The organism is Methylobacterium sp. D53M (assembly GCF_053345625.1).
In genome coordinates, this window is record NZ_JBKFAL010000008.1 from 55,020 (window position 1) to 164,080 (window position 109,061).

Consider the following 109,061-nt stretch of genomic DNA (forward strand, 5'->3'; position numbering starts at 1 on the left):
GTGTTGCCGCATCACCCGGCGCACCCACCACTGGGGGCCGAACACGAGACCGAACAGCAGGGCGGCGCCGAGCGCCAGGAGGATCGGCATACCGGGTATGTAGGCGCGGGGCCGAATCCGTGGAAGCGCGGCGCTGGCTCGACCGCTGGAGCCACAGTCGTGGATCGACTGGTGGCTGAGGCGTTCGCGCTTCGGCCGTCCGGCGGGTCACCGCGGCGGTCGACGAGGTGCGCGCGGCGTCGAGCGGTGGCCAGTCCGCGCTCGATCAGGGGCGCACGGCCGGCGTCTCCAGCGGCAGCGGCGCGGCGCGCGTCGCGAGGTAGAGTTCGAGCGCAACATAGTCCGGCGCGCCGTACCCGAAGGGCTCGGCGCGCATGCCGGTGAGGCAGTTGCGCAGGCGCCGTTGCAGCGAGCCGAGACCTTGCCATTCGAGGCGGTAGAGCGGGTAGCCGGTCGGGTGTCCCTGCGGGATCATCGCTGCGCCGAGGCGGTGACCCCGATGGTCGTCGTGGCAGATGGCGCAGGACAGGCCGAGCTGGCCCTGGCGCGTCTCGAACAGCGCGCGACCCGCCGCCCGCGCGGGCTCGAGCCGGGGATCGTCCGGCGGAGCGATCGGCAGCCCGCGGGACTGCGCGGCGACGAAGGCCGTGAGCGCCAGCAGGTCGGGGCTCTCGTAGGCGAGGGCCTCGGAGCCCTGATGCTCGCGGCGGCACGCGTTGACGCGAGACTGGAGGTCGATGGGCCTGCCCGTCCGCGCGTCCCAAGCGGGATAGCGTGCCGCGACGCCCCGCATCGTGGACGAGGCCTCGCCGTGGCAGCCGGCGCAGGCGAGTCCCCCGGAGATGGGCGCCTTCGCCCAGAGGTCCTCCCCGTCCGCGACCGCGAGCATGCCGGGATTGGCCCCGTCGTCCCGCTGCATCGCCTGGATCTCGGGGCTCATCTGGTCGAAGCCCGAGCGTCGCTCGGCCGGCGGGACCGGCTCCGACCGCGCGAGAGGGCTGGAGAGGAGCAGCGCCACGAGCGCCGTCTGCAGCGGGGAGCCCGAGCGGCGCGGCACGGCGGAGACTCAGGCCACGGTGATCGCCGCGGATTCGGTCTGATCGAAGCCGCCATCGCCGCGCCACGTGAAGCTGAAGCGGCCGCTGCGCGTCGCGACCCAGGTGAAGGTCAGGTAGGGGTTGGCCGCCGAAGCGGGAAACAGCTCGGCCCGGAAGATCTCCTCGTCCTCGAAGCGGCAGACGAAGTCCGTCACGATGTTGCGCGGCAGGATCCGGCCGTCGGCACCGGGGCGGAAGCCCGTCTCCATCGGGTGCGAGATCAGGGTCCTGATCGTGATCGTGTCGCCGGGCTCGGCGGTCTTCGGCAGGTTGATCAGCGTGCGGGCCATCGGGGTCAGCCCTCCAGGCAGGCGGCGAGGGTCACGATGGCATCGGCGCTCGCCGACCAGTAGGTCCCGTCGCTCATCTCGGCGATGGCGGTGATGCGCTGCGTGTCGGCGAGCCGGATGCGTGTCGAGACCTGCGCGCGGCCGGCGCCCGGCCGCAGGTGGACCGTCACGACGTTCGGCTGCGGGTTCCTCTCGTTGAACACCCCGATCCGGCGCACGTGCTCCTCGGGCGTCATCGCGCTCTCGACGGCGACGGTGAGCGGCACCGTGTTGCCGTTCTCCACGAGCGGCGGCAGGTCGAGGGTCACCCGGCCCGGTCGGATCGGGTTGTCACCCGCGAAGCGTCGGATGGCGGATTCCGTCGTTTCCGTGCGCGGGAGCGTCGCCGCGGCGGCGGGGCGCAGCGCGACGGCGAGCGCGGTGCCGACAGCCCCGGCGAGCACGCCGCGCCGGTCCATCGAACGCGCGCTCCGTCTCCAGTGCCTGCTCATCGACCTTCCTCGGGACCCGCCTCGCGCAGCGTCGCCAGGAAGGCGACGACATCCTCGATCTCGGCCGCGCTCAGGATCGGCCGCCCCTGCCACGGCCGCCCCACGCGGGTGAGCCCGGTCAGGCTATAGTACGGTGGCATGATCGTCTCCGGGTTCAAGACCCGTCCGTCCACCAGCCGCAGGCGCAGCTGACCCGAGCCCAGCCGCCCGCCGATGCCCGCGAGATCCGGGGCGAGGTTGCCCTGGAACCGCTCCTCCGGGAAGGGCCCGGTATGGCAGAGAAGGCAGAGCCCGCGGGTCCGGTCCACGACGATGGCCCGGCCGCGCGCGGCATCGCCCGGTGCGCCGGTCAGGCTCTCGGGGATGGCGTCGCCGACGATCGCGGTGGGGACCAGGCCCTCCCCGGCCTGCGCCGGCGGGGCGGCGACTGCCAGCACGAGCATGGCGGCCACGCGGCCTTCCCTCATCCGAACACGTCCCGGGTGATCGTCCGGTACCAGCTCTCGCCGTAGGCCGCCTCCTGCGCGCGCACCGCGTCGGGCGCGTCGAGGGGGCTGACGCCGCCGGCTCCCGGAACGTCCGCCAGGAGGCCGTCGGTCGGGCGGAAGACGCCCGCGATCGAGATGCCGTTGCCCGGTGCGACGAGGCTCCAGCAGGTGTTGATGAGCCTCGGGTTCTCGGGCTCCCGTCCGGCCATCAGGTCGATCACCGCCTGCGCGCACACTTTGGCCTGCGCGTTCGCCGAGAAGGCGGATTTCGGCATCGCCCCTGCGATCGCCGCGTCGCCGATGACATGGATGCCCGGCACGAGGCGCGATTCGAAGGTCACCGGATCGATCGGGCACCAGCCGCTGCGTTCGGCGCAGCCGGCCTGCGCCGCGATGGGGCCGGCGCGCTGGGGCGGGATGATGCACGCCACATCGGCCTTGTACTCGGCGAAGTCCGTGCGAACGACCATCGCGGCGGCGTCGACCTCCGTGACCGCACCGCCCGAGGCGAGCGGCACGTATTCGAGCACGTCCGGGTACAGCTTCGCCCAGGCCGCCTCGAACAGTTTCTGCTTCGAGAACGTGTCCTTGGCGTCGAGCAGGACGAGCTTCGCCTTCGGCTTCCGGGTCTTCAGGAAATGCGCGATCAGGCTCGCGCGCTCGTAGGGGCCGGGCGGGCAGCGATACGGGTTGGCGGGTGCCGAGAGGACCACCGTGCCGCCCTCCGGCATGGCCTCGAGCTGGCGGGCGAGGAGCACCGTCTGCGCCCCGGCCTTCCAGGCATGGGGCATCGCCTCGGCGGCCTTCGCGTCGTAGCCCGGCACGGCGTCGAAGCGCAGCGCGATGCCCGGCGAGAGGACCAGGCGGTCGTAGGGCAGGACTGTGCCGTCGCCGAGCGTCACCCGGCGCGCCACAGGGTCGACCGCATCCGCCGTTCCGCGCACGAAGCGGAGCCGAGCCCGGCCGAGGGCCTCGTAGCCGAAGGTCTGGGCCTCGATCCCGCGCAGGCCAACGACGACCGCGTTGCTGCCCGTGCAGGCGACATAGCGCTCGGCCGCCTCGACCAGGGTCACGTCGACGCCGCCCGCGGCGAGGCAGCGCGCCGCCGTGGCACCCCCGAACCCGGCGCCCACGACCACGACGCGCGGCGCTGTGCCACCGAGGGCCGGGCGCGCCAGCGCGGCGGCCGCGGCTCCGCCGATCAGGGCGCGGCGGGTCGGAGAAGGAGCGCGCATCACCGCGATCCCTGCGCCGCGAACCAGGCGGCGATGGCCTGGCTCTCCTGCGCGCCGAAGCCCTTGGCGATGCGGTTCATGAGCGTCGCCGGGCGCGCGCCGGTCCGGAATGCCTCGAGGGCGCCGACGATCTCGGCTTCCGGCCGCCCCGCGAGCACGCCCATCGCGGAGCCCTCGGCGTGGCATCCGGTGCAGGACGAGGCGCCGGGCGGCGGCCGCATCTCGGCGGCGCCCGCGCCCGTTCCGCCGGCGAGGGCGGCGAGCAGCGCGAGCGCCGGCGTCATCGCCCTCATGCCCGGCGGAGATCCGTGTCCTTCAGCGGAAGCTGGCGGACGCGCTTGCCGGTCGCAGCGAAGATCGCGTTGAGCACGGCCGGCGCGGCGACCGCGATCGTCGGCTCGCCGACGCCGCCCCAGAAACCGCCGGACGGCATCAGGATGGCCTCGACCGCCGGCATCGCGTCCATCCGCATCACGGGATAGCTGTCGAAGTTCGTCTGCTCGATGCGCCCGTCCTTCACCGTGCAGGCGCCGTACAGCGCGGCCGAGAGACCGTAGACGAAGGAGCCCGCCACCTGCGCGTCGATCTGCTGCGGGTTGACCGCGTGGCCGGGGTCGGTCGCCGCCACGATACGGTGGATCTTCAGCTCGCCCTGGTCGGAGACCGAGACCTCAGCCGCGCCCGCGACGTAGCTCCCGAACCCCATCGTCTGGCAGATGCCGCGGTAGACCCCCTCGGGCGGCTTGCTGGCCCATCCGATCCGCTCGGCCACCGCCTGCAGCACGGCCCGGTGCTTCGGGTGGTTGTCCATCAGCTTCAGCCGGAAGGCGAGCGGATCCTGACCGGCGGCGTGGGCCAGCTCGTCCATAAAGCATTCGAGATAGATGGCGTTCGGGTTCAGGTTCACGCCCCGCCAGAAGCCCGGCAGGATGTGCGGGTTGCGCATCGCGTGATCGACCAGGATGTTAGGGATCGTGTAGCCGATCGCGGCCTCCGGACCTCCGGGGTTGAGACCCTGGAAGGTGACCGGGTCGCGGCCCTCGACCATGCGCTGGGGGGCGACCGAGGCCAGGATCGACTGGCCGGAGATGCGCATGTGCAGGCCGGTCAGGTTGCCGTCCCCGTCGAGGGCGGCGCGCATCCGGCACTGCGTGACCGGGTGGTACCGGCCATGCGTCATGTCCTCCTCGCGGGTCCAGATCAGCTTGACCGGCGTGCCCGGCATCTCCCGCGCGATGAGCACCGCCTGACGCACCCAGTCGTGCGTGGCGCCGCGCCGGCCGAAGCCGCCGCCGAGATGGATCTTGTAGACCTCGCACGACGTGGCCGGCAGCCCGGCGGCGTCGGCGGTCGCGGCCAGAGCCGCCTCGCCGTTCTGCGTCGGCGTCCAGACCTCGCAGCGCTCCGGCGTCCAGAGCGCGGTGGCATTCATCGGCTCCATCGTGGCGTGATTCTGGAACGGTACGCCGTAGACGGCCTCCACCACCTTGGCGGCGCCCTTGAGGGCGCCGGCCACGTCGCCGGCCTTGTTGCCGACGAAGGCCTGCTCGGCGTCGAGTCCCTCGCGCAGGGTCGCCGCGATGGTCTCGCTGGAAACCGTCGCGTTCGGGCCATCGTCCCAGACGACCGGGAGGGCGTCGAGGGCGGTCTTGGCGCGCCAGAACGTGTCGGCCACCACCGCGACCGCGCTGTCGCCGACCTGGAGCACTCTTCGGACACCGGGCATGCCCGACACAGCGGCGGCGTCGAAGCTCCTCACGGTGCCGCCGGTCACCGGACAATCGCGGATCGCGGCGTTGAGCAGGCCGGGCAGCTTGAGATCGATCCCGTAGACCTGGCTGCCGTCGAGCTTGGGCAGGGTGTCGAGCCGCTTCAGCGGCTTGCCGGCGATGGTCCAGTCCTTCGGATCCTTGAGCACCACGTCCTTCGGCGGCTCGATCCTGGCCGCCTCCGAGGCGACGGCGCCGTAAGTGATGCTGCGGCCGGAGGGGCCGTGGGTGATCACGCCCCGCTCGACGCGGCACTCGGCGGCGGGTACGCCCCAGCCCTTCGCGGCGGCGGCAACGAGCATCGTGCGGGCGGCGGCGCCACCTCTTCGCACGTACTCGTGAGAATCGCGCACGCCGCGGCTGCCGCCGGTCGAGTAATCACCCCAGACGCGCTTGCGGGCGAGGTTCTGGCCCGGGCTCGGATACTCGGTGGTGACCCTGGCCCAGTCGCAGTCGAGCTCCTCGGCGACGAGTTGCGCGAGGCCGGTGAGCGTGCCCTGGCCCATCTCCGAACGGGCGATTCGAATGACAACGGTCTCGTCCGGCTTCACCACGACCCAGGCATTGACCTCCGGCGCGGTGGGCGCCGCGTCGAGGGTTGCAGCCCGTGCGGGGAACGGGATGTGGAAGCCGAGGGTGAAGAGACCGGCGCCGGCGAGCAGCGTGCGGCGGCTGGGGCGGGCAGCCTTCGGGGAGGCCTTGGATTCGAGGCTCATCTGCTCGTCCCCCGTCAGCCGGACTGGCCGCGCTCGGCGGCGATCTTGATGCCGGCGAGCACACGGTTGTAGGTGCCGCAGCGGCAGATGTTGGTGATCTCCTGGCGGATCTGCTCCTCGCTCGGACGCGCGTTCTGCGCCAGCAGCGCCGCCGAGGCCATGATCATCCCGGGCTGGCAGAAGCCGCATTGCGGCACGTCGAGCTCGGCCCAGGCTTGCTGGACCGGATGGCGGGCATCCGGGGCTAGCCCCTCGATCGTGACGATCTTCTGCCCCGCCTCGATCGCCGAGAGCGGCACGGAGCAGGAGCGGACGGCCGCCCCGTCGATATGCACGGTGCAGGCACCGCATTGGGCGATGCCGCAGCCGTACTTGGTACCGGTCAAACCGATCTGCTCGCGGATGACCCAGAGGAGCGGGGTGTCAGGCTCGGCATCGACCTCACGCACGACGCCGTTGACGTTCAGTCGTGCCATCTGACCCCTCTCCCGAACGAGATTATGTATCCAGTATCCTCAAAGCGGGGGAGGCCTCAAGGGAGGGCGTGAGCGACCGTCGGCAGCAGCCATCCGGCGCTCGGACAGGTCGACGTCTGCGACCTGAGGGCGCCAAGGCTCTTGAAGCCCAAGGCGTGACCTCTCCCGCCATCGAACCGACTTCCCGCAGATCCCGGCCGCTGTCAGCTGGATCGGAACCGAGCACCGAGCCGTGGCCGCTGGCCTGACGCTGCTCTCCGAGCGGATCGACGCGCATCCTCCCAGCCACACGCCTCTGCTCGACACCTTCAACGATGCTTCGCGTACATCTGAAGACCATCGTCCACCGCGAGACGATGTCTGCTTCTGGGATACCGGCGCTGATCGCCGAATGGCCGTGACGAGCGCGAAGCCGCGCGGCTGGTTTGCACGGGTTGGCCGTCCGGCATGGCGAAGTACGGCCGTGAGCGGAACGGCCGCTTCTGAACTCATTCGCCGGGAAATCGGACGGGCTCCTGGCGATCCAAGCCAGTCACCCTGATCGCCGAAAGCTCTTTCCTGATACGTCGATGTGGATGCCACCTGCCGGCATCGATCAGCCGGAGTGAAGATTTTGCAAGACCATTGCCGGAGGCATCCACCCCGACGCTTCCGCATGAGCAGACCGGACGAATGGCTGAGGCCTCCACGACATGCTAGCGGTGCTGCAACCGACAGCGTAGCAAGGCCATCTCTCCGGGATCGAACAGGAGTGCGATAGCGACAGCTGCATGGATACGCGGGAAGGCAGAGCCGTTCGCTACATCTTCGACGATTTCGTATTGAGCCCGTCCGAGCAGCGGCTTTGGCGAGCCGAAAAAGTCGTAAGGCTCGGGGGACGACCTTTGGAAATTCTGACCGCGCTCGTCGAACGCGCAGGTCAGGTCGTAAGCAAGGCGGATCTCCACAAGCGCGCATGGCCGCGAACGACGGTTGATGAGTCCAATTTGAAGGTCAACATCGCGGCGATCCGGCGCGCACTCGAAGGAGCGGAACCGGAGAAGCGCTTCATCGCGACGGTGAGCGGACAAGGGTACCGCTTCGTCGCGCCCGTCGACGTCATGTCTTGGCCGATTTCGGCAGCAGCGCGGCGCCATAACCTTCCGAGACCGACGGACCTGCTCGGCCGATCCGAGGATCTAGCGGCGACCACCACGAAGGTGCTGCAGCGACCGCTGGTCACGATCACGGGTCCCGGCGGCGTCGGCAAAACCAGCTTGGCCGTGGCAGTGGGACACGCCCTCGTCGAGCAGTTCCCGGACGGGGTCTGGATGGTCGACCTGTGCATCATCGACAGCGACCGCTATCTCGCGAGCGCGTTCGCTCAGGAGATGCGCATCGCAATCCATGCGGACGATCCTCAGGCTGCACTCGCGAATGCCCTGGCGGATCGGCAGTGCCTGCTCGTTTTGGATTGTTGTGAGAACGCCCTCGATCAGGCGGCCCGGCTGGCCACCATGCTCGCGGCCGCCGCGCCCGGAACTCGCGTATTGGCCACGAGCCGGGAGCCGCTCCGGATGGCGCACGAGACCGTGCATCGCCTCCAACCCCTGCCGGCTCCGACGGCGTTCGGGACGCTCGACGCGAAGGATGTTCTGACCTTCCCGGCCGTGGCGCTGTTCGTCGCGCGCGCCTCGGCCGCCGCTCCAGGCTTCGGCCTCCAGGACGACGACGCGTGGACCGTCGTCGAGATCTGTCGCCGCCTCGACGGGTTGCCGCTGGCGCTGGAACTTGCCGCGACGCGGGTCGGGGCGTTTGGACTTCGCGGCCTTCTTCGCCTGCTGAACGAATGCCTGGACCTTCTGGACGACGGCCGACGGGCAGGTCATCCCCGGCAGCGTGGCCTGACCGCGACGTTGGACTGGAGCTACGGGCTGCTGTCGCAGGGAGAGCAGACCCTGTTTCGACGGCTGTCCGTCTTTCACGGCGTCTTCCCGCTCGACGCCGCGCTCGCGGTCGGCCGTTCTGCTGGGGAGGCCGAGCGTGCGTGCATCGGCCAATTGGCCGATCTCGTCGCCAAGTCGCTGATTGTCGCTATTCCTGGGTGGTCGGCCCGGTACCAGCTTCTCGACACGACGCGGGCCTACGGGTTGCAGCGCCTCGCCGAGAGTGGCGAGGATGATGCGGTCCGTCGGCGGCACGCGGAGTTTTGTGCCGCGCAATGTCGCGACGTCTCGGCGCGCAGGAGCGCGAAGGCGGCATCCGACCCGCGCGAGGAGTTGGTCGCGCTCGTCCAAAACGTCCGCGCCGCACTCGACTGGTGCCTAACCGACCGGCGCGATCCCGTCCTCGGTCGAACGCTGGCAGCCGAGGCGCTCGTGGTGTGGGACACGCTCGCGCTGCTCCAGGAACGGATCGAGGCGAGCGAGTGGGCGCTCGCGTCGGCCGCCCCCGCCGACGGTCCGGAAGACCGGTACGAGATCACGCTGCGGGCGTCGCTCGCTGCGGCCCTGCTGCAGGTCGAGGGTCCGACGGCGCGGATTGCGGAGTTGTGGAGCGGGGCGCTCGCCCGCGCCGAACGGCTGTCCGACCGCGATGGCCAGTTGCGGGCGCTCTGGGGCTTGTGCGACTTCCAGACCTGGGTTGGGGACCACGGCGCCTCGTTCGCCCTGACGGAGCGCATCAGGACGCTGGCGGCCGCCAGCGGCGATCGCGCGGCCGGCGCGGCCGTCGACAGGCCCGCCGCCACCGCGCTCCGCTATCTCGGCCGTCTCGACGAGGCTCGCGAGGCAGCGGAGCGCCTGCTGGCCCGTGCGGCCCGCCGTGACAGTCCCGGCCGGCGGCTGGAGGATCACGGCTTGATCGCGGCACGCGGCACCCTCGCGAACGTCCTGTGGCTCCAGGGACGGCCGGATCACGCCGTCGCGGCGGCGCGGCGCGCGCTCGTCGAGGCCGAAGCCAACGGCCAGGCCTTCGCCCTTACGAATGCCTTGGCGCACACGGTGATCCCGATTGCGCTCCATGGCGGCGATCTCGACGAAGCCGAGCGCGGCCTCGCCCGCCTCGGGGACCACGTCGCGCGTCACGCCATGCGCATCTGGCAGGTCATCGCCGATTGCCTCGAAGCGATCGTGAGCCTCCGCCGGGGCGATGCGGGCGGGCTGCACCGCCTCGAGGATGCCCTCGTCGAGATGGGGGAGATCGGCTTCCGGATGCGGCGTCCGGCCTATCTCGGCTCGCTGGCGTCCGGCCTCGCGGCGCATGGCCGCCTTCCCGACGCGCTCGCTCGCATCGACGACGCGCTCGCCGCCTCCGAGCACGGCGGCGAACTCTGGTGCCAGCCGGAACTGCTGCGCATCAAGGGCGAGATCCTCCTCGCCTCCACCGGCATCGCCGGCGAGCCGGACGCGGCGCGGCACTTCCTGCAAGCGATCGATCTGGCCGGCAGCCAGGGAGCGGCGATGTGGCGCCTACGGGCCGCGAGGAGCCTCGCTGCGCTGGATGACCGGTATGGTGGCCCGGCAGCCCTCGCCGCCATCCTCGGCGACTTCAACGAAGGGCTCGACACGCCCGATCTCAGGGCTGCGCGAGCGCGCCGTGCTGGTCGGGGGGGACTTGGCAGCGTTGTGGGCCGGCCGGTCTCCCTGGCCTGACGCCGCCGCCCATGAGCCGATGTGCCGCGAAAGTGCGGATCGGTGCACAACAGGCTCCCTCCCGTTATGCGTTCCCTGAAACGTCCAAGGTCGGATAATCGGTATAACCCTCGGCTCCCCCGCCATAGAACGTCGCCTGATCGGCCTCCGCGAGAGGGGCGTTGCGGCGCAGCCGCTCGACCAAATCGGGATTCCCGATGAAGGAGCGACCGAACGCGATCATGTCGGCGTAGCCGGAGGCGATTGCCTCGATGGCGAGCTGCCGGTCGTAGCCGTTATTGGCGATGTAGGCCCCACCGAAAGCGGCGTGCAGCGCCTTGTAGTCGAACGCGGACGACCCGTTCGGCCCGCGCGTCTGCCCCTCGACGCAGTGGAGATAGGCCAGTCCCAGCTCCCCAAGCCTCCGAGCGAGATAGCCGTAGGTTGCCTGCGGGTCGCTGTCGAGCGGGGTATCACCGACAGCCCGCGTCATCGGCGAGAGCCTCAGGCCGACGCGGTCGGCACCCCACACCTCCGCGACCGCCTCTACGACCTCAACGGCAAGCCGCGTGCGGTTCTCGACCGAGCCGCCGTAGCGATCTGCCCTCCGGTTCGTGCTGTCGCGGATGAATTGATCGAGCAGGTAGCAGTTCGCGGAATGCACCTCGATCCCGTCGAAGCCCGCCTGCATGGCGAGGAACGCGGCGCGCCGATAGTCGCCGATCAGATCGGGAATCTCGTCAGTTCGGAGCGCGCGCGGCATGGATGGAGGTGCCTGCGTGCGGCTCTCGAGGAAGACGAGCTCACCGGCCTGGATGGCCGAGGCCGACACGGGCGCCTCGCCATTCTCCTGGAGGCTGACATGCGACATGCGCCCGACATGCCAGAGCTGGCAGACGATCCGGCCGCCTGCCTCGTGCACGGCCGAGGTCACACGCGACCATGCCTCGGCCTGCACCTCCGTGTGGATGCCCGGCGTGAAGGCATAGCCCCGGCCCTGCCGTGAGATGTTGGTCGCCTCGGTTATGATGAGGCCGGCCGATGCGCGCTGCCGATAGTACGCGACGGCGAGATCCGAATGGACGCCGTCCATGCCGGCACGCGAGCGCGTGAGCGGTGCCATGGCGACGCGGTTGGCGACGTCGATGGCACCGATCTTCGTTGGAGAAAACAGATCACGATCTGCGGTCGTCGGCATGTGCGGGATCTCTCCTTGCCTCACAGGTTGCAGACGCGCGCGTTGCCCGGCATTGGGAATCCGACCGCTGCGTTTGCAAGTCTCGCCTCTCACTCCGCCCGGGCGGCCGTCGCGCTCCGGTTGGCGTACATGAGCTCCGTCGAGTGCGAGTAGATCTCGATCAGGTTGCCCCAGGGATCCTCGCAGTAGACCGCCTTGAACGGCTCTCCCTCGAACAGTGTCCAGACCTTCGAGCGCTGCTTGCCGCCCATCTCAGCGATCCGCCGCGCGAGGCCCTCGACGTCGGGGTCGACCAAGCAGAAGTGGAAGACGCCGGTCTTCCAGTAGCGGAAGTTGTCGTCGACGGCTTCCGACTTCGGTGTGACGAACTCGAAGAGTTCGATCCCCACCCCGTTCGCGGTGGCGAGGTGGGACACGTATCCCTCCTCGAACCGATCACCGAAGATCCCCTTGAACACCTCGCCGATATGCGAGCCGTCGTGCCTGACGTGCAGGGGCCCGATGATGTGCCGGCAGCTGAAGGCCTTGGTGTACCACTCGGTCGCTGCCCGGATGTCGGTGACGGTCAGGCCGACATGCGTCACGGGAACGGGATGATAGGCCATCTCTCTCTCCGCAGGTGAAGAATCAGGCCGCGCGCGGCAGCCGGTCGAGCAGCTTGTCAAGGGTGATGGGATAGTCGCGGACGCGGATGCCGGTGGCGTTGTAGACGGCGTTCGCCACCGCCGCGGCCGCCCCGCACAAGCCGATCTCGCCGATGCCCTTGGCCTTCATCGGGGACGAGACCGGGTCCGGATGGTCGAGGAAGACGACGTCGAGGTGCGGGATGTCGGCATGGACCGGCACCTCGTAGCCGCCGAGGTCGTGGTTGATGAAGAAGCCGTGGCGCGTGTCGACGACGAGCGCCTCCATGAGCGCCGACCCTACCCCCATCGTCATGGCGCCGATCACCTGGCTTCGCGCCGTGAGCGGATTGAGCACCCGGCCGGCATCGATGACCGCGAGCATGCGGCGGACGCGCATCTCCCCGGTGAACCGGTTCACGGCGACTTCGGCGAACTGCGCCCCGAAGGTGGCCTGGACGAACTCCTTGTCGAGGTCGCCGTAGGTGATCCGGTCCTCGGCGGTCAGTGGTCCGGTCTCAACGGCGTCGCGGAGAGGTACGCTCCGACTGCCCGCCGTGACCCTCCCGTCCGCGAACGCCACGTCCTCGGCGTTGAAGCCGAGCCGCGCGGCGACGCTCGCCCGCAGCGCCACGCAAGCGGCGTAGAGCCCGGACGTGGCGTTGTTCGCGCCGAACTGCCCGCCGGACCCGGCGGCTTCTGGGTAGTCCGAGTCGCCGAGCCGCACCGTCACGGCCTCGATCGGCACACCCATCATCTCGGCAGCCGTCTGGGCGAGGATGGTGTAGCTGCCGGTCCCGATATCGGTCATGTCGGTCTCGACCGACAGCCGGCCATCCTGCTCGAGCCGGACGCGGGCCCCGGACGGCATCAGAAGGTTCTGGCGAAAGCCCGCCGCCATGCCCATGCCGACGAGCCAGCACCCATCGCCCACAGCGCCGGGCACCGGGTTGCGGCGCGCCCAGCCGAAGCGGTCCGCGCCGAGTTGGAGGCACTCGATCAGGTGCCGCTCCGAGAACCGCCGGTGCGGCTTGCGCGGATCGACCTGCGTGTCGTTCCGAATCCGGAAGGCGACGGGATCGATGCCTAGCTTCTCGGCCATCTCGTCCATCGCGATCTCGAGCGTCATCAGGCCGGGGGCCTCACCCGGAGCCCGCATGTCGTTGCCCTCGGCGAGATCGAGGGTCACGAGCCTCATGGACAGCTCGCGGTTCGGGGCCGCGTAGATGAGCCGCGTCGGTGCGATCGCCGCCTCCGCGTAGGCGCCGGACAGATTTCCGTTGAGGCTGTGGTGGCCGATCGCTGTGAGCCGCCCGTCATGAGTCGCACCGAGACGGATGCGCTGGATCGTGCCGGCGCGGCGCGTGCCGTTATTCGCGATCAGCGGACGCTGCAGCGCGACCTTGCACGGGCGTCCCACGGCCCTGGCGCCGAGGGCCGAGAGGAGCGCGTCGCTGCGCATGATGAGCTTCGATCCGAACCCGCCGCCGATGAACGGCGCGTCCAGCCGCAGATCCTCCTTCGCGATGCCAAGCGCCTGCGCGAGGCTGTTGCGGTGCCAGGAGACGACCTGCGCCGAGGTCCAGATCGTCAGCTTGCCGTCGCGCCACGCGGCCGTGGTGGCGTGCGGCTCCATCATCGCATGAGTCTGGTCGGGGGTGGTGTAGATCTCGTCCAGGGTCACGGGAGCGTCGGCTAACGCCGCCTCGAACGCCCCGATCCGATCGACCGCGGGGTAGTCCGGATTGTCGCGATCCGCGATCGGCTCGGCCTTGCCAGCCTCCGCCGCCAAATCGCAGCGCGCCGGCTCGGCTTCGTAGTCCACGCGGACGAGGAGGGCGGCCGCGCGAGCCTCCTCGAAGGTCTCTGCCACGACGAGCGCGACGGCTTGATGATAGTGGCGCACCTCGGCGCCGCCGAACAGGCGGAGGGTCGTCCGGAACCCTGGCGGGGCGGCGTCGTACTCGAGCGTCGTCAGGATCGCGAGGACGCCCGAAGCCCTTCGTGCGACCGCGGCGTCGATCCGCGTCACCCGACCGCGGGCGATCGTGGCGCCGACGATCCAGCCATAGGCAGGATCGGTCGCCGCATCGTGCCGCTCGTAGGCGTAAGGCGCTGTCCCGGTGACCTTCAGGGCGCCGTCGACGCGCCGATGGGGCTGCCCGACGATGGTCTGACCGTCGATGGGGTTCTGCCCGGCAGGCGTGTCGAACCGCATGTCACACCCTCCCTTCGCTCAGCACCAGCGCGAGCGCGCGCTCGGCGAGCGGGATCTTGAAGGCGTTCCCGGCCGTGGGCGTCGCGCCCTGGAAGGCCGCCGTGACGACGGCTGCCGGTCCACCCGGCAGGAGCGCCTCCGCATCCTCCACCCGCCACGGTCGCGGTGCGACGCCGCCGAATGCGACCCGCCCCGTCCCGTCCTTGTGCAGGACGACTGCGACTGACACGATCGCGAAGGCGTAGGAGACCCGGTCGCGGACCTTGTGATAGTGGTGCGTCCCGCCCGGCGGTCGCGGGAGCGTCACGGCGGTGACGAGCTCGCCCGGTTCGAGCGGGTGCTCGATCTCCGGCCGGTCGCCCGGCAGCAGGTGAAAATCGCCGATCGCGATCCTGCGGTTCGTCCCGTCGGGCCTGACGGTCTCGACCATGGCGTCGAGGACACGCAGCGCCACGGCCATGTCGCCCGGGTTCTGAGCGATGCAATGCGGGCTCGTGCCCACGATGGCGAGCGAGCGGGTGACGCCCCCGAGGGCTGAGCAGCCCGAGCCCGGCTGGCGCTTGTTGCACGGCAGGGACGTCTCGTAGAAGTACGAGCAGCGATTGCGCTGCAGCAGGTTGCCGGCGGTCGTCGCCTTGTTGCGCAGCTGCCCCGTGGCGCCGGCCACGATCGCCCGCGCGAGGACGCCGTAATCGCGCTTCACGCGCGGGTGGGCGGCAACCTCGGTGTTGGTGGCGAGCGCACCGATGCGCAGACCGCCGTCCGGCAGATCCTCGATTGCCTGCAGCGGCAGATGCCGGATGTCGACGAGATGGGCCGGCGCCTCGATCTGGAGCTTCATCAGGTCGAGCAGGTTCGTACCGCCCGCGATGAACCGGGCGCCTGGCCGGGCGGCGACGGCCGCCACGGCCGCTTCGGCGCTCGCGGCGCGCTCGTAGCTGAAGGGCCGCATCAGGGCCTCCCCGCGACGTCCGCCACGGCATCGGCGATGTTGGAGTAGGCGCCGCATCGGCAGATGTTGCCGCTCATGCGCTCGCGCAGTTCGCCATTGTCCAGCGTCATCGGTGCCATGAGGTCGCCGGTGGCGTGGCTCGGCACGCCCGCCCTGATCTCGGCGAGGACAGCCACCGCGGAGCAGATCTGGCCCGGCGTGCAGTAGCCGCACTGGAAGGCGTCGTGCGCGATGAACGCCGCCTGCATGGGATGAAGCCGGTCCGGCCGGCCCAATCCCTCGATCGTCGTCACCGCGTCCCCGTCGTGCATAGCCGCGAGGCTGAGGCATGCGTTGATGCGAATCCCGTTCACCAGCACCGTGCAGGCACCGCAATGGCCGTGGTCGCACCCCTTCTTGGTGCCCGTGAGGTGCAGGTGCTCGCGCAGGGCGTCGAGCAGCGTCACGCGGCTGTCGAGATCGAGACGCCGCCGTTCGCCGTTGACCGTGAGCGAGAGGGAAAGCGAACCGGATGCCTCCGGAGCGTGCTCATCGACCGCCCGTTGATCGACCTCATGTGGGCTGGGAGGACTCATCGGGTATCCCTTCCTCGTCGATCCAACCTGGCGCGATGGCCGATCCGCACGGCCGAAGCGCCGAAATCAGGCTCTCTTCTCCCCTCTTCGGCAACCTCACCTCAGCCCCGGTTCGTCGCCGCCCGGCGCGCCTCGGCAGCGTCAGCGAACGTCTTTTTTACGGGACCGAGCACTTGGACGAATTCGAGCTGCTCGCCCTCGGGCCCCTTGCAGTAAATGATCGACCAGCCGTTCGACGGACCCTCGTGGATCTTGATCGTATTGGTATCCCTCGGCGCCGCGCGGCGCTGCTCCTCGGAGTGCACGGGTACGGTGCGGTTCGCCCTGACCTGCGTCATGCCACGGCGGGCGCACTCGGCCTCGAGATCGGCGATGAACTTGTCGAAGTTCACGTCATCGCGGACGTAGAAGCAAATGTGCATCGAGCGCGGGTAGGCCGGGCTCATGTGGTCGCGCGGCTCAGCCCAGCTGTCGCCGCCGCCCATCGGCTGCGTGGCGTCGCGATACTGCAGGAGTTCGATGACGACGTTCTCGAACTGGACGAAGCGGACATCGAGCCGCTGGGAGCCACCCTTCAGGTCCGGGACGCCGATGGTGCGAGGATCGACGCGGCGCTCGCGGGCAACGATCTCTTGATCGGCCATCAGCGTGAAATGGACCGGCTCCCCCTTGAAATCGCCATCACGCATGACCTCGGTGCCGCCGAGTACCTCGGTGTAGAAGGCGAAAGCTCGGTCCATGTTCTGGACCGTGACGCCGAAATGCTGCACGCCTTGCAGGCGCGTGCCGAGTGGACCATCGTCACGTCCGCCCAGTCGCCCAGTCTGCGCGGAAGCAGTAGTTGCTCCGAGAAGGCCCACGGCTGCAGCGGCACCGGCAACCTGAAGAACTTCACGGCGAATGTGTCCGCCATGCCCGTCGTTGCTTTGATGGTTCATAACGATACACCGGCTCGAGGCTCTCAGCCCAGAGCTATACTAATGTCGCGAGCGATGTGCAGGTAAAAAAAGGTTAAATTCGACAAGGCGCCGGCTCTCTGATGGGGCGGTGCGCAGCACCGAAGGTCTGCTTCTTGGCTAATGACCGAGTGCAGGTTGTGGTGAAACTGGAATGCGCAAGTTGAGCTGCTATAAAGTCCGCTTCGAAGAAGCGGGCCAGGAAACGCGGACGGGCTAATACCGGCCCAACCCGGCTGCCTGGCAACGTTCACGTCGGCCTCGAGAGCGGTCATCAGCAGCCGCGCGCTCGTATTCGGGTTTGCCCGGTGTCGTCTGGACGCGGTGATAGATCCCGGCGACGCCCTCGATATTCGTCGAGATCGGGACGCGCATCGCTCAGACTCCGAGGATATCGGCCCAGCCGGGCAGGAGATCGGTCAGGGCGTCCCGCCGGTGGCCGTCGCGGCCCGTGACCGCCTCGGCCCGCCAAAGGGCGTGGACGATCGCTTGCTCGATCCCGTCCGCGGCGGCCTCGAACAGCGGGTCGAGCTCCGCGTCGTGCAGCAGGGCGGGCGCCGGCATCGGGCGGCCGGGATCCTGCGGCACCGTGTAGGCGGTCGAGAAGGCGAGCGCGATATCGCCGCTGCCGTGGCCGAACACCGAGCCGGTCCGGGCGAGGCCTGCCCCGGCCCGCAGGGCGAGGCGGCGGAGCTGACGCGCGTCGAGGGGCGCGTCGGTGGCGACGATCATGATGATCGAGCCCTTCTCCGGCGGTTCGGTGCCGGATTCCGGCTCCCCGGCGGCCGCCCGGAGCTGAGCGGCGAGCGGCACGCCGCGGACCCGAATCTGGGACGGCTTGCCGAAATTCGACAGGACGAGCGAGCCCAGCGTGAACCGGCCCCGCGCGCGCGCGCGGACCCGCCGGGAGGCGGTGCCGATGCCGCCCTTGAGCCCGAAGCTCGACATCCCGCGCCCGGCCCCGACCGACCCTTCCGCGACGGCGGCGCCCGCCGCGTCCAGGGCGTCGCGATAATGGGACGCCTCAACCGCCATCCGCTGAAGGTCGTTGAGGTAGCCGTCGTTGCACTCGAAGACGAGCGGGTTGAGCGTCGGCAGCGCGCGCCCGATTTCCGGATTGTCGGCGATCGCGGCGCGGATTTGGGCGGCGACCACCGCCGGCACCGCGAAGGTGTTGGTCAGGGCGATCGGCGTCTCCAGCACACCGAGTTCCTCGACCTGCATCAGGCCGACGGACTTGCCGAAGCCGTTCAGCACGACGCCGGCAGCCGGAACGCGGTCCCGGTATGTATCGCCGCCGTGCGGCCGCACGACTGTAACGCCAGTCTGAACGTCGCCCTCGGCCAGCGTGCAATGGCCGACCGTCACGCCCGGGACGTCGGTGATGGCGTCGCGCGGACCCCGCGGCAGGCGGCCGACGCGGGGCGCGGGGCGCGGGGGGGCGGCCGGCGTCACAGGCGGTCGATCTTCGGGTCGAGGGCGTCCCGGAGGCCGTCCCCGAGGAGATTGAAGGCCAGCACCGTGAAGAAGATCGCGAGGCTCGGGAACAGCGCGACGTGCGGCGCCGAGACCATGTCGGCGCGGGCCTCGTTCAGCATGGCGCCCCATTCGGGCGTCGGCGGCTGCGCGCCCATGCCGAGGAAGGACAGGCTCGCGGCCGTGATGATCGAGGTGCCCAGCCGCATGGTGAAGTAGACCACGATGCCCGAGATCGTGCCCGGCAGGATGTGGCGCAGGATGATCGTCCGGTCCGGAGCGCCGATGCTCCGCGCGGCCTCGATGTAGGTGCTGTTCTTCAGGACCAGGGTCGTGCCGCGAACGAGGCGCGCGAAGGCCGGGACGCTGAAGACCGACACCGCCACCACGACGTTGACGAGCCCCGAGCCCAGGATGGCGACGACGCCGAGCGCCAGCAGGATGCCCGGGAAGGCGAACAGCACGTCGGACATGCGCATGACGATCCGGTCCCACCAGCCGCCGTAGTAGCCCGCCAGGAGACCGAGCACGGTCCCGACGAGCCCGCCGACGGCGACCGAGAGGAAGCCGGTCGCCAGGGAGATCCGCGCGCCCTCGACGATGCGGCTCAGGATGTCGCGCCCGAGGGGATCGACGCCGAGCCAGTGCGCGAGCGACGGGCCCTCGTTGATCCGGTCGTAGTCGAAGTCGTTGACCGGGTCGTAGGGCACGATCCACGGCGCCAGCACGGCGACCACGACCAGCAGGCCGATGAAGCCCAGGGCGAGGACGGCGACGCGCTGGCGCCGGAACTTGCGCCAGAATTCCGACCACGGCGTCCGGATGCCGGTGGGGACGGGCGCGACGGTGGGAGCGGCGGGGACGAGGATATCGGTCACGGCCGGCTCACCTGTAGCGGATGGTCGGGTTGATGAGGCCGTAGAGCACGTCCACGATCAGGTTGATCAGGATGAACTCCAGCGAGAACAGCAGGACCAGGGCCTGGATCACCGGGTAGTCGCGCTGGTTCACGGCATCGACGAGCAGGCGGCCCATGCCGGGCCAGTTGAACACCGCCTCGACGACGATCGAGCCGCCGAGCAGGAAGCCGAACTGCAGGCCCATCATGGTCACGACCGGGATCAGGGCGTTGCGCAGGCAGTGCTTGGCGATCACGACGCGCTCCTTGAGCCCCTTGGCGCGGGCGGTGCGCACGAAATCCTCGCCGATGACCTCCACGAAGGCCGCGCGGGTGAAGCGGGCCATCACGGCGGCCACGGCCGCGCCGAGCGTCAGCGACGGCAGCACGTAGTGCCGCCACGTGTCGGCGCCGACGGTCGGCAGCCAGCCGAGCTCGACCGAGAAGATCTGCATCAGGAGGATGCCGAGTGCGAAGGCGGGGAACGAGATGCCGGACACGGCGAGCGTCATCCCGAACCGGTCGGGCCATTCGTTGCGGTAGACCGCCGAGACGATGCCGATGATCAGCCCGAAGGCGACCGCCCAGGCCATGCTGGTGAGGGTGAGCAGGAGGGTCGGCAGGAAGCGCTCGCCGATCTCGGTCGAGACCGGGCGGCGGGTGCGGATCGAGACGCCGAGATCGCCGCGGGCGAGGTTGGCGAAGTAGCGCACGAACTGTTCCGGCAGGGGCCGGTCGAGGCCGAGCTCTGTGCGTACCAGGGCCACCGTCTGGGCGTCGGCATCCTGCCCGGCCGCCAGCCGCGCCGGATCGCCAGGAAGCAGGTGGACGAACAGGAAGACGAGGACCGAGACGATCAGCAGCGTCGGCAGCAGCCCGAGGAGCCGCTTGAGCAGGAAGGTCAGCATAGGCTCGCGCCCGCGATCCGGGGTTTGCGTGAAGCGATCGCGCGGGACGTCCGCGCCGGGCCGGCCATCGTCCGGGCCGCTCGGCGCGGGGTCCGCTGGCGGCGGCTAGGGAGCGACGGCGATCTCGCCGGAATCGATGTTGCCGTCGGGCATGACGTAGACGCCGGAGAGCCGCGCGGAAGTCGCGTAGAGGTTCTGCTCGGTGACGAGCGGCGCCCAGGGGGCGTCCTTCATCACGATCTCCTGCGCCTTGGCGTAGAGCTCGGTGCGCTCCGCGTCGTTCGTCGAGACCAGCGCCTTGGCGAGAAGGGCGTCGAACTCGGCGTTGCTGTAGTAGGCGGTGTTGTTGAGCTTGGGCGGCCACGCCTCCGTCGCGAGCAGCGGCCGCAGGCCCCAGTCTGCCTCACCGGTCGAGGACGACCAGCCGGCATAGTAGAGGCGGACGCGGGCGGTCTTCGGATCGGGGGCGGTCTGCACCCACTCGGTGCGCTGGCCGGGCTCCAGCGCCAGGGTCTGCACCTTGATGCCGACCTGGCCGAGCTGCTGTTGGAGGAACTGGATCGCCTTCTGGGCGGTGGTGGTGGTGTAGGCGCTCCAGAGGGTCGCCTCGAAGCCGTTGGCGTAGCCGGCCTCCTTGAGGAGCTGGCGCGCCTTGGCCGGGTCGTAGGGCCAGGGATCCATCTTGTGGGCGTAGCGCACGCCCTGCGGGACGATGCCCTGCGCCGGGAAGGCGTAGCCCGAGAAGGCGACCTTGGCCAACGCCTCCTTGTTGATCGCGTAGTTGATCGCTTGGCGGACGCGCAGGTCGTCGAACGGCTTCTGCAGCACGTTCATGCTGAGATACCGCTCGATGATCGAGGCGTGCACCTCGATCTTCAGCTTCTTGCTGGCTTCGAGCATCTTGGCCTGCTCGTAGGGCAGCGGGAAGGCGAAATTGGCCTCGCCGGTCTGCAGCATGGCGGCGCGGGTGCCGTTCTCGGGCACCGGCTTCCACGTGATGGTGTCGACCTTCGGGAAGCCGGCCTGCCAGTAATCGGCGAACTTGGCGCCCTTGACGTAGTCGGTCTGCTTCCAGTCGACGAAGGTGAACGGCCCGGTTCCGACCGGGTGGAAGGCGATGTCCTTGCCGTACTTCTTCAGGGCCGTGGGCGAGATGATCGCCGCCGAGGCGTGGGCCAGCGAGTTGATGAACGGCCCGAAGGGCTCCTTCAGGGTGATGCGCAGGCTCGTGGGCGAGAGCACCTCGATCGTCTTGATGCGGTTGAACTGGTTGTACCGCGCGAGGTGGTTCTCAGGGTCGAGGACGCGGTCGAGGTTGGCCTTCACCGCGGCGGCGTCGAACGTCGTGCCGTCGTGGAATTTGACGCCCTCGCGCAGCTTGAACGTGTAGACGAGGCCGTCGGGCGAGGTCTCGTAGCTCTCGGCCAGGACGTTGCGGACCTTCAGATCCTTGTCGAAGCCGAAGAGGCCTTCGTAGAACGACTTGGTGACGGCGGTCGTGAGCGTCGTGTTCGTATTGTACGGGTCGAGGGTCTCGGGCTGGCCGCTGATCGCCAGGATCGGGTCGCCGGCCGCGGCGGCGGGCGCGGTTGCCGCGGCGAGCAGGCCGGCGGCGAGGAGGAAGCGCTCGAACATGGTCAGACCTCGTGGCATGGGACGATCCTGCTGGCGGGGATAGGCGGTGTCAGGCGGCGAGGCCGCCGACCGTGTGGCGGGCGACGAGGTGGCCGGGGCCGATCTCGACGAGGGGCGCGACCTGCGGCTCGTCGCCGAGCGCCCGGACCGGGCTCGGGATCTCGTCGGTCAGGAGCCGGCGGGCGCGCAGGTGCCGGTGGGCCGGGTCGGCGACCGGCACCGCCGCCATCAGCTTGCGGGTGTAGGGGTGCTGCGGGTCCTCGAAGATCGCCCGGCGGGGGCCGATCTCGACGATCTGGCCGAGATACATCACCGCCACCCGGTGGCTGATGCGCTCGACCACCGCCATGTCGTGGCTGATGAACAGGTAGGCGAGGCCGAACTCCCGCTGGAGATCGAGCATCAGGTTCACGATCTGGGCCTGGATCGACACGTCGAGGGCCGAGACCGCCTCGTCGGCGACGATGACCTTTGGGTTCAGGGCGAGGGCCCGGGCGATGGCGATGCGCTGCCGCTGTCCGCCCGAGAACTCATGCGGGTAGCGCTGGGCCTGGTCGGGCGTCAGCCCGACGCGCTCGAGCAGCCACGCCACCCGCGCCTCGGCCTCCCGGCGCGTCGCGATCCTGTGGACCAGCAGCGGCTCCATGATCGAGAAGCCCACGGTCAGGCGCGGATCGAGGGACGCGTAGGGATCCTGGAAGATGAACTGGATGTTGCGCCGCAGGCCGCGGAGCCGCCCGGGGGGCAGGTCGCGGACGTTGCCGCCGTCGAACTCGATCAGGCCGCTCTCGCTCTCCACGAGACGCAGGAGCGAGCGGCCCGTCGTGGACTTGCCGCACCCGGATTCGCCGACGAGGGCCAGGGTCTCGCCGGGATGGAGATCGAAGCTGACCTGCTCCACCGCGTGGACGCGGCGGCGCACGCAATTCAGAAGGCCGCCGCGGATGTCGAACCGGGTGACGAGGTCGCGCACCCGCAAGATCGGCCCGGCGCCGGCGCGGACGGTGTCGTGGGGCACGTCGACCGTGGCGGGCGCCCCCTGCCCTGCCGGCTCTTCCCGGGCCTCGGCCCGCAGCAGGTCGAACTTCCGGGGCAGATCGCTGCCCGCCATGGCACCGAGCTTAGGCACGGCGGCCAGCAGCGCCTTGGTGTAGGCGTGGCGCGGCGCGGCGAAGAGCGCGGGCGCCTCCCCCTCCTCCACCTTGTCGCCGCGGTACATGACCAGCACGCGGTCGGCGATCTCGGCCACGACGCCCATGTCGTGAGTGATGAAGACGACGCCCATCTTCATCTCGGCCTGGAGGCTGCGGATCAATTCGAGGATCTGCGCCTGGATCGTGACGTCGAGGGCCGTGGTCGGCTCATCGGCGATGAGCAACTGCGGCTTGCAGGACAGGGCCATGGCGATCATCACGCGCTGGCGCATGCCGCCGGAGAGCTGGTGCGGGTAGCGCGTGAGGACGTTGCGCGCCTCGGGGATGCGCACGAGGTCGAGCATCCGCAGGGCCTCGGCCCGGGAGGCTGAGGCGCTCTTCCCCTGGTGGACGCGGATCGATTCCGCGATCTGGTCCCCGGCGGTGAAGACGGGGTTCAGGGAGGTCATCGGCTCCTGGAAGATCATCGCGATCTCGGCGCCACGGATCGCCCGCATCTTGGCGTTCGAGGCGGCGGCGAGATCGAGCACCTCGCCCGAGCCGCGCCGGAACAGCATCTGCCCGGCCGCGATCCGGCCGCCGCCGTGCTCCACGAGGCGCATCAGGCTGAGCGAGGTCACGGACTTGCCGGACCCGGACTCGCCGACGATCGCCAGGGTCTCGCCGGCGTCGACGTGGAACGCGAGGTCGCGGACCGCCTCCACGACCCGCTCGGAGGTCGCAAAGCGGACGGTAAGGCCGGTGACGGAGACGACCCGTCCGTCGGGCAGAGCGGCAGGAGAGGCGGTCCCGGCTGCGATGGTCGGCATGGCGGATCTCAGCGCGCTGGTGCGGGGACGCGGCGGGTCTCGCCGAAGATCGCGGTGGCCGGCGCCTCGCCGGAGCGGACGAGGCCGCGATACATGCCCTCGGTGTTGAACGGCATTGCGACCCGGCCGCGCGCATCGACGGCGATCAGCCCGCCGCGGCCGCCGACAGTCGGCAGGTGCTCCTCGACAACCGCCCGGGCTGCTACCTCGAGGTCCTGGCCCCCGTAGGCCATGCGCGCGCAGACATCGTGCGCCGCCGCGACGCGGATGAAGGCCTCCCCCGTGCCGGTGCAGGAGACCGCGGCGGTCCTGTCGTCCGCGTAGGTGCCCGCGCCGATCAGCGGCGAGTCGCCGATCCGGCCGGGACGCTTGTTGGTCATGCCGCCGGTCGAGGTCAGGGCGGCGAGGTGGCCGTCCCGGTCGAGGGCGACGGCGCCCACCGTGCCGAACTTGTGGGTCTCGTCGAGGGGCCCCGACGCCGTGTCGTGGTCGAGGGCGACTTGCCCGGCGGCCAACGCCCGGCGAAGCTGGTCGCGGCGGGCCTCTGTCGAGAAAAAATCGGGCTCGACCATCTCAAGGCCGTGCCGGCGCGCGAAGGTCTCGGCGCCGGCACCAGCCATCAGGACGTGCTCGCCGGCCTCCATCAGCGCGCGGGCGGCGCGGCCAGGCCGGCGCACCCGCGAGACGCCCGCGACAGCGCCGGCCCGCAGGGTGGCGCCGTCCATGATCGCGGCGTCGAGTTCGTGGGTCTCGGCGCTGGTGAAGACGGCGCCGTGGCCGGCATTGAAGAGCGGGCACTCCTCCAGGAGGTCGACGGCGACACTCACGGCGTCGAGGGCGCTCCCGCCGTCGGCGAGGCAGGCCGCTCCGGCCGCCAGGATTCCGGCGAGGGCCGCGTGGTAGCGCGCCTCGTCGGGATCGGCCTGGCCCGACGCGATCGTCCCGGCACCGCCGTGGATCACGAGTACGGGGCGGTGGTCGCTCATGAAACGGCTCCCGGAGGCGGGGTGTCGGGCAGGTCGTCGGCTCCGCCCTGCGGCGGCCAAGCGGCGTAGTCGCGATCGAGCCAGGGCAGCACCGCTTCCGTCACGCGCGTCGCGGCTGGGACGAGATCCTCGGTGGCGTGGGCGAAGGCGCTCGCCAGGGCCTCCACGAGGGCCGTCAGGCTGGCATCCGAGGCGGCGAAGTAGTGGCAGTCGGTCTGCGCGTAGAGCGCGACCGTAGCGGCGGCGACGAGGGGTGAGTGCGGTCCGTCGGTCAGCGCCAGGACCGCGGCGCCGTGCTTCCGTGCGATCTCGGCCAGCCGCAACGTGTCGGCGAAGTACCGCGGGGTTGCGAGCGCGATGACGAGGTCGTCGGCTGTCAGCCGGCGCAGGGTCCGCGCGGCGAAGCCCGGTCCCTCCAGCGTCGCCAGCAGGTGCACGTCCTCGCGGTTGACGTCGAGGTTGCGCGCCAGGATGCCGGCCGGCCAGCTGCTGCTGCCCAGGCCCACGACGTAGACCCGTCGGGCCCGGCGGATCGCCTCGACGGCCTGCGCACAGGTCTGGCCGTCGAGCCCACGCCGCGTCGCCTCGATGTTGCGGACGATGTCGGCCAAGGCTCCGTCGAGGATGCCGGACGCGGTCGCGGGCTGATCTCGGCTGCCGCGCAGCTTCTCGACCGGTGCGAGCGCCTTCTCATAGCCGAGGACGAGGGCCGCGCGGAACTTTGCGTAGCCCTCGTAGCCCACGGCGCGGGCAAACCGATTAGCGGTGGCGACGGAGACGCCAACCAAGTCTGCAAGCTCATTCACGGGCAGAGTCGCGGCGCGCAACGGATGATCAAGGACGAAGCGGGCGACCTCTCGGTGAGCGGAGCTGAGCGCCGGAAACGCGTGCGCGATCCGTTGCGCGACAGAAAGTTCCTTGGGTTCCAACGCCACGACGCTCGAGCCGATCAAAAATTCTCACTGCCGGACAGTCTGAGAATTTTTTCGATCACCCGCAAGCGCTTCGACGCTTATTTTCGCGGCACCAGTTGCACAAATCTCTGAACTTCCCAGACAAATTGGGTCACCTCGCTCCTAGTCAGATGCGCCTCCCCGTTCACGGCAACTGCGTTGGCCGATGGCTGCAGTTGCGCTCCTGCTGTGGGGCTCACTGCAGATGCAATGGCGACCGGTGAGCCGATCTATGCTGATGTCTGCTTCGGAGATGCCGGCTGACGCCACCGAATGGCCGTGACGGGCGCGAAATCGTCGATCAACTTCCTAGCTCAAGGCCAAGGTCCGGCAGCAGCGCGTCCCAAACCCAGGTGACCGAACGGCGCTTTGACGCACGGCTGCGCATGTCGAGCGCGTGTCTCACCGGTCGCCATTGCACCCAACCCCACTCGACCCACGCCCGGACTTCGGGCAGGGCCGCCGTCGCTCCCACAGCAAACCCCCCCCCGCCGAGCCTCGCTTGCCGTGCAGCCGGTGCCGCTCTCCCGCTTATGCCCATTCTGCGGCACTGCCGGTGCCACGTGGTGGCGGCTGTTCATCCATCAACCCATCCCGGGAACCCCGTCTCGGCCGCGGCGACCCGCGCTTCACTGCCGATCGCACCGCCTTCGTCGTCATCCGTGGCACCGCCCCAACCGGCGCCCGTGCCATCTTCTGCATCGAAACGAAGAACAGTGGAGCTGGCCACGACCCCGCGCTGCCGCCTCATCCGCGGCACCAAGAAATCGGACGCACGACGACCGGCCTATCCATCGCCCCCGAGAGTCCCGCGCTGACCGGCCCGGCCTGCCGGCAGCTCGGCCTCGCCAGCGCAAGGATTTGAAAGTAGAGCGCCCTCGCCTCTCCGGTTCCACGCACAAACGGCCTCATCCACGACCGGCGAGCTCTACAGCTCAGCCCGGCCCCGACAACCGCCCCTTGCGCACCGGTGCGTTCGCCCTGCGGCATCGGGAGACGGCACCGACCCTTCGCCACTGGATCAGAAAGACAGGATCTCGGCGCGTCGCAGCTCGTCCTCCTGAGAGCTGCGCACGGAACGCGACCTGACAGGATCTCGAGGCTCGTTGCATTTAATAATCAACCGGTCTATTTCTAATTTATGAAGCCCGATTCGGTCTTGGCTGTCACCGCGCGCAAGAGAGGTCGGCCACCTAGGCCTGAGCCGGCCTACGGCACGTCGCGGGCGGCCTTGATCCGGGTGGGCGTCGCGCTGCTATCGGAGAAGGGCTACTCGGCAACCGGCCTCGAAGAGGTCCTGCGCACCGCGGGTGTGCCGAAAGGTTCGTTCTACCACTACTTCGCGAGCAAGGACGTCTTCGGCGCCGAACTGATCGAGGCGTACGCAGCCTATTTCGCGCGCAAGCTCGACCGCTGGTTGCTCGATGAGCGTACGACCCCGATCGAGCGCATCAGGAACTTCGTCGCCGACGCGAAGGCCGGCATGGCACGCTACGAGTTCCGTCGCGGCTGTGTCGTCGGCAATCTCGGGCAGGAGATGAGCGCCCTGCCCGAGCTCTTCCGGGACCGTCTGCACGGCGTGCTCCTCGACTGGCAGGCGCGGACGGAGCGCTGTCTCCGGGACGCCCAGGCAGCCGGCCAGATCGCCGCGGATGCCGATTGCGCTGCGTTGGCGGCGTTTTTCTGGATCGGCTGGGAAGGTGCGGTCCTGCGCGCCAAGCTCGAGCGCAGCCCCGAGCCTCTCGACCTCTTCGCCACCCTATTCCTGACCTGTCTTACGCGCTGAGCGCCCCATGGAGTGCCCCGAATGTTCAAGGCAATCCTGATCGAGAAGGATGAGGCGGGCTACCGCGCCGGCCTGCGTGAGATCGACGAGGCGCAGCTCCCCGAGGGCGACGTCACCGTGGATGTCGCCTACTCGACGTTGAACTACAAGGACGGGCTCGCGATCACCGGGAAAGGCCCGGTCGTGCGCAAGTTTCCGATGGTGCCGGGCATCGACATCGCCGGCACCGTCCGCGAGTCCCGGCATCACGACTACAAGGCCGGCGACCGCGTCGTCCTCAACGGCTGGGGCGTCGGCGAGACCCATTGGGGCGGGCTGGCGCAAGTCGCGCGGCTCAAGGGCGACTGGTTGGTGCCGTTGCCGGAGGCGCTCACGCCGCGGCAGGCGATGGCGATCGGAACTGCCGGTTACACGGCGATGCTGTGCGTGATCGCCCTCGAGCGCCACGGCGTCACCCCCGACAAGGGCGAGGTCGTCGTCACCGGCGCGGCCGGTGGCGTCGGCAGCACGGCGGTCGCTCTCCTGTCGCGCCTCGGCTACACGGTCGTGGCGGTGAGTGGCCGTCCCGAGGAGGCCGATTACCTGCGCCGCCTCGGCGCAGCGGAGGTGCTGGATCGGGCGGCATTCTCGGATCCGGGCAGGCCGCTCGCCCGGGAGCGCTGGGCCGGAGCCGTCGATGTGGTCGGTAGCCACACGCTGGCGAACGTCTGCGCCGCCATGAAGTACCGGGGCGTCGTGACGGCCTGCGGTCTGGCTCAGGGGATGGACCTGCCTGCGAGCGTGGCCCCCTTCATCCTGCGCGGCGTCAGCCTGATCGGGATCGACAGCGTGATGTGCCCGCGGCCTGAGCGGATCGAGGCTTGGAACAGGCTGGTCCACGACCTCGATCCGGTCAAGCTCGAGGCGATCACGGAGGAGATCGGCCTGACAGAGGCTGTGGCCACCGCGGAACGCCTGATGTCGGGCCGGGTGCGCGGCCGCGTCGTCGTCGACGTGCATCGCTAGGCGTTCTCGCCGCCTCTCGCCGCCGTTCGACTGCGGCACGGACGGAAATCATACAGGGAAGACTTGGGTGTGATGGCGTAACACTGAACGCGGCACTGCCGCCGGACTGACAAAAACAAACACAGTCCGTTCATACCGATGGAGGAAAGACCATGAAGGGTGTATTCGCGCTGGCGATGCTGTTTGGCGGCCTGTCCGCCGTGCAGGCCGACCCGCTGCCGACCTTCCGTATCGGCGTGCTGAACGATCAGTCCGGGCTCTACGCCGACATCGCGGGGCCGGGCTCCGTCGAGGCCGCGCGCATGGCCGTCGAGGACTTCAAGCCGGACGCGAGAGGCTTCCGCGTCGAGGTTCTCTCGGCCGACCATCAGAACAAGCCCGATATCGGCGCGGCCATCGTGCGACGCTGGTTCGACGTCGACCAAGTCGACGCGATCGTCGACGTACCGACCTCTTCGGTCGCCCTGGCCGTGTCGAACATCGCGAGCGAGAAGGACAAGGCATTCCTGATCGCGAGCGCCGGGTCCTCGGATCTGACCGGGAAGAACTGCACCCGGACCAACGTCCATTGGACCTACGACACCTGGGCTCTCGGCAACAGCACGGCGCGCGCCGTGATCAAGCAGGGCGGAAAGTCCTGGTACTTCCTCACAACGGATTACGCGTTCGGTCACGCTCTGGAGCGCGACGCCACCGAGGCCGTGACGAAGGCGGGCGGCAAGTCCCTCGGACACGTCCTGGCTCCGTTCCAGAGCACCGACTTCTCCTCCTACCTGCTCCAGGCCCAGGGCAGCGGTGCGCAGGTGGTCGCGCTCGCCAATTCCGGCGGCGACACGATCAACGCCATCAAGCAGGCCTCGGAGTTCGGCCTCACCGACGGCGGCCAGAAGCTCGTCGCGCTCCTCGCCTTCATCTCGGACATCCACTCAGTCGGCCTGAAGGTCGCCCACGGCCTGACTCTGACCGAGGCGTTCTACTGGGACCTCAATGACGGCACCCGGACCTGGGCGAAGCGGTTCGCGGCACGCAACGGTGGCCGTTACCCGACGATGAACCAGGCCGGCACCTACGCGGCGATGCTCCACTGGATGAAGGCGATCGCCGCCCTCGACAAGGACAAGGCGCATCGCGGCACCGACATCGTCGCGCAGATGAAGGCGATGCCGACGGACGATCCGCTGTTCGGCCACGGCTCGATCCGCGCGGACGGGCGCACCATCCACGACCTCTACCTGTTCCAGGTCAAGGACCCGTCCGAGTCGAAGGGGCCGTACGACTACTACAAGCTCGTCGACACCATCCCCGGCGACCAGGCGTTCCGGCCCATGGCCGACGGCGGCTGCCCCCTCGTAGCCCATACGGCCGCGAAGTGAGGCAGCCTAGCCATGGCACGTCCTGACGCGGCCGACAGCGCGACCATCAGCGCAAAGCGGATGGCGATCGGGCTGCTGCTCCTGAGCGAGGTGGCGGCTATGGCGACGTGGTTCGCCACCACCGCCTCGATCGGCGCGATCCGCACGCAGTGGACGCTGAGCCCGTTCCAGGAGGCCCTGCTCACCAACAGCGTGCAGGCCGGGTTCGTCGCCGGCACCCTGGTCAGCGCGCTGCTGGGGCTGGCCGACCGGTTCGACCTGCGCCGGCTGTTCTGCGGCTGCGCCGTCGCGGCCGGTCTCGCCAACCTCCTGATGCTGGCCTTCGCGCCGACCTCGCCGATGGTGCCGCTGCTGCGCTTCGTGACGGGGGCCTGCATGGCCGGCGTCTACCCGGTCGGCATGAAGATCGCCGCGACCTGGGCGGTGGGTGACCTGGGGCTGCTGATCGGCCTCCTGGTGGGCGCGCTCACCCTCGGCTCGGCGCTGCCCCACCTCGTCGCGGCCTTCGGCCAGCTCGACTGGCACCTGCCGGTGCTCGGTGCGGCGCTGGGCGCCCTCCTCTCGGCGGCCCTGATCCGCTTCGTGCAACTCGGGCCGATCCGGTCGGAGGCCCCGCCCCTGCGCTTGGAGAATGCCCTGGAGGCGTGGCGCAATCGCGGCGTGCGCTTGGCCAATCTCGGCTATCTCGGCCACATGTGGGAGCTCTACGCGATGTGGGCCTGGATCGGTGCCTTCATGGCGGCGAGCTTCCGTGAGCGTTACGGCAACGCGCCGCCGTTCCCGCCGGAACTGGCCGCCTTCGCGGTGGTGGCGGCCGGGGCGTTCGGCGCGATGCTGGGCGGCTGGGCGGCCGATCGACTCGGGCGCACTCTGGTCACCGGCGCCTCGATGCTGGCCAGCGGCTGCTGTGCCATCGCGGTGGGTTTCCTGTTCGGCGGCCCTGCCTGGGCGGTGCTGGCGGTGGGCGTGCTCTGGGGCGTCGCGGTGATCGCCGATTCGGCGCAGTTCTCGGCGGCGGTGAGCGAGCTGAGCGACCGCAGGCTGATCGGCACGATGCTCACCGTGCAGACCTGCCTCGGCTTTCTCCTGACGCTTGTCAGTATCCAGCTCATCGCCTTCGCCGGGACATTCCTCGGCTGGCGCTTCGCCTTCGCGCTGCTGGCCGTGGGGCCGTTCCTGGGTCTCGCTTCGATGCTGCGGCTGCGGCGCCTACCCGAGGCCAAGCGACTGGCGGGAGGACGCAAGTGACAGCGAGGAGAAAGCCACCCGTGGCCTTCAAGACGATCACCTACGAGACGCTCGCGCCGGTGGCACGCATCACCCTGAACCGCCCGGAGCGCACCAACGCGATCAGCGCGACCATGCTCGACGAACTCGCGCAGGCGATGGACGCGGCCGAGGCCGACGATGCGGTGCGCGCCGTGATCGTGCGCGGGGCCGGCACGGCCTTCTCGTCGGGCTTTGATCTCAAGGATCAGATGGCGCTGCGCCCTGAAGGCGTGAGCCAGTGGCGCCAGATCCTGCGCAAGGATTTCGATGTGCCGATGCGCTTCTGGCACTGCCCGAAGCCGACCATCGCGGCGGTGCGTGGTCCCTGCCTCGCGGGCGCCTGCGAGTTGGCGTTGGCCTGCGACGTGACCGTGGCGGCCGAGGATGCCTTCTTCGGCGAGCCGGAGCTGAAGTTCGGGGCCGGCATCGTGGTGATGATCCTGCCCTGGATCGTCGGCCCGAAGATCGCCAAGGAGATCATCCTCACGGGCGAGGACCGCATTCCGGCGCGGCGCGCCTACGAGATCGGAATGGTCAACCGAGTCGTGCCGATTGCCGAGCTCGACGCGAGCGCGCTGCGCCTTGCCCGGCACATCGCGGCGATCGACCCGAACCTCGTCAAGGAGACGAAGCGGGCCCTCAACCGGTCGATCGAGGCGCGCGGCATGCTGGAGGCTCTGGAGACGGCCCTCGACATCGACCTGCTGATCGAGGGCGAAGGCTCGCCGGACAAGCGGGCCTTCATGGACATCGCCCGGTCGCAGGGCCTCAAGGCGGCACTGGCCTGGCGCGACAGCCGCTTCCCGGGAGCCGGATCGTGACCGGGGCGCTGGCGGAACTCCTGGGCGCTGGGCTCGGCCGCCCAGGCAGCCGGGTGGACGAGAGTTCCGGCCCCGGGATGACGGGGCGCGACCTCGGTGCACACGCGGATCTGGTCGCCGGTTGGCTGCGTGCGGCAGGCATGCGCCCGCACGAGCCGGTGCACCTCACCATCGGCAACCGGGCGCTCGATCTCGGGACGCTGCTCGGCCTCTGGCGGGCGGGCGCGGTCGCGGTGCCCGTTCACCGAGCCGCCGCACCGCTCACCCGCGCGGCGGTCGAGCGGGCGACGCGTGCCCGCTTCCGGATCGACGGGCTCAGCTTGGAGGAGATCGCGGAGGATGCGCCGCCGGTGCGGCCGCTCCTGGACGGGGCCGCCCTCGTGGTCTTCACCTCGGGCAGCACCGGCGTGCCGAAGGGCGTGGTTCTCGGGCACGATGCCCTGGCGCGCAAGCTCGCGATCCTCGACCGGCTGCTGAGCTTTCGCCCGGACGACGTCGTCGCGGTGCCGCTCCAGCTGACCTTCATCTTCGGGATCTGGGCGAGCCTCCTGGCGATCCGCTCCGGGGCGAGACTCGTCCTCGTCCCGAAGTTCACGCCCGCGACGCTCGAGGGCCTGCTCGCCGCGGAGGCGACGGTGTTGGCCGTCGTGCCGACCATGCTGCGAGCCCTGCTGGCCGACGGTGTCCCGCCGGCCCCCCGTCTGCGGGCGGTGCTGACCGGCGGCGAGGCGCTCAGCCCGTCGCTGACGCAAGCCGTCCGCGGCGGATGGCCGAAGGCCGAGCTCGTCGACCTCTACGGCTCGACCGAGACTGGCTCCTGCGACTTCTGTAACCGGCCGCGGGACGTCTCGGAGGCTGGGTCGATCGGCATGCCAACCGAGGGCGTGTCGTTCCGCATCGTCCGGGACGACGGCGCGCTCGCCGCGCCGGGCGAGACCGGCGAGCTGCGGATCCGAACTGCCTGCGGCATGCTCGGCTATCTCGACGGCGCCGAACTCACGCGCTCCGCGCTGGAGGCGGACCACTTCCGCACAGGCGATCTCGCGCGCCTGCGCCAGGACGGTCACGTCGAGCTCGTCGGGCGCTCGAAGGAGATCATCGCGCGGGGCGGCAACAAGATCGCGCCCCTGGAGATCGAGAACGCCCTGTGCGCGCATCCGGACATCGCGGCGGCCCTGTGCGCCGGCGTGTCCGACCCGCGCCTCGGCGAGGCGATCCACGCGGTCGTCGTGCTGAAGCCTGACCGCGCGCTGTCGGCGGACGAACTCAGGCGCTGGGCATCGGCCCATCTCGAACGTTACAAGGTGCCGGACGTGATCGTCTTCAGCGACACGCTGCCGTCGGGCGCGACCGGAAAGGCGAGCCGGGCGATGGTCAGTACGCTCACGCTGATCCACGCGGAGACGACGTCGGCCGACCTACAGGGCGCGCCGGTGAGCTCCTAGGCTGGGACGGGGGGCCGTCCGCACGATCGTCTTGTCCGCGCTCTCAGCACCGCGGGGAGCCTATTCGCGCGAGCGCCCTTCCGGCTCGAGAGCCGATCCGCCCTGTCCTGATCGACGTGGACCTGCCGGCGCCGGTGCGCATGCCGCCGAAGCGGATCCGGGTTCGTCGCAAAAACGCGTGGTACAACAAGGATCCAGAGCTGCCGGCTTGATACAATCAGGTCGGAGCCGGTTCTGGCCTGGGTCTGCCGCGAGCGTGCGCCACACCGAGGCGGGTCGGTGAGACGCGCTGCGGTTCGCGTCTGCCGTTCGCGTAGACACGCGTCCTAGGAAGCGGCCAACAAGCCACGCAGCGCCTTGCGGTCGGTCTTGCCGACGCCGTTGACCGGCAGCACGTCGAGCCTGCGAATCTGCGCCGGCACGTAGATCCGCGCAAGGGACCCGCGCACGAAATCCTTGAGCCCCGGCTCGTCGAGGCCCTCGCCCTCCCGCAGCACCACGAAGGCCACCGGTACCTCGCCGAGATCAGCGTCGGGGGCGCCGACCACGCAACAATCGCAGATGGCCGGATGGGCAGCGAGTTGCCGCTCGATCAGCGCGGGCGAGATATTCTCGCCGCCGCGAATGATCACGTCCTTGATGCGCCCCGTGATGGCGAGGAAGCCGTCGGCGTCGAAGCGGCCGAGATCACCGGTGCGCAGCCAGCCGTCCACGATCGGCTGGTCCGCGCTGCCGAGATAGCCGGCCATCAGGGCCGGGCCGGAGATGCGGATCTCCCCTTCCCGGCCGGCCTCGACCGGGCGATCCGTGACCGGATCGAACAGGTCCACGTTCTGGCCCGCGAGCACGGTCCCGATCGTGCCGATGCGACGCCGGCCCGGCGGGTTCATGGTCGAGGTGCAGGTCGCCTCCGACAGGCCGTAGGAGACGAGGAGCGGCACGCCGAAGGCCTCCTCGATCTGCCGATGCAGGGTCGGGGTGATCGGCGCCGAGCCGCAGCGCAGGAAGCGCAGGCCCGGGAAGCGCTCCCCGGGGCGCAGCAGGGGCAGCATCCGCGCGTAGATCGTCGGCACGCCGGTCATGTAGGTGATGCCGCCAGATCGCAGGCGGTCGAGGGCGGCCTCGGCCTGGAAGCGCTCCATCAACACGATCTCGGCTCCGGCCAGGAGAGGCACGATTAGCTGGTTGTTGATGCCGTTCGTGTGATGAAGCGGCATGACGTGGAGAAGCCGATCCTCGGGCCCCGTACCGGTGTGACGGAGCACGCCCGCGGCGTTGCAGATCAGGCCTTCGTGGCGCAGCAGCACGCCCTTCGGCCGGCCGGTGCTCCCCGAGGTGAAAAGCAGCATGGCCTCATCCCGCGGGCTGACCTCGGCCGCGAAGGCCGCGCTGTCGGCGAGGCTGTCCAGTGCGCGGACGTCCAGGCCGGTCAGAGCGACGGGCGAGGCGTCGACCTGGGCGACGATGAGATGCCGCATGCCGACGAGCGCAGCCTGCTCGGCCACCACCTCCGGCGCGAGCCCCGGCTCCAGGAAGCAGACGCAGGCGCCGGCCTGCATGGCGCCGAAGTAGGCCGCGATGGCCGCCGCACTCTTGGGCGCGATCAGTCCGACCCGGTCACCCTTGGCGACACCCCAGTCCCGGACTGCGCCCGCGGCGGCGTCGATCCGCGCGCCGAGGTCGGCATAGGATACGACGTCAGAGCCCGAGAGCGCCGTGCGGCCCGTCCCCGCATGATCCGCGATGGCCGCGCGCAGCCGCGCGCTGATCGAGTCCGGCATGGCAGCGCTCATGGCGGCGATCTCCTGTCCCGTCTGTCTACCCCGCGCCTCAGCGCAGGCGGATGCCCGCATCGGCCTCGAACCGGCCCTCCGGGTCGAGGGCCGCCAGCGCCGCCCGCTCCTCTGGGGTCGGCGGAGGTGTCGGGGCGGCACCGTCCGCCGAGAACGTGAAACCGGTGCGGTCGCGGACCTCGTCGAGGCTCGCCTCCGGATGCCAGGAGGCCAGCACGAGCCGGCCCTCGCGCTTCGTGAAGACGGCGATCGGCGTGACCACGCCGTGCATGCCGCCGGACGCGGTGACGAAGTCGAGGGTCTCGACGAGGGTGCGGCGGGAATGTTCCGTACGCCACGTGACCGCCCGGCGGGCGGTGGGCAGCATCACGGCGCCGCCGCCGCCGCCCGGCAGCCGCACCCGCGGAGCGTGCCAGTCGCCGATGCAGGAGACGTTCGTGCGGCCCAGCCCGTCGACCTGCGCGGCGCCCAGGAAGCACAGGTCCATCAGGCCGCGGGTGCAGAGATCGTAGAAATCCTCGTTGGCGAAGATCGCCCGCGAGCCCTCGGCGAGCACCGGGTCGGAGGACGAGATCGGCACCTTCGACGGGTTCGGATCGACGCCGCCGGCGACGTTGATGTAGGTGAAGGCGAAGGGATAGGCCTGCTTGGCGAGCAGGCAGGCCAGCATCGGCAGGGCCGAGTTCACGCCGCTGAAGGTGATCTCGTTCGGCCGCACGAACCGGGCGAGATTGGTGACGATGTAGGAAAAGCCCGACCAGGCCTCGATCGCGTTGGACGGCGCCTCAGACATGGGCAGCCTCCCGAGCCTCGGGGCCGGCGGCGAGGTGATCGGCGAGCACGCCCGGGGCGTCGGCCATGTAGGCCTCCACGGCCGGGTAATCGATCTCGTAATCCGGCCAGAGCGAGCCGGGCCAAGCCCCGTTCGGCACGATGCTCACCGCCTCGACAAGGAAGTGGGGCACCAGCGTCAGTTCGGGCTGGTCGCGGAAGGAGGCGTCCGGGGCGACCCGCTCGGCCACCACGAGCACGCGCTTGGCCGAGCGGCTCATGATTCGGTCCCAGTGCGAGGTCCCGAAGACGCGCACGTCCCCCGACGCGCTGACCTCGTTGGCCTGGATCACCGCGAAGTCCGGCTGGATGCGCGGGATGGCGTAGACCGCCTCGCCGCTGCCGTAGGGGTCCTCAATCGTCTTCCAGCCGTTGAGCGCCGGCAGGTCCGAGCCGTGGATGCCGCCGCAGGGCATGAACGGCACGCCGAAGGCAGCCGCCCGCAGGCCCGCCGTCAGGCTGGCGCAGGCGTGCTCCTCGAGGCGGACCTCGCCGGACTCGATCGCCCGGCGGTACCAGGGCGCGAGGCCGAAATTGCCTTCCATGGCCACGATCCCCGCCTTCGCCCGCGACAGGGCGCCGGCGCGGCAGAGGATGTCGATGTCGTAGCCGGGCGACTGCTTGACGACTTCGAGGTCGCGGCGCCCCTGGCGGATCAGCTCGCGCACGAACGCGAAGGGGCCGCGGTGCAGGAAGCTGCCGCCGAGCGCCAAGGAACTGCCGTCCGGCACGCGGGCTGCGAGGTCTGCGAGGGGGACGATCTTCTGGGTTCCGGCGCTCACGGGGCGTCCTCCGATCGGGCGTGTGTCAGGCCGCGCGGTAGGCGCGGATCCGGTCCTTCAGCCCCGGGCGCGCGGCCGAGGCGACGAGGTCGGCGAGGTCGTCCGCGCGGGTGTCGCGGGCGGCGGCGCGGTTCAGGGCCGCCCCGGCCCAGGAAGACAGCCGCGTCGCCGCTTCCGAGGCGGCCGCGACGGTGTCGAACCACGAGTCGGTCGCCGCGACGGCGGTGAGGAACCCGTCGGACAGGGCCTCCGGGGCGTCGAAGACCCGCCCCTCCTGGAGGACGAGCCGGGCCTTGGTGCCGCCGACCCGCTCGGCGTAGCGCCGCGTGCCGAGCACCAGCCCGAAGGACAGGCCCGGCATGCGGAAGGTGGCGGCCGGATCGCCGACCCGCCGGCCGCAGGCGCAGATCACGTCGACCCCGGCGCCGAAATTGCGCCCGTGCGCGAGGGCCAGCGTGTCGAACGGCGCGTGGGCCAGCGCCTGGAGGAGCTGCTCGATCCGCACGAACCGGAGCAGCAGGTCGCCCTCCGACAGGTCCGCGTAGCCGCCGAAGTCGAACCCGGCGCTGAAGTTACGCCCCGCGCCCTTCAGCACGAGGAGCCGTGTCCCGTCGCCGGCCGCAGCCGCGACGGCGTCGAGCAGCGCGTCGACCAGGGTGGCCGACAGGGCGTTCATCTTGTCGGGGCGGTTGAGCGTCAGGGTCAGCGTGTCGCCGCTGCGCTCTTTCAGGAGTTCGTCCATGGCGCCGCCCTCAAGCCGTGCGCGCGCGAGCCGGCGCGGCCTCGCCGAACAGTTCGGCGTTGTGCTGCCCGAGGGCGGGCGGCTCCCGGTAGATCGGGAAGCCCTCCCCTGAGAACTTCAGCGGCGACACGAAGGTGCGCGTCTCAGCGCCGGACGGCAGGGTCACCGGCTGGACCCAGTCCATATGCGCGACCTGCGGGTCGGCCAGGGCGTCGGCGTAGCCGTTGATCGGTGCGCAGGGCACGCCCGCGGCGCGGAACCGGGCCAGCAGGTCGGCGCAGGTGAGGTCGGCGAAGTCGCGCTCCAGAATCGCCAGGAGTTCGCCCTGGTTCTGCGCCCGCAGGGCGGTCGAGGCGAAGCGCGGATCCTCGGCGAGGTCGTCGCGCCCGATCGCCGCGCAGGCGGCGCGGTAGAGGGCGTCGTTGCCCGCCGCCATGGCGAAGTACCCGTCCTGGGCGCGGAAGGCCTGATAGGGGGCGTTGCGCGGATGGGCCGAGCCCAGGCGCTTCGGGTCGCGGCCGCTGCCGAAATACTCGCTGGTCTGGAGCGCCCCCATCGCCAGGGAGGCGCCGAACATCGAGGCGTCGATGTGCGCGCCGGGTCCGCCCGCCCGCACCTGGAGCAGCGCCGCCGCGATGGCGTAGGCCGCGTAGAGGCCGGTGCCGAAATCCGAGATCGGCACGCCGCACTTGACCGGGGGCGCGCCGGGCTCGCCCGTGACGCTCATCACGCCGCTCATCGCCTGGAGCGTCAGGTCGAACCCGGCCTCGGCGGAGCGCGGCCCCTCCTGGCCGAAGGCTGAGATCGAGCAATAGACCAAGCCGGGCCGCCCGGCGCTGACGCGCACGTAGTCGAGGCCGAGCCGCTTCATCACGCCGGGGCGGTTGTTCTCCAGCACCACGTCGGCAGAGCCGATCAGGTCCAGGGCGCGCGCCTTGTCGGCCGGATCCTTCAGGTCCAGCGTCACAGAGCGCTTGTTGCGGTTGAGCGAGGCGAAGTTCTCGCTGAAGCCCGCGTTGAGGGGCGGCCAGGCCCGCATCGAGTCGCCGCCCTCCGGATTCTCGACCTTGATGACGTCGGCTCCCATGTCGGCGAGCAGCATGGCGCAGAATGGCCCGGCCGCGACACTGCAGAACTCGATCACGCGGATACCGGACAGCGGTCGCATGGGCCTACTCCTCGATCAGGCAAGCGCCGCCGGCGCGCGCGGGAGCGCTGAGCCTAGGGCATGCCGCGGCGCGGCAGGGGATGAGACGGTGATGGGGTTGTAGCCGAGGGTCCGCGACAGGCTGCGCGCCGCGTCGACGACCACGTCGCTGAAGCGGCGGAGCGCCGTGGGATTCAGGCGATCGGCCGGCCCGGAGATACCGATCGCCGCGACGGGACGGCCCATGGCATCGTGGACGATCGCGGCGAGCCCGCACACGCCCTCCCGCCACTCCCCGCGATTGATCGCGAAACCCTGAATCCGGACCTGCTCGAGTTCCCGCCGCAGGAGGTCGAGGGTCGCGATCGTGCGCGGCGTGTGGACCTGGAGCGTCTCCGGCAGGTGGGCCAGCGCCTCCTCCTGATAAGCGAGCAGCGCCTTGCCGGACGCCACGCAATAGGCCGGAGCGCGGCCACCGATCGACGAATAGGCGCGAACCGGCTGGGGGCTCTCGATCTTGTGCAGGTAGATGACGTCCGCCCGGTCGAGCAGCGACAGGTGGATGGTCTCCTGAGTTTGATCGGCCAGGGTCCGCATGAAGGGCTCGGCGACCTGCCGGACGTCGATCCGCGCCACAACGGGACTGGCGAGCTCGAAGAGCTTCAAGGTGCAGGCGTAGGTGCCACCGGTCTGGGCGCGCACGTAGCCGGCGGCCACCAGTGTCTGGAGCGTGCGATGCACATTGCTCTTCGTGAGGTTGAGCGCGCGTGCCAGTTCGCTGACGCCCCGCGGCGTCTCGCTGCCGGCCAAGTGCTCCAGGAGCATCAATCCCTTGAGGAGGGTGCTGTCCATCGTTCCAACATTCAAAACGCCGTTCTGGTAAAAGCTAGCGTTGCCCGTGGCGCCTCGTCAAGTGCAGTCCTCTGAACGAGTTGCAACAACAATGGCGGTTCCTCGAATAACGGCCGCGCAGTCGCGAATTCTGCAGGTTCTCCATTGACTGCAGGCCAGGGCGTTCATAGCCTGTCAATTCCTGATACGTCGTTCCAAATATTAGAACAACTTGCGTCGTTCTCAGGCCGGCACAGCCTTCCGAAGAGGAGGCCGATCCAATGACGGGAGAGAAACCATGGACGCTTCGGTGCAGCGATCGCCCTCGAAGAAGGACGTCTTCCGCGTCGTGAGCGGAAACTTCCTCGAAATGTTCGATTTCATGGTCTACGGCTTCTACGCCGCTGCGGTGGCAAAGGCCGTCTTTCCCAACGACAACGAGTACGTCTCGTTGATGCTGTCGTTGGCCACCTTCGGGATTGGCTTCCTGATGCGTCCGCTCGGCGCCATCGTGCTCGGCGCCTATATCGACCGCCACGGCCGACGAGCCGGGTTGGTCATGAGCCTCGCCATCATGTCGGTGGGCGTCGCGCTCATCACGTTCACGCCGACCTACGCGTCGATCGGCATCGCCGCCCCCATTGTCGTCCTGATCGGCCGATTGCTGCAGGGGTTCTCCGCCGGCGCCGAGTCCGGCGGCGTCTCGGTCTATCTGTCGGAGATCGCGACGCCGGGGAATCGCGGCTTCTACGTGAGCTGGCAATCGGCGAGCCAGCAGGTCGCCGTGGTCTTCGCCGCCGTTATCGGCGTGACCCTGCGCGGCTTCCTGACGGAGGAGCAGATGCTCGCCTGGGGATGGCGCATTCCGTTCCTGATCGGCTGCCTGATCATCCCCGTCCTGTTCTGGATCCGGCGCTCGATGCAGGAGAGCGAGGATTTTGCGCAGCGGGCGAAGCATCGCCGCGTAACCCTCGGCGAGATCTACCGGTCACTTCTCCAGAACTGGGCGATCGTGCTCAAGGCGGTGCTGCTCGTCACACTGACGAGCGTCTTCTTCTACATGATCACGGCCTATACCCCGACCTACGCGCGTCAGGTTCTCGGCCTGAGTGCGCATGACAGCTTCGTGGTCACCGTCTGCGTCGGCGTGGCGAACTTCGTCTGGGTGCCCGTTATGGGGGCGGTGTCGGACCGGGTCGGGCGGCTTCCGGTGCTCCTGACCTTCTCGGTGTTGATCGGTCTCACGGCTTACCCGGTCATGGCGTGGCTCGTGACAGACCCGTCCTTCGGCCGCTTGCTGGCCGCCCTCATGTGGATGTCGTTCCTGTATGGCGGCTACCAGGGGGTGATGGTCGTCACGCTGACCGAGATCATGCCGGCCGAGGTTCGCGCCACAGGCTTCTCCCTGGCCTACAGTCTCGCACAGGCAATTTTCGGCGGCTTCACCCCGGCGATCTGTACCTATCTGATCCACGCAACGGGGAATCGAGCCATGCCAGGCCTCTGGCTCGCTTGTGCGGCCCTGTTCTCGATCGTGGGCGCTCTGACCCTCTTCCGCAACGTGCACATCTCCCGACGTGGGACGACGGCTGTCACGCCGGCCTGAGCGCGGACCGGCACAAGCGCGCGGGCCGACTCGTTCAATGGCCGCCTGCGCGACGAGTGCCTGAACGCGAACTGGTTCTCGTCGTCGGCCGCCGCGAGGAGCGAGATCGAGGCGTGGCGGCCGCAAGCCAGCCCGGCTGGACCACAGCCTCCGTCTCTGGGCGCCTCAAGGCGTTTCAGCTCTTCCGACGACGGACACGCGGCGCGGCCCCGTCATCGGCGTCGTCGACCCGCAGGCGGCGATCAAACGCGACATCGCCGGCCACAACCGACACGCCGAGCCCGTCATCTGGACCCGGCCGGCCACCGATATCCTCGCAGCCGTCAGCCTGGCCTACTGGTACCCTTTCGGGAACGGATCGGGCTTGATCAGTTCGGGGCTGGTGTAGACGATCTCGAACTGGCCGTCGGGCTTGGCCCGGCCGACCCGGGTCTTCGACCAGAGGTGATGGTTCTCGTCGATCTTCACGTAACCTTCCGGCGCGCCCTTGAACTCCAGCCCCGGCGAGGCCGCCACGACCTTGTCGACGTCGAAGGTGCCGGCCTTCTCGCAGGCCATCTTCCACAGGAACGGGCCGAGATAGGCCGCCTGCGTCACGTCGCCGATGACCGTCTTCTCGCCCCACATCTTCTTGAACGCGGCCACGAACGCCTTGTTGTTCTCGTTCTGGATCGACTCGAAGTACTTCATGCACGAGTAGGCCCCGGCGATGTTCTCGCCGCCGATGCCGTCGACCTCGTCCTCGGTCACCGACAGCGTCATCAGCACCTGCTTCGACAGGTCGATGCCCGCCGCCTTGAGCTGCTTGTAGAACGCCACGTTCGAGCCGCCCACGATCGTGGCGAAGATCACCTTCGGCTTGGTGAGCTTGATCTTGTTGATGACCGAGTTGAACTGCGTGTGGCCGAGGGGGAAGTACTCCTCGCCGACGACCTTGCCCTTGAGCACGGTCTCGATGTGCCGGCGGGCGATCTTGTTGGAGGTGCGTGGCCAGATGTAGTCGGAGCCGATGAAGTAGAAGCTGTCGCCGCCCTTCTCCTTATGGACCCAGTCGAGGCCGGCGAGGATCTGCTGCGTGGCCTCCTGGCCGGTGTAGAAGACGTTCTTGGACTGCTCCAAGCCCTCGTAGAAGGTCGGATAGTACAGCAGGCCGTTGTACTGCTCGAAGACCGGCAGCACCGCCTTGCGCGAGGCCGAGGTGAAGCAGCCGAACACGGCGGCGCAGTGGTCGTTGACGAGGAGCTTCTTGGCCTTCTCGGCGAAGGTCGGCCAGTCGGAAGCGCCGTCCTCCTGGATGATCTTGATCTTGCGGCCGAGCACGCCGCCGGCGTCGTTGATCTGCTGGATCGCCAGCTTCTCGCCCTGGCTCGGCCCGGTCTCCGAGATCGCCATGGTGCCGGTGATCGAGTGCAGGATGCCGACCGTCACCTCGCTGTCGGTCACCGCCAGAGCACCGGCCTCGGCGGCCGCCGCGACGCGCGGCAGCGATGCCGCGAGCGGGGCCGCCGCCAGCCCGAGCAGCAGGCGCCGGCGGAGGGTGAAGTGCGCGGGATCGTCTGTCGCCATGGGGGGCAAATCCTTCAGATCGTTCGAGAAGGTGGGCCGCCCCGTCCGCACCGGATCAGCCGTCGCGCACGGATCGTCTCCTTCGGCGCATTTCTTCAAAAGAAAATAAATTTCGCAAGATGAAAACATCGGCAGCCTGCCCATATCGGCGGCGGCGCTCCCGGGCGCCGGCTTCCTATTTGCGGCGGCGCGCCGGGGCGAGCCCGGTCAGCGCCGCGAAGGCGCGACCGGCGGCCGCCTCCAGCCCCGCCGCCAGGGTGCCGCCGTCGGGCGCGAGGAGCCGGAGGCCGAGCCCGGCCGCGTTCGGCAGCGGGCTGAGCCCGGCCCGGCAGCCGGTGCGGTCGGCCGCGGCCTGGACGTCCCCGGGATCCGGCAGGCACGGGGCCGGACCGAGGATGACGAGGGCGCCGTAGGCCCGCCACGGGCCGAGCGGCGAGGCCGGATCGCGGAATTCGGCGCCGGCGATGCGCGCCCGCTCGCGGACCAGGACGGCCCCCGCCGCCGTCTCGATGCCGAGGGCGAGCTCGACGTGCTCGAACGGCCTGCCGCGGCCCTCCGGGTCGTGACACGCAATGCTCTCGGAGACGACGGCACGGGCCCCGGGCTCGAGCGTGACCCGGGTCGAGGCCGAGAGGGCGGCGCCGGGGAACAGGATCAGGGGATCGGGCACGCAGTGGAGGAAGGCATCGGCGCCGACGCGGATCCGCGTGTCCTGGCGGGCCGGCTGATCGGCGCTGCGATGGACGACCGTGGCGGCCTGGGTGGTGACGTGCGCCGCCGAGCCCGGACCCATCGCGATGTCGAGGCCGAGACGGTCGCCGCGGTAGAGGCCGCCGGAAGCCGATTGCAGGTACAGCGTGATCAGCTCCGGCCGCTGCGGATACAGGCGGAACGGCCTCGTGATGTGGAACGGGTACGGCACGTGCTGGTCGGCGAGCACGCTGGTCCCGCCGCCGCGCACGAAGCCGAGGCGGGCCGTCGCGCGGCGGCCGGTCTGGACGTCGTCGGGCACGGCTAGGGCGCGAACAGGACGGCCCGGCCGATGGCATCCGCCACCGCGTCGATGCCGAGGCCCGCGCGCGCGTTCGTGGCGAGGACCGGCCTGCCGCTCCGGACCCGCGCGGCCTCCGCGAGCATCCCGTCGAGGTCGACGCCGACATGCGGCGCGAGGTCGATCTTGTTGATCACGAGGAGGTCGCAGCGCAGCACGCCCGGGCCGCGCTTGCGCGGGATGTCGTCGCCGCCGGCCACGTCGATCACGAAGATCCACCAGTCGACGAGGTCGAGGGAGAAGGTCGAGGCGAGGTTGTCGCCGCCGGATTCGAAGACGAGCAGCTGCAGGCCCGGGAAGCGCGCCTCCAGCGCGTCGCCCGCGGCGATGTTGAGGGTCGGGTCCTCCCGGATCACCGTGTGCGGGCAGGCCCCGGCCTCCACCGCCTCGACGCGGCGCGGATCGATCAGCCCGGAGCGGCGCAGCCGCTCGGCATCCTCCTTGGTGACGAGATCGTTCGTGATCACCGCGAGATCGACGCCGCGCGCCCGCAGCACGGGGATCAGCCGCTCGATCAGCGCGGTCTTGCCGGATCCGACCGGGCCGCCGATCCCGATCCGGGCGGCGTTCGCGGGAGTCACGTCGGTCATGGGGAGCGGGGCCGTGAGAGGGGGGACGGGGTTCGGCGCCGCTCAGCGCAGCATGTAGCGCTGGGCGAGCGGCAGGGTCCGGGCCGGCTCGCAGGTGGCGAGCACGCCGTCGACGAAGACGTCGAAGGTCTGCGGATCGACGCGGATCTCCGGGCAGGCGTCGTTCCAGAGCATGTCGGCCTTCGTCAGCGTGCGGGTCCCGCGCGCGGGCAGGAGCGCCTTGCGCAGGCCGAGCCGGCCGCCGAGATCGGCCTCGATCGCCAGAGGGTGGACGAAGCAGGCCGAGAGCGCCTGCTTGGCGCGCCCGAAGGCGCCCCATTGCGGGCGCATCAGCACCGGCTCGCAGGTCATCAGCGAGGCGGCGGAATCGCCCATCGCGCCCCAGGCGATGAAGCCGCCCTTGATCACGAGCTCCGGCTTGATCCCGAAGAAGGCCGGCCGCCAGACGACGATGTCGGCCATCTTGCCGGGCTCCAGCGAGCCGACATGCTCCTGGATGCCGAAGGTGCGCGCGGCGTTGATCGTGTACTTGGCGATGTAGCGCCTGATCCGGGCATTGTCGCCGAAGCCCGGCCTCTCCTCGGGGAGCGGGCCGCGCTGGTCCTTCATCTTCGAGGCGAGCTGCCAGGTCCGGCAGACGACCTCGTGGATCCGGCCCATGCCCTGGCTGTCGGAACCGAGCATCGCGATGGCGCCGATGTCGTGGAGCACGTCCTCGGCCGCGATGGTCTGGGCGCGGATGCGGCTCTCCGCGAAGGCCACGTCCTCCGGCAGGGCCGGGTTGAGGTGGTGGCACACCATCGTCATGTCGAGGTGCTCGTCGAAGGTGTTGACCGTGTAGGGGTTGGTCGGGTTCGTCGACGACGGCAGGCAGTGCGGCAGCCCGGCGACCCGGATGATGTCCGGCGCGTGGCCGCCCCCGGCCCCCTCGGTGTGGTACATGTGGATGGTACGGCCGCCGATCGCCGCCAGCGTGTCCTCCACGAAGCCCGACTCGTTCAGCGTGTCGGTGTGGAGCTGGACCTGGAAGTCGTAGGCGTCGGCGAAGCCCAGGCAGGCGTCGATCGCGGCCGGCATCGCGCCCCAGTCCTCGTGGATCTTGAGGCCGAGGACGCCGGTCTCCAGCTGCTCCTTCAGGGCGGCCGGCCGGTGGGTGTTGCCGCGCCCGAGGAAGCCGAAATTGACCGGCCAGGCCTCGGCGGCCTGGAGCATGCGGCCGGTGTTGAACGGGCCGCCGGAATCGATGCCGACGGTGATCGGCCCGAGCGAGCCGCCGAGCAGGGTCGTGACGCCGGAGGCGATCGCGTGGTCCGGCAGGCCGGCGGAATCGAAGTGCACGTGCACGTCGATGGCCCCGGGCGTCGCGATCAGACCCTCGCAGTCGCGCACCGTCGTCCCGGCCGACACGATCAGGCGCGGGTCGACGCCGTCCATGATCGCCGGGTTGCCGGCCTTGCCGAGCGCCACGATCCGCCCGTCCTTGATGCCGAGATCGCCCTTCTGGATGCCGAGGACGGGGTCGATCACCACGACGTTGCAGAGGAGGAAGTCGAGCGCGCCCTGCGCGGCGGTCACCCCGGGCGCCATCCCGATCCCGTCGCGCAGGGTCTTGCCGCCGCCGTGCAGGCACTCGTCCCCGTAGACGGCGTGGTCGTGCTCGACGACCGCCACCAGGGCGGTGTCGGCGAGCCGCACCCCGTCCCCGGTGGTCGGCCCGTAGAGGGCGGCGTAGTCGCGGCGCGGGATCGTCACCATGGCACTCTCCCTAGGCGCCCTTGAAGCCGCGGGCCTTGGCGCGGGCGAGGGCCGCCGCCCGCGCCGCGTCGTCGGGCAGGGTCCCCTGCGTCAGGTCGTTGAGCCCGGTCAGCTCCCGGGCGCCGCCGAAGCCGACCAGCGTCACGGTCTTGCGCTGCCCCGGCTCGAAGCGGATCGCCGTCCCGGCCGGGATGTCGAGGCGGTGGCCCAGGGCCGCCGCCCGGTCGAAATCGAGCGCCCGGTTCACCTCGAAGAAGTGGTAGTGCGAGCCGATCTGGACCGGGCGGTCGCCGGTGTTGACGACGTCGAGGGTGACCCGCGGGCGGCCCGCGGCGAGCTCGATCGCGCCGTCGGCCGGCAGGATCGCGCCGGGCTCCAGGGTGTCGGCGGGGGCGCCCGCCCGGGCGCGGACCGGCTCGTGGACCGTGACGAGCTTGGTGCCGTCCGGGAAGACGCCCTCGACCTGCAGGATCGGCAGCATGGCGGCGATGCCCGGCATCACGTCCTCGGTCGACAGGATCGTGGAGCCCCAGCCGATGAGGTCGGCGACGCTGCGCCCGTCGCGCGCGCCCTCCAGGATCTCGTCGGTGATGAGCGCCACCGCCTCCGGGTAGTTGAGCTTGAGGCCGCGGGCCCGGCGCTTGCGGGCGAGTTCGGCCGCGGTGAAGATCGTGAGCCGTTCCAGCTCGGTGGGCGTGAGCAGCATCACCCGCTCCCTAGTTGGCGAACAGGCGCAGGTCGGCGCGCGCGTGCCGCATCGCGGCGACCTCGATCAGCGGCGTGAAGCCCGTGAGGACGATCGCGCCGTCGGGGTCCTCGGTCACGGGCCGCTCGGCGATCTCCGCGACGAGCGGCAGCACCGTCTGGAGGGCCTTCTGGCCCTGGATGGCGCCCACCTGACCGAGCCGGACCGTGGCCGAGACCAGGCCGGAGACGAGCTGGTAGCCGGCGACGGCCGCCGCCTCCGCTTCCGACAGGCCGAGCCCGCGCCACAGGGCGCCCTGCACGGTGGCGAGGTGCCCCAGCATGAGCCCGGACCGGATCGCGGCGCGGATGTCCCCGGCACCGGGCGTCGCGAGCCGCGCGTGGGTGGTCAGCAGGGAGGCGCCGTTGCGCCGGCTGCCGGTGCGCATCGCCTCGACGAGGGTGGCCGCCTCCACGGCGGCGTCGATGCGGCCGAGCCGGGCCGGATCGGGGCCGGCGCGGTGGGCGAGGATCAGGGCGATGCGGTCGCTCTCCGCCCACCGGAAGCGCACGAGGGCCGTGAGCGTCCGCGTCAGGCTCCCCGTGTCGAAGGCCGGGTCGCCCGCGACGAGCCCCTCGATCCCGTTGGAGAAGGCGAAGCTCCCGCTCGGGAAGGCGGCGTCGGCCTGCTGGAGGGACAGGAGCCGGCTCAGCACGGCGCCGCCTCGTCGAGGATGGTGTGGGTCACCTGCCGGTCGGTGACGAGGGCGCCGAGGCGCACGAGGTAGTCGTCGGCCGGACCGTCCAGGGCTACCAGGAGGGCGCCGTCGGCGAAGCGCACCCGCCAGTGGAGGTTGCCGGCGTGGTAGCCGAGTTCGAGGGCGGCGGCCTGGCTGTCCGGGACGAGGCGGAGCCAGCGCTCGGAGCCGACCCGGGCGACGAGGGCGCGGTCCGCGTCCAGCGCCAGCACGGCCCCGTCGAAGAGCGGCTCGTCCCGCGGCAGGGCGAGGGCGATCTCCTCGCCGGACTGGGTGGTCGCGCGGATCCGCCGCCGGGCGACGTCGGTGCTCGACACGACGAGCACGTCCACCGCGCCGTGATGCGCGAGATGGTGCAGGCGCTCGGCCATCCCGGATTCGTGCCGGCTGCCCAGGATACGATGGATCACACGCATGTCGGTCCGCGTCCCGCTCCCCGTCGCCAGGATCGACCTGGGCCTTGCAAGAGCCGGTCCGCCGTTCGGCGCGTCACCGGCAGCACCGGCTCAGACATCGAGCGTGGTCTCGCGCTCCCAGGCGGTGAAATGGGCGCAGTAGCTGTCCCACTCATTTTGCTTCAACTTGAGGTAGGCGACGGAGAACGCGCCGCCCAGATTGTCCCGCAGGGCCTCGTCGGCCTCGAAGGCCCGCAGCGCGTCGAGCAGGTTGAGCGGCAGGCGCGGCGCGCCGGTGACGGCGTGGCCGTCGCGGTACATGTCGACGTCGCTGTGCGGCCCGGGATCGGCCGCCGACGCCAGGCCGTCCAGGCCCGCGGCCAGGATCGCCGCCTGGAGCAGGTACGGATTGGCCGCCCCGTCGGGCAGGCGCAGCTCGAACCGGCCCGGCCCGGGCACGCGCACCATGTGGGTGCGGTTGTTGCCGGTCCAGGTCACGGCGTTCGGCGCCCAGGTCGCGCCCGAGATCGTGCGGGGCGCGTTGATGCGCTTGTAGGAATTGACCGTCGGGTTGGTGATCGCGGCGAGCGCGGGCGCGTGCCGCATGATCCCGCCGAGGAAGTGCCGGCCCCGGGTCGAGAGGCCGAACGGCATCTCGGGATCCGCGAAGGCGTTCACGGTGCCGGCCGCGTTCCACACCGAGACGTGGCAGTGGCAGCCGTTGCCGGTCAGCCCCGGGAACGGCTTCGGCATGAAGGTCGCCCGCAGGCCGTGCCGCTCGGCCACCGACCGGACCATGAACTTGAAGAAGGCGTGCTTGTCGGCGGTGGCCAGCGCGTCGTCGTACTCCCAGTTCATCTCGAACTGGCCGTTCGCGTCCTCGTGGTCGTTCTGGTAGGGCTTCCAGCCCAGAGCCAGCATGTGGTCGCAGATCTCGGCGATCACGTCGTAGCGGCGCATCAGCGCCTGCTGGTCGTAGCAGGATTTCTCCGCCCGATCGTGGTGATCCGAGATCGCCGATCCGTCCGGGCTCAGCAGGAAGAACTCGGCCTCGACGCCGGTCTTGACCCGCAGGCCCTCGTCGGCGGCCCGCGCCACGAGCTGCTTCAGCACCACCCGGGGCGCCTGGTCGACGGGCGCGTCCGCCATGGTGCAGTCGGCCGCCACCCAGGCGACGTCCGGCTTCCAGGGCAGGCGGATCACCGAGGCGGCGTCCGGCATCGCGAACAGGTCGGGATGGGCCGGGGTCAGGTCGAGCCACGTGGCGAAGCCGGCAAAACCCGCGCCGTCGCGCTGCATGGCGCCGATCGCCTGCGCGGGCACCAGCTTGGCGCGCTGGCAGCCGAACAGGTCCGTGTAGGAGATCATGAAGTACTTCACGCCGTGCTCGGCGGCGTAGGCGGAAAGGTCGGTCGTCACGGCAGCCCCCTGAGCGCGGATCGGTTGGGGGCCGGCCGCGCCCCGTTCCGGCGCGACCGGCGGGGTTGAAGGGCCCTAGAAGCCCGCTTTGCCCGGGTACCAGTCGGTGCCGGCCAGCGGCACGCGGGCCATGGCGGCGGCCTCGAGCGTCAGCGCCACGAGATCCTCGGGCTCCAGATTGTGCAGGTGGTTGTGGCCGCAGGCGCGGGCGATCGTCTGCGCCTCCAGGGTCATCACCTTCAGGTAGTTGGCGAGCTTCCGGCCGGCGCGGACCGGGTCGAGGCGGGCCGCCAGCTCGGGGTCCTGCGTGGTGATGCCCGCCGGGTCGCGGCCCTCGTGCCAGTCGTCGTAGGCACCCGCGGTCGAGCCGAGCTCGCGGTACTCGTCCTCGTAGGCCGGGTCGTTGTCGCCGATGGCGACCAGAGCGGCGGTGCCGATCGAGACCGCGTCCGCCCCCAGCGCGATGGCCTTGGCGACGTCCGCGCCCGAGCGGATGCCGCCCGAGATCACGAGCTGCACGCTCCGGTGCAGGCCGAGGTCCTGCAGCGCCTGCACGGCGGGGCGGATGCAGGCGAGCGTCGGCTGGCCGACATGCTCGATGAACACGTCCTGGGTCGCCGCCGTGCCGCCCTGCATGCCGTCGAGGACGACGACGTCGGCCCCGGCCTTCGCGGCGAGCGCGGTGTCGTAATAGGGCCGGGCGCCGCCGACCTTCACGTAGATCGGCTTCTCCCAGTCGGTGATCTCGCGCAGTTCGCCGATCTTGATCTCGAGATCGTCCGGGCCGGTCCAGTCCGGATGCCGGCAGGCGGAGCGCTGGTCGATGCCCTTGGGCAGGTCGCGCATGGCGGCGACCCGGTCGGAGATCTTCTGGCCGAGCAGCATGCCGCCGCCGCCGGGCTTGGCGCCCTGGCCGACCACCACCTCGATGGCGTCGGCGCGCCGGAGGTCGCGCGGGTTCATGCCGTAGCGGGAGGGCAGGTACTGGTAGACGAGGATGTCGGAATGGCCGCGCTCCTCGTCGGTCATGCCGCCGTCCCCCGTGGTGGTGGAGGTGCCGGCCAGCGTAGCGCCGCGGCCGAGGGCCTCCTTGGCGTTGGCGGACAGGGATCCGAAGCTCATGCCGGCGATGGTGATCGGGATCTTCAACGCGATCGGTTTCTTGGCAAATCGCGTGCCGAGGGTGACGCCGGTCCCGCAGGTCTCCCGGTAGCCCTCCAGGGGATAGCGGGACATCGAGGCGCCGAGGAACAGCAGGTCGTCGAGATGCGGGAGCTTGCGCTTCGTGCCGCCGCCGCGGATGTCGTAGATGCCGGTGGCCGCGGCCCGGCGGATCTCCGCCATCGTGTGATCGTCGAAGGTCGCCGACTTGCGCGGCGGCATCGGCGGGTTCTGGTAGGTCATGCCCGGTCTCCCGCTCAGTAGGCGTTGTCGATGTTGAAGCTGTAGAGTTTGCGGGCCGAGCCGTAGCGCCGGAAATCCTCGGGCCGGACGTCCGCGACCCCGGCGCGGTCCAGCAGGGCGGCGAGGTGCTCCAAGTGCTCGGGGCGCATCGGCTTCTCGACGCAGTCGGCCCCGAGGCTCTTCACGCTGCCGCGCACGAACAGCTTCGCCTCGTAGAGCGAGTCGCCCAGCGCCTCGCCGGCATCGCCCAGGACCACGAGGGATCCGGACTGGCCCATGAAGGCCGACATGTGGCCGATCGAGCCGTGCACGACGATGTCGATCCCCTTCATGGAGATGCCGCAGCGCGAGGCCGCGTTGCCCTTGATGACGAGGAGGCCGCCGCGCCCGGTGGCGCCGGCATATTGCGAGGCGTCGCCCTCGATCACGACGGTGCCGGACATCATGTTCTCGGCGACGCCCGGGCCCGCCGAGCCCTGCACCGTGACGGTGCCGCCGTCGTTCATGCCGGCGCAGTAGTAGCCCACAGGGCCGCGCACTGTGACGGTGACGGGCCCGTCGATCCCGACCGCGACCGCGTGCTGGCCCCGCGGGTTCAGCACCTCGAATGCGGTGTCGTTGGCGCCCGGCGCGACGCCGTGGAGGGCTTGGTTCAGGGCGCGCAGAGGCGTCGCCGCCAGATCGAAGACGGGCATGGGCGAGATCCGTGAAGGCTGCGGGGGGAGCGGCTCAGGCGGCCTGCCGCTGATCCCAGAAGTAGACGGTCGCCGGCTCGGGCTCCCAGACGCGGGCGGATTCGATCCCCGGCAGGCCGACGAGCGCCCGGTATTCCGAGCCGAAGGCGACGTAGCGCTCGGTCTCCGCCATGATCGCCGGCTTGCAGGCGATCGGGTCGCGCAGCACCCCGAAGCCGGACTTGGTGCCGACCACGAAGGTGAAGAACCCGTCGAGATCCGTGAGCGCCCCCGCGAGCGCCGCGCCGAGGTCCCGGCCCCGCGCCATCGCGGTGGTGAGATAGGCGGCCGCGACCTCGGAATCGTTCTCCGTCTCGAAGGCCATGCCGTCCCGGGCGAGGCTCCGGCGCAGGTTGTTGTGGTTCGACAGCGAGCCGTTATGGACGAGGCACTGGTCGGCGCCCGTCGAGAACGGGTGCGCGCCCATCGTGGTCACGGCCGATTCCGTCGCCATCCGGGTGTGGCCGATGCCGTGGGTGCCCGACATTCCGGCGATGCCGAAGCGCGCCACCACGTCCTTCGGCAGGCCGACCTCCTTGTAGATCTCGACGCTCTCGCCCGCGCCCATCACGCGCAGATCGGGCGCGAGGCCCTTCAGGGCGTCGCGCGTCGCGGCGAGGCGGTCGGACGCCACGGTGATGACCGCGTGCGAGCTCTTCACCGCCACCCGCGCCGAGCCGCCGGAGGCCTCCACGAGGCGCTGCTCCAGGGCGGGGAAATCCGCCTCCGGGCGTGCCGACTGCACGGTGATCTTCGACAGGCCGGGGGCCGGCGGCCCGTAGATCGCGAGGCCGGCCGAGTCCGGCCCCCGATCCGTCATGGTGACGAGCATGTCGGCGAGCAGCGCGCCGAGCTGCGGCTCCAGGGCGGGGTCCTTCAGGAACAATCCGACGATGCCGCACATGGCACCACCTCCGTCGCGGGTTCGCCAGGAGCATAGGCGGCCTGCGCGGCGGAAATCAACCCTCAAGAAATAAGATTTCTTCCTGAGAACAACGCGGCCCGTCAGCCGGTGCGGCCCGACTGTGGATACGCGATCACCGAGAGGTAGCGGGCCGGCAGCACGAGCAGCTCCGCCGGCCCGTGCGGGGCATCGGCGTCGAAGAACAGGCTGTCGCCGGGCTGCATGTGGAAGTGCCGGTCCCCGTGCCGGTACAGCACTTCGCCCTCCAGCATGTAGAGGAACTCCAGGCCGGGGTGCTGGAAGGTCGGGAACACGTCCGAATCGGTCGTGAGCGTGATCAGATACGGCTCGACCGTCACGCCGCTGGTGTTCTCGTGGATGTGCCCGAGCAGGTTGTACTGGTGCCCGGCCCGCGTGCCGCGCCTCTCCAGCTCGATCCCCTCGCCGGCCTTGACGAAGACCGCGTTGCGGACCTCCTCGTAGCCGCGGAAGAAGCCGGTGATCGGCATGCCGAGCGCCTGGGCGAGCAGCTGCAGCGTCGTCAGGGACGGCGAGATGTTGCCGTTCTCGATCTTCGACAGCATGCCGGGCGACAGGCCCGTCGTCGCGGCGAGGTCCGCCGAGGTGATGCCGAGCCGCTTCCGGCGCTCGCGCACCGCGTGGCCGATCGCGCGCTCGAGGTTGTTCTCGCGCGGCTCGCGGACGGCGTGCGGATCCTGCAGCAGGACCGGCTCCCGCTCCGGCCGCGGGGCCTCCCCTGCCGTCCGGTTCGAAGCGCCTGACGGCATGGCGGATCTCCCTCCTCGGCGATCGTGGGCTCCGGCCTAGCGGGTCCTCCGCCGCCGTGCCGTGGCCCCGGACGCCTGTCAACGTCGCGATCCGCGACCCGTCGAGGAATCGCGGTTGAGGACGGATCGGCGCGCGGCGCCGACGGCCGGAGCGCGGGCGCTCGACCGCGCCGGGGGCGGCGTGGCATCGTCCCGGCCGGCGGCGCGCCGCGCTCCGTGCGTGATCTCACGCCGCCGGATCCGAACCCGTCGCAGGGTTGGCCGGCGGGGCGAGCCGGTCGCCCCGCCGGCGCGAATCGAGGGTGGGCATGGCCGGGACAGGACCGAGCAGGCGCGGGATCCTCGCGGGCGGCGGCGCCGCGGCGGCCGCCGCGCTGCTGCCGCGGGCGGCCCGGGCCGCGCCGCGGATCATCCTCAACGACGCGAGCGGCCTCAACCCGACCCCGGTGACGCGCCACGCCGTGCTCCCGACGGGGTCGACCGACGCCCTGATCGAGGCCGTGCGCGCCGAGATCCGGGATGCCGCCGCCGCCGGCCGGCCGGTCGCCGTCGGCGTCGCCCGGCATTCCATGGGCGCCCAGAGCCTCGCCCGCGACGGGACGGCCGTAACCCTGGAGGGCGGCCCGATCGAGCCCGACACAGCCGCCGGCCTCTACCGGGTCGGGGCCGGCGCGCGCTGGTCGCAGGTCATCCGGCAGCTCGACCGGATCGGCTACTCGCCGACGGTCATGCAGTCGAACAGCGATTTCGGGGTCGGCTCGACCTTCTGCGTCAACGCCCACGGCTGGCCCGCGCCGCACGGCCCGTTCGGCTCCACCGTCCGCGCCCTCCGCCTCGTCCTGGCCGACGGCAGCCTCGTGACCTGCTCCCGCGAGGAGAACGCCGAGCTGTTCGGGCTGGCGATGGGCGGATACGGCCTGTTCGGGATCGTGGTCGACCTCGTGGTCGAGATGGTGCCGAACCGCCTCCTGACGCCGACCTTCGCGGTGATGCCGGCCGCGGATTTCGCGCCGGCCTTCGCGGCGGCGGTGGCGCGCGACGCCCGCCTGCGCATGGCCTACGGCCGGCTCTCGGTCGCGCAGGCCGGCTTCTTCGACGAGGCGATCCTCGTCACCTACGCGGAGGCCGAGCACCCGCCGCAGGTCCTGCCCGCGGCGGCCGCGCAGGGGGCGTTCTCGGCGGTCTCGCGGGAGATCTACCGGGCCCAGGTCGGCAGCGAGTTCGGCAAGCGCGCCCGCTGGATCGCCGAGACCCGGCTCAACCCGGCCCTGGATCCCGGTCTCGCCACCCGCAACAGCCTGATGAACGAGCCGGTGGCCAACCTCGCCTCGCGCGACCGCAGCCGCACCGACATCCTGCACGAGTACTTCGTCCCGCCCGAGCGCTTCGACGCGTTCCTCGCCGCCTGCCGCGAGACCATCCCGCGCTCGGGCTGCGACTGCCTCAACGTCACCCTGCGCTACGTGGCGGCGGACCCGGACTCGACGCTGGCCTACGCGCCGGGCCCGCGGATCGGCGCGGTGATGTCGTTCTCGCAGGGGCTCACCCCGGGCGACGAGGCCGCGATGATGCGCATGACCGAGGCCCTGATCGAGCGCGTCGTGGCGATCGGCGGGGCCTATTACCTGCCCTACCGCCTGCACGCCCGGCGCGACCAGATGGCCCGGGCCTATCCGAAGCTCGACGCCTTCGTGGCGGCCAAGCGCCGCTACGATCCGGGGCTGCTGTTCCGGAACGCCTTGTGGTCGACCTACATGGCCTGACCGCGCCCCGGCACAGATCCGCCTCGCGCGGGCCGCGCGTGCCGACTCAGGAGACGCCCATGAGACCCACGCCCCCGCAGGTGGCCGCCCTCGCCTTCGCGGCCATCCTGCTGTTCGCCGCCGCCACCGACTACGTCCCGGCCTTCCGGGACGCGGAGGGCCGCGTCTTCGGCCTGTTCCGGCTCGACGTCTACAAGGACGCGCTCCACCTCGCCTCCGGCCTGTGGGCGCTCGCCGCCGGTCTGTGGTCGCACTCCGCCGCCGTGACCTTCCTGCGGGCCTTCGGGGCGATCTACCTGCTCGACGGCGTCGTCGGCGTGCTCACCGGGTCGAGCTTCCTCGACCTGTCGCTGTTCCTGAAGGGTTTCCAGGACAGCCCGCTCCTCTCCAACGGCCCGCACCTGAGCCTCGGCCTCGCCGGCGTCGTGCTCGGCTGGTGGCCGTGGCGCGCCCGGACCGCGGCCGGGGTCGCCGCGTGAGCCCCCGGCCCCCCCGCCGCCGGCGACGGGTCGTCCGCTGGGCGGTCGCCGGCCTCGCCGCTCTGGCCCTCGCCTGCGCCCTGCCCGTCGCGGCGATCGAGGGGGGCTGCACGGTCAGGCCCGATCCCGCCGGGCCGGGGCGCTCGGCGGGCGGCTCGCGCTTCGGGATCGCCCCCGAGGGCTACAAGCGCGCGGCCGGCGACAGCTACCTCACCTTCCCCGAATGGGACATCGTCCACGCCTACGCGGACCTCGCCGGGGTGACGCGTTCCGCCTCGGAATCGGCCTTCGACTACTGGGCGGCGACGACGGGCTTCTGGACGAGCCTGTGCGGGGCGACCCGGGCGGCCGGGCGCACCGGCGACGTCACCGCGGGCCAGAAAGTCACCAACTACGTGATCGGCCTCAGCTTCACGGCCGAGATGCTGATCCAGGGGGCCTACGAGCGCACCCTCGGGGCGCTGACCGCGCGGTGGCGGGGGCCCGAACCGACCGACGAGGACCGGTTCAACGCGCGGCTGCTCGCGGATTACGCCGCGTTCCTGCGCCAGACCCCCTGGTACCGCTACCCGTTCGACGCGGAGCTGTCCCGGCTCTGGCACGAGGTCCCGTTCACGCCGTCCCTGCGGGCGGTCGAGCGGCGCGGCGCGCTCACGCTGCAATACGGGGTGAAATGGGCCTACGCCCAGGGGATCGCGTGGCTCGCCGGGATGGACCCGGCCGGCCTGACGATCCGCAGCGTCGTGGCGGGGCTCGATGCCGGCGACGCGGCCGCCGACCCGCGCATCACCCTCCTCGGCCCCGTCCCGGCCGGCGACGGCGGCCCGGCCGCCCTGATGGAGACGCCGCGCTACCGGGCCTTCACGGAGATCGTCCGGGGCCTCGGCGCGCGGGGCCGGACCGTCCTGGAGATCGCCGGCAACCACCGGATCCTCACCACCGTCCTCCTGCCGCCGGGCCGGACGGTCACCCTCGCCGGGGCCGAGCCGCTGTTCGCGATGCCGATCCAGTCCGAGCCGGGCTGGCAGCGCGTCGGCTACGACACCGCGGTGGAGCAGCTCGTCGCGCAGATCCGCGCCGTGGAGGCCGCGGGGGGCCGGTTCGAGCATGCCTACGATTACTGATCGGCGCCCGCGGCGCGGCCTGCCGGTCGGCGCCGTCGCGGCGGCGCTCGCCGGGGGGCTCGGCGTGACCGCGCTGACCGCCCTCGCGGTCCAGCCGGAGACCGTGGTGGCGCTCGGGAACCCCGCCGCCCTGGCGGCCGCCGACGACGGGGCCCTGGTCTCGTCCGGCCGCGCGTACCTGGTGCTCCGGCCCGCCGCGCCGGGCGCGGTCCGGCGCCTCTACGCGGGCGGTGCCTGGCTGGTCCTGCCGGCGCCCGGGACCGGCTGCCTCGGCGTGCGCTGAGGACAGCGCCCGCGGGGCGGCCGGAGGGCCGGCCGCGGGCCGGTGCTCAGTAGGGATCGGAGCGCTCGAGGATCTCCTGCCCCATCAGCACGCAGCTCCCGGGCATCGGCGCGTAGATCAGCCGGATCCGATACGCGCCCTTGTAGATGCTGCCCTCCACCTCGATCACCTGGAAGCGCCGCGTCCCGACCAGGGACGCGACGGTGCCGACGGACCGGACGGACGCGGGATCGACCGTGGCCCGCGCGTCGCCGTCGCTGTGGAAGCGCAGCAGCTTGAGGGCCTGCCGCTCGGCGTCGGCCGCGCAGGGGGGAATGGGGGCCGCGACCGCGGCGGTCGCGGCCAGGCCCGTCACGGCGATCAGCGGCAGCGCCCGCAGGATCCGTCTCATCGGCACGCGACTCCGTATCCGTGGACCTCGGGCAGTTCGCCATCGCCCATCGTAGTCACCGAGAGCGTGCCGGCGGCCCCGGGCCGGCGCAGGGGCCGGCGCAGGGGCCGGATCGGGCGTGGGGTGTGTGGTCCCATCGTCACCGGCTGCTCGGGGCGCCCGCGGGCGCGGGCGGGCTCGATCCCGGGGCCGTCCGGGCCGCCGGAACCGGGTCGGGCGGCGGATAGGCGGGGTCAGTCAGGCAGGTCGAGAGCCAGGTCTCGGCATCGGCGTCCGGGGCCAGCTCGACGTCGAGGACGGGCCGAGGGCCCGCGGGTGCCGCCGCCGCGCCGGCGGCGACGGCCGGGGCGGCAGGCCGCGCCCAGCGGCCGTCGGCGTTGTCGGGACCCGGGCATTCCGCGTCGTCGCCCCCGCCGATCGTGCAGGTCGCGACCGTGCGCGCGGCGCCGTCGACGACCCGCGCGACCGTGCGCGTCTCGGAGGTGTGGCCGCTCGCCCAGTCGTCGGACAGCGTGCAGACCCGGTCGCCGTTCTGGTAGCGCCGGCTGCCGAAGCACCCGTAGACCCGGTCCCGCCCGACGGGGAGGAAGTCGCACGCCGTCTCGAACCCCGCGAAGGGGCCGCCGGTGAACCGCGCCGCGAAGGCCCGCTGCCGCAGTGCCGCCGCGATCCAGTGCGGTCGGGCGGGATCGCTCTTCGAGCGGCCGGACAGGTCCTCGGTCCGTGCCCGGATCGCCTCCAGCACGACGGCGCGCGCGTCGGCCGCGTCCAGGTCGCCGAGCCACGTGTCCCGGGCCGCCACCCAGCGCTTCTGGCTGGCGACCAGCATCGCGCGGATCTCGGCGTCGTCCGTGCTGTGCAGGAGGCCGGAATAGGCCGCACCCAGGGCGGCGTCCGCCTTCCGGAGCGCCGGGTCGGCGCAGATCATGCGCTCGAGTGGGCTGGCCGCCTTGCGGCAGTCGATCGCGCGGGCCGACGACGGCGCCAGGAGGGTTGCGGCGAGGGAAGCGGCGAGGGCTGCCGCGAGGGCGGCCGCCGGGAGGCGCGTCACGGCCGGCCCCGCGCTGAGCATCGCCCCGAACCTCGCCCCGAAGCTCGCAGCGGACCGCGCATCGGAACCTCGCCTCTGGGCCGCGTGCCTGGAGCCGGTCGACATCGGGGGCCTACTGCGCCGCGGCATCGACGATGCGGCACAGGTTCTGGTCGACATCCTGACCGATCTGACCGGCCTGCACCATGAACAGGGCGTCGACCCGGCTGCCCGCCCCGGCCTTGCGCACGACGACCCGCAGCGTCTGCGGTCGCCCCGAACCGGATGTCTCCTGCTGGGCCGTCAGGGTGCCGAGCGCCTTCTCCACGTGCACGCCCACGAACCCCTCGGCCAGGACCGCCCGCGTCACCCGGTCGAACGCGGCCCTGGGGCTGACCGAGGGGAAGATCATCCACGTCTTGTAGGTGATGGCCTGGAGCATCGGCGTCCCCTCGCTCCGGTAATGGTCGCGGCACGTCTCCGCCGCGGCCGCGGGGAGCAGGAGCGTCGACAGGATGGCCGCGTAGACGAACGCGTTCCGCATCGATCCCATGGGGTGCCTCTCACTTCGCTCTGCTGGTGGCTCTGCTGGTGGCTCTGCTGGTGGCTCTGCTGGTGGCTCTGCTGGTGGCTCTGCTGGTGACTTGCCGGACCTGTGCAGCGGGGGCCCTGGCAGGCGTGGATTCGTACGGGTGCGGAAGGTCGGCCTGCACCGGCCGGCCCCGCAGGGTCTCAGAGCTGCGGCGTGGCCGCTGGCCGGGGGCGCGGCGCCGGCGCCATCGCGCGTGGCGGCGGAGGCTCGGTCCGAGGCGGCGCGTCCGCCGCGGCCGCCTCGGACTTCGGAGGCTCCGCGACCGGTGCCGGCCGCGGGGCCGCGACCGAGCCGCGGACCGTGTCGCGCAGGAAGTCGCCGGTGCTGGTGCCGGCCTCCCGGGGGGCCGGAGCCGGCGTCGCCCGGGCCGCCGGCGCGGCCTGCCCGGCGCCGCCCGCGCGCGGGACGGGCGCCTGCGACACCGCCGGGGCCCGGCGGGGCTCGCCCGGCGGCACGGTGATCCGGAACGTGTACGGCACCGTGGACCCGTCCCCGAAGGTGACGTCGATCGACAGGGTGTCGAGTCCGGAGAAGTCGGGCCGCGCCGTGTAGTAGAGCGACATCGAGTCCTTCTTGGCGTCCTCGCAGCCGTCCGGCTGCCGGATCTGCGCCCCGGTCTCGTCGACCTTGCCGCTGAGGATCCGGAACTCGCGCCGCTGCTCGATGCGCCCGCCGCGCGGCGACCTGACGAGCTCGATCGTGGCCGCGCGCGAGCGGCACCCCTGCGTGGCGAAGTAGTAGGTGAAGCCCTGGAGGAAGATCCGCTGGCCGGCGCGCGCGGTCTTGTTCTCCACCTCCGCCCGGGCCGGCAGGGCGAGGCAGAGCGGCAGGCAGAGAGGCAGGCAGAGCGCCGATCCGAGGGCGAGGACGCCGGCGCCGGCGCGCCGACGCGGTCGGTTCGGTGCCGCGGATCGGGGGGCGTTCGGGAGGCGCTGATGCACGGGACTCGTCCTCGGCTTGGCGGTGGGGGTGCGGGCGGCCGGTCCGGCCGTCCGCGCCGGAGCTGCGTCAGAGCTGCGGCGCGGCGGGCGGGCGCGGCGGTGCCAACTGCTGTGGCGGCGCGGGCGATGCGGGCGTGCCGGGCACGGGCGCCGCGGCCTCGGCGGCCTTCGGGGGCGGCGCGGCCGGCGCCGGCCGAGTGGCCGGGACCGCGCCCCGGACCGCGTCGCGCAGGAAGTCGCCGGTGCTCGCCTCCCGGGGCGCCGGAGCCGGAGTCGCGGCCGGAGTCGCCCGCTCGGCGGGAGCGGCGCGCGCCGCCGGGGCCGGCCGCGCGAGGCCCGCGTCGCGGGGGGCGGGTGCCTGGGACACTGCCGGCGCCCGCCGGCCCTCGCCCTCGGGCACCGTGATCCTGTAGGTGTAGGTGGCCTCCTCGCCGGTGACGAACGTGACGATCACCGACACCGTGTCGTGGCCGGCGAAGTCGGGCCGGGCCGTGTAGTAGAGCGTCCGCGCGTCCCGCTCGACATCCTGGCAGCCGTCCCGCGACGGGGTGCCGTCGATGTTCTGGCCGAGGACCAGGAACTCGCGCCGCTGCTCGATGCGGCCGCCGCGCGGGGGCGTGACCAGCTCGATCGCGGCCGCCGGAACGGACGGGCAGCCCGGTCGGGTCTCGTGGGTGGCGTAGCCGTCGAGGCGGACCCGCTCCCCGGGCCGCGCGGTCACGCTCGTGGATCCCGCGAGCGCCGGTCCCGCGAGGCAGAGCCCCAGGAGGCCGACGAGGATCCCGGTGCCGCCGGCCCCTCCCGTCGTCGCAACGCGTCGTGCCATGGGATCCTCCTCGGGTTCGCGGGTCATGCGGTTCCGGTCCGCGGCGAGAGCCTCACTTCGCGTCGCCGCGCGTCAGGACCGGCTTGCCGCCGTCGGTGCGGAACCGGACCGCGTAGGTGCTGTTCGCCGACTGGGCGTTGCAGGTGATGACCACCGGGCCGCCCATCGGGTTGGGCATCTCGCAGGTGCCCTTGACCTTGAAGGTGGACTGGTCGCGCTCGGCGTACATCAGCTCGTCGACGGGCTGGTGCAGGGTGCCGCCCTCGACGGAGCCCTTGGCCGAGGCCATGAACGCCATGGCCTTGCCGTCGGTGGTGCCGAAGATGAACCCGGCCTTCGGGCTGCCGACGACGGAGGTGTTCACCGCCTCCGGGGCGCAGGTCGCGGTGAGGTCCTCCCCGTCCATCATCAGGGACTCGCAGCGGCCCTTGAAGGACAGCTTCAGGAACGTGCCCGGCGGCGGATCGCGCCCCTCCGCGCCGTCGCGCGGCGGAGGCGGCGCCTGTGACGGCGCCTGTGCCGGTGGCGGCGACGGCGGCGTCTCGGGCGTGGCCGGAGCCCGGGCCTCGGCCCGCCGGTCCCAGCCGCCGCGGGGCTGGCCGGGCTGCCAGACGCAGAGACGGGCGCCGTCATTGTCCCAGCAGGGGCCGCTCGGCGACAGGGCGCCGAGGGCCTCGGCGGCGCGCAGGCCCCCGGACGACCCGTTCCAGAAGGCCGTGGCCTTCAGCGGGTTCTGCGGGTCGCGGACGAGCTGCGCCACGACGTCGAGCTTGCCCGCGGCGTAGGAGCGGATCTCGAAGCCGCGGGCGCCGGTCTGCCCGGTCTCCGACCGGAACTGGCAGGCCCCGTCGAGGCGGACATCGCCCGCGACCTCGAGGTAGCAGTCGGCGGCCCGCGGAGCGCCGGCCTCGGGCGCCGCCGCGGGGGCGCCGCCGAAGCCGGGGCGGCCCTCGCCGACCTTCCAGGCGCAGATCCGGCTCCGGGACCCGGTCCAGCAGGCGCCGCCCGCGGTGACGCCGTCGGCGGGGCCGTCCTCGGGCTTGCCGCCGGGCTCCCGGTTCCAGGTCGCCGTGCCCTGGCCGGGCGCCGTCACCGACACGACCACGCCGTCGCGCAGGTAGCCGTTGGTGTAGGTGGCGAGGCGGAACCCGCCCACGCCGTAGCTGCGCGCGTCGGTCAGGAACTCGCAGACCCCGTCGATGACGGTCCTGCCGTCGGCCGCGAAGAAGCAGTCGGCCTTGCGGACCTTGATCTGCGCCTGCGCGGCGGCGGGCATCAGGAGGCCGGCCAGCAGGCCCGCCATCAGGGCGGCGGTGCGGTGGCCGATGCGGTTTCCGGCCCGGGGGGCCGGGAACCGCGCGGGATCCTTGCGGCGGGGACCCATGATGGCCGTCTCCTATGGATTGCCGAGGAGGCGGCGCGCCGCCTGGATGGTCCGGTCGTTGCGCTGGTCGACGACGCGGCCCTGGTAGAGATTCCGGTCGGCGAGGCGCTGCTGGAGGGCGGCCCAGAAGCCGGCGCCCCACTGGTCCTGCTCGAGATTCTGCAGGATCTCGGTGGACTTGAGCTCGAGGGCGCGGATCGTCAGGTCGGCCGCCTTCGCGGGGTCCCGCTGCAGGCCGGCGCCGCCGAGGTCGTACAGGAAGGCCGCCGAGGCCGCCGCGGGGGCGAAGGAGCGCTCGACCGCGAGGCGCTCGAGATACCGGGCCGCCAGGGGTCCGTCCGGCGCGGTGACCCGCTGCTCCCGGTTGGCCGGGGACAGGTGCATCGCGGCGTAGAGGTACTGCGCCACCGGGACGCCGCTCTCCGCCAGGCCCCGGAGCTTCGCCGCGTCGGCGGCATTGGAGACCGCGCTCTTGGACAGCGCGATGAGCTCCTCGACGCTCGGCGTTGCCGCGGGCGGTGCCGGAGGCGGCGGGCCGGCGGGCTTCGCGGCGCCGGTGTTGCCGGCTCCGGGGTTGCCCGCCCCCGCACTGCCAGCTCCCGCGTTGCCCTGCGGGCCGGCACCCCGGCCGGCCAGGGCCTGCACGGCCGCGCGCGTCTGCGGCGTCGCCGTCCCGTCGGCCGGCCCGGTGTAGAAGCCGCGCTTGGCGAGGTCGCGCTGGATCGCCGCCACGAGGTCGGGGGGCTGGCGGCCGAGCTCGTCCGTGAAGGTGGTGACCGCCCGCGGCAGCTTGGCCGCCACCGTGTTCATGTAGAGGTCGGCGGCCTTCTGCGGATCCCGCGGGACGCCGCTCCCGGCATCGGTGTAGCAGCCGGCGATCCAGTAGAGCGTCGACCAGGAATCGAGGTAGTTGTTCCGGACCGCGACCGGGTTCGCCTGGAAGGCCAGCCCGTAGCGGCAGCCCCGCTTGAGATCGTGCTGGCCGCGGGCGGGGTCGAGCAGGAGCTCGGTCATGCCGCGCTGGGCCCCGGGGAAGCCGAGGTCGGCGGGCTTCTGGTAGTAGGTCAGCGCCTTGGCGGCGTCGGGCTTGACCGGGTTCTTGGCGTAGACCGCGGCCCATTCGGGATTGTAGAGGGCGCCCATGAACGAGCGGGCGCTGACGTCGCCGACCTCGGCGGCCGTCCGCAGCTTCTCGAAGGCGGCCCGGTCGCCGTCCTTGCCGGCCTTGTCGAGCAGGTCGAGATAGAGCTTCTCGTTCTCCTTGCTGTCGGCGGGCTTGCCCCACTCGCCCGCGGGCTTCAGCAGCGCCAGGGCGAGGCCGGCCAGGAGGGCGACCGCGGCCTGAGGCAGGACCAGCCAGGCGAGGCGGTAGCGCGCGTCCGCGTACCAGAGCGTCGCGTGCGCCCGGAGCCGGTCGGTCCCGATCGTGGCGCCGCTCATGACTTGGCTTTCATGTAGGCGCGCAGGGCCGTGATGACCGCGGCATTGCGCTTGTTCTCGACCGGGAGCGTGTAGAAGCCGCGGGCGGTCAGCGCGGCCTGGATCGCGCCCCAGAACCCGTCGCTCCAGTTGCCCGCCTCCGGGAACAGCAGCCAGAAGGTGATCTGGTCGTCCTTGAGGTCGACGCCCCGCAGGGCGAGGGCCGCCGCCTTCCCGGGATCCTTGGCGACGTTGCCGTAGCCGGAATCGTACAGCACCGCCGCCTCGCCGGCCGCCATGCCGTTGCCGGCGGCCGCGGCGCGCTCGTAGGCGGCGACGGCGACCTGCGCGTCCGGCGCGAAGACGTCGCCCTTGTTCATCACCGGGTTGAACAGGCGCGCGTAGGCGGTGAGCGCGTCCGCGTCCCCGGCCTCGGCGCGGCTCTTCAGGTCGGCCATCTTCCGCCGGTCGCCGGTCCGGGCGGCGGCCTGGAGGGCCAGCACCTCCGGATCCGGGCCTTTGGGCGTCACCCGCCGCGGCTCGGGCCGCGGGGTCGCGACCGTGTTGGTGATCCCCGCCTCCACCTGGAGCGCCGTGATGATCCCGGGATTGGGCCGCCCGTCCACCGGGCCGATGTACCGGCGCTGCTCGGCCAGGTGCCGCTGGATGCCCGACACCAGGGCGGGGTTCTGCTGCCCGAGATTGTTGATGAAGGCGTCCATCGTCGGCCGGTGGCGGCGCCACAGCACCGCGGTCACCAGCCCCCCGGCCCGCACCGGGTCCTGCGGTAGGCCGCTCTCGGGCTCGACGTAGCAGGTGGCGAGCTTGACGGTCAGCCGCTCCTCGCCGGTGATCGTGCGCTCGAGCGTCTCGGGGGCGTCGATCCAGGTCTGGGCCAGGCGGCAGCCGCGCCGGAGGTCGCGGTTGGGGTTGGCCGGGTCGAGCAGCACGTCCGCGAGGCGCGTGACCGCCAGGAGATCGCCGATCGCGGCGCCCGGTCCGTAGAGGGCGGCCGCCCGGACGAAATCGTTCGGCGCGGGCTTGTTCGGGAAGTAGGCGGCGGTCAGGGGGTCGTAGAGCGTCCCGAGCTTGGTCGCGGCGTCGATCTGGCCCCGGGTGGCCGCGGCGGTCAGCGCGTCGAACGCCTCGCGGTCGCCGTCCTTGCCGGCCCGGTCGCGCAGGGCGCTCAGCTCGGCGAGCCGCGCCTTCGAGGCGGTGGCCGGCTGACCCCAGACACCCTGCGCGGCCAGCGCCATGCACAGGCCCGCCACCGCGCAGGTCACGGCCTGCGGCAGGGCGAGCCAGGCCAGGCGGTAGCGGCGATCGTCGTACCAGAGGGCCGCGTGCGCGCGCAGCCAGTCCTCGCGGGCGATGCTCATGGCTGCGACGGCTCCCGGGCCGTCACGACAGGGCGGCGGGGCGCGGGGCCCCGCCGCCGAGCGCCCGCTCGACATCCACGAGCTCGAACTGGCCGTAATCGCCCAGGGGATCGCTGGCGAGGCGCATCGCCTGGGCCTCGCGCAGGCGCTCCAAGAGCGTGCGCATCTCGCGGGCATTCGCCCAGTCGTGCCGCTGCGCGCGCTGCTCGACCCACGGGATCAGCAGGGTCTCGAAGCGCGGCGGCAGCCGGAACGATTGCCGCGACGCCATCAGGCGCAGGATCTCGACGAGGTCGTACGGGTCGTAGGCCGGGAACGCGACGGTCTTGGTGAAGCGGCCGGCGAGGCCGGGATTCGTGTCGATGAACCGGGCCATGTCGCCGGTGTAGCCGGCGACGATCACGATGATCCGGTCGCGGTTGTCCTCCATGAACTTGAGGAGGGTGTCGATCGCCTCCTTGCCGAAGTCGCTGCCGCCCCCGCCGCCCTCGGCCAGCGTGTAGGCCTCGTCGATGAACAGGATGCCGTCGAGGGCCTCGCGGCAGCGCTCCAGGGTCTTGGCCGCGGTCTGGCCGACGTAGCCCGCCACCAGCCCGGCCCGGTCGACCTCGACCACGTGCCCCTTCCGCAGGACGCCGAGCGTCCGGAAGATGTCGCCCATGATGCGCGCCACCTCGGTCTTGCCGACGCCGGGGGGCCCGGTGAACACCATGTGCTGGCTCACCGCGCCGACCTCGATGCCCTCGGCGCGGCGCCGGGCATCGACCAGCACCCGCGCCGCCACGGTCTTCACCTGCTCCTTGACCGGCGCGAGCCCGATCATCGCGTCGAGGCGGGCCATGACCTTCCGGGCCGCGTCCATGTCGACCGCGCCGCCGGCCTGGCGGCCGAGGGCCGCGGCGATGTCGGCGGGTTCGAGCCGGTTGATGTCGCCGCCGGGGCTGGCGGCGAGGCGCAGCGCCTGCGCCTGGCGGGCCTTCTCCAGGACCGTGCGCATCTCGCGGGCGTTGGCCCAGTCCTCGGCCTTCGACCGGGCCCCGACATAGGCGGCGAGGTCCTTCTCGAACCCCTCCGGCATGACGAAGCCCTGGCCCGCGGCCATGCGCTTCAGGATCTCGGCGAGCTCCGGCGGGCTGTAGGGCGGGAACTCGACGGTCTTGGTGAACCGGCTGGCGAGGCCGGGATTCGCGTCGATGAACCGGCGCATGTCGTTGGTGTAGCCGGCGACGATCACGATGATCCGGTCGCGGTTGTCCTCCATGAACTTCAGGAGGGTGTCGATCGCCTCCTTGCCGAAGTCGCCGCCGCCCCCGCCGCCGGGAGCCAGCGCGTAGGCCTCGTCGATGAACAGGATGCCGTCGAGGGCCTCCTTGCAGCGCTCCAGGGTCTTGATCGCGGTCTGGCCGGCGTAGCCCGCCACCAGCCCGGCCCGGTCGACCTCCACGAGGTGGCCCTTGCGCAGCACCTTGAGCGCCTTGAAGACGCTGCCGAGGACCCGGGCCACCTCGGTCTTGCCGACGCCGGGCGGCCCGGTGAACACCATGTGCTGGCTCATGGCCGCCACCGGCAGGTTCTGGGCGCGGCGCTGCTGCTCCACCTGCATCCGGGCGATGACGCCCTTCACCTCCAGCTTCACGGGGTCGAGCCCGACCATGCCGTCGAGGGTCGCGAGCGCGGTGGCCAGGAGGTCCTTCTTCTCCGCGGCCGCGCCGTCGTCGACGAAGCGGATCGGGCGGATCTTGCGGCTCGCCCGGGCCCGGTCCAGGGCGCGCCGCGTCGCCTCGATCCGCGCCGGGATGTAGCTCGCCGCGAGCAGGCCGCCGACGAGGCCCCCGAGGATCAGGCCGTTGCGCAGCAGCGCCGACGGCGTCGCGGCGAGCGACCCGAGCACGTCCGGCCGCAGGGCGACCAGCAGGCCGGTGGCACCCAGCACGATGACCGCGAAGAGCGCGACCGGATGCTTGTCGAGGCGTTCCATGGACGTGGCGAACCTTGGTGCTGGCCCTGGTGATGGCCTGGGTGCTGGGCGCGCGTGGCCCCTCGGGCCGCCCTCAGGCGTCCTCGCCGGTGGCGCGGAGCAGATCGACGATCTCCAGGCGGCGCAGGTCGCCGCCCTGCAGGGCGACCCGGGCGGCCTGGGCCTCGCGGGCCTTCTCCAGGAGGGTGCGCATCTCGCGGGCGTTCGACCAGTCGTCGGCACGGGACCGCTGCGCGAGCCAGGGGGTCAGCGCCGCCTCGAACCCCTCGGGGAGCGTGAATTGCTGCCGGGCCGCCATGCGCTTCAGGATCTCGCAGAGATCCTTCGGGCTGTAGGGCGGGAACTCGACGGTCTTGGTGAACCGGCCGGCGAGACCGGGATTGGTGTCGATGAACCGGCGCATGTCGTTGGTGTAGCCGGCGACGATCACGATGATCCGGTCGCGGTTGTCCTCCATGAACTTCAGGAGGGTGTCGATCGCCTCCTTGCCGAAGTCGCTCCCGCCCCCGCCGCCGGCGGCCAGGGTGTAGGCCTCGTCGATGAACAGGATGCCGTCGAGGGCCTCGTGGCACTTCTCGAGGGTCCTGGCCGCGGTCTGGCCGACATAGCCCGCCACCAGGGCCGCGCGGTCGACCTCCACGAGATGCCCGCGGCGCAGCACCTCGAGGGACCGGTAAATCTCGCCGATCGCCCGCGCCACCTCGGTCTTGCCGACGCCGGGCGGCCCGGTGAACACCATGTGCTGGCTGATCGCCGCCACCGGCAGGCCCTCGGCGCGCCGCCGCTGCTCCAGTTCCAGCCGCGCGATCAGGGCGTTGACCTCGCGCTTGACCGGCGCGAGCCCGACCATGGCCTCGAGATTCGCGATCACGGCCTCGGGGGACCGGGCCTCCACGACCCGGCGCGGCGCCACGATCAGGCGCGGCAGGGCCAGCAGGCCGCCGGCCGGCTGCCCGAGGCCGGCCTCCGCCTTCCGCGCGGCCGTCGCGGTCGCGGCGAGGCCCAGAGCCGCCAGCAGGGCGACGGCGATCCCGATCGCCGCCTTCCAGCGCAGCTCCGGCCCGGCGGCGTTCCACCAGGCGATCGGGCCGTAATCGGTGCTCAGCAGGAGCGGGGTGAGGACCGCGACCACCAGCCCGGAGACGACGAAGGGGAGGATGGCGGATTTCGACATCCGTCAGCCTCCGCAGGGCTTGCTGGTATTCCAGATCACGGGGATCCGCTGGACGCCGCCGGTCGTGTCGATCTTAAGGCCCGGCGTCAGCTCGACGAAGACGTCCTTGGCGGCGCCCTCGATGGTGATCTCGCCCTTCCCGGTCTCGTAGGGCGCCGGGAACGGGACCGCGATGTTGATCGGGCCGTCGGCGACGTTGAAGGCGGGGGACAGGTAGTTCCCGGCCCGGATGCGCACCACGCCGCCGGCATCGGCCGCCATCTTCGACAGGCGCATCTGGCCCAGGGGGGCCCGGCAGGCCTTGGCCTCCGCGACGATCTTGTCCTTCTCGTCGGAGGGCAGGGTCTCGGCGGCCTTGTCGATCTCGCCCGCCTTGACCAGCGTCAGGGCCGGCCGCGCGGCCGTCCCGGCGGTCTCGCCGCCGCCCGAGAGCAGCACGCCCGCGACGGCGCCCGCCGCCACCAGGCCGCCCACGATCGCGATGAGGCTCGGCGAGAGGCCCGGCTTGGCGGCGGGCGGGGCGCTCGGGGCCGCGCGAGGCTCGGAAAGCCTATCCTGAGCCTGCCGCTCAGCATTCTGGTGTTCGACTTCCGACATCCAGCGGGCCCCCGAACATGGAACGACGTAATTCGTGCGTCGCGTCGGCGCGCACGACATGACCTGCAGCCTCGCTCTTTTTGGAAAGATTCGAAGAAATTAGCGGGCCGATGCCTGTCACCATGACCGGCCGACTTCTAGGCAGGCGGAAAAAACCGGTCTACTAGTGTATATGACCTATCGTCGCAGCCTTGACACGCCGGGGATTTTCCTCGGCATGGCTCCGCGCCGCGACGTCATGGGGATAGATTCCGATGCTGCGACCGGGAGTGGCATGAACGGCTCCGCGCGAGAGACCCTGATCGTTGCCGACGATCACCCGCTGTTCCGCGAGGGCATGCGGCGCATCGCGGAGCGGCTCTACCCGCAGGCCCTGGTCCGGGAGGCCGCCACCATGGAGCAGGTCCTGGCGATGGCCCGCGCCGGGGCGCCCCCGCGGGCGTTCCTCCTCGACCTCCTGTTCCCCGGCCTCGATCCCCGCCACTCCATCGGCGCGCTGCGCGTCGAGTTCGAGCGGGCCTCGATCATCGTCGTGTCGATGATCGAGGACGAGGGCCTGATCCGGACCGTCATGGCCGAGGGTGCCGACGGCTTCATCGGCAAGGCGCTGCCCGCCGCGGAGATCGCCCAGGCGATCGCGGCGATCCGCGACGGCGAGTTCGTGATCCGGCGCAGCCCGGTCTCGGGTCTCGCCGCGCCGCGCGGCCCGCTCCCGCCCCTGACGCAGCGCCAGCGCGACGTGCTGCGCCTCGTCGCCTTGGGACGCACCAACAAGGAGATCGCCCGGGAACTCGAGATCTCCCCCTTCACCGTCCGCATCCACGTCTCGGCGCTCCTGCGCGCCCTCGACGTCACCTCCCGGTCCGCCGCGGCCGCGAAGGCCGCCACGGCCGGCGTCGGGGATTGAGGAGGCGGACCGTGCGGCGGGGCCGATCGTACACCTGTCCGAATGGCCCGGTGCCGGGCCCCGTGGCAGAGCCCGGCGCATGAGACGGGCGGGACGGGGAGACGGGCGCGCGGCCCGCGGGCGTTTTCTGACGGGCCTGGCCCTGGCGGTGCTGCCGGTGCTGGCTGCCGGACTGGCTGCCGGACTGGCTGCCGGGCTCGCTGCCGCGCCCGCCGCGGCCGATCCCGACCTCGCCATGCTGCCGCGCGCCACGGTGCTGGCGGCGATCTGCGGGCGGCCCGCCGACAAGGAGGCCGAGACCTGCCGGATGAAGGACGGCCGCACGGCGGAATTCTGGACCGCCGCGATGTTCTCCACCGAGACCGGGAGCCGGTTCACCGGCTTCGTCACGATGCCGGCCCCGGGCGCGGACGCCGCGGCGCCCGACCGGCTGAGCGTCGCGGCCGCCACCTACGTCCTCAAGGATATGCGCTGGCGCCTCGAAGACGTGCAAGTCCTGTCCGGCCGGATCGGGACCGGGAACCGCAACGGCGGCGCCCCGGAGGTGGACGAGCGGCTCGGCGCCGTGTTCAGGCCGCTGAGCCGGGGCCGCCTCCTGATGGGCCTGCGCCTCACGGTCTACGGGACGGCCGGATCGCAGGGCTTCTCGTACCTCCTCCTCCAGTTCCGCGACGCGCCGGCGCACTGGACGCTCGCGGGCGAGGTCGCGGCGGGTGCCGACGAGACGGCCGGCTGCGCGGAGGATCCCTGCCGGCTCGGATCGAGCACGGGACGGCTGGAGATCCTGCCGGAGGATCCGCGCGATCCCGCCGCGTGGCCCCCGGTCCGGGTCGCCCTGAGCGGCACCGTGCTGGGCGCGGACGGGGCGCTGCGTCCGGCCACGGACCGGGATGCCCGGGTCTATCGATTCGATCCGGGCGCCGGCACCTACCGCTGACGGCGCCCGCGACCGTGCGTGCGGCCGGTCGACGAGATCAGACCTGCAGTGAAGTAAAAAATAATCTGCCGCATATTTTCCGCAGGAACGTCTCGCTGCAGCACGGGGACCATTGTAGCGGAGACTGAATAAGCGGTTCTAGCACCGAAGACTCGTCCGCGCCGCCACATCGCGGGCTCCCGTCGCGTCTGGTGGCGTCGATCACCTTCAGGTAGACTTGTCAGATCTGTCCGCGATCGGCGACGGCGGCGCGCCGCTGCCCGGATCCCGGGCGGCGACGCGGCAGGGCGACTGCACGATGAAGCGACAGCGGGAGACCGGGGCCGGCACGGCGCGATTCAGGGCGGACGCCGCGGGATCCGTCCCGGCGGAGCGGGTGCCCGGCCTCGGTCTCGGCGTCGCGGCCGGCCGGGCCTGAGCCGACGATGTTCGGGTCGCGGCGCCGGCGGGACGAGGCGTACGACAACGAGAAGGCGCAGGCGCTGATTCGGGCCGTCGTCATCGGCCTCGCCTGCCTGTATCTCCTGCCCCAGATCTACGGCGGGATCGCCCCGCCGGAGGCCCGGTTCGTCGCCTATCTGGTGACGTGCCACTGGGTCTTCGCCGTGGCGCTGTACGGCTGGATCAGCCGCAATCCCGGCAGCAACACGCCGCGCCGCGTCGTCACCTTCCTCCTCGACCTCGGCGGGATGACCTACACGATGGCGGTGGGCGGCGCGCCGTTCCTGCCGCTCTACGCGATCGTCATCCGGCTGATCGTCGGCAACGGCCTGCGCTACGGCGTCACCGCCCTGAAGGCGTCCACGGCGGCGGCCCTGGTCTCGATCGCGGTCACCACGTACTTCAACGCGTACTGGCGCGCGAACCCGTTCCTCGTCCTGACGCTGACGGCCATCACCGTCCTCGTGCCGACCTACATCTACAGCCTGCTGGAGCGCCTGCGCGGCGCCTACGAGCGCGAGCAGGAGGCGAGCCTGTCCAAGTCGCGCTTCCTGGCGCAGGCGAGCCACGATCTGCGCCAGCCGATCCACGCCATCAGCCTGTTCACCGCCTGCCTGCGCGGCGCCCGGCTGGGGCCGGAGGAGCTGCAGATGGTCGAGAACATCGACCGGTCGCTGCAGAGCGTCTCGCGCCTGTTCAAGTCGCTCCTGGACATCTCGACCCTCGACAGCGGCCGGGTGGAGCCCCGGCCCGAGCCCGTCGCGATCAACGACATCCTCGAGGATGTCCGGCGCCAGAACTCCGAGGCCGCCCAGATCGCCGGGACGGCCCTGCGCAGCCGCGCCTGCGCGGTCGTGGTGCGCACCGACCGGGCCCTGCTCACGACCATGGTCCAGAACATCGTCAACAACGCGATCAAGTACGCGCCCGGCCGGCCGATCCTGATCGCCTGCCGCCGGCGGGGCGACCGGCTCGCCATCCAGGTCTACGATCGCGGCCCCGGGATCCCGGTCGCGCATCAGGAGCGGGTCTTCGACGAGTTCTACCAAGTCCGCCGCCGCGGCGACCGGGACGTCGAGGGGGTGGGCCTCGGCCTGCCGATCGTCCGGCGGCTCGGCGCGCTCCTGGACCTGACGGTGACGCTGCGCTCGGTGCCGGGGCGCGGGACCTGCGTGACGATCGGTGACCTGCCCCTCGCCCGGGCCCCGCAGCCTGCGGCCCTCCCCGCCCGGCTCGACCCGCCGGCGACGATCGGCGGCCTGCGCGTGCTGCTGGTGGAGGACGACGCTGCCGTGCTGCGGGCGACCGCCAGCCTGCTGGAGAAATGGGGCTGCCGCGTCCGGCCCGAGACCGGGATCCCCGACGCCGTGCCGGAGATCGACCTCCTCATCACCGATTTCGAGCTCGGGAACGGCGTCACGGGGACGGACTGCATCGCGGCGGTCCGGAGGCTCGCCGGCCGCCCGCTGCCGGCGGTGGTGATGAGCGGCCACGACGAGGCGCGCGTGCGCGAGGATCTGGGGGCGCCGGACATCCCGATCCTCTCGAAACCGGTCCGGCCGGCCGAGCTGCGCTCCGTGCTCACCGCCGCGAGCCTCCGGCTGCGCCCCCGGCCGGCGCCGGCCGCGTGAGGCGCGGTCGGCCCCCTACCGGGCCGGTTCGCCCGGGGCCCTGCCCGGCTCCCTGCCCGGCTCCTCGCCGGGACGCGCGGTCCCCGTCCGGCCGCCCTGCTGGTCGAGCATCGCCCGGAGCAGCGCGTCCCGCGCGAGGCCGTGCTCGGTCGCGATGCGGTCCACGATCCGGAGCGCCTGCGCGGCGGGGGAGCGGTCCGTCACCGGCAATTGCGCGAAGGCCTGGCTGAGTCGCGTTCCCGCGACGTATCCGATGACGATCCCGACGATCCCGACGAGGACGCCGCAGGCGCCGGCCAGGATCAGGACGCCGAACTTCATCACTCACCCGCCGGCTGCCGCGAGACTGCCGGCCTTCTGACCATCCCGCGCGGGTGATCTCAAGAGGCGGGCGGCCGGCTCGGCGGCCCCGGTCGCCGCGTCAGCCCTGCTCCGCGCGGTCCGCGCCGTCGCGGGCCTCGGCCTCCCGCCGGGCCGCGCGGGCCTGAGCGATCAGGTCGACGGCCGTCAGCGGGGCGTTCGCCCCCACGCCGCCGGCCAGCAGCAGGCCCGGCGGCACCGTCCGGACCTGGGCACGGCCGCCGCGGACGCCGCGGCGGCCGGCCCTTCGATCGGTCGCGTTCGTCATGACAGCGCGCCGCCCGTCAGCGCGGGCCGGCCTGCGGCCGCGGCCGCGGAACGGCGATGGTGACCAGTTCGCCGGTGATCGGATCCAGGATCGTCATGGCCCCCCCCGTGGTTGTGCCCCATGGCGGACCTGAATTGTGTTTTAACATTGGCCAACCGGGGCCGTGTGCACAGATTTGGCGGTCGATGTCGGCCCCAGCCGCGCTCCGATTGTTGATTATCCGTCCCGATATCCGGATCGAAGTGCCGTATTCCCGGGCCCGGCGCCGGCGGGACGTGCGGCGGGACGTGCGGCGGGCGCGCTAGACGGACATCCAGCGGAGCACGTCGGCCTCGATCATCCCGGCCCGGGGGCCGGCCAGCACCACCTGCCCGCGATCCATCACCGCGTAGGAATCGCAGAGGTCCCGAGCCCACTCGAAATACTGCTCGACCAGCACGATCCCCATCTCGCCCTTGCCGCGCAGGTAGGTGATCGCCCGGCCGATATCCTTGATGATCGAGGGCTGGATTCCCTCGGTCGGCTCGTCGAGCACGAGCAGCTTCGGCCGCGTCACCAGCGCCCGGCCGATGGCGAGCTGCTGCTGCTGGCCGCCCGAGAGGTCGCCGCCGCGCCGGTGCAGCATGTCCTTGAGCACCGGGAACAGGTCGTAGATCTCCCCCGGGATATGGCGGTCGCGGCGCTTCAGCGGCGCGAAGCCGGTCTCCAGGTTCTCCTTCACGGTGAGCAGCGGGAAGATCTCGCGGCCCTGGGGCACGAAGGCGATCCCGGCGCGCGCCCGGTCGTAGGGCGCGAGGCCCTGGATCGGGCGGCCGTCGAGACGGATCGCGCCGGAGCGCACCGGCTGCTGGCCGACGATCGCCCGCAGCAGCGAGGTCTTGCCGACGCCGTTGCGGCCGAGGACCGTCGTGACCCGCCCGGCCTCGGCGGTCAGCGAGACGCCGCGGAGCGCCTGCGCGGCGCCGTAATAGAGGTCGATGCCGTCGACGGAGAGCATGGTCATCGTCCCAGATACACCTCGACGACTCGCGGGTCGGCCGAGACGGCGTCGATCGAGCCCTCGGCCAGCACCGCGCCCTCGTGCAGGCAGGTGACCCGGCAGCCGAGGTCCCGGACGAAGTGCATGTCGTGCTCGACCACCAGCACGGCGTGCTCGCCGGCGATGCGGCGCAGCAGGCGGGCGGTCTCGGCGGTCTCGGCGTCGGTCATGCCGGCCACCGGCTCGTCGACGAGCAGGAGTTGCGGGTCCTGCGCGAGCAGCATGCCGATCTCCAGCCACTGCTTCTGGCCGTGGCTGAGATCGGCCGCCGGGCGGCCCCGGTGGGCCAGCAGGCCGACGGTCTCCAGCAGGGAATCGATCCGCGCGGCCTCCACCCGGTTGCGCCAGCCGAACAGGGACGCGAAGGCGGCGCGCGGACCTTTGAGGGCGAGCAGGATGTTGTCGGCGACCGTGTGGCTCTCGAACACGGTGGGCTTCTGGAACTTGCGGCCGATGCCGAGGTCGGCGATCGCCGGCTCGTCGCTCCTGAGCAGGTCGTGGGTGCCGTCGAACAGCGCGATGCCGCTGTCCGGCCGCGTCTTGCCGGTGATGCAGTCCATCATGGTGGTCTTGCCGGCGCCGTTCGGGCCGATGATCGCCCGCAACTCGCCGCGGGCCAGCGTCAGCGACAGGCCGCGCAGGGCCTTGTAGCCGTCGAAGGTCACCCGCAGGTCGTCGAGGTAGAGGAGCGCGTCCGTCTCGCGCTTCCGGTTGGCGGGGCCGCGGGCAGCGGCATCCGGCGGTTCGAGGAGGTCGGTGCTCACGAGCCCTGCCCTTCTTCGGCGAGTTTCGGGGCGATGGCGGGCTCCGGCGGCAGCTTGGCGGCGGCGCGCCGGGAGCCGAACCGCTCGATCGCGGTGCCGACGAGGCCGCGCGGCAGGAACAGCGTCACGAACACGAACAGGCCGCCGAGCGCGAACAGCCACGCGTCCGGCATCGCGCCGGTGAGCACGGTCTTGGCGTAGTTGACCAACACGGCGCCGAGCGCCGCGCCGACCAGCGTGCCGCGACCGCCCACCGCCACCCAGATGACCGTCTCGATGGAGTTGGTGGGCGCGAACTCCCCCGGGTTGATGATGCCGACCTGCGGCACGTAGAGGGCGCCGGCGACGCCCGCCATCATGGCCGAGACCGTGAAGGCCAGCGTCTTGAAGTGCTCCGGCCGGTAGCCGAGGAAGCGCGTGCGGCTCTCGGCGTCGCGCACGGCGATCAGGATCTTGCCGTAGGCCGAGACCGTCATGACCCGGGCGATCAGGTAGCCCAAAGCCAGCGCGATTCCGGTGGCCACGAAGATGCCGACGCGGAAATTCTGTGCCTGAACCGAGAGTCCCAGGAGATCCTTGAAGTCGGTCAGCCCGTTGTTGCCGCCGAGCCCCATGTCGTTGCGGAAGAAGGCGAGCATCAGCGCGTAGGTCAGCGCCTGGGTGATGATCGACAGGTAGACGCCGGTCACCCGCGACCGGAAGGCGAGCCAGCCGAACACGAAGGCCAGCAGGCCCGGCACCAGCAGCACCATCAGGGCCGCGAAGGCGAAGTGGTCGAAGCCGTACCAGTACCAGGGCAGCGCCTTGTAGTTCAGGAACACCATGAAGTCGGGCAGAACCGGGTTGCCGTAGACGCCCCGGGCGCCGATCTGGCGCATCAGGTACATGCCCATCGCGTAGCCGCCGAGGGCGAAGAACGCCCCGTGGCCGAGCGAGAGGATGCCGCAATAGCCCCAGACGAGGTCGAGGCTGACCGCGAGCAGCGCGTAGGCGAGGTATTTTCCGAAGAGCGAGACGAGGTAGGTCGGCAGGTGCAGGCCGGAGCCCTCCGGCACCGCGAGATTCAGCACCGGCACGGCGAGGCAGAAGGCGGCCAGGACGGCGAGGAAGATCCAGCCCTTCAGGTCGATGAGGGGGGTGCGAGGCGGCATGGGGCTCACGATTCCACCGCCCGGCCCTTGAGCGCGAACAGGCCGCGCGGGCGCTTCTGGATGAACAGGATGATGAAGATCAGGAGGCCGATCTTGGCCAGCACCGCGCCGATATACGGCTCGGCGAGCTTGTTCACGACGCCGAGCGTCAGCGCCGCCACCAGCGTCCCCCAGAGGTTGCCGACGCCGCCGAACACCACCACGAGGAACGAGTCGATGATGTAGCCCTGGCCGAGATTGGGCGAGACGTTGTCGATCTGCGAGAGGGCGACGCCCGCGATCCCCGCGATGCCGGAGCCGAGCCCGAAGGTCAGGGCGTCGACGTAGGGGGTGCGGATGCCCATCGCGGCGGCCATGCGGCGGTTCTGGGTGACCGCCCGGGTCTTCAGGCCGAAGGACGTCTTCCGCAGCACGAACAGGAGGCCCAGGAACACGGCGAACGCGAACACGATGATCCACATCCGGCCCCAGGTGATCGACAGGCCGTAGAAGTCGAAGGCGCCGCTCATGAAGGCGGGGGCGCCGACCTCGCGGTTGGTCGGGCCGAAGATCGAGCGCACGCCCTGCTGCAGCGCGAGGCTGACCCCGAAGGTGGCGAGCAGCGTCTCCAGCGGGCGCCCGTACAGGAAGCGGATGATGAACCGCTCGATCAGCACCCCGACGAGGCCGGCGACCAGGAACGCGCAGGGGATGCTGATCGCCAGCGACCAGCCGAACAGGACGGGCGCCTTGGTGCGGATCAGCTCCTGCACGAGGTAGGTCGTGTAGGCGCCGAGCATCACCATCTCGCCGTGGGCCATGTTGATCACGCCCATCACCCCGAAGGTGATGGCGAGCCCGATGGCGGCGAGCAGCAGGACCGAGCCGAGCGAGATGCCGTACCAGACGTTCTGGAGGGCGCCGATTATCGCGAGCCGCGTCTCGATCGCCGCGATGCCGCGGGCGGCGGCGGCGCGCACGGCCTCGCTCGGATCCGCCGCGAGACCGCGCAGGATGCCCATCGCGTCGCCATCGCCCCGGGCCTGGATGGCGGGAAGCGCGGCAATCCGGTCGGGTTCCGCGGTGCCGGGCCTCGCGAGCAGCACGGCGGCGCGGGCCTCGGTGAGCGCCTGCCGGACGCCCGGACTGGTCTCGCGGGCGAGCGCCGCGTCGAGGGCCGGCAGCGCGGCCGCGTCCCGCGCCTTGAACACCGCGTCGGCGGCGGCCCGGCGCCGGGCCGGGTCGGGGCTCGCGAGGTCGAGCTGCCCGCGGGCGGCCTCGATCGCCCGGCGGACGCGGTTGTTGGCCCGCACCGGCTTGAGGTCGGGGCTGTCGGCGGCCGGGGCGCCGGTCCTCGCGTCCACGACGGCGCCGCCCTGCCGGATGAGAAGGGTCTTGTCCGGGCCCACCAGCAGGCGGCCGTCCGACAGGGCCGAGAGGATCGCGTCGGCGCGCGGGTCGCCAGAGGCGGCGAGGCCGGAGACGCCGGCCTCGATCTCGGCGTAGCCGTCGCCGGCGAGCTGGCCGTAGGGGTCGGGCGCCTGCGCGAGCGCCGGGGCGGCCAGCATCAGGAAGAGGAGGGTCAGGAGACGGAGCATCGGGGCCGTTCTGCGAGCCGGGAGCGGTGCGCCCCACACGGGTGAGGCGCGTGTCCCCTCTCCCCGCTCGCGGGGAGAGGAGGTGCAGGGCTTACGCGCCGCCGCAGGACTTGGTCTTGGTGTTGTAGTTGCCGCACTTGAGCTTGACCCAGTCGGCCTCGAGGTCCTTCGAGCCCTCGAGCTGCTTCGACCACGCCTCGCCGGGGATCAGGCCCTCGGTCTTCCAGACCACGTCGAACTGGCCGTTCGCCTCGATCTCGCCGATGAAGACCGGCTTGGTGATGTGGTGGTTCGGCAGCATCTTCGCGGTGCCGCCGGTGAGGTTCTTCTGCTCGATGCCCGGCAGCGCGTCGATCACCTTGTCGGGGTCCGTGGTGCCGGCCTTCTCGACCGCCTTCACCCACATGTTGAAGCCGATGTAGTGGGCCTCCATCGGGTCGTTGGTGACGGCCTTGGGGTTCTTCTTGAACGCCTGCCACTTCTTGATGAAGGCCTCGTTCTCCGGCGTCTTGATCGACTCGAAGTAGTTCCAGGCGGCGAGGTGGCCGACCAGCGGCTTGGCGTCGATGCCGGCGAGCTCCTCCTCGCCCACCGAGAAGGCGACGACCGGGATGTCGGTGGCCTTGATACCCTGGTTGCCGAGCTCCTTGTAGAACGGCACGTTGGCGTCGCCGTTGATGGTCGAGACCACGGCGGTCTTCTTGCCGGCCGACCCGAACGCCTTGATCTTCGACACCTCCGTCTGCCAGTCCGAGAAGCCGAACGGCGTGTAGTTGATCATGATGTCCTCGTCCTTGACCCCCTTGGACTTGAGGTAGGCTTCGAGGATCTTGTTGGTGGTGCGCGGGTAGACGTAGTCGGTCCCCTCGAGCACCCAGCGCTTGGCGCCGCCGCCATCCTCCGACATCAGGTAGTCGACCGCCGGGATCGCCTGCTGGTTCGGGGCGGCGCCGGTGTAGAACACGTTCCGCTCGCTCTCCTCGCCCTCGTACTGGACGGGGTAGAACAGGATGTTGTCGAGCTCCTTGAAGACCGGCAGCACGGACTTGCGCGACACGCTGGTCCAGCAGCCGAACACCGCCGCGACCTTGTCCTTGCTGATCAGCTCGCGGGCCTTCTCGGCGAAGAGCGGCCAGTTCGAGGCCGGATCGACCACCACCGGCTCCAGCTTCTTGCCCAGCACGCCGCCCTTGGCGTTCTGCTCGGCGATGAGCATCAGCATCGCGTCCTTGAGGGTGGTCTCCGAGATCGCCATCGTGCCCGACAGCGAGTGCAGGATCCCGACCTTGATGGTCTCCTGCGCCCGGGCGGCGCCCGCCCCCAGCGTGCCCATCGCCAGCCCGGCGGCCAGTGCGGCGGCCGAGGCCCAAGTTCCAAATGCCTTCATGGCGGTCCCCTGCGTCGTCTTCCTCGCGACGGGGCGGGCTTCGCAAATCGTGTGCCAATTATTTAGGCATGGCGCGCCGGGAGGCTGCTCGGGGCGCGCCGGCGCCCAGAAGGACGGCGATTCGCCCGCCGGAGCGGCAGCGCCGTGCCGCGTCCTGCGGCGTCGGGGGGCGCGTCGGGGGGCGGGCGGACCAAGCGGTGGGCACCGGCGACCGCAATCTCGCCAGCACGTTGAACGGATGCGGATCGATGCCACTTACCTCAGCCCGCGGGGCGGGCGGCGCCCGTCCGCCGGGGCGGGAGGGGGTCCTGGGCTGAAGGCTGTCATGGCAGAGCGCTACTATTTCCGCCTGAGGAGCGACGGCGAGACGATCGAGGACGAGACCGGCGTCCTCGCCGCGTCGGTCGCGCACGCCGAGGCGGAGGCGCTGGTGCTGATCGAGGAGTTCCGGAAGGCCGGCGAGCTGCCGGACGCCGCGGCGGGCTGGCGGATGGAGATCCACGACGCGAACGGCACCGTCCTGCGCACGCTGCCGCTCTCCTGATACGCCGACCCGGCCCCATGCCCCGACGGGCACGGCGCGGCGCGACCCCAGCGCGACCCCAGCGCGACTTGTCGCGACCTTCGCGGCCGATGCCGGGAGGCGGCCCCGGTCCGATCGCGCCGAGAGCCGCATTCGGGCGTGGCGATCATTTGATGCGTTCGCGGAGTAAGGATAAGCCGTCACGCGTTTACGCAGAGGCGGCTCCGCGCGCGGGGCAGGATGTCCGGGAGATCCCTTGAACCCCTTCCTTCGGAAGCTGGCCCTGCGCGCGAACCTGGACGAGGGCGACGTGGCCGCCCTGGCAGCGGCGACCAGCGATGTCGCGCAGGTCGAGGCGGGCCGCGACCTGGTCTCGGAAGGCGTGCGGCCCGACGCCGCCTACGTGATCCTCGACGGGTTCGCCTGCCGCTACAAGCTGGTGCCCGACGGGGGGCGCTCGATCCTCGCCTACCTCGTGCCCGGCGACGGCTGCGACCTGCACGCGTCCCTGCTCAACCGGGCGATCCACTCCGTGGCGACGCTGACCCCCTGCACCGTCGCCTCGGTCCCCTACCGGACGATCAAGGAACTCGCCGCCCTCCGGCCCAACATCTACCGCGCCCTCTGGTGGTCGGTCCTGGTCGACGAGGCCGTCCTGCAGGAATGGCTCGTCGGGGTGGGGCGCCGGTCCGCCGACAGGCAGGTCGCCCACATCATCTGCGAGCTCTTCGCGCGCCTGAACGCCGTCGGCCTCGGCCTGGAGCCCGATTACCGCCTGCCGCTGGCGCAGTCCGAGCTGGCCGACACGGCGGGGCTCTCGAACGTCCACCTCTCGCGCGTCCTCTCCGATCTGCGCAGGGCCGGCCTGATCGAGAGCGGGCGCAAGAGCGTGCGTGTGCCGAATCTCGAGCGTCTGCGGGAGTTTTCCGGGTTCACGCCCGACTACCTGCTCCTGCCCGGCCCGAACCCGCCCGTGGAGGCGCTCGGCGCGCTGCCGCAGATGACCGGGCAGGTGCGGGCGGCGTCCGGCTCGTGAGGCTCACCGGCCGTCGCCGTCCCAGTCCGTCTCGGGATCCTCGGCCACGCGGCGCCCGATCTGGGCCGTGAGCGGCACGCGGATCGCGCAGCGCAGCCCGTCCGGCTCGTAGCGCAGGTCGACCGCCGCGCCGAGATCGTAGGCCAGCATCTCCGTCAGCACGTCCGTGCCGAAGCCGCGCCGTCCGGAGGCCTGCACATCGCTGCCGCCGGTCTCGGCCCAGTCGAGGCTGAGGACGGGCGGTCCGGCCTCCGCGTCCGTCACCCGCCACGCGGCGCGGATCCGGCCCTGGGGGAGCGCCAGGGATCCGTGCTCCACCGCGTTGCTCGCCAGTTCGTGCAGGGCCAGCGCGACGACCTGGGCGGCCTTGGGGCGGAGGCGCATCCGCGGGCCCGCGAGGCTGGCCTGCTCGCCCTCGCGGGCGAGGTGGAACATCAGCTCGTCCGAGATCAGCGTGTGCAGGTCCGCGTCGCCGAACGCGTCCGTGGCGGCCTGCACGCGCATGATCGCCCCGAACCGGCCGTCGAGATGCGCCACGTAGCTCTCGACGTCCGCGGCGCTCTCGGCGGAGCGGTGCATGACGGTGCGCATCATCGCCATCGTGTTGCGCATGCCGTGGCGCAGGCCGTCCGGGAGCCCCGCCGCGTCGAGCAGCCGGCGCAGGCGCGCGTTGTCGGCCTCGAGGGCCGCGAGTCGCTCCGCCGGATCGCGAGGGTCTGTCATGCCGGGCCACTCCGGATGTGGTTCAACCTGGCTCAATCACCGCGGGGCGGGCAGGGTTCAGCGCGCGGCGGCGTGCCCGGCCTCGGTGAGATGGAGGTACGCGGTGTCGAAATGCGCGAGCCGGGCGAGCGCGGTCGGATCGTGGATGGTCAGGCGCCGGCTGCGCAGGGTGATCAGCCCCATGCCGCGCAGTTCCTGGAGCGTGCGGTTGATGTGCACGCTGGTCTGCCCCATCGCGTCGCCGAGATCGTTCTGCGTCATCGGCATCGCGCAGGTATTCCCGTCGCTCAGGCCGATGGCCGCCAGGCGCGCGTGCACCTCGCAGAACAGGTGGGCGAGGCGCTCGATCCCGGTGCGGCTGCCGAGGCTGACCGTCCACTCGCGCTGGATCGCCGCGGTGGCCAGGGCCTCGCGGTGGAAGGCCATGTCGAGCCGCGGGCTGCGGGCGGTCACGTCCCGCATCGCAGGGCCGGAGATCTGGCCGAGGAGCACGGGCGTGATCGCGCCGATCGCGTGATCCATCTCGTCGAGGAGGAAGATGTGCGGGTCGCACGGGTCGCCCGGGAGCAGGAGCGAGACGATCTGGCGGCGCCCGTTGGCGAACTGCCGGTACCGGCAGGCCCAGCCCTCGAGGATCACGTTGATCGAGCGCGGATCGTCGCCCTCGTGGATGATGTCGGTGCGCGCGGCGACCATGCGGCTCGGGCTCATGGCGTCGGCCAAGCACATCCGGTCGTCTTCGGAGAGCCCGACATAGCAATTTAGCTTGTGCACGAGCGGGTTTGGCATGGCGGCGTCTCCACGACGGCGTGGGGGCGCGAACCTACATTTTGTTTCAAGCCATGAATACTTATGCAGATTAGTTTATGCTACCGTAAGGTGTCTTTCCGCCCGCCGCACCCGGCCGAATCGCCCGGATCCGGGCCCGTCACCGTCGCGAGGCGGCAAGATCTCGGCGGTTCGGGCGGCCCATCGTCAGGACTAGGGCAGTGATCCAGCGCCTGCCTCTCCCGGAGGGAGAATGTTCGCGCGTCATGTCGAAATTGAAAAGACTGTGCTTTTGACTTCGCGGATCCGGCGGAGCACGATTTGACGGGCGGGAATGCCGGAACATCGGCTCGGGACACGTCGTCGTCCTGTTCCTCGCCTTCTCTCAACGGGTTCCGCCGGTTCGCGCCGCAGCGGACGGCCTATCGTGGACGGATTTCTGCCCATGCAGCCTGCGCTGCGCCTCGTCCGCCCGGTCCGGGACGGGCGAGGCCCCCTCCCCCGGCCCGCCGCCCGCCCGGCGGCAGGCCCCGGCGGCGGCCCGCACCGGGACCGGGCGGACGCGGTCCTGTCGGTCGAGGGGCTGTCCCTCGCCTTCGGCGGCACCGTCGCCTTCGCGGAGATCGACCTCGCGGTCGGGGCCGGCGAGATCCACGCCGTGATCGGGCCGAACGGCGCCGGCAAATCCTCGCTGATCAACGCGATCACCGGCCTCTACGCACCGCGGGCCGGGCGGGTGCGGCTCGGCGCGGAGAGCTTCGCCCGGGTGCCGGCCGGGCGGCTCGCCGCACTGGGCGTCGCCCGGACCTTCCAGAACCTCGCCCTGTTCGCGGGCCTGAGCGTGCGCGACAACGTCCTCGCGGGGCTCTCGGCCGCGCGGCGCGCCGGGCCCGCGGCCCAGATCCTGGGCCTGCCCTCCGCCCGGCGGGAGGCGCGCGCCCACCGCGCCGCCGCCGAGGCGGTGATCGGACGCCTCGGCCTCGCGGCGGTGGCCGACCGCCCCGCCGGCAGCCTCCCCTACGGGCTCCAGAAGCGGGTCGAGCTCGGCCGGGCCCTGGTGGCCGGGCCGCGGCTCCTGCTCCTCGACGAGCCGATGGCCGGCATGACGGCGACCGAGAAGGCGGAGATGACCGGCTTCATCCGGGCGGCGCGGGATCGGTCCGGGGCCGCGATCGTCCTGATCGAGCACGATATCGGCGTCGTCATGCGCCTCTCCGACCGGGTGACCGTGCTCGACCACGGCCGCCGCATCGCCACCGGCACGCCCGCGGAGGTGCGGGCGGACCCAGCGGTCATCGCGGCCTATCTGGGGCTCGCGGACGGGGAGGCGGATGCCGCCACTGATCCCGCCGCGGATGGAGGCGCGGATGTAGACGTGGCCGAAGACGGGGACGCGGCTGCCGCATGAGCCCGGATCTCGCCTTCCTGATCGAGGTCGTCGTCGGCGGCCTCCTGTCGGGCGTCATGTACGCCCTCGTGGCGATCGGCTTCGTGCTGATCTACAAGACCTCGGGCGTGCTCAACTTCGCGCAGGGCGCGATGGTGCTGTTCGCCGCCCTCACCTTCGTGAGCCTGACCGAGCGCGGCCTGCCCGTCCCGGCGGCCCTGGCCGCGACGCTCGCCGCGATGGTGGTGGTCGGTCTCGGCGTGGAGCGCCTGGTGCTGCGGCCGCTCGTCAACCAGCCGCCCATCACCCTGTTCATGGTGACGCTGGGCGTCGCCTACGTGATCGAGGGCGCGGCCCAGCTCGCCTGGGGCACCCAGGTCCACGGGCTCGACCTCGGCATCGACGACACGCCGATCGATCTCGGCGGCGTGCTGGTCAGCCGGTTCGACCTGTTCGCCGCCGCGGTGGCGGGCCTGATGGTGGCGGTCCTCGCCGCCTTCTTCCGCTACACCCGCACCGGCCTCGCCTTCCGGGCGGTGGCGGACGATCCGCTCGCCGCCCTCAACACCGGCCTCCGCCTGCCCCGGATCTGGTCGGCGGTCTGGATCGCCGCCGGGATCGTCGCGCTGGTGGCGGGGCTGCTCTGGGGGGCGCGGCTCGGCGTGCAGTTCTCCCTGTCGCTGGTGGTGCTGAAGGCGCTGCCGGTGCTCGTGCTCGGCGGCTTCGACTCCGTCGCCGGGGCGATCGTGGCCGGGCTGATCGTCGGCGCGGCGGAGAAGCTGTCCGAGGTCTATCTCGGGCCGGTCATCGGCGGCGGTATCGAGGGCTGGATCGCCTACGTGGCGGCCCTGGGCTTCCTGCTGGTCCGGCCGTCGGGCCTGCTCGGCCTGCGCGCCGTTGAGCGGGTCTGAGCCGCCGTGGTGGCCCTCCCCCGCGCCGTGCCGCGCCCGCACCTGTCCGCCGGGACCCTCGGCCTCGGCGCCCTGCTGGTCCTCGCCTACGGGATCGTACCGCTCACCGGAACGAGCTACCTGTTCGAGGCGCTGCTGACGCCGTTCCTGGCCCTGGCGCTGGCCGGCCTCGGGCTCAACCTGCTCACCGGCTATGCCGGGCTGCTCTCCCTGGGCTCGGCCGCCTTCATGGCGGTCGGGGCCTACGCGGCCTTCAACCTGTCGCTGCGCCTGCCCGGCCTGCCGCTCCCGGCGTCGCTCCTGCTCGCCGGCCTCGTGGCGGCGCTCGCCGGGCTGGTGGCGGGGCTGCCGGCCCTGCGCCTGCGGGGCTTCTACCTCGCGGTCTCGACGCTCGCCGTGCAGTTCTTCGTGGCCTGGGCGCTGAACCGGATCGGCTGGATCTCCGACGACAGCCCCTCGGGCATCGTCACCGCCCCCCGGCTGGTGGTGGCCGGCCTGTCCTTCGACGACCCGCGCGGCCGCTACCTGGTCACGCTCACGGTGGTCACGCTGCTGACCTTCGTCGCGTGGAGGCTCGTGACCTCGCCCACGGGCCGGAACCTCGTGGCGATCCGCGACAACGAGACCGCCGCCCGCCTCGTCGGCGTGCGGGTCGCCCGGACCAAGCTCCTGGCCTTCGCGGCCTCGTCCTTCGTGATCGGGATCGCCGGAGCGCTCTGGGCCTTCGCGTATCTGCGCACCGTCGAGCCGGCGGGGTTCAACCTCGACCGCTCCTTCCAGATCCTGTTCATCGTGATCATCGGCGGCCTTGGCACCCTGCGCGGCGCCTTCCTGGGCGCGGGCTTCATCGTGGTGCTGCCCCTACTCCTGTCGCGCCTCGGCGCGGCGGTCCTCGGCGACGGGTTCGATTCCGGCACCCTGGAGATGGTCCAGCGCGTCGTGCTCGGCGCCCTGATCGTCGCCGTGCTGATCCGCGAGCCCGCCGGCCTCGCCGCCCTCCTCGACCGGGCGGGCCGCCGCCTCGGCCGCCGCGCTGCCTGATCCCCTCCCCGCCCGACCAACCCCAGGACGACCATGCCCCTGACGACCCGACTCCGCGCAACGCTCCTCGCCGGCACCGTCGCGCTCGCCGGCGCGGCCCCCCGGGCCGCTTGGGCCGACGAGCAGTATTTCCCGCTCCAGAGCTACCGGGTCGGCCCCTACGCGGCCGGCGGGACCGGCTTCTTTGGGGGCTTCATCGACTATCTCAACCTGATCAACGCCCGCGACGGCGGGGTGAACGGCGTCAAGCTCACCTGGAGCGAGGGCGAGACCCAGTATGAGGTCGAGCGCGGCGTCGAGGTCTACGAGCGGCTGAAGTCCCGGCCCGGCATCGCCGCCTGGAACCCGCTCTCGGTGGGCATCGCCTACGCGATGATCGACCGCATCACCGCCGACAAGGTGCCGCTGATCACGATCAACCACGGCCGCACCGACTCCACCGACGGGCGCGTCTTCCCCTACGTGTTCCCGCTGCTGCTCAACCCCTACAGCGAGACGAGCGGCATCATCCAGTATCTCGGCACCCGCGCGGGCGGCCTCGACAAGCTGAAGGGCAAGACCGTCGCGGTGCTCTACCACGGCTCGCCCTACGGTAAGGAGACGATCCCGATCTACGCGCGGCTCGCCGAGCGCTACGGCTTCACCGTCGCGCAGATCGAGGTGCCCCATCCCGGCAACGAGCAGCAGTCGCAGTGGCTCACGATCCGGCGCCTGAGGCCCGACTTCGTGGTGCTGCGCGGCTGGGGCGTGATGAACCCGGTGGCCCTGAAGACCGCCCAGAAGACCGGCTTCCCGGCCGACCGCATCGTCGGCAATGTCTGGTCGAACTCGGAGGAGGACGTGATCCCGGCGGGCGACGCCGCCAAGGGCTACGTCGCCATCACGACCCAGGCCTCGGGCACCGCCTACCCGGTGATCCAGGAGGTTGTCGGCAAGGTCTACGGGGCCGGCAACGGCAACCTCGCCGACCGGAAGCGGATCGGCAGCGTCTACCACAATCTCGGGGTGTTGAACGGCATCCTCAACGTCGAGGCGGTGCGGATCGCGCAAGCGCGGTTCGGCCAGCGGACGCTCACCGGCGACGAGGTGCGCTGGGGCTTCGAGCACCTGCGCCTCGACGAGGCCCGGGTGGCGGCGCTCGGCGCCAAGGGCCTGTTCCACTCGATCAACGTCACCTGCGCCAACCACGAGGGCGAGGGCCGCGTCACCTTCCAGCAATGGGACGGGGCGAAGTGGAATGTCGTGTCCGACTGGATCGCCCCCGACTGGGCGAGCCTGCGCCCGCTCATCGAGGCCTCCGCGACCGCCTACGCCAAGGAGCGCGGCATCACCCCGCGCGACTGCGCGGCCGAGGAGGCCGCGGACGCGGCCGGCAAGCAGGCCGCCGCGGCGGCCCGGTGAGCGCCCGGTGAGCGCCGCGCCGCCCCTCCTGCAGGTCGAGGCCCTGGAGGTCGTCTACGGCGGGGCGGTGCACGCCCTGCACGGCGTCGACCTCGCGGTCCGGGCGGGGGAGATCGTCGCCCTGGTCGGCGCCAACGGCGCCGGCAAGACGACCCTGCTGCGGGCGGTGTCGAACCTGCTGCCGGCCCTGCGCGGCCGGGTCACGGCCGGGCGCCTCGCCTATGACGGGCGCGACGTGACGCGGACCCGGACCGACGTCCTCGTCCGCGCCGGGCTCGTGGGGGTGCTGGAGGGGCGCCACTGCTTCCGGAGCCTGAGCGTCCAGGAGAACCTCGTGGCGGGCGGCCTCGGGCGCGGTACGGGCCGCGGCGGCGTGCGCGCCGATCTGGACCGGGTCTACGGCCTGTTCCCGCGGCTCGCCGCGAAGCGGGGCGTCGCCGCCGGCCTGCTCTCGGGCGGCGAGCAGCAGATGGCGGCGATCGGCCGGGCGCTGATGGGGCGGCCCCGGCTGCTCGTCCTCGACGAGCCGTCCATGGGGCTCGCCCCCCGCTTGGTCGAGGAGATCTACCGGGTGCTCGCCGGCCTGAACCGCGCCGAGGGTCTGACCCTGCTGGTGGCCGAGCAGAACGTCCGCCTCGCCCTGCGCCACGCCCACCATGCCGTGGTGCTGGAGAACGGGCGCAGCGCGCTGGCCGGCACCGCCGCGTCCCTGCGGGCGCGGGACGACGTCCGGTCCCTGTATCTCGGGGGCGCCGACGATGCCGGGGCCGCCGCGCTGCCGGAGACGGGCCGCCGCGCATCGGGCTGACGGTGCCGGCCCGCGTCAGGCCTCGCGTCAGGAGTCCCGGTCGGCCCGGCGCAGGGACCAGAGCAGGGTACCGTGGGCGTCGACCAGCCACAGGGCGTTCACCGCGTCGTCCTCGATCGTCAGCGAGCGGCTGTTGGCGAGGCGCACCGCCTCCTTCGCGTCTGCGGCCGTCAGCACCTCGTCGACGCGCGGCGCGCCGATCTCGCCATCCTCGCCACGGACCGCCCCGCGCAGGCGATAATCCGGCATCCGTCGAACCCCCGTCTCTCCGCGGCCGGCGCCCGTCCGGGGCGTGCCGCGGGTGCGAAGATAGGCGCCGGCGCGGCGTGTCGAGGGTCGGCGGGCCGCTACGGCCCGTCGCGGCTCGCCAGGATCCGCTGCGGCTCCGCGAGGAACAGGGCCCGCAGCGCGGCGGCCGATTCGCGGGCCGGAAGGTCGAGGGCGCGCCGCGTCGCGGCGATCCGGGCGGCGCAGTCGCCCGAGGGGGCCGCCGCTGCGGCCATCGACCGCGCGGTGCCCGGGTCCGCGGCGGGCGCGGCCGCTCCGTCCGGCCGCGCGGCCCGTGTCCGGGCGAGGAGCGGGGCGAGCCCGTGCGACGCGGGCCGCTTGGCCCGCAGCCGCGCGTCGAGCGCCACGAGGTCGCCGGCCGCGAGGAGGCCGCAGGCCGCCGCGTCCCCCGCGCCGGCCCGCTCCAGCGTCGCCAGGATCCGCTGGCCCAGGGCGCGGACGACGGCGTCGTCGGCCGACCGGAAGCGCCGCTGCAGGTAGCCGGCGGCCATCCGCCTCAACCCCGCGGCGGCCTCCGCCTCCGGCCGGCCGGCGGCGTAGCCGTCCCGGTACCACCGGGCGATCGGGTCGAGCCCCGCCGCCTCGGCCTGGCGCAGGATCGGCAGGTTCCGCAGGATCGCGGCCCGCGCCCCGGCCGCGCTCGGATCCGCGTCCAGGGTGGAATCGGGGAAGCGGTCCGGTCCGACGACCTCGGTGACGATGCCGGCCGCGCGCAGCTCCCCGTCCGTCGGGATCCAGATCCCGGCCGGGGGCACGGCCAGCGCCCGCGTCACGAAGGCCGCCGGCAGGCCGGCGGCCCGGTAGGCCGCCCGCTCCGGCGCGGAATCCACCGGGCGCATCCGGCCCCGCGCCCCGATCTCGTAGGGGGCGTGGAAGCCGAGCCGCCCGCCGGTCGCGAGGTAGCGCGTCCGGCCGCGGACGAAGATCAGCGTGCAGGCCGAGGCGCAGGCGTCGGGGACGTAGGTGGCGAGGCCGCGGGCCGCCACGAGCGCCCCGATCGCCGCCCCCTCCTCCACGAGGCCGCCGTCGCTCGTGAGATGGATCCGGGCGATCCGCGGGTGCGCGGCGAGGATGGCCCGGACCCGCGCGGCGACCCCGGCCGCGAGATCGCCCGCGAGCCTCAGGTCCCGTCCGCCCGGCCCGACCGTGAGCCGGGCCGGGACGTCCGGCACGCCGGCCGCGCCGCGGCCCTTCGGCTTGTGTCCGGCCGCGGCCGGGCCGGCGGCACCGAGCGCCAGGGCGGGCGCCAGGGCGAGCGCGCAGGCGGCCGTCCCCGTCCGGCGCCTCCACCCGCGGGGGAAGACCGACATGGCAGGTTTCCATCGTTCGTGGTCGGAGAGGCCGGCGCGGCCGGCAGCGACGCGCCTACTGGAGGTAGGCGACGAACATCTCGGACACGGCCCGGGACGCGTAGGCTTCCGGGCTCTCGCCCCAGCGGATCGGGAAGGCCTCGGCCACCGGGCGGCCGGCGAGGATCTGCGCGACCTCGTCGGGCATCAGGCCGTCGTCGAGGGCGCTCGCGAGGGCGGCGCGTTCGTGGGAGGGATGGGAGCGGACGCTCCGGGACAGGGCCCGGCCGAGGGCGGCGGCCGGTTCGGGGCTCAGGTCGGGACGGGTGTTCCGGGTCGTGTCATAGGTCAGCATCGGTGGTCGCCTCGCGTGTCTGATGTCGTGCGCTCTCCTCCTCTTGGACGCGGCAACACGGCAGACACGGCGCAGTCATCCGGGCGAACCGTTCCTTGCTGGTGATCACGGCAAACCTCCGTTGAGCTCCGCATCGACTGTATGTCGACGCCGTCAATGTAGACGCCGGGCCCGAGAATGTGCTGCCAAATTGGCGAGGACTTGCAGCGCAGGTTGTTCGTCGAAGCCGCGAGCCGGAGCAGAAGCACGGGGTCGGCGGAGATATGCCCGGATCGCGGCCGCGATCGATCGCCGGTGCCGGTCGGCGACGGCCGGCTCCCGGGACTTGCCAAAGCCGGCGCGATGCCTGAATATCATTCTGTAACAATGACTTAGCGAAACAATGCTCCGGCAACGCGCTCGTGCGGTCGAAACCTTCTCCGCCGGACCGGGGCATCCGGAAGAGACTTCTCGCCGGCGCCGCCGGCGGCGGAATCGGGCCGCCACCGCCACCGCGACCGATTCGAGGGAGACGACACCATGGCCCCGGGGACGATGATGCGGGGCGACGCCCCGGCCAATGTGGGCGTGACGGTCCAGGGGCACGACGCCCTGGAGCGCGGCCGGCCCGGCCCGTTCCGCCCCCTGCCGTGATCGGCGACGACCGATGCATCACGCTGCCCTGCCCGCCGCGGGTGCCACGATGGCCGTGGTCCAGCCGCCCCTGCGCATCACGAGCCGCAGCACCGCGGAGGCCGAAGTCTGGGCCGCCCTGCGCGCCGAGGCCGAGGCGGCCCTGATCGAGGAGCCCCTCTATGCGGGGATCATCCAGGCGACGATCCTCGACCAGCGCTCGCTGGCCCAGGCCCTCGCCTACCGCCTCGCCCACCGGCTCGGGGACGGCGACCTCGCACGCCTGTCGATGCGCGACCTGTGCCTCTCGGCCTTCGAGGCCGACCCGCAGGCCGGCGCCCACGCGGTGCGCGACCTCGTGGCGATCCGCGAGCGCGACCCGACCTGCCGCCGCTACCTCGACCCGTTCCTGTTCTACAAGGGACTCGCCGCGCTCGAGGCGTACCGGGTCGGCCACTGGCTCTGGCACCGGGGCCGGGCGACCCTGGCGCTGCACGTCCAGAGCCGGATCTCCGAGGTGTTCGGCTGCGACATCCACCCGGCGGCCCGGATCGGCTCGGGGGTGTTCATCGACCACGCCACCGGCGTGGTGATCGGCGAGACCACGGTGATCGCCGACGACGTCTCGATCCTCCAGTCGGTGACGCTCGGGGGCAACGGCAAGGAGAGCGGCGACCGGCATCCCAAGATCGAGCGCGGGGTGCTGCTCAGCGTCGGCGCCAAGGTACTGGGCAACATCCGCGTCGGGGCGGGCGCCAAGGTCGCGGCCGCCGCGGTGGTGCTGCAGGACGTGCCGCCCCACACGACCGTGGCGGGCGTGCCGGCCCGGGTCGTCTCGCGCCTGCCCGTCGACGAGGAGCCGGCGCTCAGCATGGACCAGTCCTTCGGCTACGGGGACGGCATCTGAGACGCGCGAAAGATTTTTCCTGACAACAAAGTCGTCCGGGCGCCGCCGCCGGGCGAGACTCCATAGAATTAAGTTCTCTGACATGCCCGTCTGAGGGCGGTCGTGTCCTGTTCGTCGTGCATACCACGGGATCCATTTCTACGAATCGACGAAAAATGGGGACATCATTCCGTTGACCCTTGGGCGAATCAGACTTTATCCAGACATCGCCGGAACAACGATGAAGTCGGCCCGGCCGAGCGTTCGAAGATGGCTGTCGGACTGCTAGAGAATACATGATTTGATTGACGGTGCGGCCGCTCGGGTCGCGATCGTCGTCGCGTTCTGATCGGAACGACTTGCGTCCGCCCCGCACAGGCTGCGGGGCGCACCGCCGCCGCGCGGATCGGCGCGGCGCGCCTGAAATCCTGGATGGAGTGAGGACGAACGATGAGCGGACCGGGTCTGAGCGTGAGCGCCACGGCGGCACGCAATCTTGCGACGGCGACCGTCACCTCGGTCCAGAACGCGGCCAACACGCCGCGCTGGCTGCTCCGGCTCCTGCCCTTCGTGGACGTGGCGGGCGGGGTCTACCGCGTCAACCGCCGCGCCGTCGTGCTGGCCCGCCCCGGCCGGATCGATCTCGTCGCCGAGGACAAGGGGGACGGCAAGGTGATCCGTCCCGCCTCCCTGCGGGCCGTGCCGCTGTTCAGCCGGCTGGGCGATGCCGAACTGGCGGCGCTGGCGGCCAAGTTCACCGAGAGCCGGCACAAGGCCGGAACGGTGATCCACGAGGAGGGCTCCGCCGGCCGCAGCCTCACGGTGGTGGCCGACGGCACCGTCGAGCTGACCCTGTCGGGCCCCTACAAGGGTCGCCTGCGCCAGGGGCTCGCCACGAAGGGCGACTATTTCGGCGATGCGGGCCTCGCCGGTGAGCGCGCGCCCGCCCCGGCCGTGAAGGCCCTGTCGGCCGTGACCCTCCTGACCCTCGACGCCGCCGCGGTGGAGAGCGAGGAGATCCGTGCCAAGATCGCGCAGTACCGCGAGGAGCGCGACCGCCTCAAAGGTCACACCAACTCCTACGGCGAGCAGGGGATCGAGCTGCTGGCGGTCCATACCGGCGAGCCGCGCCTGCCGACGACCTTCGTGGACTACGAGGTCGATCCGCGCGAGTACCACCTCTCGACCATCCAGACGATCCTCAACACCCATACCCGCGTCACCGATCTCTACTCCAACGAGATCGACCAGCTCCGCGAGCAGATCCGCCTCACGGTCGACGCCGTGAAGGAGCGCGAGGAGTGGGAGCTCCTGAACAACGCGCAGTTCGGCCTTCTCGGCGAGGTCGGCCCGCGCCAGCGCATCCCCACCCGCGGCGGCCCGCCCACCCCGGACGACCTCGACGAGCTGCTGACCCTGGTCTGGAAGAAGCCCGCCTTCTTCGTGGCCCATCCCCGCGCCATCGCGGCCTTCGGCCGGGAGGCGACCCGCCGCGGCGTGCCGCCGGTCGTCGTCCACCTGTTCGGCGCGCCGTTCATCACGTGGCGCGGCGTGCCGCTGGTGCCGAGCGACAAGCTGCCGATCGACCTCGACCCGGTGACCGGGGCCGAGACCACCTCGATCCTGCTGCTGCGCGTCGGCGAGGGCGAGCAGGGCGTGGTCGGCCTGCAGAAGTCGGGCGTGACCGGCGAGATCGAGCCCGGCCTGTCGGTGCGCTACATGGGCACCAACGACCACTCGATCGCCTCGCACCTCGTGACCCGCTACTTCTCGGCCGCCGTGCTGGTCGAGGACGCGATCGCCCGCCTCGATAACGTGCTGCTGGGCAATTACCATGACTACGCCTGAGGCCTTCGCCCGCGGGCTGCCCGGGGCGAGCCCGGGCGAGCTGGCCCACGCGGATCTCGTCGGACGCCTCGCCCGGGAGATCTACGGGCAGGGTCAGGCCGCGAGCCGGCCCTTCGCGCCGGCGCTCCCCGCCGGCCCCCAGGTCCCGCAGGCCCTCGAGAGCCTGCCCCAGGGCCCGGGCGGCGCGCCGCTGCCGAGCGCGCCCCTGGGCGTCCCTTCCGCCCCAGCGGGCGGCCAGCCCGCCGGCCTGCCGCCCGACGCCTCCGCGCTGGCAGCGCGCTCCTTCGGGGCGCAGCCGGTCGGCCTGCCGGGCCTCTCCGGCCCGACCGTGCCGAACCTCGCACCCGCGAGCCCGGCCCTCGCCGATGTCGGGGCGATCCCGCCGGTCCACCCGGCGAGCCCGCGCCCCGTGCTGCCCGATTTCTCCTTCGCCGGCGCCCAGGCGCTCGCGGCCGCCCTGCCCGGCGGTCCGGAGCTGCACCGGCAGATCGCCGCGGACCATCCCCGCGCCAACGCCTTCGCGCACGCCCTCGCCCCGGCTCTCGTGCCGGCCGATCCGTCGAAAGTCGGCCGCGATGCGGCGCAGGAGCGCTTCGCCCGGACCGGCCATCTGTCCCGGGCGCCCGAGGCACCGCCGTCCGACTACTACTTCCTGAACCTCGGCCCCGGGCCGGCCCGCAGGGCGCCGGCGAGCCCCCGGGTGGAGCCGGCCCGCGACCCGGGCCCGGCGCCGCGCCTGGCCGCGCAGGGGTCGAGCCCGGTGGCGGCGCCCTTCGACGTGGAGCATGTCCGCCGGGACTTCCCGGCCCTGCACCAGAGCGTCAACGGCCACCCGCTGGTCTGGCTCGACAACGCCGCCACCACCCACAAGCCGCAAGGGGTGATCGACGCGACCGCGGAGTTCTACGCCCGGCACAACTCGAACATCCACCGGGCCGCCCACACCCTGGCGGCGCGCGCCACCGACCTGTTCGAGGGCGGCCGCGAGGCGGTGCGCCGCTTCCTCAACGCGCCGTCGAAGGACGACATCGTCTTCCTGCGGGGCACCACGGAGGCGATCAACCTCGTGGCGAACTCGTACGGCCGGGCCAATGTCGGCCCGGGCGACGAGATCATCGTCTCGACCATCGAGCACCACGCCAACATCGTGCCCTGGCAGCTGCTGGCGCAGCAGACCGGGGCGACGCTCCGGGTGATCCCGGTCAACGATCGGGGCGAGATCATCTTCGAGCAGTACGCGGCGTTGCTCTCCGGCCGGACCAAGATCGTCTCGGTGACGCAGGTGGCCAACGCCCTCGGCACCGTGAACCCGGTGCGGGAGATCATCCAGCTCGCCCACGCCTACGGGGTGCCGGTGCTGGTCGACGCGGCGCAATCCGCGCCGCACATGCCGCTGGACGTGCAGTCCCTCGACGCGGACTTCCTGGTCTTCTCCGGCCACAAGGTGTTCGGGCCGACGGGCATCGGCGCGCTCTACGGCAAGACCCACCTGCTGGAGGCGATGCCGCCCTGGCAGGGCGGCGGCCACATGATCGAGGACGTCACCTTCGCGAAGACCGTCTACAAGGGCGCGCCCGAGAAGTTCGAGGCCGGCACACCCGACATCGCCGGGGCCGTCGGTCTCGGAGCGGCGCTCGACTACCTCGCGGGTATCGGCATGCCGGCGATCGCCGCCTACGAGCACGACCTCCTGGGCTACGCGCAGGGCGGGCTCGCCGACGTGAAGGGCCTGCGCCTGATCGGCACGGCCCGGGAGAAGGCGAGCGTGATGTCCTTCGTGATCGAGGGGCAGACGAACGAGGCGGTGGCCCACCACCTCGACGCGCACGGCATCGCGGTGCGCTCGGGCCACCACTGCGCCCTGCCGGCCCTGCGCCGGTTCGGGGTCGACCAGTCGGTGCGGGCCTCGCTGGCCTTCTACAACACCCGCGCGGAGGTCGACGCCTTCCTGAGGGCGCTGCACACGCTGCCGCGACCGTGACCGGCGCGTCGCCGGCCGGCGGGCGCGGGGGCGTCGTGTCCGCGCCGAACCCTGCCCTGCGGGTGTGAGGATCCGCGCGACCCGTCGCCGACGTCCGGCGCGGCGCGCGGATCCTCACGCCGCCGGTCGGAGATGCCGCGTCCGCACCGTGCCGTCGATGGCCCGCAGCGCGCGGAGCACCGCGTCCGCCTCGCCCGGCGGCACGGACGCATCCACCACGACGTAGCCGAACTCGCCGTCCGTCTGCAGGTACTGCGCGTCGATGTTGAGCGACCGGCCCGAGAAGATCGCGTTGATCTGCCCGAGCACGCCGGGCACGTTCCGGTGCACGTGGAGGAACCGCGCGCCCGACAGGCGCGGCGGCAGCTGGACCTGCGGGAAGTTCACGGCGCCGAGCGTCGAGCCGGTCTGGACGTAGTCGACCAGCTTGCGGGCCACCTCCGCGCCGATGCGGTCCTGGGCCTCCTCGGTCGAGCCGCCGACATGGGGGGTGAGGATCACGTTCGGCAGCCCCTGCAGGGGCGAGACGAAGCGCTCGGCGTTGGAGGTCGGCTCCACCGGGAAGACGTCGATCGCGGCCCCGGCGAGGTGACCGTCGCGCAGCGCCGCCGCCAGGGCGTCCAGGTCCACGACCGTGCCGCGGCTGTTGTTGATCAGGTAGGCGCCCGGCTTCATCGCGCGGATCCGCTCCGCGCCCATCAGCCCGTGGGTCAGCGGCGTCTCCGGGACGTGCAGGCTGACCACGTCGCTCACGGCGAGCAGGGCCTCGAAGCTCTCGGCCGGCTCGGTGTTCCCGTGGCGCAGCTTGTCGGTGAGGTCGTAGAAGATGACGCGCATGCCCATCGCCTCGGCGAGGTTCGAGAGCTGCGCGCCGATATTGCCGTAACCGACGATGCCGAGCGTCTTGCCGCGCACCTCGAAGGCGCCGGTGGCCGACTTGTCCCAGCCGCCTTCATGGGCCGCGACCGAGCGCGGCACGATGCGCCGGAGCAGCATCACGATCTCGCCGATCGTCAGTTCGGCGACGCTGCGCGTATTTGAGAACGGCGCGTTGAACACGGGCAGGCCGCGGGCGCGCGCCGTCTCGAGGTCGACCTGGTTGGTCCCGACGCTGAAGCAGCCGATGGCGGCGAGGTCGGGCAGGGCGTCGAGAAGCGCGGCGGTGACCTGCGTGCGCGAGCGGATGCCGAGGACGGTGACGTCGGCCAGTTCGCCGGCGTCCCCGGGGCTGACCGCGCGCGACAGCTGCCGGATGGCGCCGATCCCGGCCTGGGTGAAGATCCTGGACGCTGTCGGCGCTATGCTTTCGGTCAGAACGACGCGCTCGGTCGACACGGTCTGTCCTCCCTCCACGGACGGGATGCGATCCGCGACCTTGGCGCCGGCGCGGCGCGGCGGCAAGGGCGGCGCGGGCGGGGCGGGGTTGCGGGCGCGCGCCGCCCTCCCCGCCCCGCGGCGGACGGCCCGGCCCCGTCGTCTCGACGGCGCGCGCCGGGCCTGCCAGTGTCCGCCTCCCGGCGGCCGAGGCCGCGGAGCGACAGGTGCACCATGACCGGATCGACAGCCCGGGCCGTGATCGTCCAGCCCGGCGGCGGCTTCGACGCGGTGACCTTCGGCGAGCGGCCCGTGCCGGAGCCCGGGCCCGGCGCGATCACCGTCCGCCTGCGGGCGAGCTCCCTCAACTACCACGACTACGCGGTGGTCAGCGGGATGTGGGGCCCGAGCGAGCCGCGCATCCCGATGTCCGATGGGGCCGGAGAGGTCGAGGCCGTGGGGCCGGGCGTGACCGAGTTCGCCGTGGGCGACCGGGTGGTCAGCACGTTCTTCCCGACCTGGCTGGAGGGCGCGCCGCGCGTCGAGGGCTTCGCCACCGTGCCGGGCGACGGGGTCGACGGCTACGCCCGCGGGGGCGTCACCGCGCCCGCCACCGCCTTCACCCGCGCCCCGCGGGGCTGGGACCACGCCGAGGCGGCGACGCTCACCACCGCCGCGCTCACCGCGTGGCGGGCGCTGCACGCCGATGCCGGCCTGAAGAGCGGCGACGTGGTGCTGGTGCAGGGCACCGGCGGCGTGTCGCTGTTCGGCCTGCAATTCGCCAAGGCGGCGGGGGCCACGGTGATCGCCACCTCCTCCAGCGACGACAAGCTGGAGCGCCTGCGCGGTCTCGGCGCCGACCACGTCATCAACTACCGCACCGACCCGGCCTGGGGCGAGACCGCCCGGCGCCTGACCGACGGGCGCGGCGTCGACCACGTCCTCGACGTCGGCGGCCCGGCGACGCTGGAGCAGTCCATGGCCGCCGCGCGGGTCGCCGGCCACGTCTCGGTGATCGGCATCCTCTCGGGGGTCGCGGGCGAGCTGCCGCTGGTGCCGGCGCTCCTGAAGCAGATCCGGCTGCAGGGCGTGCTGGTCGGCAGCCGGCGCCACCAGATCGAGATGATCCGCGGCATCGACGCCTGCGGGCTGCGGCCGGTCATCGACCGCCGCTTCCCCCTCGACGACCTCGTCGCGGCGTTCCGCCACCAAGAGAGCAACCGCCACTTCGGCAAGATCTGCGTCGAGATCTGAGCGGTCCGGCCGGGCCCGAGGCGGTGCAGCGGGCGGTGCGGCGGGCGTTCAGCGGAAGGCGATCCCGAGCCCACCGGGTATCATCAGGGCCCGGGGCGTCTCGGCTTGGCTCGGCGGCGGCGGCACGTGCGCGCAGCCGTTCTCGCAGAACGTGCGGAGTGTGCGCCGGTCGAGGCCGATGTCGCTCAGCATCTCGTCGTCGAGGGCCGAGAGAATGCGAAGATTTCGCGCCGCGACGCGGCTCTTCCGGGCAGATTTCAGGAACGAGAGGATCATGATCCAGCCTCCGTTGCGCCGAAAGATCCGTGGTTTGTCCACGATCGGCCGGATCAGCGTCGCTTTAATGCAAAGTATGCGCATCCTCCGTTCGGATTAAGGGTGGCGCGCGGCGCGATTATTTTTGCCGGAGCGCGCTAGGCGTCCGCGATCGGCTGCGGGCAGAGCAGGAGCAGGCGCACCAGCTCGGCCTGGCGGCGCGTCCCCGTCTTCTCGAACAGGTGGCGCAGGTGCACGCGCGCCGTGTTCCGGGTGATCCGGCGGCGCGTCGCGCTCGCCGCGAGGTCGTTCCCGGCCAGGATGTCGACGGCCAGGGCCGCCTCCGCGGGCGTGAAGCCGAACTGGTCCTGGAGAATGCCGGGATCCGGCAGGCGCGGGGTCCCGGGGTCGGTGAGACGCAGGAGAACCGCGCCCTCGCCGATCGGGCCGAGCGTCCCGGGAATCGCCGAGGCGGCGACCAGGAGCGTCCCGCCCGCGCCCTCCAATCGCACCGAGCCGCCGCGATGGCCCGCGGCGCAGCGGGCGATGACCCGGCGCAGCGCCGCGCTGTCCTCGGGCGTCGCGCCGCGCAGGCCGCCGTGCTCCAGGCACAGGAGTCCGCGCGCGACGAAGGCCTGCGCCGCGCGGTTCAGGAAATGGGCCCGCCCGTACCGGTCGGTCACCGCCAGCCCCTGCTCAAGATGCTCCGCCAGGAGATGGAGCGCCGCCTCCACGAGGGTCGGGTCCGGGAAGACCGGGGTGCCGCCGGTCTGAACCCGCCGCTCCTGGGCGGAGCCGATCCCGGATATCGTTTCGGCTCTGCGGGTGTGCAGGTGGGATTGACTGATCACGCTGGGATCCTCGCCGGATCGACATCACGATATCAGTAATAACCCGAAACTGGCGTCCCTTATTCCCGCCTTATCCCGGCGGGCCCCCGGTCCGGGACTGAAACAGGTCGGCGAAGGCGCGCAGGTCGCGCCGGTTGAGGTCCGAGACCGCCCAGTAGGTGAGGTCGCCGAGGCGCCAGCGCTCGATCGTGGACCCATCGCGCCGCTCCTCGCCGGCGCCGGGGCCGTCGGCGGCGGGGACCACCGTGACGCTGATGACGTGCCTGTCGCGGCGATAGACCAGGGTCGGCACGGGGGTTCCGCCGACGATGTCGACCCGGCCGCCGACCAGCGGGAAGCCCTTGTCGGACAGGTCGGGGGCCTCGGGCGCGAGGGTGGTCCGGCCGTTGAACCAGGGCTTCACCACGTGCCGGTCCGAGGAGGCGACGTCGAAGGGCTGGGGCGCCGCGAGGCCGCGGAGATGGCCGGCGAGCACGGCCGCGCCGGTATCCGGGGCGCCGTCGGGGCGGTCGAGATAGACGATCCCGCTGCCGAGCGCGGCCCCGCCGACGAGGCCGACGAGCAGCGTCGCGGCCAGCGCCTGCCGGGATCTGCGCCAGGATTCGAGCCAGGCCTCGACCCAGGTCCCGACCCAGGACCCGAGCCGGGTCCCGAGCGGGTCTCCGAGGCGGCCGCGCGACGGGGGCGGGTCGGTGAAGCCGATCTGCTCGATCACGCGCGCCCGCAGGGATTCCGGGGCGGGCGGCCCCGCGAGGGGCCCGCGCAGGGTGGCCGAGAGGTCGCGGAGGCGTTCCGCCAGGGCCCGCGCGTCGGGATCCGCCGCGAGACGGCGCTCCATGGCCAGGACTTCGCCGGGCGACAGCTCGCCGTCCGCGTAGGCGCTGAGGAGCAGGAGGGTCTCGTCGTCGGTCATCGCCCGTCCTTCGCGAGCCGTGCAAGCAGGTGCTGCCGCGCGCGGCCGAGGCGCGACATCACGGTCCCGATCGGGACCCCCGTCACCGTGGCGATCTCCCGGTAGCTGAGGCCGTGGTACTCGCGCAGGACCAGCGCCTCGCGGAAGGCCACCGGCAGGGCCTCGACCGCCCGGGCGAGCTGCCCCGCGTCGTCGCGGGCGATGAGGGTCGCCTCGGGCGTCTCCGGGACCTCGGTCAGGGCGCCCCCGATCTCCAGCTCGGCGCGGGCCTCGGGGGCGAGGTCGTCGGCGAAGACCACCGCCCGCGGCCGGTGCCGCTGCAGCCAGGAATAGCCGGTGTTGCGGACGATGGTCAGGAACCACGCCCGGGCATTGCCCTCGGCGAACCCCTCGATCGCCCGGTAGGCGCGCAGACACGCCTCCTGCATCACGTCCTCGGCGTCGGTGGCGTTGCCGGTGAGCCAGTGCGCGAGCCGGTAGCCCTCGTCCAGGCGCGGGAGAACGAGCTGACTGAAGCGCGCGCGCGCCAGGGTCGTCATGTCGGCGGCCGGGCCGGGCCCGCCCCGTCGAGAGCCTGCGAAGCCATGGGGTCCCTGCCCTCGTGCTCCTGCCTGCAGCCTTGTGCCACACAATCGGGAACCGGGCGGCGGCGGGCTTTATTCCCGCGTCCGGGCACGCGAATGTTCGGGGCGCTACTCGGGGCGCTACTCGGGGCGCTACTTGGGAAGCCTCTCGGGCCGGTGGCGCGTCGCGACCGGCCGCCCCGGAGGCGCCCGGCGGTCCGGCGCCGCGGCCTCGCTCCCGCGGTCCTGTCCGGACGGCGATCGCCGGTCGGGTGCCGGTTCCGGGCAGCCGTCCGGACCGAGGCGCTTGCGGGCGACGCGCTCGGCCGCCGCCCGTTCCGCCGCCGAGGGGTTCGCGCCGCCGCTCTGATCCTGGGCCATGGCCATGTCCAACCGGAGCGGGACCGTCCGCGGTCCCGGTCGTGGCATCCCCGGCGCTGCCGGCCCGCATCACCGCCAACGGGAAGGGGCAGGCCCCGCCTCCTCGGAGACGGGACCTGCCCCTGGATCAACCCGCGGGTCGGGTCACGGTTCGGCGCCGGATTCGCGCGTCGGGATGCGTGCCTGCGCGACCTTAGCGGCAGACGCGCCGCGGTCCCCACGGGGTCGGACGGAAGAAGCAGCGCGGGCCGTAGAAGCGCGGCCGCCGGTACATCGGCCGGCAGCGCCCGTACGGGCCGGGCGCCCAGCCGGGGCCGCAGCCGAAGGCGACGGTGCTGACCGCGGCAGGGCCGGTGAGCGTGTCGGCGCCGGCGGGCGCCAGGGGCGCCGCGCCGGCGGAGGCCAGGCCGAGGCCGCCGACGACAGCCGCGGCGGCCGCGATCATCTTCACGTGCATCATCATCAGACCTTCTGTTCGGTTCCGCGCCGGTCGGCCCGGCGCAAGACCCGGTAAGAATGGTCATCGGGTCTGAATGTCGGCTGACCTCCGCCATCATCGTCTAGAAACAAACAGTCCGGCCGGCGCCCGCGCGGGGCGGGCGCCGCGGCGGGGCTCTAGCGGCGATCGGCGCGGCCGAGCAGCGAGGCCGCGGCCGCGGTGGCCCCCGCCAGCAGGATCCCGGTCAGGACCGGGTTGATCGAGGCCCGGGTGTAGGCGCTGCGCATGACGTGGTGGGGCGAGCCGCCCCGCACGGCCCCGTCGCGGCCGGCCGCGTGGAGGGCGCCGTCCCGCCGCTTGCCGGCCGCGCCCGCCGTCTGGCTCCGCGACATCACCTGGGCGCCCATCCAGTCGGTCGCCGCGGGGACCCGCTTGCGCAGTGCGCTCATCAGCTTGCCGCCGCCGCCGACGTAGAGGTCGCGGGGCCCGTGCTCCGCGGCGTACAGGATCGCGTCGGCGACGTCGGCAGGGTCGTAGACCGGCGGCGGCAGCTTGGGCGCCTGCGCCATGTAGTTCCGGGCATGCTCCGGGAACGGCGTGTCGATCGAGGCCGGCTTGATGAGCGTCACCGAGACCGGGGCGCCCTCCTCTTGGAGCTCCATCCGGAGCGCGTCCGTGAAGCCTTTGATCGCGTGCTTGGAGGCGGAGTACATGCCCTGGATCGGCAAGGCGAGGTCGGAGGCGACGGAGCCCAGGTTGATCAGCGCGCCGCCGGTCCGCTTCAGGTGCTGCAGCGCCACCGTCGAGCCGTAGACGATCCCCCAGAAATTGACGTCGAACAGCCGGCGATGGTCTTCGTCCGAAACCTCCTCGAGGCGGCCGAAGATCGAGAGACCGGCATTGTTGACCCAGGTGTCGAAGCCGCCGTAGGCGCGCACGGTCTCTGCAGCCAGCGCCTCGACATCCTCGCGGCGGGACACGTCGGTCACGACGGCCCGGGCCTCGCCGCCGCGCTCCTGGATGTCGCGGACGATGTCGTCGAGGGCGGCGCCGTTCCGGGCCGCCAGCACGACGCGGGCGCCGCGGCGGGCGGCCGCCCGGGCCGTGGCGAGGCCGATCCCGCTGGAGGCGCCGGTGATGACGATCACCTGCTCGCGCAGGGGCTTGTGCCGGATCTGCATACTGCGTTTTCCTCTCTCGCGTGCTGTCTCGATGGCGGCGCTCAGCCCCGGCCTCCGCCCGGCCGGTCGCGCTCCGCGCCGAGGCTGGTCCCGCCCTGGCGCGCCTCCTCCTTCTCGGTGCCGGCCCGCTCCATCGGGCCGTCCTGCGGCCTGACCGTGCCGGTTGCGGTGTCGCGGGGGCTGTCGGCCAGGCCCGCGCGCTCCGGCTCGCCGTGCGGCATCCGCTCGGCCTGGGTGTCGTCCGGCGTGTCCGCCATGCTGCATCACTCGCGATGGGCCTGATCCCCTGAGGGCCAACCCGTCAGGCGGCCGGCGTATCCGGCGGCCCCGGCCGCGACGGCGGACGCTGCGCGGGTGGAGATGCGGGAGGGTGCGGGTCGGGCGAACGCGCCGCAGGAACACGGCCGCGGGGCCCGTGTTGTCTGCCAAATCTTTTTCACGAGGCGCCGATGTCAGGAACCGCCAAGAAGACCGACCCGAAACTCTGGGACAAGGTCAAGACGCAGGTCACGAAGTCCGAGAAGGGCGGGAAGCCCGGCCAATGGTCGGCGCGCAAGGCGCAGATCGCGACCGCCGAATACAAGAAAGAGGGCGGCGGCTACGCCGGCAAGAAGTCGGCCGACAACCATCTCCAGCAATGGACCGACGAGGAGTGGGGCACGAAGTCTGGCAAAGAGAGCGGCAAGACCGGCGAGCGCTACCTGCCCAAGAAGGCCCGCGAGAGCCTGACCGACACGGAATACGCCGCCAGCACGGCCAAGAAGCGCGCCGATACCCGGAAGGGCAAGCAGTTCTCGAAGCAGCCGAAGGCCGCCGCCGAGAAGGCCGCCGCGGCGCGCGAGGACGGCAAGTCCACCAAGGCGTCCGCAAAAGGCAAGACGTCAGGCAAGACAACCGGCAAGTCTGCCGCCAAGGCGTCCCGCAAGACGGAAACGACCAAGGCCGCGCTGATGCGCAAGGCCCGGGCGCAGAACGTGCCCGGCCGGTCGCGGATGTCGAAGGCGCAGCTGGAGCACGCGGTCCACGCCTGAGGCGCGCCGCGGCGGGCCCTCGCCCCCGACGCAAGACGTCCCGGGAATGGCTCCCGGGACGCTCCTCGGCTCAAGCGGCCAGTTTGATCGGGCTGGGGATGCTCAGGTCGAGAGGGGATGCGGCCTGTCCAGAGGCCCGCGCGCCGTCCCGGTGGTCGGGACGGCGCGCGGGTGGATCTTAGTACGAGCCGAACTTGTAGTTCAGGCCGGCGCGGATGACGGCGAACTCGTCGTCGCGGCGGCCGATGTTGTTGTACACCACCGGGAAGTTGTTGGCGGCGTTGATGACGAACGCACCCTGGTTGCGGGTGTTGCGGTCGAGGTTGACGTACAGGCCTTCGACCTTGAGCGTCACGGCGTTCGAACGGAAGAAGTTCAGGAACGAGTCGGTGGGCAGAGCGTACTCGATGCCGCCGCCGACCGCGTAGCCGGTGCGGAAGCTGTCGTTGCCGGCGAAGCCGCCGAAGGAGCGGTCGGCGCTGCCCGAGCCGTAGGCGAAGCCGCCGGTGCCGTACACGAGGACGCGGTCGAAGGCGTAGCCGAGGCGGCCGCGGACGGTGCCGAAGAAGTCGAGGCTGGAGAGGCCGCGCGGGTCGGTGACGTAGTAGCCGGGGGCCAGCGGACCGACGAGGAAGGCGTTGTTCCGGCTGCGGCCGAAGTCGAGGTACTGGGCGTCGGCCTCGACACCGACGACGATGCCGGAGCCCGGGGTGAACTGGAAGTTGTAGCCAACCTGGCCACCGCCGGTGAAGCCTTCCTGGTTGCGCTGGCTGAAGAAGGCGGTGGTGCCGTTGCCGTAGGGGGCGGGCACGCCGAAGCTGTTGGTGTTGTTGCTGCTGGCGTCGAAGGCGTAGCCGGCGTTGATACCGAAGTAGGCGCCGGTCCAGGTGAAGACCGGGACGGGGGTGAACACCGGCGGCGGGGCGGCGCGGCGCGGAAGATCGGCGGCCGAGGCGGCGCCGGTCAGGAGAGCCGTGGCGGCGCTCGCGAGCAGAAGCTTCTTGATCATCTGGTCCTCTGTCTCCCGTTAGGCGGGATGTGTGCGGGGCGGACAGAACGCCAGGACGTGCCGGGGCGATAGTGCATCGCTGCAACAGCTCGGAATCGGGTCTTTGACCCCGAAACAGCCGGGTGCGCTGGAGCACATCGCGAAATCGACTGGTCTAGCCCGAGAAAAACTTCGGTATCCGAATGTTTCCAGAAACAAAATGCCCCGTCGCGCTCGAGCGGACGGGGCTTCAGTTTGTCGGTGAACGTTCCCAGGACCAACCAGGAAGCTTCGAGGTTTAATAAATCCTACCGGTCGGCGGCCCGCAAGCCCGATCGCGATCCCGCGAGCGGTTAACATTAATTTACGGGTGGTGCCCGCGCATCCCCGGGCGCGCGGGTGCGGGCGGCGCCGCAGATCTCGCGCGATCCCGTCCCGTATCGCGGGGCTTTCGGACGCCATCGCGCCTCTGTGCGGGCACCACTCGCGCGTCCGGCCACGGATCTGCACAGATGAAACCGGCCGCCCGACTGGCCCGAGTCTTGATCGCGCATCCCCGGGTCTTGGCGCGCGGCCGCGGCCGGATCGATCTCCTCGGAACCGGCAGATCTCGCGGGGATCGGCGGCGTCGCGGCGCCGGTCTCCCGGCCTGTGGAGAAGGCGCCGCCGCGCCGGGGCGGCGCGGCGGCCGCGGCTTTTCCGGCGCGCCGCAGGCCCTATCTGCCGGCCTCGTCGTCGGTGGAGATTTCAGGAGACGCGCATGCACCTCGTCGCGCTGCCTTCGATGCCGGCCCTCCGGGCCCGGACCGGGATCGGGGATGCCGGCCCCGCGCCGGCCGGGAGGCCTCGATGACTGACACGCCGGCCCCGTATCTCGCGGTGGCGTTCCTCTCGGCGCTGTGCCTGCTCGTGGCCGGGCTGCAGGCGGAGGGGCTCCTGTGGTGATCCGCCCGGTCCGGAGCCGCGCCGCCGTCCGTCCCGGCGGCCGGCGGAGGCGGGGCGCGACGCGCCCGCCCGCGTAGTCCGCCGATGTTCGGCTTCTCCCTCAGCGCGACCGAGCCCGACAGCATCGCCCACATCATCCAGGTGGCGCTCGCGCCCGCCTTCCTGCTGTCGGCGCTGGCGACGCTGCTCAACGTGTTCTCGACCCGCCTCGGCCGGATCTCCGACAAGGTCGACAGCCTCTCGGCGGAGGCCGCCCGGGCGACGGAAGCCGAGGCCGGCCGCCTCGCCCGCCGGCTGACCTTCCTGCGGCGGCGCTCCTTCGTGCTGGACGTGGCGGTGGTCCTGGCCTCGCTGGCGGGCGGCCTGATCGGTCTGGCCGTGCTCACGCTGTTCGTCGGCGCGCTGCGCGACGCGGCGACCGCGTCCGTCCTGTTCGCCTGCTTCGGAGCGGCGCTGGTCTGCACCGTGGCGGCGATCGCGGCGTTCATGACCGAGATCCTCATGGCCGGCCGCGGCGTCCGCGACGCGGTCGACCGGCAGCAGGATCAGGTTTCGACGCCGCGGTGAGGCCCGTCCCGGATCGCCCGGACGCGCTCCGCGACCGGGGGCGGCCTCCCGGTCTTCCGGAGATCGCGGGGCGAGCCCGTGCCGCGCGCTGCGGCCGCGCCCGCCGTGCGGGCTGGGCGATCCGGAGCGAACGGGCGGTGATTTCGGTTGCGGCGTGCGCGAGCCGGGCCTTAGTCTCGCGGTGGCCCGACTCCGCCGCCGGCGACGCCCGAGTGTTCCGTCATGAGCATCGCGATCCTGATTGCCTTCGTTGCCGGCGCGCTCTGCCTCGGGATCCTGTCCGCGGTCATCCCGTTCGGGCGGCGCGAGGCCGAGGAGCTGGACGAGGCGCTCCCGTACGAGGACGAGTTCTTCGACGTGGGCGGCCCCGTGATCGATCTGGAGCCGCGCCACCTCACCTGACGGCGCGTCGGTCCGAAGCCTACCGGGCTGCCGATCCCCCGGTGCCGGGCGTCGCGGCGTCCTGCCGGGCCGACCAGACCACCCGCCCGGCGGAATCCTGCAGGGCCGCCGAGCCCGCGCGGCCGGCGCGCAGCTCCGCGAAGCGGGCCTTGGCGGCGGCGACCGCCGCCTCCACGAGGGGCCCGGGAATCTGCTCGTCGTGGATGATGATGCCGCCGGCGCTTTCCCGGTGGATCATACACTGCAGCCGGTAGGGCGCCTGGGTCTCGGGCGTGGCCATGTGGCGATCTCCCGTCCGGTCACGGGACCCGCGCGCCGCCGGAACGGGCGTGGCGCAAGGATCCCGGGCGACGGCCTCTCTCGGTACGACGCGTCGAGCGCGATCCATACCAGATCGGTCCGGCCCGCGGGCGATCCCGCGCGGTGCCTCTCGCGCTCGCCCCCAACATCCCGCGCGGACGGGCATCGCCCGGCGGTCGGACGCCGCCCTGGCTCCGTCAGGCCGCCTCGCCCACCGCGTCGTCGGCGTCCGGGATCGTCTCCGGATCGCCCACGAGCGCGTCGCGCCGGTCGGCCGGCGCGACGCGCTCGCGGTGTGGTCGGCCACCTCGCCGCGCTCAACCGCGCCTGCGGGTGTAGCGCTCGACCACGCGCTGCCGGTGCGACGGGAGCTCCGGCAGGCGGGAGGGGCCCGCCAGGGCACGGTCCCGGGCCGCGGGGGGCCGGGGCGCGGGCAGCAGCTCCGGCGGGAACCGGGGCGTCTCGACAACGACCGCCTCCAGCACGATGGGCCGCATCCGCGGCGCGGAACGCACCGGTCGGCCAGGCCGTGCCGCGAGGGTGCCGAAGGTGCCGAGGGCCCAGAGCCCGAGGCAGAACAGGCCGATCAGGATCCCGTCCCAGGACGGCTCGGTCCGGCACATCAGGATCCCGGTGCCGGTGAGGGCGGCCGCGGCCGCGAACAGGCGCGGTGTCGGATCGGCGGAACGCATGCACCACCGTCGGTGCGGAGCCCTAGGGACGCGTGAACGGGATCGCTTGAATTGTCGGCACCGCCGGATTCTCCCCAGGCTATTCCCAGGTTCTCTCCAAGTTCTCCTCAGGTTCTCCCGGTACGCACCGGCCCCGGCGGCCGGGACGGGCACCGCGGCCCGGCGGACGCGCCTCAGTCCGCCAGGCTGGACGGGGCCTGCCACGCGACGCCGGGATGCTCGCGGATGTCACCGGCCCGGGATCCGGTATCGGCGTCGCTCGTCCAGTCGCCGGGCTCGGCGACGTGGGCGATCTCGGCGTCCGGATAGGCGGCCGCCAGGAACAGGCGCGCCTCGCCCTCGGCCTCGGCCCGGATTGTCACGAGCGGCCGCTCGCCGCCCGCGTCGCGCACCTGCGCGATGAACAGCTTGGTCATGGTCTCCCTCCGGACTCGTCCGCCGGCGCGGCGGGATCAGGCCTGCAGTTCCTCGACGTGGAGGCCGCCGGCCCGCAGGTGGTTCGGGATCCGCGTGCGGTCGCGGAAGCCAGCGGCGCGCGCCATCGCGTCGAGGGCGGCCATCGGATCGAGCGCCGCGCCGCTCCAGAGAATCGCGCCCGTCGCCGCCTGCATGATCCGGAACACCTTCACGCCACGCTCCCGGTCTCGACCCTCGGACAAGCCGGGGGGACTCGCGGGTGTTCCCGACGAACCGTGGCGGGCGCGCTGCGGCCGATTCGCGCCGGCCCGGCCCCGGCGGGAACGGGCGCCGCCGGGGTGCGGTTCTCCAGCCGACGCCGGCACAAGCCGGCACGGCGACGACCCGCGTCGAGACCCCGCTCGGGATCCAAGGAGAGCCATGACCAGCCGCACCGTTCAGTCCGCCCTGCTCGCCCTCGCCCTCGTTGCCGGCAGCGCCGGGATGGCCGCCGCGCAGAGCACGCCCAACGGCAACACCTCGTCTCCCGGCGCCCCCGCGGGTGACAACAGCACCGGCAACGGCGCCACCGGCAGCGGCGCGGCCCCGAGCGGCCGGTAACCACGGGTTAACCATAAGGGTCGAAGCCCTCGATCCTCACAACCGTGCAACTCACCGTCCCGCGGCCACCCGGCCTGCGGGACGTTCTGTTTCACGGCCCCTTGCCGGCCTCTCGCCGCACTCTCGCTGACCGCGCCGGGACGGGGCAGGGCGCGGAGTCCGGTGATTGGAACGGAGTGCCACTTTTCTGGGCAGACAGAATCGCCATATTGTCGGCGTGACCGGGCCGCGCTCGGTCAGGACTAACACGGGCGATGCGACCGAAACCGATCCTGCAGCTCAGGGGCGAGAGCCCGGGTCATCGTCAGGCCGACGACTGGCGCGACGCCGTCGCGCCGTTCTGGGATTTCACGATCCGCCGGGAAGACCTGCCCGATTTCCGCGGGCAGTCCCGGGTCCGTCACCTCGGCACCGCGATCGTCTGCAGCGCCCGCGCCTCCGGGCTCCGGTTCGTGCGCGCGCGGGCCCTGACCGCCCGGATGGGCGTCGACCACATCGTCGCCCACATGCGCGTCTCCGGGCAGTCCCGGGTCACGATCGGCGGCCGGGAGCGGGACTGCGCCCCCGGCGACATCTGCCTGTTCGACCTGTCGCAGCCGCTCTCCGCCGCCTCCACGGACTACGAGGCCATCACGGTGGTGCTGCCGCGCCCGCTCTTCGGATCCCGGCAGAGCGGCCTCGACGCCCTGCACGGCTCGGTGATCCGGGGCGCGACCCCGTTCGGCCGGATGCTCAGCGACCACCTGCACTCCCTGAGCGCGCACGCGACCGGGTTCTCGGAGCCGGAGGCCGCGGCGGCGGCCGAGGCCACCGCCGCGCTGCTCGGCGCGGCGACCCTGGGCCTGCCGGAGGACGGAGGGGGCACGCAGCCGCCCGAGCGGGCGCCTCTGCTCGTCGCGATCCGGCGCTTCATCGAGGCCGAGCTGGCCTCCGCGGACCTGTCCGCCGAGACGATCGGGCGGCGGTTCGGCGTCTCGCGGAGCGCCCTCTACCGGCTGTTCGTCCCCCTCGGGGGGGTCTCCGGCTATGTCCGGCAGCGCCGGCTCGCCCGCGCCTACCGCGACCTCGCCACCGGCGACGGGCGCTTCGCCCGCATCTCCGAGGTGGCGTATCGCTGGCGCTTCGAGAGCCCCGCGCATTTCACCCAGGCCTTCCGCGCGGAGTTCGGCTGCGCCCCCCGGGACGTCCGCGACCGGGCCGCGGCCGAGCCCGACCGGTCCCCGGCCGCGGAGCCGCCGGCCCAGGCCGAGACCTGGGCCGACTTCTACCAGTGGGTCCTCAAGCTGGCGGCCTGAG

112 protein-coding genes and 1 pseudogene (1 of these 113 only partly in view) are annotated in these 109,061 nt (G+C 71.8%); 35 read left to right on the forward strand and 78 right to left on the reverse strand.

Annotated features, from left to right (window positions below; all coding sequences use genetic code 11):
• The 9 genes from ACLBYG_RS14035 to ACLBYG_RS14075 all read right to left on the reverse strand — a co-directional run.
• On the reverse strand, positions 1-90 hold the 5' portion of the coding sequence (locus ACLBYG_RS14035) for a zinc metallopeptidase (RefSeq protein WP_447681839.1). Its footprint begins 597 nt before the window's first position; only the first 90 of its 687 coding nucleotides appear in the window; the start codon lies at positions 88-90; the stop codon falls past the left edge of the window.
• A gap of 175 nt (positions 91-265) precedes the next feature.
• Complete coding sequence (gene soxA / locus ACLBYG_RS14040; protein ID WP_091681520.1) at positions 266-1,057, reverse strand: sulfur oxidation c-type cytochrome SoxA; 792 nt, start codon at positions 1,055-1,057, stop codon at positions 266-268.
• Positions 1,058-1,066: 9 nt separating this feature from the next.
• Entirely contained in the window at positions 1,067-1,387 is a 321-nt protein-coding gene (locus ACLBYG_RS14045; RefSeq protein WP_020095601.1) for a thiosulfate oxidation carrier complex protein SoxZ, read from the reverse strand.
• Positions 1,388-1,392: 5 nt separating this feature from the next.
• Positions 1,393-1,845 carry a SoxY-related AACIE arm protein gene (locus ACLBYG_RS14050; protein ID WP_020095602.1) on the reverse strand — a complete coding sequence of 151 codons (453 nt, stop codon included), beginning with the start codon at positions 1,843-1,845 and terminating at the stop codon, positions 1,393-1,395.
• A gap of 29 nt (positions 1,846-1,874) precedes the next feature.
• The gene (gene soxX / locus ACLBYG_RS14055; protein WP_447681840.1) at positions 1,875-2,345 is read right to left on the reverse strand and encodes a sulfur oxidation c-type cytochrome SoxX; all 471 of its coding nucleotides are present in this window, start codon (positions 2,343-2,345) and stop codon (positions 1,875-1,877) included.
• On the reverse strand, positions 2,342-3,601 hold the full coding sequence (locus ACLBYG_RS14060) for an FCSD flavin-binding domain-containing protein (protein WP_447681841.1): 1,260 nt from the start codon (positions 3,599-3,601) through the stop codon (positions 2,342-2,344). The genes soxX and ACLBYG_RS14060 overlap by 4 nt, the downstream gene beginning before the upstream one ends.
• The gene (locus ACLBYG_RS14065; RefSeq protein ID WP_020095605.1) at positions 3,601-3,885 is read right to left on the reverse strand and encodes a c-type cytochrome; all 285 of its coding nucleotides are present in this window, start codon (positions 3,883-3,885) and stop codon (positions 3,601-3,603) included. The genes ACLBYG_RS14060 and ACLBYG_RS14065 overlap by 1 nt, the downstream gene beginning before the upstream one ends.
• A gap of 5 nt (positions 3,886-3,890) precedes the next feature.
• Positions 3,891-6,086, reverse strand: coding sequence for a molybdopterin cofactor-binding domain-containing protein (locus ACLBYG_RS14070; RefSeq protein WP_447681842.1), 2,196 nt, complete (start codon positions 6,084-6,086; stop codon positions 3,891-3,893).
• A gap of 14 nt (positions 6,087-6,100) precedes the next feature.
• Positions 6,101-6,562 (reverse strand): (2Fe-2S)-binding protein, encoded by a 462-nt coding sequence (locus ACLBYG_RS14075; protein WP_042675721.1) that lies wholly within the window; start codon positions 6,560-6,562, stop codon positions 6,101-6,103.
• A 770-nt stretch (positions 6,563-7,332) separates the two neighbouring features.
• Between ACLBYG_RS14075 and ACLBYG_RS14080 the strand changes: the two genes are divergently transcribed.
• Complete coding sequence (locus tag ACLBYG_RS14080) at positions 7,333-10,194, forward strand: ATP-binding protein (protein ID WP_447681843.1); 2,862 nt, start codon at positions 7,333-7,335, stop codon at positions 10,192-10,194.
• Between the two features lie 64 nt (positions 10,195-10,258).
• Here ACLBYG_RS14080 and ACLBYG_RS14085 read toward each other — a convergent pair whose 3' ends face one another.
• From ACLBYG_RS14085 to ACLBYG_RS14150, 14 genes are all read right to left on the reverse strand, one after another.
• The gene (locus ACLBYG_RS14085; protein WP_447681844.1) at positions 10,259-11,371 is read right to left on the reverse strand and encodes an alkene reductase; all 1,113 of its coding nucleotides are present in this window, start codon (positions 11,369-11,371) and stop codon (positions 10,259-10,261) included.
• A gap of 89 nt (positions 11,372-11,460) precedes the next feature.
• Entirely contained in the window at positions 11,461-11,976 is a 516-nt protein-coding gene (locus ACLBYG_RS14090) for a VOC family protein (protein WP_020096133.1), read from the reverse strand.
• A 22-nt stretch (positions 11,977-11,998) separates the two neighbouring features.
• Positions 11,999-14,212: an aldehyde oxidoreductase molybdenum-binding subunit PaoC gene (gene paoC, locus ACLBYG_RS14095; RefSeq protein ID WP_447681845.1), complete on the reverse strand. Its 2,214-nt coding sequence runs from the start codon at positions 14,210-14,212 to the stop codon at positions 11,999-12,001.
• 1 nt (position 14,213) lies between these two features.
• The gene (locus ACLBYG_RS14100; RefSeq protein ID WP_447681846.1) at positions 14,214-15,164 is read right to left on the reverse strand and encodes an FAD binding domain-containing protein; all 951 of its coding nucleotides are present in this window, start codon (positions 15,162-15,164) and stop codon (positions 14,214-14,216) included.
• Positions 15,164-15,739 (reverse strand): aldehyde dehydrogenase iron-sulfur subunit PaoA, encoded by a 576-nt coding sequence (paoA, locus tag ACLBYG_RS14105; RefSeq protein ID WP_447681847.1) that lies wholly within the window; start codon positions 15,737-15,739, stop codon positions 15,164-15,166. Before paoA ends, ACLBYG_RS14100 begins: the two co-directional genes overlap by 1 nt.
• Before the next feature lie 101 nt (positions 15,740-15,840).
• Positions 15,841-16,677, reverse strand: a complete 837-nt coding sequence (locus ACLBYG_RS14110; protein ID WP_447681848.1) for a VOC family protein — start codon at positions 16,675-16,677, stop codon at positions 15,841-15,843.
• A 234-nt stretch (positions 16,678-16,911) separates the two neighbouring features.
• A complete protein-coding gene (locus tag ACLBYG_RS14115) occupies positions 16,912-17,070 on the reverse strand; it encodes a M55 family metallopeptidase (RefSeq protein ID WP_234080784.1) in 159 nt (52 codons plus the stop codon).
• 3 nt (positions 17,071-17,073) lie between these two features.
• A complete protein-coding gene (locus ACLBYG_RS14120) occupies positions 17,074-18,150 on the reverse strand; it encodes a DmpA family aminopeptidase (protein WP_020096128.1) in 1,077 nt (358 codons plus the stop codon).
• The gene (gene gsiD, locus ACLBYG_RS14125; RefSeq protein WP_020096127.1) at positions 18,147-19,049 is read right to left on the reverse strand and encodes a glutathione ABC transporter permease GsiD; all 903 of its coding nucleotides are present in this window, start codon (positions 19,047-19,049) and stop codon (positions 18,147-18,149) included. Before gsiD ends, ACLBYG_RS14120 begins: the two co-directional genes overlap by 4 nt.
• Before the next feature lie 7 nt (positions 19,050-19,056).
• Positions 19,057-19,977 carry a glutathione ABC transporter permease GsiC gene (gene gsiC, locus ACLBYG_RS14130; protein ID WP_020096126.1) on the reverse strand — a complete coding sequence of 307 codons (921 nt, stop codon included), beginning with the start codon at positions 19,975-19,977 and terminating at the stop codon, positions 19,057-19,059.
• Between the two features lie 105 nt (positions 19,978-20,082).
• Complete coding sequence (gsiB, locus tag ACLBYG_RS14135; RefSeq protein ID WP_447681849.1) at positions 20,083-21,630, reverse strand: glutathione ABC transporter substrate-binding protein GsiB; 1,548 nt, start codon at positions 21,628-21,630, stop codon at positions 20,083-20,085.
• A gap of 31 nt (positions 21,631-21,661) precedes the next feature.
• Positions 21,662-23,575, reverse strand: a complete 1,914-nt coding sequence (locus ACLBYG_RS14140) for a dipeptide ABC transporter ATP-binding protein (RefSeq protein ID WP_447681850.1) — start codon at positions 23,573-23,575, stop codon at positions 21,662-21,664.
• Positions 23,576-23,583: 8 nt separating this feature from the next.
• Positions 23,584-24,561: an isoaspartyl peptidase/L-asparaginase family protein gene (locus ACLBYG_RS14145; RefSeq protein WP_447681851.1), complete on the reverse strand. Its 978-nt coding sequence runs from the start codon at positions 24,559-24,561 to the stop codon at positions 23,584-23,586.
• Entirely contained in the window at positions 24,558-25,496 is a 939-nt protein-coding gene (locus ACLBYG_RS14150) for a MurR/RpiR family transcriptional regulator (RefSeq protein WP_447681930.1), read from the reverse strand. The genes ACLBYG_RS14145 and ACLBYG_RS14150 overlap by 4 nt, the downstream gene beginning before the upstream one ends.
• Between ACLBYG_RS14150 and ACLBYG_RS14155 the strand changes: the two genes are divergently transcribed.
• The 8 genes from ACLBYG_RS14155 to ACLBYG_RS14190 all read left to right on the forward strand — a co-directional run bounded on the left by ACLBYG_RS14155 (position 25,392) and on the right by ACLBYG_RS14190 (position 33,213).
• A complete protein-coding gene (locus tag ACLBYG_RS14155; RefSeq protein WP_165923141.1) occupies positions 25,392-25,607 on the forward strand; it encodes a hypothetical protein in 216 nt (71 codons plus the stop codon). The two genes, ACLBYG_RS14150 and ACLBYG_RS14155, sit on opposite strands and share 105 nt — an antisense overlap.
• Positions 25,608-26,070: 463 nt before the next feature.
• Positions 26,071-26,379, forward strand: coding sequence for a hypothetical protein (locus tag ACLBYG_RS14160; protein WP_447681852.1), 309 nt, complete (start codon positions 26,071-26,073; stop codon positions 26,377-26,379).
• Between the two features lie 276 nt (positions 26,380-26,655).
• A complete protein-coding gene (acuR, locus tag ACLBYG_RS14165) occupies positions 26,656-27,300 on the forward strand; it encodes an acrylate utilization transcriptional regulator AcuR (protein ID WP_447681853.1) in 645 nt (214 codons plus the stop codon).
• A gap of 21 nt (positions 27,301-27,321) precedes the next feature.
• Positions 27,322-28,305, forward strand: coding sequence for an acrylyl-CoA reductase (NADPH) (gene acuI / locus ACLBYG_RS14170; RefSeq protein ID WP_447681854.1), 984 nt, complete (start codon positions 27,322-27,324; stop codon positions 28,303-28,305).
• 152 nt (positions 28,306-28,457) lie between these two features.
• A complete protein-coding gene (locus ACLBYG_RS14175; protein WP_132367933.1) occupies positions 28,458-29,678 on the forward strand; it encodes an ABC transporter substrate-binding protein in 1,221 nt (406 codons plus the stop codon).
• Positions 29,679-29,690: 12 nt separating this feature from the next.
• A complete protein-coding gene (locus ACLBYG_RS14180) occupies positions 29,691-30,926 on the forward strand; it encodes an MFS transporter (RefSeq protein ID WP_244435438.1) in 1,236 nt (411 codons plus the stop codon).
• 20 nt (positions 30,927-30,946) lie between these two features.
• Complete coding sequence (locus ACLBYG_RS14185) at positions 30,947-31,768, forward strand: enoyl-CoA hydratase-related protein (protein ID WP_447681855.1); 822 nt, start codon at positions 30,947-30,949, stop codon at positions 31,766-31,768.
• Positions 31,765-33,213, forward strand: a complete 1,449-nt coding sequence (locus ACLBYG_RS14190) for a class I adenylate-forming enzyme family protein (RefSeq protein WP_447681856.1) — start codon at positions 31,765-31,767, stop codon at positions 33,211-33,213. Before ACLBYG_RS14185 ends, ACLBYG_RS14190 begins: the two co-directional genes overlap by 4 nt.
• A gap of 326 nt (positions 33,214-33,539) precedes the next feature.
• Here the strand turns inward: ACLBYG_RS14190 and ACLBYG_RS14195 are convergent, their stop codons facing one another.
• Genes ACLBYG_RS14195 through ACLBYG_RS14220 form a run of 6 tightly spaced genes read right to left on the reverse strand, consistent with a single transcriptional unit; the run spans position 33,540 to position 39,360 of the window.
• Positions 33,540-35,006 carry a class I adenylate-forming enzyme family protein gene (locus ACLBYG_RS14195; protein ID WP_447681857.1) on the reverse strand — a complete coding sequence of 489 codons (1,467 nt, stop codon included), beginning with the start codon at positions 35,004-35,006 and terminating at the stop codon, positions 33,540-33,542.
• Between the two features lie 37 nt (positions 35,007-35,043).
• A complete protein-coding gene (locus ACLBYG_RS14200) occupies positions 35,044-35,799 on the reverse strand; it encodes a CoA-transferase subunit beta (RefSeq protein WP_447681858.1) in 756 nt (251 codons plus the stop codon).
• Entirely contained in the window at positions 35,792-36,619 is an 828-nt protein-coding gene (locus ACLBYG_RS14205) for a CoA transferase subunit A (protein ID WP_447681859.1), read from the reverse strand. The genes ACLBYG_RS14200 and ACLBYG_RS14205 overlap by 8 nt, the downstream gene beginning before the upstream one ends.
• A gap of 25 nt (positions 36,620-36,644) precedes the next feature.
• On the reverse strand, positions 36,645-37,361 hold the full coding sequence (locus ACLBYG_RS14210) for an enoyl-CoA hydratase/isomerase family protein (protein WP_042675551.1): 717 nt from the start codon (positions 37,359-37,361) through the stop codon (positions 36,645-36,647).
• A gap of 10 nt (positions 37,362-37,371) precedes the next feature.
• Entirely contained in the window at positions 37,372-38,529 is a 1,158-nt protein-coding gene (locus ACLBYG_RS14215) for a CaiB/BaiF CoA transferase family protein (protein WP_447681860.1), read from the reverse strand.
• A gap of 15 nt (positions 38,530-38,544) precedes the next feature.
• Positions 38,545-39,360: an IclR family transcriptional regulator gene (locus ACLBYG_RS14220; RefSeq protein WP_447681861.1), complete on the reverse strand. Its 816-nt coding sequence runs from the start codon at positions 39,358-39,360 to the stop codon at positions 38,545-38,547.
• A 277-nt stretch (positions 39,361-39,637) separates the two neighbouring features.
• On the opposite strand from ACLBYG_RS14220, the gene tcuC reads away from it, so the two are divergent.
• Both tcuC and ACLBYG_RS14230 read left to right on the forward strand, forming a co-directional pair.
• Positions 39,638-40,945: a tricarballylate/proton symporter TcuC gene (tcuC, locus tag ACLBYG_RS14225; RefSeq protein ID WP_447681862.1), complete on the forward strand. Its 1,308-nt coding sequence runs from the start codon at positions 39,638-39,640 to the stop codon at positions 40,943-40,945.
• Between the two features lie 15 nt (positions 40,946-40,960).
• Positions 40,961-41,065: pseudogene (locus ACLBYG_RS14230) on the forward strand (integrase core domain-containing protein); the annotation flags it as partial.
• A gap of 213 nt (positions 41,066-41,278) precedes the next feature.
• Here ACLBYG_RS14230 and urtA (ACLBYG_RS14235) read toward each other — a convergent pair.
• The 12 genes from urtA (ACLBYG_RS14235) to ACLBYG_RS14290 all read right to left on the reverse strand — a co-directional run bounded on the left by urtA (ACLBYG_RS14235) (position 41,279) and on the right by ACLBYG_RS14290 (position 52,993).
• Positions 41,279-42,511 (reverse strand): urea ABC transporter substrate-binding protein, encoded by a 1,233-nt coding sequence (urtA, locus tag ACLBYG_RS14235; protein WP_091681517.1) that lies wholly within the window; start codon positions 42,509-42,511, stop codon positions 41,279-41,281.
• A 175-nt stretch (positions 42,512-42,686) separates the two neighbouring features.
• On the reverse strand, positions 42,687-43,523 hold the full coding sequence (locus ACLBYG_RS14240) for an urease accessory protein UreD (protein WP_042675556.1): 837 nt from the start codon (positions 43,521-43,523) through the stop codon (positions 42,687-42,689).
• A 2-nt stretch (positions 43,524-43,525) separates the two neighbouring features.
• Positions 43,526-44,152, reverse strand: a complete 627-nt coding sequence (gene ureG / locus ACLBYG_RS14245; RefSeq protein ID WP_091977473.1) for an urease accessory protein UreG — start codon at positions 44,150-44,152, stop codon at positions 43,526-43,528.
• 42 nt (positions 44,153-44,194) lie between these two features.
• Positions 44,195-45,907: an urease subunit alpha gene (gene ureC / locus ACLBYG_RS14250; RefSeq protein ID WP_091681513.1), complete on the reverse strand. Its 1,713-nt coding sequence runs from the start codon at positions 45,905-45,907 to the stop codon at positions 44,195-44,197.
• A 10-nt stretch (positions 45,908-45,917) separates the two neighbouring features.
• Complete coding sequence (locus ACLBYG_RS14255) at positions 45,918-46,613, reverse strand: urease subunit gamma (protein ID WP_091681511.1); 696 nt, start codon at positions 46,611-46,613, stop codon at positions 45,918-45,920.
• 10 nt (positions 46,614-46,623) lie between these two features.
• Positions 46,624-47,307 (reverse strand): urease accessory protein UreF, encoded by a 684-nt coding sequence (locus tag ACLBYG_RS14260; protein ID WP_447681863.1) that lies wholly within the window; start codon positions 47,305-47,307, stop codon positions 46,624-46,626.
• The gene (ureE, locus tag ACLBYG_RS14265; RefSeq protein WP_447681864.1) at positions 47,301-47,765 is read right to left on the reverse strand and encodes an urease accessory protein UreE; all 465 of its coding nucleotides are present in this window, start codon (positions 47,763-47,765) and stop codon (positions 47,301-47,303) included. The genes ACLBYG_RS14260 and ureE overlap by 7 nt, the downstream gene beginning before the upstream one ends.
• 90 nt (positions 47,766-47,855) lie before the next feature.
• The gene (gene glnT, locus ACLBYG_RS14270) at positions 47,856-49,163 is read right to left on the reverse strand and encodes a type III glutamate--ammonia ligase (protein ID WP_042673567.1); all 1,308 of its coding nucleotides are present in this window, start codon (positions 49,161-49,163) and stop codon (positions 47,856-47,858) included.
• Positions 49,164-49,238: 75 nt separating this feature from the next.
• A complete protein-coding gene (locus ACLBYG_RS14275; RefSeq protein WP_447681865.1) occupies positions 49,239-50,567 on the reverse strand; it encodes an FMN-binding glutamate synthase family protein in 1,329 nt (442 codons plus the stop codon).
• A 14-nt stretch (positions 50,568-50,581) separates the two neighbouring features.
• Entirely contained in the window at positions 50,582-51,262 is a 681-nt protein-coding gene (locus tag ACLBYG_RS14280; RefSeq protein ID WP_042673563.1) for a GltB/FmdC/FwdC-like GXGXG domain-containing protein, read from the reverse strand.
• Between the two features lie 34 nt (positions 51,263-51,296).
• Positions 51,297-52,205 carry a class II glutamine amidotransferase gene (locus tag ACLBYG_RS14285; protein ID WP_447681866.1) on the reverse strand — a complete coding sequence of 303 codons (909 nt, stop codon included), beginning with the start codon at positions 52,203-52,205 and terminating at the stop codon, positions 51,297-51,299.
• A 101-nt stretch (positions 52,206-52,306) separates the two neighbouring features.
• A complete protein-coding gene (locus ACLBYG_RS14290) occupies positions 52,307-52,993 on the reverse strand; it encodes a helix-turn-helix domain-containing protein (protein ID WP_020095167.1) in 687 nt (228 codons plus the stop codon).
• A gap of 308 nt (positions 52,994-53,301) precedes the next feature.
• Between ACLBYG_RS14290 and ACLBYG_RS14295 the strand changes: the two genes are divergently transcribed.
• From ACLBYG_RS14295 to ACLBYG_RS14310, 4 genes are read left to right on the forward strand one after another with little or no spacing between them, the layout of a single operon-like run.
• Positions 53,302-54,756 (forward strand): FAD-binding protein, encoded by a 1,455-nt coding sequence (locus tag ACLBYG_RS14295; protein WP_447681867.1) that lies wholly within the window; start codon positions 53,302-53,304, stop codon positions 54,754-54,756.
• 59 nt (positions 54,757-54,815) lie between these two features.
• On the forward strand, positions 54,816-55,235 hold the full coding sequence (locus tag ACLBYG_RS14300; protein WP_447681868.1) for a DUF4383 domain-containing protein: 420 nt from the start codon (positions 54,816-54,818) through the stop codon (positions 55,233-55,235).
• Entirely contained in the window at positions 55,232-56,359 is a 1,128-nt protein-coding gene (locus ACLBYG_RS14305) for a hypothetical protein (RefSeq protein ID WP_447681869.1), read from the forward strand. Before ACLBYG_RS14300 ends, ACLBYG_RS14305 begins: the two co-directional genes overlap by 4 nt.
• Positions 56,343-56,642: a hypothetical protein gene (locus ACLBYG_RS14310; protein WP_056530802.1), complete on the forward strand. Its 300-nt coding sequence runs from the start codon at positions 56,343-56,345 to the stop codon at positions 56,640-56,642. Before ACLBYG_RS14305 ends, ACLBYG_RS14310 begins: the two co-directional genes overlap by 17 nt.
• A gap of 46 nt (positions 56,643-56,688) precedes the next feature.
• On the opposite strand, the gene ACLBYG_RS14315 is transcribed toward ACLBYG_RS14310, so the two are convergent.
• The 11 genes from ACLBYG_RS14315 to ACLBYG_RS14365 form a co-directional block, all read right to left on the reverse strand.
• Positions 56,689-57,033, reverse strand: a complete 345-nt coding sequence (locus ACLBYG_RS14315) for a hypothetical protein (RefSeq protein ID WP_020095162.1) — start codon at positions 57,031-57,033, stop codon at positions 56,689-56,691.
• A gap of 139 nt (positions 57,034-57,172) precedes the next feature.
• Positions 57,173-58,105 carry a lysozyme inhibitor LprI family protein gene (locus ACLBYG_RS14320; RefSeq protein ID WP_447681870.1) on the reverse strand — a complete coding sequence of 311 codons (933 nt, stop codon included), beginning with the start codon at positions 58,103-58,105 and terminating at the stop codon, positions 57,173-57,175.
• Between the two features lie 91 nt (positions 58,106-58,196).
• Positions 58,197-58,616 carry a hypothetical protein gene (locus ACLBYG_RS14325; protein ID WP_447681871.1) on the reverse strand — a complete coding sequence of 140 codons (420 nt, stop codon included), beginning with the start codon at positions 58,614-58,616 and terminating at the stop codon, positions 58,197-58,199.
• A 179-nt stretch (positions 58,617-58,795) separates the two neighbouring features.
• Positions 58,796-59,596: a hypothetical protein gene (locus tag ACLBYG_RS14330; protein WP_447681872.1), complete on the reverse strand. Its 801-nt coding sequence runs from the start codon at positions 59,594-59,596 to the stop codon at positions 58,796-58,798.
• A gap of 67 nt (positions 59,597-59,663) precedes the next feature.
• On the reverse strand, positions 59,664-60,422 hold the full coding sequence (locus ACLBYG_RS14335; protein WP_447681873.1) for a hypothetical protein: 759 nt from the start codon (positions 60,420-60,422) through the stop codon (positions 59,664-59,666).
• 52 nt (positions 60,423-60,474) lie between these two features.
• On the reverse strand, positions 60,475-61,806 hold the full coding sequence (locus tag ACLBYG_RS14340; protein WP_447681874.1) for a hypothetical protein: 1,332 nt from the start codon (positions 61,804-61,806) through the stop codon (positions 60,475-60,477).
• 12 nt (positions 61,807-61,818) lie between these two features.
• Positions 61,819-63,246: a peptidoglycan-binding protein gene (locus tag ACLBYG_RS14345; protein WP_447681875.1), complete on the reverse strand. Its 1,428-nt coding sequence runs from the start codon at positions 63,244-63,246 to the stop codon at positions 61,819-61,821.
• Positions 63,243-64,604: a hypothetical protein gene (locus ACLBYG_RS14350; protein ID WP_447681876.1), complete on the reverse strand. Its 1,362-nt coding sequence runs from the start codon at positions 64,602-64,604 to the stop codon at positions 63,243-63,245. Before ACLBYG_RS14350 ends, ACLBYG_RS14345 begins: the two co-directional genes overlap by 4 nt.
• A gap of 22 nt (positions 64,605-64,626) precedes the next feature.
• Positions 64,627-66,582 carry an AAA family ATPase gene (locus ACLBYG_RS14355; RefSeq protein WP_447681877.1) on the reverse strand — a complete coding sequence of 652 codons (1,956 nt, stop codon included), beginning with the start codon at positions 66,580-66,582 and terminating at the stop codon, positions 64,627-64,629.
• Between the two features lie 73 nt (positions 66,583-66,655).
• Complete coding sequence (locus ACLBYG_RS14360; RefSeq protein ID WP_447681878.1) at positions 66,656-67,756, reverse strand: AAA family ATPase; 1,101 nt, start codon at positions 67,754-67,756, stop codon at positions 66,656-66,658.
• 3 nt (positions 67,757-67,759) lie between these two features.
• Entirely contained in the window at positions 67,760-68,353 is a 594-nt protein-coding gene (locus ACLBYG_RS14365) for a hypothetical protein (RefSeq protein ID WP_042671987.1), read from the reverse strand.
• Positions 68,354-68,627: 274 nt separating this feature from the next.
• Here ACLBYG_RS14365 and ACLBYG_RS14370 point away from each other — a divergent pair, with 274 nt between their 5' ends.
• The 4 genes from ACLBYG_RS14370 to ACLBYG_RS14385 all read left to right on the forward strand — a co-directional run bounded on the left by ACLBYG_RS14370 (position 68,628) and on the right by ACLBYG_RS14385 (position 72,269).
• The gene (locus ACLBYG_RS14370; protein WP_042671988.1) at positions 68,628-69,260 is read left to right on the forward strand and encodes a LuxR C-terminal-related transcriptional regulator; all 633 of its coding nucleotides are present in this window, start codon (positions 68,628-68,630) and stop codon (positions 69,258-69,260) included.
• Positions 69,261-69,339: 79 nt separating this feature from the next.
• Complete coding sequence (locus ACLBYG_RS14375; protein WP_447681879.1) at positions 69,340-70,197, forward strand: hypothetical protein; 858 nt, start codon at positions 69,340-69,342, stop codon at positions 70,195-70,197.
• A gap of 217 nt (positions 70,198-70,414) precedes the next feature.
• The gene (locus tag ACLBYG_RS14380; protein ID WP_042671989.1) at positions 70,415-70,615 is read left to right on the forward strand and encodes a hypothetical protein; all 201 of its coding nucleotides are present in this window, start codon (positions 70,415-70,417) and stop codon (positions 70,613-70,615) included.
• Between the two features lie 7 nt (positions 70,616-70,622).
• The gene (locus ACLBYG_RS14385) at positions 70,623-72,269 is read left to right on the forward strand and encodes a hybrid sensor histidine kinase/response regulator (RefSeq protein ID WP_091926788.1); all 1,647 of its coding nucleotides are present in this window, start codon (positions 70,623-70,625) and stop codon (positions 72,267-72,269) included.
• A gap of 15 nt (positions 72,270-72,284) precedes the next feature.
• Here ACLBYG_RS14385 and ACLBYG_RS14390 read toward each other — a convergent pair whose 3' ends face one another.
• The 7 genes from ACLBYG_RS14390 to urtA (ACLBYG_RS14420) form a co-directional block, all read right to left on the reverse strand.
• The gene (locus ACLBYG_RS14390) at positions 72,285-72,590 is read right to left on the reverse strand and encodes a hypothetical protein (protein ID WP_447681880.1); all 306 of its coding nucleotides are present in this window, start codon (positions 72,588-72,590) and stop codon (positions 72,285-72,287) included.
• A gap of 100 nt (positions 72,591-72,690) precedes the next feature.
• Positions 72,691-72,897: a hypothetical protein gene (locus ACLBYG_RS14395; protein ID WP_020095148.1), complete on the reverse strand. Its 207-nt coding sequence runs from the start codon at positions 72,895-72,897 to the stop codon at positions 72,691-72,693.
• Positions 72,898-73,198: 301 nt separating this feature from the next.
• Positions 73,199-73,894, reverse strand: a complete 696-nt coding sequence (gene urtE, locus ACLBYG_RS14400; RefSeq protein ID WP_447681931.1) for an urea ABC transporter ATP-binding subunit UrtE — start codon at positions 73,892-73,894, stop codon at positions 73,199-73,201.
• Positions 73,895-73,896: 2 nt separating this feature from the next.
• Positions 73,897-74,700: an urea ABC transporter ATP-binding protein UrtD gene (urtD, locus tag ACLBYG_RS14405; protein WP_447681881.1), complete on the reverse strand. Its 804-nt coding sequence runs from the start codon at positions 74,698-74,700 to the stop codon at positions 73,897-73,899.
• On the reverse strand, positions 74,697-75,851 hold the full coding sequence (gene urtC, locus ACLBYG_RS14410; RefSeq protein ID WP_026605241.1) for an urea ABC transporter permease subunit UrtC: 1,155 nt from the start codon (positions 75,849-75,851) through the stop codon (positions 74,697-74,699). The genes urtD and urtC overlap by 4 nt, the downstream gene beginning before the upstream one ends.
• Before the next feature lie 5 nt (positions 75,852-75,856).
• Positions 75,857-77,428 carry an urea ABC transporter permease subunit UrtB gene (gene urtB / locus ACLBYG_RS14415; protein WP_447681882.1) on the reverse strand — a complete coding sequence of 524 codons (1,572 nt, stop codon included), beginning with the start codon at positions 77,426-77,428 and terminating at the stop codon, positions 75,857-75,859.
• Positions 77,429-77,519: 91 nt separating this feature from the next.
• Positions 77,520-78,815 (reverse strand): urea ABC transporter substrate-binding protein, encoded by a 1,296-nt coding sequence (urtA, locus tag ACLBYG_RS14420; RefSeq protein ID WP_056530753.1) that lies wholly within the window; start codon positions 78,813-78,815, stop codon positions 77,520-77,522.
• A 325-nt stretch (positions 78,816-79,140) separates the two neighbouring features.
• Here urtA (ACLBYG_RS14420) and ACLBYG_RS14425 point away from each other — a divergent pair, with 325 nt between their 5' ends.
• Entirely contained in the window at positions 79,141-79,359 is a 219-nt protein-coding gene (locus tag ACLBYG_RS14425; protein WP_020095142.1) for a DUF6894 family protein, read from the forward strand.
• A 235-nt stretch (positions 79,360-79,594) separates the two neighbouring features.
• Positions 79,595-80,374, forward strand: a complete 780-nt coding sequence (locus tag ACLBYG_RS14430) for a Crp/Fnr family transcriptional regulator (protein ID WP_447681883.1) — start codon at positions 79,595-79,597, stop codon at positions 80,372-80,374.
• Positions 80,375-80,377: 3 nt separating this feature from the next.
• Here ACLBYG_RS14430 and ACLBYG_RS14435 read toward each other — a convergent pair whose 3' ends face one another.
• Positions 80,378-81,097 carry an HWE histidine kinase domain-containing protein gene (locus tag ACLBYG_RS14435; RefSeq protein WP_447681884.1) on the reverse strand — a complete coding sequence of 240 codons (720 nt, stop codon included), beginning with the start codon at positions 81,095-81,097 and terminating at the stop codon, positions 80,378-80,380.
• Between the two features lie 57 nt (positions 81,098-81,154).
• Positions 81,155-81,886, reverse strand: coding sequence for a Crp/Fnr family transcriptional regulator (locus tag ACLBYG_RS14440; RefSeq protein ID WP_042675140.1), 732 nt, complete (start codon positions 81,884-81,886; stop codon positions 81,155-81,157).
• 424 nt (positions 81,887-82,310) lie between these two features.
• On the opposite strand from ACLBYG_RS14440, the gene ACLBYG_RS14445 reads away from it, so the two are divergent.
• Genes ACLBYG_RS14445 through ACLBYG_RS14465 form a run of 5 tightly spaced genes read left to right on the forward strand, consistent with a single transcriptional unit; the run spans position 82,311 to position 87,413 of the window.
• Positions 82,311-83,273 carry an ABC transporter ATP-binding protein gene (locus ACLBYG_RS14445; protein WP_447681885.1) on the forward strand — a complete coding sequence of 321 codons (963 nt, stop codon included), beginning with the start codon at positions 82,311-82,313 and terminating at the stop codon, positions 83,271-83,273.
• Entirely contained in the window at positions 83,270-84,163 is an 894-nt protein-coding gene (locus tag ACLBYG_RS14450; protein WP_447681886.1) for a branched-chain amino acid ABC transporter permease, read from the forward strand. The genes ACLBYG_RS14445 and ACLBYG_RS14450 overlap by 4 nt, the downstream gene beginning before the upstream one ends.
• 9 nt (positions 84,164-84,172) lie before the next feature.
• A complete protein-coding gene (locus tag ACLBYG_RS14455; RefSeq protein WP_376738926.1) occupies positions 84,173-85,204 on the forward strand; it encodes a branched-chain amino acid ABC transporter permease in 1,032 nt (343 codons plus the stop codon).
• Between the two features lie 33 nt (positions 85,205-85,237).
• A complete protein-coding gene (locus tag ACLBYG_RS14460) occupies positions 85,238-86,605 on the forward strand; it encodes an ABC transporter substrate-binding protein (protein WP_447681887.1) in 1,368 nt (455 codons plus the stop codon).
• Between the two features lie 7 nt (positions 86,606-86,612).
• On the forward strand, positions 86,613-87,413 hold the full coding sequence (locus ACLBYG_RS14465; protein WP_447681888.1) for an ABC transporter ATP-binding protein: 801 nt from the start codon (positions 86,613-86,615) through the stop codon (positions 87,411-87,413).
• A gap of 27 nt (positions 87,414-87,440) precedes the next feature.
• Here the strand turns inward: ACLBYG_RS14465 and ACLBYG_RS14470 are convergent, their stop codons facing one another.
• The 3 genes from ACLBYG_RS14470 to ACLBYG_RS14480 all read right to left on the reverse strand — a co-directional run bounded on the left by ACLBYG_RS14470 (position 87,441) and on the right by ACLBYG_RS14480 (position 89,345).
• A complete protein-coding gene (locus tag ACLBYG_RS14470) occupies positions 87,441-87,662 on the reverse strand; it encodes a hypothetical protein (RefSeq protein ID WP_091681463.1) in 222 nt (73 codons plus the stop codon).
• A 98-nt stretch (positions 87,663-87,760) separates the two neighbouring features.
• Positions 87,761-89,011 (reverse strand): hypothetical protein, encoded by a 1,251-nt coding sequence (locus ACLBYG_RS14475; protein ID WP_447681889.1) that lies wholly within the window; start codon positions 89,009-89,011, stop codon positions 87,761-87,763.
• A 55-nt stretch (positions 89,012-89,066) separates the two neighbouring features.
• Positions 89,067-89,345, reverse strand: a complete 279-nt coding sequence (locus ACLBYG_RS14480) for a hypothetical protein (RefSeq protein WP_020095131.1) — start codon at positions 89,343-89,345, stop codon at positions 89,067-89,069.
• Between the two features lie 646 nt (positions 89,346-89,991).
• Here ACLBYG_RS14480 and cysE point away from each other — a divergent pair.
• From cysE to ACLBYG_RS14495, 3 genes are all read left to right on the forward strand, one after another.
• Positions 89,992-90,864, forward strand: a complete 873-nt coding sequence (gene cysE, locus ACLBYG_RS14485) for a serine O-acetyltransferase (RefSeq protein ID WP_020095129.1) — start codon at positions 89,992-89,994, stop codon at positions 90,862-90,864.
• A gap of 429 nt (positions 90,865-91,293) precedes the next feature.
• On the forward strand, positions 91,294-92,691 hold the full coding sequence (locus ACLBYG_RS14490; protein WP_026605239.1) for a family 2B encapsulin nanocompartment shell protein: 1,398 nt from the start codon (positions 91,294-91,296) through the stop codon (positions 92,689-92,691).
• The gene (locus ACLBYG_RS14495; protein WP_447681890.1) at positions 92,678-94,672 is read left to right on the forward strand and encodes a family 2A encapsulin nanocompartment cargo protein cysteine desulfurase; all 1,995 of its coding nucleotides are present in this window, start codon (positions 92,678-92,680) and stop codon (positions 94,670-94,672) included. Before ACLBYG_RS14490 ends, ACLBYG_RS14495 begins: the two co-directional genes overlap by 14 nt.
• A 114-nt stretch (positions 94,673-94,786) precedes the next feature.
• Here ACLBYG_RS14495 and serA read toward each other — a convergent pair whose 3' ends face one another.
• Entirely contained in the window at positions 94,787-96,007 is a 1,221-nt protein-coding gene (gene serA / locus ACLBYG_RS14500) for a phosphoglycerate dehydrogenase (protein ID WP_082558002.1), read from the reverse strand.
• A gap of 213 nt (positions 96,008-96,220) precedes the next feature.
• Here serA and ACLBYG_RS14505 point away from each other — a divergent pair, with 213 nt between their 5' ends.
• Positions 96,221-97,240, forward strand: a complete 1,020-nt coding sequence (locus tag ACLBYG_RS14505) for a zinc-dependent alcohol dehydrogenase family protein (protein WP_447681891.1) — start codon at positions 96,221-96,223, stop codon at positions 97,238-97,240.
• A 48-nt stretch (positions 97,241-97,288) separates the two neighbouring features.
• On the opposite strand, the gene ACLBYG_RS14510 is transcribed toward ACLBYG_RS14505, so the two are convergent.
• From ACLBYG_RS14510 to ACLBYG_RS14545, 8 genes are all read right to left on the reverse strand, one after another.
• On the reverse strand, positions 97,289-97,516 hold the full coding sequence (locus ACLBYG_RS14510; RefSeq protein ID WP_042675160.1) for a DUF1127 domain-containing protein: 228 nt from the start codon (positions 97,514-97,516) through the stop codon (positions 97,289-97,291).
• A 137-nt stretch (positions 97,517-97,653) separates the two neighbouring features.
• The gene (locus ACLBYG_RS14515) at positions 97,654-98,346 is read right to left on the reverse strand and encodes a helix-turn-helix transcriptional regulator (RefSeq protein ID WP_447681892.1); all 693 of its coding nucleotides are present in this window, start codon (positions 98,344-98,346) and stop codon (positions 97,654-97,656) included.
• 70 nt (positions 98,347-98,416) lie between these two features.
• Positions 98,417-99,259, reverse strand: a complete 843-nt coding sequence (locus ACLBYG_RS14520) for an anti-sigma factor family protein (protein WP_447681893.1) — start codon at positions 99,257-99,259, stop codon at positions 98,417-98,419.
• Entirely contained in the window at positions 99,256-99,798 is a 543-nt protein-coding gene (locus ACLBYG_RS14525; protein ID WP_020095120.1) for a sigma-70 family RNA polymerase sigma factor, read from the reverse strand. Before ACLBYG_RS14525 ends, ACLBYG_RS14520 begins: the two co-directional genes overlap by 4 nt.
• A 177-nt stretch (positions 99,799-99,975) precedes the next feature.
• On the reverse strand, positions 99,976-100,203 hold the full coding sequence (locus ACLBYG_RS14530) for a hypothetical protein (protein ID WP_447681894.1): 228 nt from the start codon (positions 100,201-100,203) through the stop codon (positions 99,976-99,978).
• 193 nt (positions 100,204-100,396) lie between these two features.
• Positions 100,397-100,663: a GCG_CRPN prefix-to-repeats domain-containing protein gene (locus ACLBYG_RS14535; protein ID WP_042675167.1), complete on the reverse strand. Its 267-nt coding sequence runs from the start codon at positions 100,661-100,663 to the stop codon at positions 100,397-100,399.
• A 155-nt stretch (positions 100,664-100,818) separates the two neighbouring features.
• The gene (locus ACLBYG_RS14540; RefSeq protein WP_091681446.1) at positions 100,819-101,823 is read right to left on the reverse strand and encodes an SDR family oxidoreductase; all 1,005 of its coding nucleotides are present in this window, start codon (positions 101,821-101,823) and stop codon (positions 100,819-100,821) included.
• Between the two features lie 41 nt (positions 101,824-101,864).
• Positions 101,865-102,080: a hypothetical protein gene (locus tag ACLBYG_RS14545; protein WP_020095116.1), complete on the reverse strand. Its 216-nt coding sequence runs from the start codon at positions 102,078-102,080 to the stop codon at positions 101,865-101,867.
• 192 nt (positions 102,081-102,272) lie between these two features.
• On the opposite strand from ACLBYG_RS14545, the gene ACLBYG_RS14550 reads away from it, so the two are divergent.
• A complete protein-coding gene (locus ACLBYG_RS14550; protein WP_447681895.1) occupies positions 102,273-102,854 on the forward strand; it encodes a hypothetical protein in 582 nt (193 codons plus the stop codon).
• Between the two features lie 178 nt (positions 102,855-103,032).
• Here the strand turns inward: ACLBYG_RS14550 and ACLBYG_RS14555 are convergent, their stop codons facing one another.
• Complete coding sequence (locus tag ACLBYG_RS14555; RefSeq protein ID WP_331326820.1) at positions 103,033-103,863, reverse strand: outer membrane protein; 831 nt, start codon at positions 103,861-103,863, stop codon at positions 103,033-103,035.
• 1,008 nt (positions 103,864-104,871) lie between these two features.
• Here ACLBYG_RS14555 and ACLBYG_RS14560 point away from each other — a divergent pair.
• Together ACLBYG_RS14560 and ACLBYG_RS14565 are read left to right on the forward strand one after the other, a co-directional pair.
• Positions 104,872-105,354, forward strand: a complete 483-nt coding sequence (locus ACLBYG_RS14560; RefSeq protein ID WP_020095112.1) for a DUF2721 domain-containing protein — start codon at positions 104,872-104,874, stop codon at positions 105,352-105,354.
• Positions 105,355-105,576: 222 nt separating this feature from the next.
• Complete coding sequence (locus ACLBYG_RS14565) at positions 105,577-105,756, forward strand: hypothetical protein (RefSeq protein ID WP_020095111.1); 180 nt, start codon at positions 105,577-105,579, stop codon at positions 105,754-105,756.
• A gap of 19 nt (positions 105,757-105,775) precedes the next feature.
• Here ACLBYG_RS14565 and ACLBYG_RS14570 read toward each other — a convergent pair whose 3' ends face one another.
• From ACLBYG_RS14570 to ACLBYG_RS14585, 4 genes are all read right to left on the reverse strand, one after another.
• Complete coding sequence (locus tag ACLBYG_RS14570; RefSeq protein WP_447681896.1) at positions 105,776-106,036, reverse strand: hypothetical protein; 261 nt, start codon at positions 106,034-106,036, stop codon at positions 105,776-105,778.
• Positions 106,037-106,373: 337 nt separating this feature from the next.
• Positions 106,374-106,748, reverse strand: a complete 375-nt coding sequence (locus ACLBYG_RS14575) for a hypothetical protein (RefSeq protein WP_042671492.1) — start codon at positions 106,746-106,748, stop codon at positions 106,374-106,376.
• A 173-nt stretch (positions 106,749-106,921) separates the two neighbouring features.
• On the reverse strand, positions 106,922-107,164 hold the full coding sequence (locus ACLBYG_RS14580; protein ID WP_447681897.1) for a hypothetical protein: 243 nt from the start codon (positions 107,162-107,164) through the stop codon (positions 106,922-106,924).
• 36 nt (positions 107,165-107,200) lie between these two features.
• Positions 107,201-107,377 carry a hypothetical protein gene (locus ACLBYG_RS14585; protein ID WP_020095107.1) on the reverse strand — a complete coding sequence of 59 codons (177 nt, stop codon included), beginning with the start codon at positions 107,375-107,377 and terminating at the stop codon, positions 107,201-107,203.
• Between the two features lie 208 nt (positions 107,378-107,585).
• Between ACLBYG_RS14585 and ACLBYG_RS14590 the strand changes: the two genes are divergently transcribed.
• The gene (locus ACLBYG_RS14590; RefSeq protein WP_020095106.1) at positions 107,586-107,765 is read left to right on the forward strand and encodes a hypothetical protein; all 180 of its coding nucleotides are present in this window, start codon (positions 107,586-107,588) and stop codon (positions 107,763-107,765) included.
• Between the two features lie 254 nt (positions 107,766-108,019).
• A complete protein-coding gene (locus ACLBYG_RS14595) occupies positions 108,020-109,060 on the forward strand; it encodes an AraC-like ligand-binding domain-containing protein (RefSeq protein WP_020095105.1) in 1,041 nt (346 codons plus the stop codon).
• The last annotated feature ends 1 nt before the right edge of the window (position 109,061 follow it).

Bases quoted from the DNA above. Each gene is read 5' to 3' on its own strand.
- ACLBYG_RS14045 (WP_020095601.1), bottom strand. From the start codon at position 1,387: ATGGCCCGCACGCTGATCAACCTGCCGAAGACCGCCGAGCCCGGCGAC.
- ACLBYG_RS14050 (WP_020095602.1), bottom strand. From the start codon at position 1,845: ATGGACCGGCGCGGCGTGCTCGCCGGGGCTGTCGGCACCGCGCTCGCC.
- soxX (WP_447681840.1), bottom strand. From the start codon at position 2,345: ATGAGGGAAGGCCGCGTGGCCGCCATGCTCGTGCTGGCAGTCGCCGCC.
- ACLBYG_RS14060 (WP_447681841.1), bottom strand. From the start codon at position 3,601: ATGCGCGCTCCTTCTCCGACCCGCCGCGCCCTGATCGGCGGAGCCGCG.
- ACLBYG_RS14065 (WP_020095605.1), bottom strand. From the start codon at position 3,885: ATGACGCCGGCGCTCGCGCTGCTCGCCGCCCTCGCCGGCGGAACGGGC.
- ACLBYG_RS14070 (WP_447681842.1), bottom strand. From the start codon at position 6,086: ATGAGCCTCGAATCCAAGGCCTCCCCGAAGGCTGCCCGCCCCAGCCGC.
- ACLBYG_RS14075 (WP_042675721.1), bottom strand. From the start codon at position 6,562: ATGGCACGACTGAACGTCAACGGCGTCGTGCGTGAGGTCGATGCCGAG.
- ACLBYG_RS14080 (WP_447681843.1), top strand. From the start codon at position 7,333: ATGGATACGCGGGAAGGCAGAGCCGTTCGCTACATCTTCGACGATTTC.
- ACLBYG_RS14085 (WP_447681844.1), bottom strand. From the start codon at position 11,371: ATGCCGACGACCGCAGATCGTGATCTGTTTTCTCCAACGAAGATCGGT.
- ACLBYG_RS14090 (WP_020096133.1), bottom strand. From the start codon at position 11,976: ATGGCCTATCATCCCGTTCCCGTGACGCATGTCGGCCTGACCGTCACC.
- paoC (WP_447681845.1), bottom strand. From the start codon at position 14,212: ATGCGGTTCGACACGCCTGCCGGGCAGAACCCCATCGACGGTCAGACC.
- ACLBYG_RS14100 (WP_447681846.1), bottom strand. From the start codon at position 15,164: ATGCGGCCCTTCAGCTACGAGCGCGCCGCGAGCGCCGAAGCGGCCGTG.
- paoA (WP_447681847.1), bottom strand. From the start codon at position 15,739: ATGAGTCCTCCCAGCCCACATGAGGTCGATCAACGGGCGGTCGATGAG.
- ACLBYG_RS14110 (WP_447681848.1), bottom strand. From the start codon at position 16,677: ATGAACCATCAAAGCAACGACGGGCATGGCGGACACATTCGCCGTGAA.
- ACLBYG_RS14115 (WP_234080784.1), bottom strand. From the start codon at position 17,070: ATGCGCGTCCCGATCTCGACGAATATCGAGGGCGTCGCCGGGATCTAT.
- gsiC (WP_020096126.1), bottom strand. From the start codon at position 19,977: ATGCTGACCTTCCTGCTCAAGCGGCTCCTCGGGCTGCTGCCGACGCTG.
- gsiB (WP_447681849.1), bottom strand. From the start codon at position 21,630: ATGCCACGAGGTCTGACCATGTTCGAGCGCTTCCTCCTCGCCGCCGGC.
- ACLBYG_RS14140 (WP_447681850.1), bottom strand. From the start codon at position 23,575: ATGCCGACCATCGCAGCCGGGACCGCCTCTCCTGCCGCTCTGCCCGAC.
- ACLBYG_RS14145 (WP_447681851.1), bottom strand. From the start codon at position 24,561: ATGAGCGACCACCGCCCCGTACTCGTGATCCACGGCGGTGCCGGGACG.
- ACLBYG_RS14155 (WP_165923141.1), top strand. From the start codon at position 25,392: ATGATCAAGGACGAAGCGGGCGACCTCTCGGTGAGCGGAGCTGAGCGC.
- acuR (WP_447681853.1), top strand. From the start codon at position 26,656: ATGAAGCCCGATTCGGTCTTGGCTGTCACCGCGCGCAAGAGAGGTCGG.
- acuI (WP_447681854.1), top strand. From the start codon at position 27,322: ATGTTCAAGGCAATCCTGATCGAGAAGGATGAGGCGGGCTACCGCGCC.
- ACLBYG_RS14175 (WP_132367933.1), top strand. From the start codon at position 28,458: ATGAAGGGTGTATTCGCGCTGGCGATGCTGTTTGGCGGCCTGTCCGCC.
- ACLBYG_RS14180 (WP_244435438.1), top strand. From the start codon at position 29,691: ATGGCACGTCCTGACGCGGCCGACAGCGCGACCATCAGCGCAAAGCGG.
- ACLBYG_RS14195 (WP_447681857.1), bottom strand. From the start codon at position 35,006: ATGAGCGCTGCCATGCCGGACTCGATCAGCGCGCGGCTGCGCGCGGCC.
- ACLBYG_RS14200 (WP_447681858.1), bottom strand. From the start codon at position 35,799: ATGTCTGAGGCGCCGTCCAACGCGATCGAGGCCTGGTCGGGCTTTTCC.
- ACLBYG_RS14210 (WP_042675551.1), bottom strand. From the start codon at position 37,361: ATGGACGAACTCCTGAAAGAGCGCAGCGGCGACACGCTGACCCTGACG.
- ACLBYG_RS14215 (WP_447681860.1), bottom strand. From the start codon at position 38,529: ATGCGACCGCTGTCCGGTATCCGCGTGATCGAGTTCTGCAGTGTCGCG.
- ACLBYG_RS14220 (WP_447681861.1), bottom strand. From the start codon at position 39,360: ATGGACAGCACCCTCCTCAAGGGATTGATGCTCCTGGAGCACTTGGCC.
- tcuC (WP_447681862.1), top strand. From the start codon at position 39,638: ATGGACGCTTCGGTGCAGCGATCGCCCTCGAAGAAGGACGTCTTCCGC.
- urtA (WP_091681517.1), bottom strand. From the start codon at position 42,511: ATGGCGACAGACGATCCCGCGCACTTCACCCTCCGCCGGCGCCTGCTG.
- ureG (WP_091977473.1), bottom strand. From the start codon at position 44,152: ATGACCGACGTGACTCCCGCGAACGCCGCCCGGATCGGGATCGGCGGC.
- ureC (WP_091681513.1), bottom strand. From the start codon at position 45,907: ATGGTGACGATCCCGCGCCGCGACTACGCCGCCCTCTACGGGCCGACC.
- ACLBYG_RS14255 (WP_091681511.1), bottom strand. From the start codon at position 46,613: ATGCTGCTCACGCCCACCGAGCTGGAACGGCTCACGATCTTCACCGCG.
- ureE (WP_447681864.1), bottom strand. From the start codon at position 47,765: ATGCGTGTGATCCATCGTATCCTGGGCAGCCGGCACGAATCCGGGATG.
- ACLBYG_RS14275 (WP_447681865.1), bottom strand. From the start codon at position 50,567: ATGACCTACCAGAACCCGCCGATGCCGCCGCGCAAGTCGGCGACCTTC.
- ACLBYG_RS14280 (WP_042673563.1), bottom strand. From the start codon at position 51,262: ATGCCCGTCTTCGATCTGGCGGCGACGCCTCTGCGCGCCCTGAACCAA.
- ACLBYG_RS14285 (WP_447681866.1), bottom strand. From the start codon at position 52,205: ATGTGCGGCATCGTCGGATTGTTCCTGAAGGACCCCGCCCTGGAGCCG.
- ACLBYG_RS14290 (WP_020095167.1), bottom strand. From the start codon at position 52,993: ATGCCGTCAGGCGCTTCGAACCGGACGGCAGGGGAGGCCCCGCGGCCG.
- ACLBYG_RS14295 (WP_447681867.1), top strand. From the start codon at position 53,302: ATGGCCGGGACAGGACCGAGCAGGCGCGGGATCCTCGCGGGCGGCGGC.
- ACLBYG_RS14300 (WP_447681868.1), top strand. From the start codon at position 54,816: ATGAGACCCACGCCCCCGCAGGTGGCCGCCCTCGCCTTCGCGGCCATC.
- ACLBYG_RS14310 (WP_056530802.1), top strand. From the start codon at position 56,343: ATGCCTACGATTACTGATCGGCGCCCGCGGCGCGGCCTGCCGGTCGGC.
- ACLBYG_RS14315 (WP_020095162.1), bottom strand. From the start codon at position 57,033: ATGAGACGGATCCTGCGGGCGCTGCCGCTGATCGCCGTGACGGGCCTG.
- ACLBYG_RS14320 (WP_447681870.1), bottom strand. From the start codon at position 58,105: ATGCTCAGCGCGGGGCCGGCCGTGACGCGCCTCCCGGCGGCCGCCCTC.
- ACLBYG_RS14325 (WP_447681871.1), bottom strand. From the start codon at position 58,616: ATGGGATCGATGCGGAACGCGTTCGTCTACGCGGCCATCCTGTCGACG.
- ACLBYG_RS14335 (WP_447681873.1), bottom strand. From the start codon at position 60,422: ATGGCACGACGCGTTGCGACGACGGGAGGGGCCGGCGGCACCGGGATC.
- ACLBYG_RS14340 (WP_447681874.1), bottom strand. From the start codon at position 61,806: ATGGGTCCCCGCCGCAAGGATCCCGCGCGGTTCCCGGCCCCCCGGGCC.
- ACLBYG_RS14345 (WP_447681875.1), bottom strand. From the start codon at position 63,246: ATGAGCGGCGCCACGATCGGGACCGACCGGCTCCGGGCGCACGCGACG.
- ACLBYG_RS14350 (WP_447681876.1), bottom strand. From the start codon at position 64,604: ATGAGCATCGCCCGCGAGGACTGGCTGCGCGCGCACGCGGCCCTCTGG.
- ACLBYG_RS14355 (WP_447681877.1), bottom strand. From the start codon at position 66,582: ATGGAACGCCTCGACAAGCATCCGGTCGCGCTCTTCGCGGTCATCGTG.
- ACLBYG_RS14360 (WP_447681878.1), bottom strand. From the start codon at position 67,756: ATGTCGAAATCCGCCATCCTCCCCTTCGTCGTCTCCGGGCTGGTGGTC.
- ACLBYG_RS14365 (WP_042671987.1), bottom strand. From the start codon at position 68,353: ATGTCGGAAGTCGAACACCAGAATGCTGAGCGGCAGGCTCAGGATAGG.
- ACLBYG_RS14370 (WP_042671988.1), top strand. From the start codon at position 68,628: ATGAACGGCTCCGCGCGAGAGACCCTGATCGTTGCCGACGATCACCCG.
- ACLBYG_RS14375 (WP_447681879.1), top strand. From the start codon at position 69,340: ATGAGACGGGCGGGACGGGGAGACGGGCGCGCGGCCCGCGGGCGTTTT.
- ACLBYG_RS14385 (WP_091926788.1), top strand. From the start codon at position 70,623: ATGTTCGGGTCGCGGCGCCGGCGGGACGAGGCGTACGACAACGAGAAG.
- ACLBYG_RS14390 (WP_447681880.1), bottom strand. From the start codon at position 72,590: ATGAAGTTCGGCGTCCTGATCCTGGCCGGCGCCTGCGGCGTCCTCGTC.
- ACLBYG_RS14395 (WP_020095148.1), bottom strand. From the start codon at position 72,897: ATGACGAACGCGACCGATCGAAGGGCCGGCCGCCGCGGCGTCCGCGGC.
- urtE (WP_447681931.1), bottom strand. From the start codon at position 73,894: ATGCTCTCCGTCGACGGCATCGACCTCTATTACGGCGCCGCGCAGGCG.
- urtC (WP_026605241.1), bottom strand. From the start codon at position 75,851: ATGCCGCCTCGCACCCCCCTCATCGACCTGAAGGGCTGGATCTTCCTC.
- urtB (WP_447681882.1), bottom strand. From the start codon at position 77,428: ATGCTCCGTCTCCTGACCCTCCTCTTCCTGATGCTGGCCGCCCCGGCG.
- urtA (WP_056530753.1), bottom strand. From the start codon at position 78,815: ATGAAGGCATTTGGAACTTGGGCCTCGGCCGCCGCACTGGCCGCCGGG.
- ACLBYG_RS14425 (WP_020095142.1), top strand. From the start codon at position 79,141: ATGGCAGAGCGCTACTATTTCCGCCTGAGGAGCGACGGCGAGACGATC.
- ACLBYG_RS14435 (WP_447681884.1), bottom strand. From the start codon at position 81,097: ATGACAGACCCTCGCGATCCGGCGGAGCGACTCGCGGCCCTCGAGGCC.
- ACLBYG_RS14440 (WP_042675140.1), bottom strand. From the start codon at position 81,886: ATGCCAAACCCGCTCGTGCACAAGCTAAATTGCTATGTCGGGCTCTCC.
- ACLBYG_RS14445 (WP_447681885.1), top strand. From the start codon at position 82,311: ATGCAGCCTGCGCTGCGCCTCGTCCGCCCGGTCCGGGACGGGCGAGGC.
- ACLBYG_RS14450 (WP_447681886.1), top strand. From the start codon at position 83,270: ATGAGCCCGGATCTCGCCTTCCTGATCGAGGTCGTCGTCGGCGGCCTC.
- ACLBYG_RS14460 (WP_447681887.1), top strand. From the start codon at position 85,238: ATGCCCCTGACGACCCGACTCCGCGCAACGCTCCTCGCCGGCACCGTC.
- ACLBYG_RS14470 (WP_091681463.1), bottom strand. From the start codon at position 87,662: ATGCCGGATTATCGCCTGCGCGGGGCGGTCCGTGGCGAGGATGGCGAG.
- ACLBYG_RS14475 (WP_447681889.1), bottom strand. From the start codon at position 89,011: ATGTCGGTCTTCCCCCGCGGGTGGAGGCGCCGGACGGGGACGGCCGCC.
- ACLBYG_RS14480 (WP_020095131.1), bottom strand. From the start codon at position 89,345: ATGCTGACCTATGACACGACCCGGAACACCCGTCCCGACCTGAGCCCC.
- cysE (WP_020095129.1), top strand. From the start codon at position 89,992: ATGCATCACGCTGCCCTGCCCGCCGCGGGTGCCACGATGGCCGTGGTC.
- ACLBYG_RS14490 (WP_026605239.1), top strand. From the start codon at position 91,294: ATGAGCGGACCGGGTCTGAGCGTGAGCGCCACGGCGGCACGCAATCTT.
- ACLBYG_RS14495 (WP_447681890.1), top strand. From the start codon at position 92,678: ATGACTACGCCTGAGGCCTTCGCCCGCGGGCTGCCCGGGGCGAGCCCG.
- ACLBYG_RS14505 (WP_447681891.1), top strand. From the start codon at position 96,221: ATGACCGGATCGACAGCCCGGGCCGTGATCGTCCAGCCCGGCGGCGGC.
- ACLBYG_RS14510 (WP_042675160.1), bottom strand. From the start codon at position 97,516: ATGATCCTCTCGTTCCTGAAATCTGCCCGGAAGAGCCGCGTCGCGGCG.
- ACLBYG_RS14520 (WP_447681893.1), bottom strand. From the start codon at position 99,259: ATGACCGACGACGAGACCCTCCTGCTCCTCAGCGCCTACGCGGACGGC.
- ACLBYG_RS14525 (WP_020095120.1), bottom strand. From the start codon at position 99,798: ATGACGACCCTGGCGCGCGCGCGCTTCAGTCAGCTCGTTCTCCCGCGC.
- ACLBYG_RS14530 (WP_447681894.1), bottom strand. From the start codon at position 100,203: ATGGCCCAGGATCAGAGCGGCGGCGCGAACCCCTCGGCGGCGGAACGG.
- ACLBYG_RS14535 (WP_042675167.1), bottom strand. From the start codon at position 100,663: ATGATGCACGTGAAGATGATCGCGGCCGCCGCGGCTGTCGTCGGCGGC.
- ACLBYG_RS14540 (WP_091681446.1), bottom strand. From the start codon at position 101,823: ATGCAGATCCGGCACAAGCCCCTGCGCGAGCAGGTGATCGTCATCACC.
- ACLBYG_RS14545 (WP_020095116.1), bottom strand. From the start codon at position 102,080: ATGGCGGACACGCCGGACGACACCCAGGCCGAGCGGATGCCGCACGGC.
- ACLBYG_RS14550 (WP_447681895.1), top strand. From the start codon at position 102,273: ATGTCAGGAACCGCCAAGAAGACCGACCCGAAACTCTGGGACAAGGTC.
- ACLBYG_RS14555 (WP_331326820.1), bottom strand. From the start codon at position 103,863: ATGATCAAGAAGCTTCTGCTCGCGAGCGCCGCCACGGCTCTCCTGACC.
- ACLBYG_RS14560 (WP_020095112.1), top strand. From the start codon at position 104,872: ATGTTCGGCTTCTCCCTCAGCGCGACCGAGCCCGACAGCATCGCCCAC.
- ACLBYG_RS14565 (WP_020095111.1), top strand. From the start codon at position 105,577: ATGAGCATCGCGATCCTGATTGCCTTCGTTGCCGGCGCGCTCTGCCTC.
- ACLBYG_RS14570 (WP_447681896.1), bottom strand. From the start codon at position 106,036: ATGGCCACGCCCGAGACCCAGGCGCCCTACCGGCTGCAGTGTATGATC.
- ACLBYG_RS14575 (WP_042671492.1), bottom strand. From the start codon at position 106,748: ATGCGTTCCGCCGATCCGACACCGCGCCTGTTCGCGGCCGCGGCCGCC.
- ACLBYG_RS14580 (WP_447681897.1), bottom strand. From the start codon at position 107,164: ATGACCAAGCTGTTCATCGCGCAGGTGCGCGACGCGGGCGGCGAGCGG.
- ACLBYG_RS14590 (WP_020095106.1), top strand. From the start codon at position 107,586: ATGACCAGCCGCACCGTTCAGTCCGCCCTGCTCGCCCTCGCCCTCGTT.
- ACLBYG_RS14595 (WP_020095105.1), top strand. From the start codon at position 108,020: ATGCGACCGAAACCGATCCTGCAGCTCAGGGGCGAGAGCCCGGGTCAT.